Source organism: Escherichia sp. MOD1-EC5950, assembly GCF_002965345.1.
GTDB lineage: Bacteria > Pseudomonadota > Gammaproteobacteria > Enterobacterales > Enterobacteriaceae > Escherichia > Escherichia marmotae.
On sequence record NZ_PTSR01000001.1, the window covers coordinates 344,464 to 436,310 of the forward strand.

Sequence of the window (91,847 nt, forward strand, 5' to 3'; positions counted from 1 at the left end):
AATCCCTAACAAAATCATGTCGTAATGTGCAGGAGGCAGCGCGGAGAACGTTGGGCTATAAACCACTTCCAGCGGTGTTTCGCTTAAAATATCCAGCGTACACTGGGCGGCTGCAGAGTTCGGTTCGACATAAGCCAGGCGTTTACCCGCGAGGCACTGAGTGGATGGCCCTTCGATAATAATATTCGGGTTCAGATCGAGATTAATATGGAACCAGAAGGTTGAACCACGATTCGGCTGGCTATGGAACGAGATATCGCCACCCATTTCATTGACCAGTTTTTGCGTAATCACCAGCCCCAGCCCGGTGCCGCCATGACGGCGTGAAATACTGGCATCTGCCTGTCTGAAGGCCTGGAACAAACGCGATTGATCACGTTCAGGAATACCAATGCCGGTATCACGGATCTGCACTTCAATCTGTACTTTGGTATTACTCAGCGCACGTTTTTCTACCAGAATGTCGATGTTGCCATTCTCGGTGAATTTAATCGCATTCCCCACCAGGTTAGTGATTATTTGCTGTAAACGCAGCGGGTCGCCAATGACGTTATCGGGCACGTCGCTCTTAATATTGAGCGTTAATTCCAGTCCTTTATCGTGAGAAGAATGCGCCAGTAGCGTTACCACTTCATCCAGCGTGCTGCGTAGTGGGAATGGAATACTTTCCAGAATCAGCTTGCCTGCTTCCAGTTTTGAGAAATCGAGAACATCATTAATAATTGCCAGCAAATTATTTGCCGAGCGTTCAATAGTATTGAGGTGATCGCGCTGCGTTGGTGTTAATTCTGTTTTCAACGTCAGGCGGGTAAAACCAATAACGCCATTCAACGGTGTACGCAGCTCATGCGACATGTTTGCCAGAAACTCTGACTTAATACGCGCCGCTTCCTGGGCGCGTTTTTTCGCCAGATCCAGTTCAACGTTCTGAATTTCCATCTGTTCCAGCGTTTCACGCAGATCGGACGTCGCCTGGTCGATATTGTGCTGCATCTCTTCGTGATAAGCCGCCAGCGACATTGCCATCGAGTTGATGCCATTTTTCAGCATATCCAACTCTCCGAGCATAAATCCTTCCACCCGACTGTCGAGTTGCCCTCGGCGGATGCGGTCGACGGTATTCACCATGTTGCGAATTGGGCCGGTTACATCGCGCATTAAGCGCCAGCCAAAAATAAGCGCGATACCAATACAAAACAGCATCATCACGCTAGAAATAAAGATCTCTTTATATTGCTGCAAGCGCACTGATTTAAGATCCAGCTCAAGAGCAATATATCCCAACATATTTTGACTATTTTTGGCATCGCTGCTGGGTGATTCGTCGGGAGAATAACTCTCAGAAATAATCGGCGTGCGCAGGATCATAATATAGCCATCACGTGTGACAGTAAGTTGGCGCGGAAATGGCACGTTGCTGCCGAGCTGCATTGATGAAGGATCAAGATGAAAATTGGAGGTGACAAAAAGTCGGTTATTTTCATCATAAACCGAAATGGCACGAACAATATCGGAATGGCGACGATGCAAAACGCTGATCAATTGACCAATAGATTCGCGATTTTGCAGGCTCATGCCATATTCCGTTGAAACCGCAAGCGGCTCAATAATGCTGGCACCGGCATCTTCCAGTTGACGCTGCAAGTCGTTATAGCGATGCACGACGAAAAAGATGCTAAGCAATAAACCAATAAGGACGGTCGGTGCCAGGATCAGAATCATCATGCGTGCGCGCAGGCTGTAGTTGGTCATGGAGTTCCGTTATGGGACAATTAAGGTCACACTGTTAAATTGAGAAAGTCTCGCCAATGGCGCAATTCTACTCTGCAAAACGACGCGCGACGACGCGTCAGATCATAACCGTTTCAGTCAACGACCTCGACTCTTTTGGTCAGGGCGTGGCGCGACATAACGGCAAAGCGTTATTTATTCCTGGATTACTACCGCCGGAAAACGCGGAAGTTACTGTTACTGAAGATAAAAAACAGTACGCTCGCGCTAAGGTCGTGCGCAGGTTAAGCGACAGCCCGGAACGCAAAACGCCACGCTGCCCTCATTTTGGCGTATGCGGCGGCTGTCAGCAACAACACGCCAGCGTCGAACTCCAGCAGCGTAGCAAAAGCGCAGCACTCGCCCGGTTAATGAAACACGACGTCTCTGAAGTGATCGACGATGTCCCCTGGGGTTATCGCCGTCGCGCGCGTTTAAGTCTGAACTATCTACCGAAAAAACAACAACTCCAGATGGGATTTCGCAAAGCGGGTTCCAGTGACATTGTCGACGTTAAACAATGCCCTATTTTAGTGCCCCAACTTGAAGCGTTGTTGCCCAAAGTCAGGGCATGCCTGGACAGCTTACAAGCTATGCGCCATCTTGGTCATGTTGAACTGGTGCAGGCAACCAGCGGCCTGCTGATGATTTTACGCCATACCGCACCGCTAAGTTTGGCAGATCGCGAAAAACTGGAACGCTTTTCGCATTCTGAAGGCCTGGATCTGTATCTCGCTCCCGATAGTGAGATACTCGAAACCGTCTCTGGCGAGATGCCCTGGTATGACTCAAACGGGTTGCGCTTAACCTTTAGTCCGCGTGATTTTATTCAGATCAATGCGGGTGTGAACCAGAAAATGGTGGCGCGAGCGCTGGAGTGGCTGGATGTTCAGCCTGATGATCGTGTGCTGGATCTGTTCTGTGGTATGGGCAATTTTACGCTGCCGTTAGCGACCCGTGCGGCAAGTGTTGTTGGTGTGGAAGGGGTTCCGGCGCTGGTGGAAAAAGGCCAGCAGAACGCGAGTCTTAATCGCTTACATAATGTGACGTTTTATCACGAAAATCTTGAAGATGATGTCACAAAGCAGCCGTGGGCAAAAAACGGCTTTGATAAAGTGTTGCTGGACCCGGCGCGTGCTGGTGCAGCAGGCGTTATGCAACAAATTATAAAACTGGAACCTATTCGTATAGTTTATGTATCCTGTAACCCTGCGACGCTGGCTCGGGATAGCGAGGCGTTATTAAAAGCAGGATATACCATTGCGCGGTTGGCGATGCTGGATATGTTCCCACACACGGGGCATCTGGAATCGATGGTACTTTTCTCGCGCGTTAAATAGTTACGATTTGCTGATTTCAGCAGGTCAGGTCCCTAAAGGAGAGGACGATGGTTGCGGTAAGAAGTGCACATATCAATAAGGCTGGTGAATTTGATCCGGAAAAATGGATCGCAAGTCTGGGCATTGCCAGCCAGAAGTCGTGTGAGTGCTTAGCCGAAACCTGGGCGTATTGTCTGCAGCAGACGCAGGGGCATCCGGATGCCAGTTTGCTGTTGTGGCGTGGTGTCGAGATGGTGGAGATCCTCTCGACATTAAGTATGGACATTGACACGCTGCGGGCTGCGCTGCTGTTCCCTCTGGCCGATGCAAACGTCGTCAGCGAAGACGTACTGCGCGAGAGTGTCGGTAAGTCGGTCGTTAATCTTATTCACGGTGTGCGCGATATGGCGGCAATCCGCCAACTGAAAGCAACGCACACCGATTCTGTTTCCTCCGAACAGGTCGATAACGTTCGCCGGATGTTGCTGGCGATGGTCGATGACTTCCGTTGCGTGGTCATCAAACTGGCGGAGCGAATTGCCCATCTGCGCGAAGTAAAAGATGCGCCGGAAGATGAACGCGTGCTGGCGGCAAAAGAGTGCACCAATATCTACGCGCCGCTGGCGAACCGTCTTGGGATTGGGCAACTGAAATGGGAACTGGAAGATTACTGCTTCCGTTACCTCCACCCGACCGAGTACAAACGTATTGCAAAACTGCTGCATGAGCGCCGCCTCGACCGCGAACACTACATTGAAGAGTTTGTGGGGCATCTGCGTGCAGAGATGAAAGCTGAAGGCGTTAAAGCTGAAGTGTATGGACGCCCAAAACACATCTACAGCATCTGGCGCAAAATGCAGAAAAAGAACCTCGCCTTTGATGAGCTGTTTGATGTTCGTGCGGTGCGTATCGTCGCGGAACGTTTGCAGGATTGTTACGCCGCGCTGGGCATAGTGCACACTCACTATCGCCACTTGCCGGATGAGTTCGACGATTACGTTGCGAACCCGAAACCGAACGGTTATCAGTCTATTCATACCGTAGTGTTGGGGCCGGGAGGCAAAACCGTTGAGATCCAAATCCGCACCAAACAGATGCATGAAGATGCAGAGTTGGGTGTTGCTGCGCACTGGAAATACAAAGAAGGCGCGGCTGCTGGCGGCGCACGTTCGGGACATGAAGACCGGATTGCCTGGCTGCGTAAACTGATTGCGTGGCAGGAAGAGATGGCTGATTCTGGCGAAATGCTCGACGAAGTACGCAGTCAGGTCTTTGATGATCGGGTATATGTGTTTACGCCGAAAGGTGATGTTGTTGATCTGCCTGCGGGATCAACGCCGCTGGATTTCGCTTACCACATCCATAGTGATGTCGGGCACCGCTGCATCGGGGCAAAAATTGGCGGGCGCATTGTGCCATTCACCTACCAGTTGCAGATGGGTGACCAGATTGAAATTATCACCCAGAAACAGCCGAATCCCAGCCGTGACTGGTTAAACCCAAACCTGGGTTATGTTACAACCAGCCGCGGGCGTTCGAAAATTCACGCCTGGTTCCGTAAACAGGATCGTGACAAAAATATTCTGGCAGGACGGCAAATCCTTGACGACGAACTGGAACATTTGGGGATCAGTCTGAAGGAAGCAGAAAAATATCTGCTGCCGCGTTACAACTTCAATGACGTCGACGAGTTGTTGGCGGCGATTGGTGGCGGGGATATCCGTCTCAATCAGATGGTCAACTTCCTGCAATCGCAATTTAATAAGCCGAGCGCCGAAGAGCAGGACGCCGCCGCACTGAAACAGCTTCAGCAAAAAAGCTATACACCACAAAACCGCAGTAAAGATAACGGTCGTGTAGTGGTAGAAGGTGTGGGCAACCTGATGCACCACATCGCGCGTTGCTGCCAGCCGATTCCTGGCGATGAGATTGTCGGTTTCATTACCCAGGGCCGCGGGATCTCCGTACACCGCGCCGATTGCGAACAACTGGCGGAACTGCGCTCCCATGCACCGGAACGAATTGTTGACGCGGTATGGGGCGAGAGCTACTCCGCTGGTTACTCGCTGGTGGTTCGCGTGCAGGCCAATGATCGTAGTGGATTGTTGCGTGATATCACCACTATTCTCGCCAATGAGAAGGTGAATGTGCTTGGCGTTGCCAGCCGCAGCGACACGAAACAGCAACTGGCGACCATCGATATGACCATTGAGATTTATAACCTGCAAGTGCTGGGGCGCGTGCTGGGTAAACTCAATCAGGTGCCAGATGTTATCGATGCAAGACGACTGCACGGGAATTAATCTTACATAGCCGGATATGGCGTCAGCCGTATCCGACGATATCCTTTACTCGAAGGTGTTACACCTGACAGACCCGCAATTTTCAGGACATTCCAATGAATCAAATCGACCGTTTGCTCACTATCATGCAGCGTCTTCGTGACCCGGAAAACGGCTGTCCGTGGGACAAAGAGCAGACATTCGCTTCTATTGCACCTTATACCCTTGAAGAAACTTATGAAGTGCTGGATGCCATTGCCCGCGAAGACTTTGACGATCTGCGCGGTGAACTGGGCGATTTGTTGTTCCAGGTGGTGTTTTACGCGCAAATGGCCCAGGAAGAAGGGCGCTTTGACTTTAATGATATTTGCGCGGCGATCAGCGATAAGTTAGAGCGCCGCCATCCGCATGTTTTTGCTGACAGTTCTGCCGATAACAGCAGTGAAGTTCTTGCCCGTTGGGAGCAGATCAAAACCGAAGAGCGCGCGCAGAAGGCGCAACATTCAGCGCTGGACGATATTCCTCGCAGTTTACCGGCCTTAATGCGTGCGCAAAAAATCCAGAAACGCTGCGCCAACGTTGGCTTCGACTGGACGACGCTTGGCCCGGTGGTCGATAAAGTTTACGAAGAGATTGACGAGGTCATGTACGAGGCGCGGCAGGCTGTAGTGGACCAGGCTAAACTGGAGGAGGAAATGGGCGACCTGCTGTTTGCGACGGTCAATCTGGCCCGCCATTTAGGGACGAAAGCAGAGATTGCGCTACAAAAAGCTAACGAAAAATTTGAGCGTCGTTTTCGCGAAGTGGAGCGGATTGTTGCCGCGCGTGGACTGGAAATGACAGGTGTTGACCTCGAAACAATGGAAGAAGTCTGGCAGCAGGTAAAACGGCAGGAAATTGATCTCTAAGGAAATTACATGGTCAAGCGCGATTTGTGTCATTTTTTAAATGACAAGCGCTTGATTTGCGTCAAAAACATTTACCCCAAAGGGGCTATTTTCTCACTCCTGATTTCAATTGTGCGCTGGCGAAGAGGAGGGATAATGAAAGTTTGTGGCACAGGTCATGTTCGGGTATACTGCTTTCCCGTCCTGGTTATTCCATCGTCTTTTCAACCTAACTTCTCAGGTTCAGCATGACAACGAACTATATTTTTGTGACCGGCGGGGTCGTATCCTCTCTGGGTAAAGGCATTGCCGCAGCCTCCCTCGCAGCCATTCTTGAAGCCCGTGGCCTCAATGTGACCATCATGAAACTGGATCCGTACATCAACGTCGATCCAGGTACTATGAGCCCAATCCAACACGGGGAAGTGTTCGTTACTGAAGACGGCGCTGAAACCGACCTGGACCTGGGGCACTACGAGCGTTTCATTCGCACCAAAATGAGCCGCCGCAACAACTTCACCACGGGTCGTATCTATTCTGACGTTCTGCGTAAAGAACGCCGTGGCGACTATCTGGGCGCAACCGTACAGGTTATCCCGCACATTACTAACGCTATTAAAGAACGCGTTCTTGCCGGCGGTGAAGGCCACGACGTGGTTCTGGTCGAAATCGGCGGTACTGTCGGTGACATCGAATCCCTGCCGTTCCTTGAAGCGATTCGCCAGTTGGCTGTTGATATTGGTCGTGAACACGCGCTGTTCATGCACCTGACCCTGGTGCCGTACATGGCTGCGTCTGGTGAAGTCAAAACCAAGCCGACTCAGCACTCTGTAAAAGAGCTGCTTTCTATCGGCATCCAGCCTGATATCCTGATTTGTCGTTCAGATCGCGCCGTTCCGGCGAACGAACGTGCGAAGATTGCATTGTTCTGTAATGTTCCGGAAAAAGCGGTTATTTCTCTGAAAGACGTCGATTCTATCTATAAAATTCCAGGCCTGTTGAAATCTCAGGGGCTGGACGATTATATTTGTAAACGATTCAGCTTGAACTGCCCGGAAGCTAATCTGTCCGAATGGGAACAGGTTATCTTTGAAGAAGCGAATCCGGTAAGTGAAGTCACTATCGGTATGGTCGGCAAGTACATTGAACTGCCGGACGCTTATAAATCCGTGATTGAAGCACTGAAACACGGCGGGCTGAAAAATCGTGTTAGCGTCAACATCAAACTGATCGATTCACAAGATGTTGAAACACGCGGTGTTGAAATCCTTAAAGGTCTGGATGCGATCCTCGTACCTGGCGGTTTCGGTTACCGTGGCGTAGAGGGCATGATTACTACCGCGCGCTTTGCGCGTGAGAACAATATTCCTTATCTGGGTATTTGCCTGGGTATGCAGGTGGCGTTAATTGATTACGCTCGCCATGTTGCCAACATGGAGAACGCCAACTCTACGGAATTTGTGCCAGACTGTAAGTACCCGGTTGTGGCGCTGATTACCGAGTGGCGTGATGAAAACGGCAACGTTGAAGTTCGTAGCGAGAATAGCGATCTCGGTGGCACCATGCGTCTTGGCGCGCAGCAGTGCCAGTTGGTTGACGATAGCCTGGTTCGCCAACTGTACAATGCGCCGACAATTGTTGAACGTCATCGTCACCGTTACGAAGTCAACAACATGCTGTTGAAACAGATTGAAGATGCAGGTCTGCGCGTTGCGGGCCGTTCCGGGGATGATCAGTTGGTCGAGATCATCGAAGTTCCGAATCACCCGTGGTTCGTGGCTTGTCAGTTCCATCCGGAGTTTACTTCTACTCCACGTGATGGCCACCCGCTGTTTGCTGGCTTTGTAAAAGCCGCCAGCGAGTTCCAGAAACGTCAGGCGAAGTAAGTAAAAAAGTTAGAACGGCAACGCGTACCCAGGGTACGCGTTGTTTGTCTGGAGTTTTAGTTTAACTAGTGACTTGAGGAAACCCTAATGTCCAAAATCGTAAAAATCATCGGTCGTGAAATCATCGACTCCCGTGGTAACCCGACTGTTGAAGCCGAAGTACACCTGGAGGGTGGTTTCGTCGGTATGGCGGCTGCTCCGTCAGGTGCTTCTACTGGTTCCCGTGAAGCACTGGAACTGCGCGATGGTGACAAATCCCGTTTCCTGGGCAAAGGCGTAACCAAAGCTGTTGCTGCGGTTAACGGCCCGATCGCTCAGGCGCTGATTGGCAAAGATGCCAAAGATCAGGCTGGCATTGACAAGATCATGATCGACCTGGACGGCACTGAAAATAAATCCAAATTCGGCGCAAACGCAATCCTGGCTGTATCTCTGGCTAACGCCAAAGCTGCCGCGGCTGCTAAAGGTATGCCGCTGTACGAGCACATCGCTGAACTGAACGGTACTCCGGGCAAATACTCCATGCCGGTTCCGATGATGAACATCATCAACGGTGGTGAGCACGCTGACAACAACGTTGATATTCAGGAATTCATGATTCAGCCGGTTGGCGCGAAAACTGTGAAAGAAGCCATCCGCATGGGTTCTGAAGTTTTCCATCACCTGGCAAAAGTTCTGAAAGCGAAAGGTATGAACACTGCTGTTGGTGACGAAGGTGGCTATGCGCCGAACCTGGGTTCCAACGCTGAAGCTCTGGCTGTTATCGCTGAAGCTGTTAAAGCTGCTGGCTATGAACTGGGCAAAGACATCACTCTGGCGATGGACTGCGCAGCTTCTGAATTCTACAAAGACGGTAAATACGTTCTGGCTGGCGAAGGCAACAAAGCTTTCACCTCTGAAGAATTCACTCACTTCCTGGAAGAACTGACCAAACAGTACCCGATCGTTTCCATCGAAGATGGTCTGGACGAGTCTGACTGGGACGGTTTCGCATACCAGACCAAAGTTCTGGGCGACAAAATCCAGTTGGTTGGTGACGACCTGTTCGTAACCAACACCAAGATCCTGAAAGAAGGTATCGAAAAAGGCATCGCTAACTCCATCCTGATCAAATTCAACCAGATCGGTTCTCTGACCGAAACTCTGGCTGCAATCAAGATGGCGAAAGACGCTGGCTACACTGCAGTAATCTCTCACCGTTCTGGTGAAACTGAAGACGCTACCATCGCTGACCTGGCTGTTGGTACTGCTGCAGGCCAGATCAAAACGGGTTCTATGAGCCGTTCTGACCGTGTTGCTAAATACAACCAACTGATTCGTATTGAAGAAGCTCTGGGCGAAAAAGCACCGTACAACGGTCGTAAAGAGATCAAAGGCCAGGCATAAGTCTGACTTTATCTGATTTAAAAATGCCAGCCTTCGGGCTGGCATTTTTTATGGTTGAGTTACCAGCGGCCGGACGCGCCGCCGCCGCCAGAAGAACCACCCCCGCCGCTAAATCCGCCGCCACTTGAGCCTCCACCGGAAGAGGATGAAGAAGAACCTTTTCTTGAAGCTCTTTCTTTACTGAGCTTCTTATATTTGGCGCGTAACTTTTTATTCACCAGAAGCCAGAAGATAAGCAGAGGTACGATCGCAAAAGGCGTTAACATACTGCAAGCAACGATTAAATTCGTCCATGCTCCGGGCTCGGCAACATAGAGGAATACCATCCCGTAAATTGCGCCGGTGAGTGCAATCCACGGTAGATTTGATGGATCGGTAAAAATAATAAAATACGAAAGTACTGCCAGTAAAATAATTACAGCGACCGATAATGGAATTGGAGTTTTGATACTGTAATGATTTCCGCTGCCTTCCAGTAATTCACCATTCAACAGAAGCGCGCCGATATTTTCGCTGGCCAGTGTCAACCCTCCAATAAGATCATCGTTTTTGAACGCGGGGATCAATATAACACGGATAATCTTTGCCGCTTGCAGGTCGGTAACCGCCCCTTCCAGCCCGTAGCCCACTTCTATACGGACAGCATGATCTTCCCAGGCAACCAGAAGTAAAATACCATCGTTGCGCTGTGCATCGCCCAACTTCCAGCTATCAAAAACGCGTGTTGCATATTGTTCAATGGTATCTTCACCAGTGGATGGCACCACTAATATAGCGACCTGCGCCTGCGTATTCTGTGCAATCTTCTGCAACTGTAGTGTCAGAGATTGTTGCTCAGGTGAACTTAACGTATCAGTAAGATCTGTCACCTGTTGGTGTAGTTCCGGTACAGCCATTTGCTGGGCAAACACAGGAACGCACCACAATATGAGTAGAAAAAGGATTAAGCGCATATTGATCACCAGCGCCCTGAAGCGCCACCGCCACCAGATGAACCGCCACCGCCGCTGAAATTGTCATTGTCGAAAGAAGAGGACGATGATGATGACGAATCTCTGGAGTTATAATTACTTCTGGTATGGCGTGATGGCCGGTTGGCACTACGCATTGAGTCACGTACCTTTTTGCCGAAAGGGGTAAAAGTAATAGCAACAACAAGGAACGGTGTGGAGAAGCATAATAATGTAGCGAGCACTCCCCAGCTTCCGCTGAAACCTGCAATAGGCAAAACAAAGGCCAGCACTATGGCAGCGAAGCAAATCAATCCCAGCGTTTTGATATATCCCCTGGCGGAAATAAAGGTCAGTACTATCGCCCAGGCCAACAAAGCCCACCAACCGCTAAAGGGCAAAGGGTGATCGGTTGGTGTTATCGTTGCTAAATCATTCCCCGTCAGACGGCTTTCAATATCGTTGATCCCCTTTTGCAACCCGCCAGCCAGGTCGCCATTTTTAAATGCTGGAATAATACTGTTGCGAATAATTTGTCCGGACTGTGCATCTGTAATAAGGCCTTCCAGTCCGTAACCGATTTCAATACGCACGGTATGATCCTGCCAGGCGACTAACAGTAGAACACCATCATCGCGGTCTTTATCACCTGGTTTCCAGCTATCGAATACCCGCGTAGCGTACTGCTCGATAGTTTCATCGCCTGTTGTGTCAACTACTAACACCACCATTTGCGCCAGATTTCTTTGCGTCAGGTTTTTAATCTGACCAGCAAGAGCATTTATTTCGCTGTTCGTCAATGTACCTGTTACGTCATTCACATACACAGGTAATTCAGGTACTGGAATTTGCGTAGCAAACGCCGATGGACAGAAGAAAGCCAGAAGAAAGATAAAAATTCGCATAAGGATTGCCCGCTTAATGAATATTAGGGTTTTGGCTAAAATCTATTGTTGGTGCTTTACTCACTGCGGCGACATCATCCGGCAAATAATTTTTCTTTGCGGTGTAATCCATTATTTTTGCGGTTAATACAGCGGGGAATTTGCGGATAGTGACATTATATTGTTCAATAGCTTTAATGTATCTTCCTCGCGCAACGGCAATGCGGTTTTCACTTCCTTCGAGCTGTACTATCAAATTTTGATAGAGTTCCTGGGCCTTTAATTCAGGATAACGTTCACTGATAATCGTTAACTGGCCGAGTGTACGAGTCAGTTGCGCCTGAGCTTGTTGCCAGGTTTGTAGCTTTTGCTCATCGCCTGGCGCTTGCTGTAAATCGCTACTGGCCCTGATAGCCTGGCTACGCGCTAATGTTACGGCTTCCAACACTTCTTTTTCATAGCTGGAATAACCTTTAATACTGGCGACAAGATTAGGAATAAGGTCGGCACGACGTTGATACTGATTCAGAACTTCTGACCAGGATGAATTGACTTGTTCGTCATAAGTTTGAATATCATTATATCCACAACCTGATAAATTGAAAATAAATATAAGTACGATGAATATTCTGAGCATGTTTAAATCCCTTTTGTTTAATTCCCCTGGGAATAATACGTTGTTTCATTTTTTTATTAATGATCTGTTTCGCCTTTTTATCTTAAACCCGCGTGTAACAGAATGTTAATAAAGCATGAATATTGCGGTAGGATCTGCAATAATTAACAATTATCCACTTTACAGAGAATGCTATGCAGTACCCGATTAACGAGATGTTCCAGACCCTGCAAGGTGAGGGTTACTTTACCGGCGTCCCCGCCATTTTTATTCGTTTACAGGGATGCCCGGTCGGCTGTGCCTGGTGTGATACCAAACACACGTGGGAAAAACTTGAGGATCGGGAAGTTTCTCTTTTCAGTATTTTGGCGAAAACCAAAGAGAGTGATAAGTGGGGCGCAGCAAGCAGCGAAGATTTGTTAGCGGTCATAAGTCGTCAGGGATATACCGCGCGTCACGTAGTGATTACGGGTGGTGAACCTTGCATTCATGATTTGCTGCCATTGACTGACTTGCTTGAAAAGAACGGTTTTAGCTGCCAGATAGAAACCAGCGGTACTCACGAAGTACGTTGTACACCGAACACCTGGGTTACCGTGTCGCCAAAACTGAACATGCGCGGCGGCTATGAAGTGTTGTCGCAGGCGCTGGAACGCGCCAATGAAATCAAACATCCGGTTGGGCGTGTACGGGATATTGAAGCACTGGATGAATTGCTGGCAACGCTGACTGATGATAAACCGCGAGTAATTGCACTTCAGCCAATTAGTCAGAAAGAAGATGCCACGCGTTTATGTATCGATACCTGTATTGCGCGGAACTGGCGTTTGTCGATGCAAACGCATAAATATTTGAATATTGCCTGATTAAATATTTATAAGCGTTATAAATGGGTGGAACCTGTAAAGAATTCCACCCATTTATATTTTTGCCTCTTCTGATTGTTCTCTTCTGGTTTTTCCGGACTCGTCATTGCAAACCAAAACAAATTCCGTAGTGTTAATTTTTCACTGGAGTAAAAATCATCGCTACAAATTTTGGTAGATTGAAACTGGCTTGAAAACTCATTAATTAATAACAGGTTATGTTTAGAGGTAACCATTCAGGTATGCTCAGAGCGGGCGGTTTCCCGCCCGGTCTTCTTCACTTACGCATTAGACCAGCTTTGAATAGCGTCCACATTGCCCAATTCTCCATGCATCACTTCATACGATTTTTTCAGGATCACATCAGTGTGTTTGGTTAAGTCTTTGAAAATGCCTTTATTCATCGCGTCGTAACGTCTGGCGTTGCTCTCAACAGGCATAAAGATGTCTTTCACGCGAACCATTTTGTCAACAGCAGTTGCGTAATCCGGGTACAAGCCAAGCCCTACAGACGCGTTGATAGCCGCACCCAAACTAGCGCACCCGTTAATGGCGTTACGTCTTGCCGGAAGATTGAACACGTCGGCAAAAATTTGCATAAACAGATCGCTGTTTGAACCGCCGCCAGTAATGATCACATGCTTCGCAAAGTGATTCATTTCATTACACATATTGTCGTAATTGTTCTTCAGCGTCAGCGCCACGCTTTCCAGAATCGAACGATAAATCCATGCGTAATCCATACTGGAATCAAAGCCGATCATAATTCCGCGTTTGTACGGTTCCCACGGGTTGGTCAGCCAGTCCAGCACCGTCATCAACCCATTACAGCCAGGTGGCACGCAAGAGGCTTTTTTGTTGAGCAAATCTTCCGGCGAAAGATCCTGTGCTCTGGCATCCTGAATTAACGACTCGCCCAACATGTCGCGCAACCAACTTACCGTCCACATCCCTTTGCGAATACCGTAACCTTCATACAGCAATGTTTCTGGAATAGAAGACATAATCGGCCAGTACGCTACCGGGTCTTTCGGCAGTGCTTTGCCATTCATCATCAGCGCGATATAGGTGCCTAAGGAAATCACCGCCGTTTCATCGTCCAGCAATCCGGCTCCTAATGCTTCTACCGGTTTATCACTGGTGGTACAAACTACCGGCAGTCCTGCCGGGAAATGTGTCGCCAGTGCTGCTTGTGGTGTGATATGCCCGAGAACGGTCCCCGGCATTTGTACGCCAAAAAGCATATGGCGGGGGATATTAAACTTCTCGATTACCGCGGCATCTTCACTCCAGGCCCAGGTTTTATAATCCACCGGCCACTGGCCAAAATAGTTGGCGATATTATCTTTAAACTCGCCTGTTAAGCGGTGCGCCAGATAGCCCGAAAAAGAAGTGACATACGCCACGTCAGGATTCGTGTGTTCGTAAGGGCGCGTAACTCGTGCATCCTGCCAGCTAATCAGTGGTGCGGCGGGTGTACCGTCAGCTTTCAGTAAGGCACGGCAGCAACGGATTGATCCCAGGCCGATGCCAACAATATCTTCTTTATTCCCGGCAAACTGGCTCATTAAATCGTGATCGGCAAAACATAATGATGCCCATAAATCGTCGTCAGGATGTTCTGCGGTATCGGCATCCGGTGTGTGCATCGGCTGTAATAAACCTTTGCCTTCGCAAACTATGTTGCCTTGCAGATCGTACATCACCACTTTTGTACTCTGACTTCCGCCATCAATCCCTATGATGTATTTCTTCGACATGATTTTTCTCCTGTAATGTTCTGGGCTTACTTGCTGTTAGCCGTTGCGGGGGCGCTATCAGCAGTACGAATTTTTTGGAACAGCAAAAAGGTAAAGACGATCACCATGCCGAGCGCCGCCATGCCCATCAGCCACATGTTGCGGTAGGCTTCTGCTGCGGGCAGGGTGTCCTGCCAGTAACCGATAATCGGGTAAACAAAGACATCAGGCAGGAAGCCAATCACCGAACAAATACCTACCGTGGTGCCCATAATGTAAGATGGTGTTCTCGCTTCGCCGGGGCAGGCCCAGTACAGCCCGCGTGAGGCGTAGCAGGTGAATCCCAGTAGTAAAATCAGGCCAATCCCCATCGCGACCGATTGCGGGGTAGAGTTAGTCATGAGTAGGGCAGTGAGTGCCAGCAGGCCGACCACGGAAAGAATTTGGATCACGCGGGTAGGGGATTTCACTTTGCTGTAGGTGGTGATAATGCCGCCAAGTGGGCCGCACAGTGCGCGGAAGATTTTGTTGATCACGATCCCCATGTAGCTCGCCGCCACCAGCGACATGCCATACATTTCGGTCAGATAGTTGGTGGAGTAACTCAGAATGGCGTAGATGGTGAAGACCCCAAAAATCACCATGCTGCAATACCAGGTTGTACTGATACGCAAAACGGCCAGGATGTCGCTAAGCTGGAATGACTGTTTTTCTTCGTTATGGGTACTACGCAGGCTGTTGTTATCGCTAACAAAAAACCAGCACAGAATCCCCAACAAGATGTAAACCACGCTGTAGATGATAATGACCGTTTTCAGGCTGGCGCTGTCATCCGGGGCGAAGCGGGAAAAGACCCACATGGTAAACACTGCCAGCGACATTACACCGACGCCGCGCAGTCCTTCCATCCAGCCCATGATTTTCCCTTGTTCGCTATGGTCACCAAGCAACGAGGCGGCTTTAATCGACACCGACCACAGCATTAAAATAGTCGTTATCGCAAAGGCAACCTGAATACAGAGCATGACCCATAATGGTGGATACGTTGCCATTATCAGGCCTAATAATCCGGTAATTACCATCGCGGAAGTAATCATTTTGCGATGTGAAAATTTATCGGCAATAACCCCGCTGGGCGCATAAAGAATAATGGCGGCAATACCAAAGGTGCTCATAATTAAACCTATCTCGGTATTGCTGAATCCCATAAATTTCGCCATGGGAATTTGATAAATATAACGTAAATAAGCCAGGTCAAAACTAACTCCGCCGCTAAAACTAATTATCGCGAGGGTTATCCAACGTCGATATGAGCTGTGTTGCATATCGTATTCCCATTTGTAATAGACAAAAAAAAGAGAAAAGTAAGCCGCCTTTTCAGGAGGATTACTTTTCTCAGGTCTCTAGTAATTGCGATAAGAAATAACATGGAAAGCAGAGGTGTTGTGTGAGAGTAATCACGCTTCTGCTTTTTAAAATTATTTGATTATACGAGTAATACTCTGTGAGTATGATCACATTAGCGACTATGCCCTTATGCTAAAAATTATCGCCAGTTACCAGAGATAATGAGAAAGGTAACTTCCCTCTCGCGGGGGAAGTTACCTTTCTTTTTTTTTGCCTTACGGAAATTGGAGCTAACTATGTCAATCGAATCACTCAATGCGTTCTCAATGGATTTTTTCTCCCTGAAAGGTAAAACTGCAATTGTTACCGGCGGGAATAGTGGTTTAGGCCAGGCATTTGCGATGGCACTGGCAAAAGCAGGTGCAAATATCTTTATTCCAAGCTTCGTCAAAGATAATGGCGAAACGAAGGAAATGATTGAAAAACAAGGCGTTGAAGTGGACTTCATGCAGGTGGATATCACCGCAGAAGGCGCGCCGCAGAAGATAATCGCTGCCTGTTGTGAGCGTTTTGGCACTGTCGATATTCTGGTCAATAACGCAGGTATTTGTAAGCTGAATAAGGTGCTGGACTTCGGCCGTGCCGACTGGGACCCGATGATTGATGTGAACCTGACAGCCGCTTTTGAGCTGAGTTACGAAGCGGCAAAAATTATGATCCCGCAAAAAAGCGGTAAAATCATTAATATCTGTTCATTGTTTTCTTACCTGGGCGGGCAATGGTCTCCAGCATATTCTGCAACTAAACACGCACTTGCTGGATTCACTAAAGCCTATTGCGATGAATTAGGTCAATATAATATTCAGGTAAATGGTATTGCCCCTGGTTATTATGCAACCGATATTACGCTGGCGACACGCAGCAATCCAGAAACAAATCAGCGCGTTCTTGATCATATTCCGGCAAATCGTTGGGGCGATACACAGGATTTAATGGGCGCAGCCGTATTCCTCGCAAGCCCGGCATCGAATTATGTGAATGGTCATTTGCTGGTGGTTGATGGTGGTTATTTAGTGCGCTAATCCATAACGGTGGTTTCTGTTTTCTTTTATTAATGACTATTCCATTTTTATTATCAGAAAGGATTTATTATGTCTTTATCTCGCGCAGCGATTGTCGACCAGCTAAAGGAAATTGTTGGTGCAGATCGCGTAATTACCGATGAAACGGTATTAAAGAAAAACAGTATTGACCGTTTTCGTAAATTTCCGGATATTCATGGTATTTATACTTTGCCTATTCCGGCAGCGGTCGTAAAACTCGGTTCCACAGAGCAAGTGTCCCGCGTGCTGAATTTTATGAATGCGCACAAAATTAACGGTGTGCCGCGTACCGGCGCTTCCGCCACCGAAGGTGGGCTGGAAACTGTCGTAGAAAACTCGGTGGTGCTCGACGGCTCCGCCATGAATCAAATCATTAATATTGATATTGAGAATATGCAGGCCACGGCGCAATGTGGCGTTCCGCTGGAGGTGCTGGAAAACGCGTTGCGTGAAAAAGGCTACACCACGGGGCATTCTCCGCAGTCAAAACCGCTGGCGCAGATGGGTGGCCTGGTGGCAACCCGCAGTATTGGGCAGTTCTCCACACTTTACGGCGCAATTGAAGATATGGTCGTTGGCCTGGAAGCGGTACTGGCAGATGGCACCGTGACGCGCATTAAAAACGTTCCACGTCGCGCGGCTGGTCCGGACATTCGTCACATCATTATTGGTAACGAAGGTGCACTGTGCTATATCACTGAAGTTACAGTGAAAATCTTCAAATTCACCCCGGAAAACAATCTCTTCTACGGCTATGTGCTGGAAGACATGAAAACCGGCTTCAACATCCTGCGTGAAATCATGGTGGAAGGGTATCGCCCGTCGATTGCTCGTTTGTATGATGCTGAAGATGGCACGCAACACTTCACTCATTTTGCTGATGGTAAATGCGTGCTGATTTTTATGGCCGAGGGTAACCCACGTATTGCGCAGGCGACAGGAGAAGGAATTGCCGAAATCGTGGCGCGTTACCCGCAGTGCCAGCGTGTGGACAGCAAACTGATCGAAACCTGGTTCAACAACCTGAACTGGGGGCCGGATAAAGTGGCCGCCGAACGTGTGCAGATCCTCAAAACCGGCAACATGGGCTTTACCACCGAAGTGTCCGGCTGCTGGAGTTGTATTCACGAAATCTATGAAAACGTCATTAACCGTATTCGTACCGAGTTCCCGCACGCCGACGACATCACTATGCTGGGCGGTCACTCTTCTCACAGCTACCAAAACGGCACCAACATGTACTTCGTTTACGACTACAACGTTGTTGACTGCAAACCGGAAGAGGAAATCGACAAGTACCACAACCCGCTCAACAAAATCATCTGTGAAGAAACCATTCGCCTCGGTGGTTCGATGGTGCATCACCACGGCATTGGTAAACATCGCGTTCACTGGAGCAAACTGGAACACGGCAGCGCGTGGGCGTTGCTGGAAGGGCTGAAAAAGCAGTTCGATCCTAACGGCATTATGAACACGGGTACTATCTATCCGATTGAAAAATAATGTGTCAGGCAGCGTCCTGTGATGTCGGGGCGTTGCCTTTTCGGCTTCTCAAGCGAGAAGCCGTTCTTATTACCGGACAATGAAGGGGTAAAGATGAACACTTCACCGGTGCGAATGGATGATTTACCACTTAACCGTTTTCACTGTCGCATTGCTGCGCTTACTTTCGGCGCGCACCTGACTGACGGTTATGTCCTCGGCGTCATTGGTTACGCCATTATTCAGCTTACTCCAGCCATGCAACTGACACCGTTTATGGCGGGAATGATTGGTGGCTCAGCGCTACTTGGCCTGTTTATCGGCAGCCTGGTTTTGGGCTGGATCTCCGACCATATCGGGCGGCAAAAAATCTTCACTTTCAGCTTTTTGCTGATTACGCTCGCTTCGTTTTTACAATATTTTGCCACCACGCCGGAGCACCTGATTGGTTTGCGCATTTTGATCGGCATTGGGCTGGGTGGTGATTACTCTGTGGGGCATACCTTGCTGGCAGAATTTTCCCCGCGCCGCCACCGCGGTATTTTGCTGGGCGCGTTCAGCGTGGTGTGGACGGTGGGTTATGTGCTGGCAAGTATTGCCGGACATCACTTTATTTCAGAAAGTCCGGAGGCCTGGCGATGGCTTTTGGCATCAACAGCTCTGCCCGCGCTGTTGATTACGTTGTTACGTTGGGGCACACCGGAATCGCCGCGCTGGCTGCTGCGACAGGGGCGTTTTGCAGAAGCTCATGCCATTGTGCATCGTTACTTTGGCTCTCATGTATTACTGGGCGATGAAGTGGCAACGGCCACCACTAAGCACATCAAAACCTTGTTCTCTTCGCGTTACTGGCGGCGCACGGTATTTAACAGCGTGTTCTTTGTCTGCCTCGTGATCCCGTGGTTTGTGATTTATACCTGGCTGCCGACTATCGCCCAGACTATTGGTCTGGAAGATGCGCTGACCGCCAGCCTGATGCTCAATGCCTTGTTAATTGTTGGCGCGTTATTAGGGTTAGTGTTGACCCACTTGTTAGCCCATCGCAAATTTTTACTGGGGAGCTTTTTGCTGCTGGCGGCCACGCTGATGGTGATGGCCTGTTTGCCTTCCGGCAGTTCGTTAACGCTACTGCTTTTTATTCTCTTCAGCACCACCATTTCGGCGGTCAGCAATCTGGTTGGCATTCTACCTGCCGAAAGTTTTCCTACTGATATCCGCTCTCTGGGCGTCGGTTTTGCGACCGCCATGAGTAGACTTGGCGCGGCAATTAGCACCGGTTTGTTGCCGTGGGTTCTGGCGCAGTGGGGAATGCAGGCCACCTTATTGTTACTGGCCATCGTGCTATTGGTTGGTTTTGTTGTGACCTGGCTATGGGCTCCAGAAACTAAAGCTCTCCCGCTGGTTGCGGCGGGAAATGTCGGAGGTGCGAATGAACATTCTGTTAGCGTTTAAAGCCGAACCTGATGCCGGAATGCTGGCGGAAAAAGAGTGGCAGGCTGCTGCTACGGCAAATTATGGGCCGGATGTTTCACTGTTGCGAAGTTTACCCGGTGCTGATGAACAGGCCGCCGCCGCAATTCTATTGGCGCAGAGAAAAAGCGGCACGCCGATGACTTTAACCGCGTTGAGCATGGGGGATGAACGGGCGTTGCATTGGCTTCGCTATTTCACGGCTCTCGGGTTTGAGGAAGCAGTATTGCTGGAGACTGCGGCAGATCTGCGTTTTGCGCCGGAATTTGTTGCTCGCCATATTGCCGAATGGCAGCACCAGAATCCGATGGAGCTGATTATTACCGGCTGCCAAAGCAGCGAGGGGCAGAACGGGCAAACGCCGTTTTTGCTGGCGGAAATACTGGCCTGGCCCTGTTTTACCCTGGTGGAGCGTTTCACACTCGACGCGCCATTTATCACTCTCGAACAGCGTACTGAAAACGGGCTGCGCTGTTGCCGGGTACGCTTGCCTGCGGTCATTGCCGTGCGCCAGTGTGGCGAAGTCGCTTTGCCTGTACCGGGAATGCGCCAGCGTATGGCGGCAGGGAAAGTGGAAATTTTACGCGAAACTCTCGCCGCCGAATCGTCAGCGATACAGTGCCTGCAACTGGAAAGGCCGGAGCAACGACGTGGCGCGACGTTGATTGATGGGCAAACAGCAGAAGAAAAAGCACAAATACTGTGGCGGGATTATTTGCGCCAGAGGATGCAGCCATGAATGTCGTAATAGTGACAATAAATCAGGACAATGCAGCTATCGCAGGCTGGCTGGCAGAACAGGATTTCAGCGGTTGTACACTGACGCACTGGCAGATTGAACCTCAGCCCGTAGTGGCGGAACAGGTGTTGGATGCGCTCGTGGAACAGTGGCAGCGAACACCTGCGGAATTTGTGCTCTTCCCTCCGGGGGCGTCTGGCGATGAACTGTCGACCCGACTGGCCTGGCGTTTACATGGCACCAGCATCTGCCAGATCATTTCGTTGGATATACCGACAGCAAGCGTGCGCAAATCCCACTGGGGAAATGCGCTGACGGCGACGCTGCAAACAGAAAAACGTCCGCTATGCCTTTCTCTGGCGCGCCAGGCCGGAGCTGCGAAAAACGCAATGTTGCCATCTGGTATGCAGCAACTAAACATTGTCCCTGGCGCACTTCCAGACTGGTTTGTTAGCATCGAAAACCTGAAAAATACTACCCGTGACCCATTAGTAGAAGCCAGACGGGTGCTGGTGGTAGGGCAGGGCGGCGAGGCTGATAGCCATGACATCGCTACGCTGGCTGAAAAGCTGGGCGCCGAAGTGGGCTACAGTCGGGCGCGAGTGATGAATGGTGGTTTTGATGCGGAAAAAGTGATTGGAATTTCCGGGCACTTGCTGGCGCCAGAGATTTGCATTGTTGCCGGGGCGTCCGGCGCGGCAGCGTTAATGGCAGGTGTGCGTAATAGCCAGTTTGTGGTGGCTGTGAATCATGACGCCAGCGCGGCTGTTTTTTCACAGGCAGATGTTGGCGTGGTGGATGACTGGAAAGCGGTGCTGGAGGCACTGGTGACAAATATTCACGCAGATTGCCAATAACGTACTGGCAGATGCGGTTCTGGGTCAGGGACTTGTAGGCCTGATAAGACGCGTTAGCGTCTTATCAGGCGTTGAATGCCGGATGTGGCCTACAAATCACACAAATTCAATTCGTTACGTTTATCCCGTTAAAGCAATTTTTTCGCTAACGTCCAGACGCGGGTATTAGTAGTAGAAAGCGCCACGACACCGGCGTCAATTGCATTACGCGCATCTTCTTCATCGCACACCAGCCCGCCAGCAATCAGCGGTTGGCGGATTTTCTCCGTCACCCAGCCCAGCACTTTGGGCATACAGCCAGGCAGGATCTCAATGCAATCTGGGTTCGATTGCGCAACCTGCTTATCAATATTGTGAAACGAAATCGAATCGACAATAAACAGGCGATGAATACAGAAAAAACCTTCTGCTCTGGCGGCTTTCAGCATCGACGCTTTAGTGCTGATAATGCCGTCTGCTTCGGTCACCAGTTTCAAAAACTGAATCACCACCTCTTTATTTGACGCGCCTTCCAGCAAATCGACATGAATAAAGGCATATTTCCCGGCGTTTTTAATCTTTTTGACGATATTGCTGATGGTGCAGATATTGCCGTACAGCACGGAAATAAACTGGCATTCAGAATTAATGGCCAGTTGCAGGCTGGCATTATCTTTAACGGCAGCAATCACCGGATTCTGACGGAGCAGGTGTAAGAGGGGCATAAATTATCCTTATTATTTATCCAAAGCGGTAGGTGATGCCGAATCCAGAAGGCGGATAGCGCCACTGTTGTAGTGTTTTTTCATCGCATAACAAACGGCAGGTGCCGCACTCCAGGCAACTACGATAATCAATACGCAAGTCGCCTTCCGGCGTGAGCGAAAAAAGACCTGCCGGGCAGGCATTAATCAACCGTTCTGCTGTCTGGCGCTCAACGGGGTCAACCGGAACAATGTGTGGCGCATCAGCAGCACGCCAGAGATTACGGGCTACAGACATCGCAGACTCCTGATAACATCGCCCGCCAGATGCCACAGGCCGTGACGACGTAAATGACGCCAGAGCAACTGGCGAAGTGGTGGAACAGGTTTATCTCCCTGATCCCATAAGTCGCGGGAAATACCCTGCATTAACGCAGGCCACGTCCGATACCAGCCAGGGCGTTGCAAAAGCGCCGGAACATGCTGATAACGTTGTAGAACATCCCACAGCAAACTGTGTTCTATGTTGTGATGATAAATCGGGAACAGATTTTGCGGCTCGCGTTGCTGGCAGGCGCTAATCAGTGTTTGTGCTGCTGCCTGTGCGCCAATGAACGCCATATCCATGCCTCGCACTGAAATTCCAGTATTGACGCAACTGCGCAACGCATCGCCCACCAGCAGCCAGCCGTTACCGGCGAACTGCACGGGCATATTGCGTAAACCGCCTTCCGGCACCAGATGTGCACCGTATTCCAGCGTTTCACTGTTTTTAATGAGAGGTCTTACTGCCGGATGTGTCTTAAAACGAGCCAGCAACTCGCTTGCCGGAACGCGGTTTTGTGCAAGGGAAGAGAGCGGGCAAACAATCCCCAAAGAGAGCGTTTGCTGATTGGTATAAAGAAATGCACCGCCTGGCAGGTCATCACAGATTTCCCCGCTGAACAGTATCGCTGCACCTTCGTTGTTTTCCAGATGAAAACGCGCTTCAATAATGGGCGTTTCCAGCGACAGCACTTCTTTGATCCCTAACGCCATCGATTCGCCAGCAGGACGGGTAACTAACCCGTGATGTTCTGCCAGCACACTATTGGCCCCTTCCGCCAGCACAACATAACGGGCGCGGAGAATATCATCACCACAGATAACGCCACACACTCTGCTGTTTTCTTCATATAACGCGTCTACTGTTGCGCCGGGAATACACTCAACTCCTGCTTTTTCAGCTTCGGCAACCAGCCACGGATCGAATCGTGCGCGTAATACGCTCCAGGATTCACCACCGGGTTGTAAGCTGGAAAACGTCGTTGCGCCATCGGGCGTTAACAGAGAAAGGCTTTCGTGAGTGATACGTCGCTCAAGGGGCGCGGTCAGGTGAAATTGAGGGAGGAGTTCCGCGAGCGCATGGGTATATAACCGCCCGCCGGAAAGGTTTTTGCTGCCAGGGATTTCAGCGCGTTCCAGTAACAGAACAGATAATCCCGCTCGCGCGCAGCGTAACGCACAAGCGGAGCCCGCAATACCGGCACCAATAATAATAATGTCGCAGTCGTCTTCCATGTCATGCCCCAGATATCCAGAGCACAACACCCTAACATAGCGTTACTTAAGGGAAATTGACCGCCGACACACTCTGATTATTCACCGCGATAGATGCAGCCTGCGGTGCAGGTTTCTTTCACCATCACAGCGCTTAATAGTGGTACAACGGGTTTAACTTGATCCCAAATCCATTTTGCTAAAACTTCGCTGGTCGGGTTTTCCAGGCCGGGTATATCATTGAGATAATAGTGGTCGAGACGATCGTAAGTCGGTTTAAACGCCGCTTTCAGTTCAGCGAAATCGATAATCCAGCCCGTATGCGGATCGACTTCCCCGGTAATTTCCAGGCGCACCATAAAAGAATGCCCGTGCAGGCGACCACATTTATGCCCTTCTGGGACGTGTGGTAAGCGGTGAGCGGCTTCGAAGGTGAAATCTTTAAATAACGTGGTGGACATCATAATTTCTCTACTGGACGATAAAACCGCCGTAGAGTACCGGAAAGCCTGTTTTTTCGCATTACCAAAAACGGGTTTGTTGCGCAAAATGACCGATTTATCTTAATTGCGGTCGATATTTATCTATTTTTCATTGAGTTAATAAATCTATTTTGTTGTTAAAGACTATTGCTAAAACAGGTTAGTCGATTTGGTTATTAGTTATCGCTATCCCGTCTTTAATCCACCCCCTTCGCGCCGTTAACCTTACCTTCTCTTCTGTTTTATGGGCGCTGACAGGGCCGATAAACAGCTTTGCTTACTGGAACATAACGACGCATGACGACACAGGTCCCTCCTTCCGCTTTGCTTCCGCTGAACCCGGAGCAACTGGCTCGCCTTCAGGCAGCCACTACTGATTTGACACCGACCCAGCTTGCGTGGGTATCTGGTTATTTCTGGGGAATGCTTAGCCAGCAGCCAGGTACACTTGCCGCTACACCCGCCGCAGAAATGCCGGGTATCACCATCATATCCGCCTCGCAAACGGGTAATGCTCGCCGGGTCGCTGAAGCATTACGTGACGACTTATTAGCGGCAAAACTGAACGCTAAGCTGGTGAACGCAGGCGACTATAAATTCAAACAAATCGCCAGCGAAAAACTGCTTATCGTGGTGACTTCAACACAAGGTGAAGGGGAACCGCCGGAAGAAGCCGTCGCGCTGCACAAGTTTCTGTTCTCCAAAAAAGCGCCGAAACTGGAAAACACCGCTTTTGCTGTGTTTAGCCTCGGTGACACCTCTTATGAGTTTTTCTGCCAGTCCGGTAAAGATTTCGACAGCAAACTGGCTGAACTGGGCGGCGAACGCCTGCTCGACCGGGTCGATGCCGATGTTGAATATCAGGCAGCCGCCAGCGAATGGCGTGCCCACGTAGTTGATGTACTGAAATCGCGCGCGCCTGTCGCAGCACCTTCGACATCCGTCGCCACTGGCGCGGTGAATGAAATCCACACCAGTCCGTATAGTAAAGAAGCGCCGCTGGTGGCGAGCCTCTCTGTTAACCAGAAAATCACTGGACGTAACTCTGAAAAAGACGTTCGCCATATTGAGATCGATTTAGGTGACTCAGGCCTGCGCTATCAGCCGGGCGATGCGCTGGGCGTCTGGTATCAGAACGATCCGGCACTGGTAAAAGAGATTGTCGAACTGCTGTGGCTGAAAGGCGATGAACCCGTCACTGTCGAGGGCAAAACGCTGCCGCTGGCGGAAGCCTTACAGTGGCATTTTGAACTGACCGTCAACACCGCGAACATTGTTGAAAATTACGCCACCTTAACGCGCAGCGAAACGCTGCTGCCGCTGGTGGGCGATAAAACGAAGTTGCAGCATTACGCTGCGACGACGCCGATTGTCGATATGTTGCGTTTCTCTCCGGCACAACTGGACGCTGATGCGTTCATCAGTATTTTGCGTCCGCTGACGCCGCGCCTTTATTCCATCGCCTCATCGCAGGCGGAAGTCGAGAGTGAAGTGCACGTTACTGTCGGCGTTGTGCGTTATGACGTGGAAGGCCGTGCCCGTGCCGGTGGTGCCTCCAGCTTCCTCGCGGATCGCGTGGGAGAAGAGGGCGAAGTTCGCGTCTTTATCGAACATAACGACAACTTCCGCCTGCCAGCTAACCCGGAAACCCCGGTGATTATGATTGGCCCTGGCACCGGTATCGCGCCATTCCGCGCCTTTATGCAGCAGCGTGCCGCCGACGAAGCGCCGGGCAAAAACTGGTTGTTCTTCGGCAATCCGCACTTTACGGAAGATTTCCTCTACCAGGTGGAATGGCAGCGTTATGTCAAAGAGGGCGTGCTGACGCGTATCGATCTGGCCTGGTCACGCGATCAAAAAGAAAAAATTTACGTACAAGACAAACTGCGTGAACAGGGGGCAGAGCTGTGGCGCTGGATCAATGACGGTGCCCACATTTATGTTTGCGGCGACGCTAATCGCATGGCGAAAGACGTTGAACAGGCACTTCTGGAAGTGATTGCCGAATTTGGTGGCATGGACACTGAAGCGGCGGATGAATTTTTAAGTGAGCTGCGCGTAGAGCGCCGTTATCAGCGAGATGTCTACTAATGAGCGAAAAACATCCAGGGCCTTTAGTGGTCGAAGGTAAACTGGCAGACGCCGAGCGCATGAAGCTTGAAAGCAACTTTCTGCGCGGCACGATTGCCGAAGATTTGAATGATGGCCTGACTGGCGGGTTTAAGGGCGATAACTTCCTGCTGATCCGCTTCCACGGCATGTATCAGCAGGATGACCGCGACATTCGCGCCGAACGAGCTGAACAGAAGCTGGAGCCGCGTCACGCCATGATGCTCCGCTGCCGCCTGCCGGGTGGCGTTATCACCACCAAACAGTGGCAGGCGATCGACAAATTTGCAGTGGAAAACACCATTTACGGTAGCATTCGCCTGACCAACCGTCAGACCTTCCAGTTCCACGGTATTCTGAAAAAGAACGTCAAACCTGCACACCAAATGTTGCACTCAGTCGGTCTTGATGCGCTGGCGACCGCCAACGACATGAACCGTAACGTGCTGTGCACCTCGAATCCGTACGAGTCACAGTTGCACGCGGAAGCCTATGAGTGGGCGAAGAAGATCTCTGAACATCTGTTGCCGCGTACCCGCGCCTATGCGGAGATCTGGCTCGATCAGGAGAAAGTTGCTACCACTGATGAAGAACCGATCCTCGGGCAGACCTATCTGCCGCGTAAGTTCAAAACGACGGTGGTTATTCCGCCGCAGAACGATATCGATCTGCACGCCAACGACATGAACTTTGTGGCTATCGCGGAAAACGGCAAGCTGGTGGGCTTCAACCTGCTGGTGGGTGGCGGCCTTTCTATGGAACACGGCAATAAAAAAACCTATGCCCGCACGGCGAGCGAGTTTGGTTATCTGCCACTTGAGCATACGCTGGCAGTGGCGGAAGCTGTGGTTACGACTCAGCGTGACTGGGGTAATCGTACTGACCGTAAAAATGCCAAAACCAAATACACGCTGGAACGCGTGGGGGTAGAGACGTTTAAGGCGGAAGTTGAACGTCGCGCGGGGATCAAGTTCGAACCGATCCGCCCGTATGAATTTACCGGACGCGGCGATCGCATCGGCTGGGTTAAGGGTATCGATGATAACTGGCACCTGACGCTGTTTATCGAAAATGGTCGTATTCTCGATTATCCGGGGCGTCCGCTGAAAACCGGTCTGCTGGAGATCGCAAAGATCCACAAAGGCGATTTCCGCATTACGGCGAACCAGAACCTGATTATCGCGGGTGTACCGGAAAGTGAAAAAGCGAAGATCGAGAAGATCGCCAAAGAGAGCGGGTTGATGAATGCCGTCACACCACAGCGTGAAAACTCAATGGCATGTGTGTCATTCCCGACCTGTCCGCTGGCGATGGCGGAAGCCGAACGTTTCCTGCCCTCGTTTATCGACAACATCGATAACTTAATGGCGAAACATGGCATCAGCGATGAGCATATCGTAATGCGTGTGACGGGATGCCCGAACGGCTGTGGCCGGGCGATGCTGGCAGAAGTTGGTCTGGTGGGTAAAGCGCCGGGGCGCTACAACCTGCATCTTGGCGGCAACCGTATGGGGACACGTATCCCACGGATGTATAAAGAAAACATCACCGAGCCGGAAATCCTGGCGTCGCTTGATGAACTGATAGGGCGCTGGGCGAAAGAGCGCGAAGCGGGTGAAGGCTTCGGTGACTTTACGGTGCGTGCGGGCATCATTCGCCCGGTGCTCGATCCGGCTCGCGATTTGTGGGATTAACATAAATCGCTGCGTCTGCTCGGTTTTGTAGGCCTGATAAGACGCATAAGCGTCGCATCAGGCAAGGCAAACAGTGAGGAATCTATGTCCAGACTTGATCTAAACGACCTGAATGAACTGCCGAAGGTAGAGCGCATTCTGGCTCTGGCACAAACCAACGCTCAACTGGAAAAACTGGACGCTGAAGGCCGCGTTGCCTGGGCGTTGGAGAATCTGCCCGGCGAATACGTGCTCTCTTCCAGCTTTGGCATTCAGGCGGCAGTCAGCCTGCATCTGGTGAACCAGATCTGCCCGAATATCCCGGTGATTCTTACCGATACTGGTTATCTGTTCCCGGAAACCTACCGCTTTATTGACGAGTTAACGGACAAACTTAAACTCAACCTGAAAGTGTACCGTGCCACTGAAAGCGCCGCCTGGCAGGAGGCACGCTATGGCAAACTGTGGGAGCAGGGTGTTGAAGGCATTGAAAAGTACAATGAGATCAACAAAGTCGAACCCATGAACCGTGCACTGAAAGAACTTAACGCGCAAACGTGGTTTGCTGGTCTGCGCCGTGAGCAATCTGGCAGCCGTGCCAATTTACCAGTGCTGGCTATCCAGCGTGGCGTATTTAAAGTGCTGCCGATTATCGACTGGGATAACCGAACTATTTATCAGTACCTGCAAAAACATGGCCTGAAATATCATCCATTATGGGACGAAGGATATTTATCGGTTGGCGACACCCATACAACCCGTAAATGGGAACCCGGCATGGCCGAAGAAGAAACGCGCTTCTTTGGCTTAAAAAGGGAATGTGGATTACACGAAGGGTAAATATTTCCGGATAAATTAAACGCCTCTGTCAGAAATGATGGGGGCGTTTTTATTTTGCGAGCAGCATTCTGGCCTTTAAACGAGAACGTCGCAGGGAGAATCAACAGGTATAGAATGGCGTCGGGTGCTTGAGGCTGTCTGGCGTTAAGCATTCGCGAGGTTCCAGATGGACAAAAGCCCCAGGCGATATTTCTATCCACCTGAGGCCTACGTTCGAACCCAACAATTCGAATGCTAGTCTCTTCTTTGCAGAGAGGCAAGACATGCTAACAAAATATGCCCTTGTGGCAGTCATAGTGCTGTGTTGTACAGTACTGGGATTCACGCTGATGGTAGACGACTCGTTGTGTGAGTTGAATATCAGAGAACGTGGTATGGAGTTTAAGGCTGTTCTCGCTTACGAACCGAAGAAGTAGCCACCACGCGGGGGTGAAACCCCGCGTATTGAATTGTTATAGTTTGGCCTCCTGCACCCTATTTTTTTATAGGCAGAATTGACTCCTCACAGTCATGGGGAATCAGCTCAAACCCATCAAGACGCCTTCGCCAGTTCCTTCACCAGTGGCAGCATTATCCGCATAACATCACGGCAGCGGCGTTCTATTCTTCCTGGAAGTGCCTTATCAATATGCTGTTGATTATCCAGTCTTACGTCATGCCAGCTATTTCCTGCGGGGAATGCGGCTGTTTTTGCGCGTTGCTGATAACCATCTTTATTTCCTAGATTCCAGTTTGTTGCTTCTACCGAAAGTACAGCAATACCGGCTTTGTCAAAAACTTCAGCGTCATTACAACACCCGGTGCCTTTTGGATAATTTTTATTCAAACCAGGATTGGTCGTCGCGGCAATTCCATGACTGCGGGCAATTGCCAGCGCCCGATCGCGCGTTAATTTCCTTACTGCTTCGGGGGTTTTTACGCCACTGTTGAAATACAATTTATCACCGACAATTAAGTTATCGAGATTAATCACCAGCAGAGTATTTTTCTTTTCGGCGTCACTCATTCGTTTGAGTAAATTCTCAGCGCCTAATTTCCCTTCCTCTTCACCACTGGTCGCCACAAAACGAATACCATATTCGGTTGGCGTATTTTTCAGGCGTTCTGCCAGCTCCAGCATGACCCCCAAACCTGCGGCGTTATCATCCATACCTTGTAATGTCAGCCCGCCGAGATTGGCATCGGCATCCGCGTCGCTCTGTGGGGCGTAGGTATCCAGATGCGCCATGATAATGATCTGCTGCGGTGCTTTGCCTTCATGAGCGGCAATCACCGTACTTCCTGTCACGTTATGCCAGTTTTTGTGGTTATCGCGGGCGGTATAAATATATCGGCCATTAAATGTCCGGATATCACTGCGATAACCCATTTGCTGAAACTGTTGCCGGATATAATCGGCAGATAACATTTCTGCGGGTGTTCCGGTCATTCGCCCCGGAAAGAAAGTGGCAATGTGTCGCGCCTGTGTATTAGCAAAATCGCCAGGTTTAGGTGACGAGGCGTGTACGGGGAGAATAAAGCATACGCCGAGCGCCAGGGCAGCGGTACGGTGGCGCAATGCGGAAAACATAGTGAGTCCTTAAATACCATGCAAATTTTTTTACCGCCATAGTATGAAACTGCCGCTGCGCTAAAACAATTTCAAATCTTCCTAAATGCCCGAAATCCGGAGCCTTAAGCACTTTTTGATATTAGCTTTGCCAAATCGTTATTCCGTTAAGGAACTACTCATTCTAATTGGTAATTTCATTCGCACTCTTACGCTCCCTATAGTCGGAATATCTGATGGCAAGCAAATAGCAGTATTGCAAAGGAACGGTTATGAACCAAAAACGACTGACTCACCTGCGGCAACTGGAGGCGGAAAGCATCCACATCATTCGCGAGGTGGCGGCAGAATTCTCAAATCCGGTGATGCTCTACTCCATCGGCAAAGATTCCAGCGTCATGCTACATCTGGCGCGCAAGGCGTTTTATCCAGGTTCGCTGCCTTTCCCGTTGCTGCATGTTGATACCGGCTGGAAATTCCGTGAGATGTATGAATTTCGCGATCGTACGGCAAAAGCCTACGGCTGCGAGCTGTTGGTGCATAAAAATCCAGAAGGTGTGGCGATGGGGATTAATCCATTCGTTCACGGCAGCGCCAAACACACTGACATCATGAAAACCGAAGGCCTGAAACAGGCGCTGAACAAATATGGTTTTGATGCTGCCTTCGGCGGCGCGCGCCGCGATGAAGAGAAATCCCGCGCTAAAGAACGTATCTACTCTTTCCGTGACCGTTTCCATCGCTGGGATCCGAAAAACCAGCGTCCGGAGCTGTGGCATAACTACAACGGGCAGATTAACAAAGGCGAAAGTATCCGCGTCTTCCCACTCTCTAACTGGACCGAGCAGGATATCTGGCAATACATCTGGCTGGAAAATATCGACATTGTTCCGCTGTATCTTGCTGCTGAACGTCCGGTTCTGGAACGCGACGGTATGTTGATGATGATTGATGACAACCGTATCGACCTGCAACCCGGCGAAGTGATTAAAAAACGGATGGTGCGTTTCCGTACGCTGGGCTGCTGGCCGCTGACCGGCGCAGTAGAGTCAAACGCGCAAACACTGCCCGAGATCATCGAAGAGATGCTGGTTTCCACTACCAGCGAACGTCAGGGCCGTGTGATTGACCGCGACCAGTCCGGTTCTATGGAGCTGAAAAAACGTCAGGGGTATTTTTAAGATGAACACCGCACTTGCACAACAAATCGCCAATGAAGGCGGCGTCGAAGCCTGGATGATCGCGCAACAACACAAAAGCCTGCTGCGTTTTCTGACCTGTGGCAGCGTTGATGACGGCAAAAGTACCCTGATAGGTCGCCTGTTGCACGATACCCGCCAGATCTACGAAGATCAGCTCTCATCGCTGCATAACGACAGTAAACGCCACGGCACCCAGGGTGAAAAACTGGATCTGGCGCTGCTGGTGGATGGCCTGCAGGCTGAGCGTGAACAAGGCATCACCATTGACGTGGCTTACCGTTATTTCTCCACCGAAAAACGCAAATTTATTATTGCCGACACCCCAGGGCATGAGCAGTACACCCGCAATATGGCGACCGGCGCGTCGACGTGTGATCTGGCGATCTTATTGATCGACGCCCGTAAAGGTGTGCTTGATCAAACCCGTCGTCACAGTTTTATCTCCACGCTTCTGGGGATCAAACATCTGGTAGTGGCGATCAACAAGATGGATCTGGTGGATTACAGCGAAGAAACGTTCACCCGCATTCGTGAAGATTATCTGACCTTTGCCGGGCAACTGCCGGGCAATCTGGATATCCGCTTTGTGCCGCTCTCCGCGCTGGAAGGAGATAATGTTGCTTCGCAAAGTGAAAGTATGCTGTGGTACAGCGGCCCGACACTGCTGGAAGTGCTGGAAACCGTTGAGATTCAGCGAGTGGTTGATGACCAGCCAATGCGCTTCCCGGTGCAGTACGTTAACCGCCCGAATCTTGATTTTCGAGGCTACGCAGGAACGCTGGCCTCTGGCAGCGTGAAAGTCGGGCAACATGTCAAAGTGCTCCCCTCTGGTGTTGAGTCAAATATTGCGCGGATCGTCACGTTTGATGGCGATCGCGAAGACGCCTTTGCCGGAGAAGCGATCACCCTGGTGCTGACGGATGAGATCGACATCAGTCGTGGCGATTTGCTGCTGGCAGCAGATGAAGCGTTGTCGACGGTGCAGAGCGCGTCAGTGGATGTGGTATGGATGGCGGAACAACCGCTTTCCCCAGGGCAGAGTTACGACATCAAAATTGCCGGGAAGAAGACGCGTGCTCGTGTTGATGACATTCATTATCAGATTGATATTAATAACCTTAACCAGCGTGAAGTTGAAAATCTGCCGCTGAACGGCATTGGTCTGGTGGATCTCACTTTTGATGAGCCGCTAGTGTTAGATCGTTATCAACAAAATCCGGTAACTGGTGGGCTGATTTTTATCGATCGCCTGAGCAACGTGACCGTTGGTGCCGGTATGGTGCATGAGCCGAAAAATGAGGCTGCCGTTGCGCCATCAGAATTTAGCGCATTTGAGCTGGAACTGAATGCGTTGGTACGTCGCCACTTCCCACACTGGGGCGCGCGCGATTTGCTGGGAGGTAAATAATGGCGCTGCATGACGAAAACGTCGTCTGGCATAGCCATCCGGTGACTCCACAACAGCGCGAGCAACACCACGGGCATCGTGGTGTTGTGTTGTGGTTTACCGGCCTCTCTGGTTCAGGGAAATCGACAGTTGCCGGGGCGCTGGAGGAGGCGCTGCATAAACTTGGCGTCAGCACGTATTTGCTGGATGGCGACAACGTTCGCCACGGTTTATGCAGCGATCTCGGTTTTAGCGATGCCGATCGTAAAGAAAATATCCGTCGGGTTGGCGAAGTGGCGAATTTAATGGTTGAAGCCGGTCTGGTAGTGCTGACTGCGTTTATCTCACCACATCGCGCTGAACGTCAGATGGTTCGCGAACGTGTAGGAGAAGGGCGGTTTATCGAAGTGTTTGTCGATACGCCGTTGGCGATTTGTGAAGCTCGCGATCCAAAAGGTTTATATAAAAAAGCGCGTGCCGGTGAACTGCGTAACTTTACGGGGATAGATGCCGTTTACGAAGCGCCTGAATCAGCAGAAATTCATCTCAATGGTGAACAATTGGTAACAAATTTGGTTCAGCAATTATTAGATCTACTGAGACAGAACGATATTATCAGATCCTGAGACACCGCCGGGTTTACATGCCCGGTTCGTCAAAGTAACAGGATCCGATATGCGTAATAGCCATAACATTACACTAACAAATAGCGAAAGCCTTACCGAAGATGAAGAAACCACATGGTCGCTGTCAGGGGCCGTGGTCGGTTTTGTCTCCTGGCTGTGCGCGCTGGCGATACCGATGTTGATTTATGGCTCTAACACGCTGTTCTTCTTTATCTATACCTGGCCTTTCTTTCTGGCGCTGATGCCCGTCGCGGTGGTGGTGGGTATTGCGCTGCATTCATTGATGGACGGAAAGCTACGCTACAGCATTGTTTTCACCCTGGTGACAGTCGGCATTATGTTTGCCGCACTGTTTATGTGGTTGCTGGGCTAATTTGTTCTTTCCCGTCTGGTCTGTTCATAATTCAAACCGTAACCAATAATGAGATTATGTTCTGCACGCCCTGGGTATACGTAACAATGGACAAATGTGGTACATTTGCCCGCGTTGTCGCGGTATCCCCAACAGAGGATGTAGAGTCGTCTTCGGATGCATGGGATGATGATGCCGTTTTTCAGGGGGCAGGATGGGTAAACTAACGCTGCTGTTGCTGGCTATTCTGGTCTGGCTACAGTATTCGCTGTGGTTCGGTAAGAACGGTATACATGACTATACCCGCGTCAATGATGATGTGGCGGCACAGCAAGCTACAAACGCGAAACTTAAAGCGCGAAACGATCAGCTTTTTGCCGAAATTGACGATCTCAATGGCGGCCAGGAGGCGCTCGAAGAGCGTGCGCGTAATGAACTCAGCATGACCAGGCCGGGCGAAACTTTTTATCGTCTGGTGCCTGACGCGTCGAAGCGCGCGCAGTCTGCGGGGCAAAACAATCGATAAATCAGCCCAGGAATTAACATGGCAACCACTCATTTGGATGTTTGCGCCGTGGTTCCGGCGGCCGGATTTGGCCGCCGAATGCAAACGGAATGTCCTAAGCAATATCTCTCAATAGGTAATCAAACCATTCTTGAACACTCGGTGTATGCGCTCCTGGCGCATCCCCGGGTGACGCGTGTCGTCATTGCAATAAGCCCGGGCGATAGTCGTTTTGCACAACTTTCTCTGGCGAATCATCCGCAAATCACTGTTGTTGATGGTGGTGAAGAGCGTGCCGATTCTGTGCTGGCAGGACTGAAAGCTGCTGGCGACGCGCAGTGGGTGTTGGTGCATGACGCCGCTCGTCCTTGCCTGCATCAGGATGATCTTGCACGGCTGTTAACTCTGAGCGAAACCAGCCGCACGGGGGGGATTCTTGCCGCTCCGGTGCGCGATACCATGAAACGCGCCGAACCTGATAAAAATGCCATTGCACATACCGTTGATCGCAACGGTTTATGGCACGCGCTGACGCCGCAATTTTTCCCTCGAGAGCTGTTATATGACTGCCTGACGCGTGCTTTAAATGAAGGCGCAACCATTACCGATGAAGCCTCGGCGCTGGAATATTGCGGTTTTCATCCGCAGCTTGTCGAAGGCCGTGCGGATAACATTAAAGTCACGCGCCCGGAAGATTTGGCGCTTGCTGAATTTTACCTCACCCGAACCATCCATCAGGAGAATACATAATGCGAATTGGACACGGTTTTGATGTACACGCCTTTGGTGGCGAAGGCCCAATTATCATTGGTGGCGTGCGCATTCCTTACGAAAAAGGGCTGTTGGCGCATTCTGATGGCGACGTGGCGCTGCATGCGCTGACCGATGCACTACTTGGTGCCGCGGCGCTGGGGGATATCGGCAAGCTGTTTCCGGATACCGATCCGGCATTTAAAGGTGCCGATAGCCGCGAGCTGCTACGCGAAGCCTGGCGACGCATTCAGGCGAAGGGGTATACCCTCGGCAACGTTGATGTCACTATCATCGCTCAGGCACCGAAGATGTTGCCGCACATTCCACAAATGCGCGTGTTTATTGCCGAAGATCTCGGCTGCCATATGGATGATGTTAACGTGAAAGCCACCACCACGGAAAAACTTGGATTTACCGGACGTGGGGAAGGGATTGCCTGTGAAGCGGTGGCGCTACTCATTAAGGCAACAAAATGATTGAGTTTGATAATCTCACTTACCTCCACGGCAAACCGCAAGGCACCGGGCTGCTGAAAGCCAACCCGGAAGACTTTGTGGTGGTGGAAGATTTAGGCTTTGAGCCTGATGGTGAAGGTGAGCATATTCTGGTGCGGGTGCTTAAAAACGGTTGCAATACCCGGTTTGTGGCGGACGCACTGGCAAAATTCCTGAAAATTCATGCTCGTGAAGTCAGCTTCGCGGGGCAGAAAGACAAACATGCCGTTACGGAACAGTGGTTATGCGCGCGTGTACCGGGCAAAGAAATACCTGATCTGAGTGCGTTTCAACTGGAAGGTTGCCAGGTGCTGGAGTATGCGCGGCACAAGCGTAAGCTGCGTTTAGGGGCGCTGAAAGGTAACGCCTTTACCCTGGTGCTACGCGAAGTGAGCAATCGCGATGACGTTGAACAGCGTCTGATCGATATTTGCGTGAAAGGTGTACCGAACTACTTTGGTGCGCAACGTTTTGGTATTGGCGGCAGTAACTTGCAGGGAGCGCTGCGCTGGGCGCAAACGAATACACCGGTGCGCGATCGCAATAAACGCAGTTTTTGGTTGTCGGCAGCCCGTAGTGCGTTGTTTAATCAGATTGTTGCTGAGCGCCTCAAAAAAGCGGACGTTAATCAAGTTGTTGACGGCGATGCGCTACAATTAGCCGGGCGTGGTAGCTGGTTTGTTGCTACTAACGATGAAATGGCGGAATTACAGCGTCGCGTCAACGATAAAGAGCTGATGATTACCGCTGCTTTGCCCGGTAGCGGCGAGTGGGGAACCCAGCGTGAGGCGCTGGCATTCGAACAAGCGGCGGTTGCCGACGAAACTGAATTGCAAGCATTACTGGTACGCGAAAAAGTAGACGCCGCGCGCAGAGCGATGCTGTTATATCCACAACAATTAAGCTGGAACTGGTGGGATGACGTCACCGTAGAAATCCGTTTCTGGCTTCCGGCGGGAAGTTTTGCAACCAGCGTTGTCAGGGAACTTATCAACACAACAGGTGATTATGCGCATATTGCTGAGTAATGATGACGGGGTACATGCACCCGGTATACAAACGCTGGCGAAAGCCTTGCGTGAGTTTGCTGACGTTCAGGTGGTTGCCCCCGATCGTAACCGCAGCGGCGCTTCAAATTCTCTGACACTGGAATCCTCCCTGCGCACGTTTACCTTTGAAAATGGTGATATCGCCGTGCAAATGGGAACCCCGACCGATTGTGTATATCTTGGTGTGAATGCACTGATGCGTCCGCGTCCGGATATTGTGGTTTCGGGCATTAACGCCGGGCCGAATCTGGGTGATGATGTTATCTATTCCGGTACGGTGGCAGCCGCGATGGAAGGCCGTCATTTAGGTTTTCCAGCGCTGGCCGTCTCGCTTGACGGGCATAAGCATTATGACACTGCTGCGGCGGTAACCTGTTCTATTTTGCGCGCACTGTGCAAAGAGCCGCTGCGCACCGGGCGTATTCTCAATATTAACGTCCCGGATTTACCGCTGGATCAGATTAAAGGTATCCGCGTCACTCGCTGCGGTACACGACATCCGGCAGATCAAGTTATCCCGCAACAGGATCCGCGCGGTAATACGCTGTACTGGATTGGCCCGCCGGGCGGTAAGTGCGATGCCGGTCCGGGGACTGATTTTGCTGCGGTAGATGAAGGCTATGTCTCCATCACGCCGCTGCATGTAGATTTAACCGCGCACAACGCGCAAGATGTGGTTTCAGACTGGTTAAACAGCGTGGGAGTTGGCACGCAATGGTAAGCAGACGCGTACAAGCACTTCTGGATCAATTACGTGCGCAAGGTATTCAGGATGAGCAGGTGTTGAACGCACTTGCCGCCGTGCCGCGTGAAAAATTCATTGATGAAGCGTTTGAACAAAAAGCCTGGGACAATATCGCGTTGCCGATAGGTCAGGGGCAGACAATTTCGCAGCCGTACATGGTGGCGCGAATGACCGAATTACTCGAACTGACGCCGCAGTCGCGGGTGCTGGAAATCGGCACCGGTTCGGGCTATCAAACGGCAATCCTGGCACATCTTGTCCAGCATGTATGTTCGGTTGAACGGATTAAAGGATTGCAGTGGCAGGCGCGTCGCCGCCTGAAAAATCTTGATTTACATAATGTTTCAACCCGTCACGGCGATGGATGGCAAGGTTGGCAAGCACGTGCGCCGTTTGACGCTATTATTGTAACGGCAGCACCGCCCGAAATTCCTACTGCACTAATGACGCAACTGGATGAAGGCGGGATTCTCGTCTTGCCGGTAGGGGAAGAGCACCAGTATTTGAAGCGGGTGCGTCGTCGCGGGGGCGAATTTATTATCGATACCGTAGAGGCCGTGCGCTTTGTTCCCTTAGTGAAGGGGGAGCTGGCTTAAAGTGCGAGGAAATACCTGGAATTTTCCTGGTTATTTTGCAGCAGGTCAGCGTATCGTGAACATCTTTTCCAGTGTTCAGTAGGGTGCCTTGCACGGTAATTATGTCACTGGTTATTAATCAATTTTTCCTGGGGGATAAATGAGCGCGGGAAGCCCAAAATTCACCGTTCGCCGTATTGCGGCTTTGTCACTGGTTTCGCTATGGTTGGCTGGCTGTTCTGACACATCGAATCCACCGGCACCAGTCAGTTCCGTTAACGGCAATGCACCTGCAAATACCAATTCAGGTATGTTGATTACGCCACCGCCGAAAATGGGGACGACGTCTAAAACGCAGCAACCGCAAATTCAGCCGGTACAGCAGCCACAAATTCAATCTACGCAACAACCACAAATCCAGCCGGTGCAGCCTGTCACTCAGCAACCGGTGCAAATGGAAAATGGGCGTATCGTCTACAACCGTCAGTACGGGAATATTCCGAAAGGCAGTTATAGCGGTAGTACTTATACCGTGAAAAAAGGCGACACACTTTTCTATATTGCCTGGATCACCGGTAACGATTTCCGCGATCTCGCCCAACGTAATAATATTGAGGCACCATACGCGTTGAACGTAGGTCAGACTTTACAGGTTGGCAATGCCTCTGGCACGCCAATCACTGGCGGAAATGCCATTACCCAGGCGGATGCAGCAGAGCAAGGAGTTGTGATCAAGCCTGCACAAAATTCCACCGTTGCTGTTGCGTCGCAACCGACAATTACGTATTCTGAATCTTCGGGTGAACAGAGTGCTAACAAAATGTTGCCGAACAACAAGCCAACTGCGACCACGGTCACAGCGCCTGTAACTGTACCAACAGCAAGCACAACCGAGCCGACTGTCAGCAGTACATCAACCAGTACGCCGATTTCCACCTGGCGCTGGCCAACTGAGGGCAAAGTGATTGAAACCTTTGGCGCTTCTGAGGGAGGCAACAAGGGGATTGATATCGCAGGTAGCAAAGGACAGGCAATTATCGCGACCGCAGATGGCCGCGTTGTTTATGCCGGTAATGCGCTGCGCGGCTACGGTAATCTGATTATCATCAAACATAATGATGATTACCTGAGTGCCTACGCCCATAACGACACAATGCTGGTCCGGGAACAACAAGAAGTGAAGGCGGGGCAAAAAATAGCAACCATGGGTAGCACCGGAACCAGTTCAACACGATTGCATTTTGAAATTCGTTACAAGGGGAAATCCGTAAACCCGCTGCGTTATTTACCGCAGCGATAATTCGGCGGAACCAGGCTTTTGCTTGAGCGTTCCGTCAAGGGATCACGGGTAGGAGCCACCTTATGAGTCAGAATACGCTGAAAGTTCATGATTTAAATGAAGATGCGGAATTTGATGAGAACGGAGTTGAGGTTTTTGACGAAAAGGCCTTAGTTGAAGAGGAACCCAGTGATAACGATTTGGCCGAAGAGGAGCTGTTATCGCAGGGTGCCACACAGCGTGTGCTGGACGCGACTCAGCTTTACCTTGGTGAGATTGGTTATTCGCCACTGTTAACGGCCGAAGAAGAAGTTTATTTTGCGCGTCGCGCACTGCGTGGAGATGTCGCCTCCCGCCGCCGGATGATCGAGAGTAACTTGCGTCTGGTGGTAAAAATTGCCCGCCGTTATGGCAATCGTGGTCTGGCGTTGCTGGATCTTATCGAAGAGGGTAACCTGGGGCTGATCCGCGCGGTTGAGAAGTTTGACCCGGAACGTGGTTTCCGCTTCTCAACATACGCAACATGGTGGATTCGCCAGACGATCGAACGGGCGATTATGAACCAAACCCGTACGATTCGTTTGCCGATCCACATCGTAAAGGAGCTGAACGTTTACCTGCGAACCGCACGTGAGTTGTCCCATAAGCTGGATCACGAACCGAGCGCGGAAGAAATCGCAGAGCAACTGGATAAGCCAGTTGATGACGTCAGCCGTATGCTTCGTCTTAACGAGCGCATTACCTCGGTAGACACCCCGCTGGGTGGTGATTCCGAAAAAGCGTTGCTGGACATCCTGGCCGACGAAAAAGAGAACGGTCCGGAAGACACCACGCAAGATGACGATATGAAGCAGAGCATCGTCAAATGGCTGTTCGAACTGAACGCCAAGCAGCGTGAAGTGCTGGCACGTCGATTCGGTTTGCTGGGGTATGAAGCGGCAACACTGGAAGATGTAGGTCGTGAAATAGGCCTCACACGAGAACGTGTTCGCCAGATTCAGGTTGAAGGCCTGCGCCGTCTGCGTGAGATTTTGCAGACTCAGGGGCTGAATATCGAAGCGCTGTTCCGCGAATAAGCAAGCATCTGTCAGAAAGGCCAGTCTCATATGAGGCTGGCCTTTTTCTTTTGTTTGGGGAGTTGGTGTATTTTGTCGCCTGGATAAGATGCGACAGCGTCGCATCCGGCAATCAGCACCCTATGTGTTCATCATCTTGCGCACCAGTCGCATAAACAACACCTGCTCTTCTCTACTCAAACGCCCCAAAAATTCATCATCCACGCGGTTACCAATGGGATCGCCGCAGCAAGTACCCATCGAACCTTTTCGCTAAGGTTAAATTACTGCCCACACGCACCAGGTGATTAAGAATCCGGTAAAACCGAGGATGGTCGTTAACACTGTCCAGGTTTTCAGACCATCTGCCACCGATAAACCCAGATATTTGGTGACGATCCAGAAACCGGAGTCGTTAATGTGCGATGCGCCAAGCCCACCAAAGCAGGCCGCCAGTGTCACCAGTACGCACTGAATCGGATTCAGCCCCACAACCGCTTCTGAAAGCAGTCCGCCTGTTGTCAGGATTGCTACGGTTGCCGAACCCTGCGATGCACGCAGCGCCAGTGAAATAATAAATGCCGCAGGCAACAGAGGCAGGTCAATCATTTGTAGCATGTTGGCAAGAGCCTTACCGACGCCAGATTCCACCAGCACTTTGCCGAACACCCCACCAGCTCCAGTAACCAGAATAACTACCGCCGCAGTGGGAAGGGCTGAGCCCATAATATCGCTGGTGTGTTGCAGGCTCCAGCCGCGACGTAAGGCCAATAACCAGAACGCCAGTACCAGCGCAATCATCAATGCTACCATCGGTGAGCCGAGCAGTTGCAACGTACCAAGCAGGGGATGCGAGGCTGGCATTAGTGTTGCCGAAACCGTACCCGCCATAATAATCGCGATAGGGATAACAATTAGCGAGGTGACCAGCGCTACGCCTGGCGGATTTATTTTATCGCTTAATTTTGTTGCGTTTCCCTCACTGGCTGGAGCCAGTTGCATCTGCTCCAGTACTTCCACCGACATCGCATATTGGCGCTTATTGATTATTTTCGCTGCAAAATAGCCGACAATGCCCACTGGAATAGAAATCGCAATACCGATTATGGTCAGCCAGCCGATGTCTGCGTGAAGGAGTCCCGCTGCGGCGACGGGGCCAGGATGTGGCGGCACAGCTACGTGAACGGTCAGCATGATCCCAGCAACAGGCAGACCAAATTTAAGCGGTGATATTTTTGCAACCTTGGCAAAGCCATAAATGATTGGCGCAAGAATAATAAAGCCGACATCAAAGAAGACGGGGATGCCGAGGAAGAATGCTGCCAGAGTCAGTGCGGCGATTGTTCGTTTATCCCCTACTTGCGGCTGAAATAATTGGCCAGTGATTCTGCGCCGCCAGAGTGCTCGATCATGCGCCCCAGCATAGCGCCAAGGCCGATGATAATGGTGACGGAACCAAGCACGCCCCCCATCCCGGCGATCATCACTTTACCTACTTCGCCAGCCGGGATACCCGCTGCAAGTGCGACTAACAGGCTGACGAGAAGCAGCGCGACGAATGGTTGTACTTTTGCCTTGATGACCAGCAGCAACAGCATGATTACGCCAGCTAACGCAATGCATAACAATGTAATTGTGGACATGGAAAACCCTGTCTGAAAGTTATAGTTAACCTACCCCATCCGTAGATGGGGGGATGTATGGGTACGTTGTAATTATGGATTTAGCGAATTAGCGCCAGGCGTCAAACCAGCCAAGCCCTTCTTCGGTGAGGCCGCGGGGTTTGTATTCACAACCGATCCAACCCTGATATCCCACCTTATCGAACAGGCGAAACAGCCACGGATAATTGATCTCGCCATCGTCTGGTTCATGTCGGTCAGGCAGTCCGGCAATTTGTACGTGGGCATATTTCCCAGCGTAATCGCGGATTAAATGCGTCAGGTCGCCATCTACTTTTTGCGCATGGAAGGTATCCAACTGAATAAACACATTATCGCGAGCGACCTCTTCAACAATTGCCAGTGCCTGATACTGACTGGAGAAGAGATAACCAGGTTTAACGGCTGGGCTGAGTGCTTCAACCAAAACTCGCTTGCCGTGCGGCGCAAAGCTATCGGCAGCGTAGCGGAGATTATCGATAAACACTGCCCGATACCGTTCAGCGTCTTCGCCTGCGGGCACTACTCCTGCCATCACATGAACTTGTTCGCAATTGAGCGCCAGCGCATATTCCAGAGCCAGATCGATGTCCGCGCGAGCTTCGTGCTCACGTCCGGGAAGGGCGGATAATCCCCATTCACCCGCATTAACATCCCCAGGAGCGGTATTGAACAGCGCCAGCGTCAGATGGTTTTGCGCCAGTTGTTGCTGGATTTGCTGGATGGAATAGTCATAGGGAAACAGAAATTCCACGGCATCAAAACCAGCTTTTCGCGCTGCGGCGAAGCGTTCAATAAAAGGCACTTCGGTGAACATCATGGATAAATTAGCTGCAAAACGAGGCATTGCATTAACTCCTTAATTCCGCAATTTCATCTGCGGTCAGATAGCGGATCGGGCGGTTGCTGAGAATAAAAATCAGCCTGGCCGTTTCCTCCAGCTCTTCCATATTGTTGGCAGCTTCTTGCAGGCTTTCACCGCAAACCACTGGGCCATGATTTGCTAACAAAAAGGCCTGATGATTTGCTGCCAGTTCCGCCAGATCCTGTGCGATGCGTTTATCGCCCGGGCGATAATAGGGCACCAACGGGACGTTCCCCATCCGCATCACCACGTACGGTGTGAACGGACGAATAACGTTACTGCTGTCCAGCCCTTGAAGGCAGGAAAGTGCCGTCGACCACGTACTGTGCAAATGCACGACAGCTTTACAGCGCGGATTATTGCGATACAGCGCCAGATGAAAGAGCACTTCTTTTGAGGGTTTGTCACCACTTAGCCATTCGCCATCCGCGGTGACTTTGGAAAGCCGCTGCGGATCGAGATTACCCAGGCATGAACCTGTCGGCGTTGCCAGTAAATTCCCGTCAGGCAAAAGCAGCGACAGATTGCCAGCCGAACCGGTGGCATAGCCGCGCTGAAAGAACGAACTGGCAATCCGCGTCATCTCTTCTCGCAAAGACTGCTCTGCTTTTGCGAAATCGCTCATGGTAGAAACTCTCTTTGGGCTCGTGAAAAAAAGGCTTCGTCACCGAAATTGCCGGATTTAAGGGCCAGTGAGACAGGTTTATCCAGTGCGTTAACCCACGGCACACCGGGGGAAATTGTTGGGCCAATATGGAACCCTTTTATGCCCAGACTCTGCGTGACCACTCCGGAAGTTTCACCGCCTGCGACAATAAAACGTGTTACACCTTCCGCCGCTAACCTGGCAGCCAGTAGCGAAAACAGCGCTTCCACTGCCTGGCTGGCTTTTTGTGCGCCATATTGCTGTTGAATAGCGGCCAGCGCGTCGGTGCTGGCGGTGGCAAAAACCAGCGGAGCAAGTTCACTTTCCTGACTCAGAACCCATTTCGCCAGTTCGTGTGTATAAGCGACCAGTGTTTCTGTTGTGAGACAACGTGCCACATCAACTTCACGGGCTGGCGCCATCTGACGGTAATGTGCCACCTGGCAATTGGTCATTTGTGAGCATGAACCGGAGAGCACTACGCCGCGCCCTGCGAGTGGACGCCCTGCTTCGCGTGCCTGGTTACCGTTTTCTTGCGCCCACTGCCGGGCCAGACCTATCGCAAGGCCAGAACCGCCGGTTACTAATGGGGCATCACGCAAGGCTTCACCCTGAATTTCCAGATGGCGTTCGGTCAGGGCATCAAGCACCGCGTAGCGATAGCCCTCTTGCTGTAAACGGGCCAGTTCCTGACGCATGGCTTCCACACCTTTTTCGAGAATATGCGCCGAAACGACGCCGCAGCGCCCTGTGGATTGTGCTTCAACCAGACGCGGAAGGTAGCTGTCGGTCATAGGATTTACTGGATGATGCCGCATCCCGGATTCGGCCAGCAGTTGATTCATCACGAACAAATAACCCTGATAAACCGTGCGCCCGTTGACTGGCAGAGCCGGGGAAAAGACCGTAAACGGCGTGTCGAGTGCATCCATTAATGCATCAGTCACCGGGCCGATATTGCCTTTCTCAGTACTGTCGAAAGTGGAGCAGTATTTGAAGTAGACTTGTTTGCAACCTTGTTGTTGCAACCAGCGCAGAGCCGCCAGCGATTGCTGTGTGGCTTCTGCCACCGGGCAGGAGCGAGTTTTCAGACTGATCACAACGGCATCGATTGCTTCCGGCATTTCCCCTGTCGGGACACCGTTGATTTGCACCGTTGGCAGACTATTTTCCACCAGAAAACTGGCGATATCCGTCGCGCCGGTAAAATCATCAGCGATAACGCCAATCTTGATCATGATTTCGCTCCCGGTAGAGTGATGCCAGAGAAAATCTTGATGACTGCGCTGTCGTCTTCTTTTCCGTAACCTGCGTTGCTGGCGCTGGTGAACATATTCAACGCTGTTGAGGCCAACGGCAGCGGAAAGTGCAGGGCTTTAGCGGTATCAGCAACCAGCCCGAGATCCTTCACAAAAATATCTACGGCAGAATGCGGGGTGTAATCGCCATCCACCACATGGCGCATCCGGTTTTCGAACATCCACGAATTTCCGGCGGCATTGGTTACGACGTCATACATTACATCCAGTGGGATCCCCGCACGGGCAGCAAGCGCCATCGCTTCGGCCCCGGCAGCAATATGCACGCCAGCTAACAACTGGTGGATAATTTTTACTGTCGAACCCAGACCCGGCTCTGCACCAATGCGATAAACTTTTCCGGCGACGGCTTCCAGCACGGGGGTCAGGCGTTCAAAGGCAAGATCACTACCGGAGGCCATAACGGTCATTTCACCGTTAGCGGCTTTTACCGCGCCACCAGAAACTGGCGCATCCAGCATTTCCAGATCGAACGCAGCCAGAGCAGTGGCAATTTCCTGCGCATCAGCACTGGCGATAGTGGAAGAAACCATTACAGCCGTGCCGGGTTTCAGATGCTGTGCAACGCCTTTATCACCAAACAGTACTTGTTTGACCTGGGCCGCATTTACCACCAGCACCAGCAGAGCATCCAGTTTTTCGGCAAACGTCGCGGCGTTATCGGAAACCCCGCAAGCGCCAGCCTCTTTCAGCGTAGCGCAGGCATTGGCGTTCAGGTCTGCGCCCCAGGTAGAAAGACCCGCGCGGACACACGACAGCGCCGCTCCCATCCCCATTGACCCTAAACCAACGATACCGACATGAAACTCAGCTCCCGTTTTCATCTGCTCTCCTTGTTAATTTAAGTGATATTTTGTTTGATGTTGTGAATATAAGCGCCAGGCGATAACGATATGGTGAGCTGATTCACAAAAATTAACATGGTGTGTTATTTTATGTGAACTAAGCGATAGTTGCGTTGCGCACGTTTCGCAGGCAAATAGCGTAGAATGTCCGCAGGACAAAGGAAGGAGCAAAAGTTGATACCCGTAGAGCGTCGCCAAATCATCCTTGAGATGGTAGCTGAAAAAGGCATTGTCAGTATTGCTGAACTGACGGACAGAATGAATGTGTCACATATGACCATTCGTCGGGATTTGCAAAAACTGGAGCAGCAGGGCGCTGTTGTGTTGGTGTCCGGAGGTGTCCAGTCGCCGGGACGTGTGGCGCATGAACCTTCTCACCAGGTAAAAACTGCGCTGGCAATGACGCAAAAAGCGGCTATTGGCAAGCTGGCGGCAAGTCTCGTTCAGCCGGGGAGTTGTATCTATCTGGATGCGGGAACGACCACGTTAGCGATTGCACAGCATTTGATTCACATGGAGCCACTCACTGTAGTCACCAACGATTTCGTTATCGCAAACTACTTGCTCGACAACAGTAATTGCACAATTATTCACACTGGTGGTGCAGTTTGTCGGGAAAACCGTTCCTGTGTCGGAGAAGCCGCCGCGACCATGCTGCGCAGCTTGATGATTGATCAGGCTTTTATTTCTGCATCGTCATGGAGTGTGCGGGGGATCTCTACGCCAGCGGAAGATAAAGTCACGGTGAAACGGGCGATTGCCAGTGCCAGTCGCCAGCGGATTCTGGTCTGTGATGCCACGAAATATGGTCAGGTGGCGACATGGCTGGCGTTACCGTTAAGTGAGTTTGATCAGATCATTACTGACGGCGGTCTGCCGGAAAGCGCCAGCCGCACGCTGGCGAAGCTTGATCTCTCTTTGCTGCTGGCGAAAAACGAATAATGGCCTGAAATAAAACCGGGATACTCATGCTTCACAGAGGAAGCATGAGATTACTTTATTTTATAAAACGATAACCGTCCGCTTTTCGGTGAGCCGGTATCAATATAAATCTGGTTAGCGAACGTCTGAATGTTATCAAACATCATATGACCAAAGATAAAGCGGTCGGCACCGTTTATTTTTTGTGATTCGCCTTTAAGAGATTTCTGCACGCGATCAACAGGCCATAGTAATTCACTTTCCGCTATTTCTTTACCAAACTGATATTTATCTCCTGGGTAATCTGCATGTGCGATGATATATTTTATATTATCGTTATCTAATTCAATAATATGGGGAAGATGATGAAAACGAAGCAACAGTTCTATTGCCTCTTTTTGTTCCGTCTTATTTAAATCGAAAAACCAGTCACCGCCACTGGCCAGCCACATATTGCCATCGCCAGTCGCGAATGCATCAAGAGCCATCGCTTCGTGGTTGCCTTTAACAGAGGTAAACCAGGGATGGTTTAACAGGCGTAGTACGTTAAGACTCTCCGCCCCACGATCAATATTATCGCCTGTAGAAATAAGTAAGTCTGTTTCGGGACAAAAAGATAATTGATGTAAGCGGGATTGTAATAATTGATAGTCACCATGAATATCACCAACGGCCCATATATGGCGATAGTTATGAGCATCAATTTTTTGATAGCGGGTGGTAGACATTTGCATAGACTCAAAATTATAGCAATGTATTATTATACCCGACCAGAGTGTCGAAGTCTTTGGAGTAATAAATTACAAAAGGATGTTTTAAGATGCTTAGATGTTTTTATGCTTTCCTGTTAGCTTTCTGTTTTTTTACATCTAATGTACAAGCTGCTTCTATAGAAGAAATAAATCGTTTTGAAAAACTTATAACTGAAGGTGATGTAGTTAAGTGTACAACAGATTTCAGTGTGACGGAGAATAACGAAAAATATCAACTTAGCATTTTGGAAATAATGAAAGTCATTTACTCGGTAGAAAATGAAAAACGCTACCACACGACACAATATTATCATTTAAATGGTTCCACAATATCCTTTGTCCGCCATGAGATGGATATCATTGTTACTCATGAAAAATCGAAGATAAAAGAAGAGATTGTACCTGACAGTGTAAAGGTATTTTATCCGTTAGCACCAGAGCAAGAAGCGATCTTAGCAGAAGCTGCACGGAAAACTGCCCCCGTGTTTATTGATCATGAGGATATCACATTTACGACATTTCCTGATTACCAGGTGAAAGTGAAATATCCCTCTATTTCAGATGTGGTGACTCAGTATTGCCGGGTGCAAATGAAAAAGTAGTGAATCAACCCGACGGCATAGTGCCGTCGGGAATATCAGGTTTACACCAGACTCTTCAACCGATAAATCCACTCCAGCGCCTGACGCGGGGTCAGTGAATCTGGATCGAGATTTTCCAGTGCTTCGACTGCTGGCGAGGTTTCTTCCGGTAATGACAGCAAAGACATCTGCGTACCATCAACCTGCGTAGCGGCCGCATTAGGTGAAATGCTCTCCAGCTCACGCAGTTTCTGCCGCGCGCGCTTGATTACCTCTTTTGGTACGCCCGCCAGCGCAGCAACCGCCAGACCGTAGCTCTTACTTGCCGCGCCGTCCTGCACACTGTGCATAAAGGCAATCGTGTCGCCGTGCTCCAGTGCATCAAGATGCACGTTCGCCACGCCTTCCATTTTCTCTGGTAGCTGTGTCAGTTCGAAATAGTGGGTGGCAAACAGTGTCAACGCTTTAATCTTATTCGCCAGATTTTCCGCACACGCCCACGCCAGCGACAGACCATCGTAAGTGGACGTCCCGCGACCAATCTCATCCATCAACACCAGACTGTACTCGGTGGCATTATGCAGAATATTGGCGGTTTCGGTCATTTCCACCATAAAGGTTGAACGCCCGGAAGCCAGATCATCCGCCGCGCCGACGCGGGTGAAGATACGGTCAATCGGACCAATTTCCACGCTTTGTGCCGGTACATAACTGCCGATATAGGCCATCAGCGCAATCAACGCGGTCTGGCGCATATAGGTACTTTTACCTCCCATGTTCGGACCGGTAATGATCAACATGCGGCGCTGTGGCGACAGATTCAGCGGGTTAGCGATAAACGGCTCATTCAGTACCTGTTCAACCACCGGATGGCGACCTTCGGTAATGCGAATACCGGGTTTATCAATAAAGGTCGGGCAGGTGTAGTTCAGGGTATAGGCACGTTCTGCCAGGTTAACCAGCACGTCGAGTTCTGCCAGTGCGCTCGCACTCTGTTGCAACGCTTCCAGATGCGGCAGCAGCAGGTCAAACAACTCTTCATAAAGCTGTTTTTCCAGCGCCAGTGCTTTGCCTTTTGAGGTGAGGACTTTGTCTTCGTACTCTTTCAGCTCCGGAATAATGTAGCGTTCAGCGTTTTTCAGCGTCTGGCGGCGCATGTAGTTAATCGGTGCCAGATGGCTTTGCCCACGGCTGATTTGAATGTAATAGCCGTGCACCGCGTTAAAACCAACTTTCAGCGTGTCCAGGCCGGTACGTTCACGCTCGCGGACTTCCAGACGCTCCAGATAATCGGTCGCGCCGTCAGCCAGCGCGCGCCACTCATCCAGCTCTTCGTTATAGCCCGGTGCGATAACACCACCGTCGCGCACCAGTACCGGCGGCGTGTCGATGATTGCCCGCTCCAGCAGATCGCGCAGTTCGGCAAATTCGCCCATTTTCTCACGCAGCGCCTGTACCGGTGCACTATCGACAGTTTCTAACTGTGCGCGCAGTTCCGGCAGTTGCTGGAAGGCGTGACGCATGCGAGCAAGATCGCGTGGGCGAGCGGTACGTAACGCCAGTCGTGCCAGAATACGCTCCAGATCGCCCACCTGCCGCAGTACCGGCTGTAATTCGGCGGTGAAATCCTGCAATGCGCCGATGGTCTGCTGGCGCTCAAGCAACACGCGGGTGTCGCGCACTGGCATATGTAGCCAGCGTTTCAGCATACGGCTACCCATCGGCGTGACGGTGCAGTCAAGCACGGAAGCCAGCGTATTTTCCGCGCCACCCGCCAGATTCTGGGTGATTTCCAGATTACGGCGCGTCGCAGCATCCATAATGATGCTGTCCTGCTCGCGTTCCATCGTGATAGAGCGGATATGTGGCAAGGTTGTGCGCTGGGTATCTTTTGCATACTGCAACAGGCAACCAGCGGCACAAAGACCGCGTGACGCATTTTCAACACCAAAACCTACCAGATCGCGCGTGCCAAATTGCAGGTTTAACTGCTGGCGCGCGGTGTCGATTTCAAACTCCCACAGCGGGCGACGGCGCAGGCCGCGACGACCTTCAATTAACGACATTTCAGCAAAATCTTCTGCGTACAGCAGTTCCGCCGGATTGGTGCGTTGCAGTTCTGCTGCCATCGTTTCGCGGTCAGCCGGTTCGCTCAGACGAAAACGCCCGGAACTGATATCCAGCGTCGCGTAACCGAAACCTTTACTGTCCTGCCAGATAGCCGCCAGCAGGTTGTCCTGGCGCTCCTGCAACAGGGCTTCATCGCTGATAGTACCCGGTGTGACGATACGGACAACTTTGCGCTCAACGGGCCCTTTGCTGGTCGCCGGATCGCCAATCTGTTCACAAATAGCGACGGATTCGCCCTGATTTACCAGTTTGGCAAGATAGTTTTCTACCGCGTGATAGGGGATACCTGCCATCGGGATTGGCTCACCCGCGGAAGCGCCACGTTTAGTCAGCGAAATATCCAGCAGTTGCGACGCCCGTTTCGCGTCGTCATAAAACAGCTCGTAAAAGTCACCCATCCGGTAGAACAGCAGGATCTCCGGATGCTGTGCTTTCAGCTTGAGATACTGCTGCATCATTGGCGTATGGGCTTCGAAATTTTCTATTACACTCATGGAGTTAGGTCCGGTTCCCTGATGTTAAATGTGGTGTGATGGTTTTTATTCTCGTTGTAATCACATAAGGCGCACATGATACCGGAGTTAATCATTTCAGGGGAAGACGCGAACGGTGAGTTCTTGATGCTGGTTCCGGGAAAGATGCTGTTTTGCAGCTTTTGCGTGTTGATTATGAAAACATTGCGTTGGTTGAAGAAACCTCCTCCTTCAGAGCCATAGTCCCCTTTAAAATTAAGTTGTAATATAAATGCACCTTAAGAGTGTGGAGGCAGCATGTCCGGCAAGCGTATCTCTCGTGAAAAACTGACGATTAAAAAAATGATCGATCTTTATCAAGCGAAATGCCCGCAGGCGTCAGCGGAGCCGGAGCATTACGAGACGTTGTTTGCTTATGCGCAAAAACGGCTGGATAAATGTGTGTTTGGCGAAGAGAAACCGGCCTGTAAGCAGTGTCCGGTGCACTGTTATCAGCCAGCGAAGCGTGAAGAGATGAAGCAGATTATGCGTTGGGCGGGGCCGCGAATGCTGTGGCGTCATCCGATCTTAACCGTGCGTCATCTGATTGATGACAAGCGTCCGGTGCCGGAACTGCCAGAAAAATATCGCCCGAAGAAATAAATTTGCCGGAGGAGTTTATATTCTCCGGCAAATACGGCGCTTACGCTTTGGTCGCAATCAGGATTGCTGATGCCTTGATCAACGCAATAACGCGCGAGCCAGCGGTGAGTTTCATCTCATCCTGGCTTTCATTTGTTACCACCGCCACAATTTCAAAACCCGCATCCGTTTTGATATGGACAGTGGCATTCACTGCGCCTTCGGTGATTTTCGACACGCTGCCAGCAAACTGGTTGCGAGCGGAGAATTTCAGTCCACAGTCTTCCGTTGCCAGCGTTACCCACGGGGCTTTAATCAGGGCAATCGCTTCTTTCCCTTTTGCCAGCCCCAGGGCTTGCTGGCTGCTGTGGGTCACAATCGCCACCAGCTTAGCGCCACCTGCCAGCGTCAGTTCTACTTCATCATTCACCGCGCCCATTGCTACTGCGCTAACGGTTCCGGTTAATTGATTTCTTGCTGAAACGGCCATACTGCCTCCTTTCATTGAATGTTGACTGAGTATAACTAAATCTGTCAAACCAATGCCGCTTTATCAATTCCCAGCCGTTTCATCCGTGACAGCAGGGTGGTGCGTTTTAGCCCCAGACGTTGTGCAGCTCCTTTCGGCCCCGCAACTACACCATTGGTCTCTTTCAGTACACGGACAATCAGTTGATATTCATCTTCACCTTCCTGGGCGACGACCGTCGCGGCAGGCGGCGTTTCAGGTTCCGGTAGTGAGATATCGGGTAAAGAGAGTTGTAGAACGTTACCGCGAGTCAGCAGCACCGCGCGCTCAATGACATTTTCCAGTTCGCGGACGTTACCCGGCCATTCCATGTTGCTCAATATGCGCAGAGTCTCGGCTGGAATACTGTCAATATTGCGCCCCAGACGGCGGGCTATTTTGAAGGTGAAGGCTTTCGCCAACAGCGGAATATCTTCCGGACGCTCGCGTAGCGGTGGCAGATGAATCGGGAAGACATTCAGGCGGTAATAGAGATCGCTACGGAACTCACGGTCAGCGACCATTTTTTTCAGATCGCGGTTAGTCGCGGCGATTAAACGCACGTCCGTCTGAATAATTTTGTTGCTGCCGAGGCGTTCAAACTCCTGTTCCTGCAACACGCGCAGTAGCTTCGGCTGTAACTCCAGCGGCATATCACCCACTTCATCGAGGAACAGCGAGCTTTTATCCGCCAGTTCAAAACGACCGATGCGCTGGGTGCTGGCACCAGTAAAGGCGCCACGCTCATGACCAAACAGATCGCTTTCCAGCAATCCGGCAGGCATGGCGGCGCAGTTCATTTTCACCATTCGACGACCGTTTCGCTCACTCAGATTGTGAATTGCGCGGGCTATTAGCTCTTTTCCTGTGCCAGTTTCACCAAGAATGAGTACGGTGCTGTCGCTTTGCGCCACCATCTCAACCTGTTTGAGCACGCTATACATGGCTTCGCTGCGACCAATAATCTCGCCAAATTCACTATCCACATTGTTGAGTTGTTCTGTCAGGGCGAGGTTTTCATCAACCAGCCGCTCTTTCAGACGGTGGATTTCCTGGTAGGCAAGAGCATTATCCACGGCAATCGCCACACGTTCGGCAATCTGGCGCAGTAAACTCAGGTTGGTGGTGGTAAAGGTTTTCTCTTCACACTGTGCCAGTTTCAATACGCCCAGCATGGTATTACCAGACATCAATGGTAGCAGGCACAACGTCTGGATCTGGTTTCCCCAGGTGTCGAACAGCATGCGTTCGTAGGGGGCTAAATCATCTCGTTCGTGGAGATTAATCAGCAGCATCTCTTTGCTTTTAAATACGCGCTCGGTGAGGGTTCCGGCCTCATCAACTTCACTCTGTTCGTGAGTGGGATGCTGTTTATCAAGATAATGAGTGGAGTAAACGTTGAGTTTGTTTTTACGATGACTGCGTAAGACGATACTGATATCGTCGATATCGAAGTAGTAGTGGATCTCTTTCGCCACTTCGCTGACCAGTTCGTCCATGTCCAGGCGGGAGAGTACCGCATTGGTGATGGCGACCAGAATGCGGAAGTTATCCCGTTCCCGACATAACAGTTCGTAGTCGACGTTGTTGATGACGCGGCTCTGAATTTGCTCGGTGACAACAGAAACAATCTGCGTAAATGTTTGCAGGCGATTGAACTCTTTTTCGCTCCACGGGCGATCGTCATAACGAATAAATTCACAGCCACCAAAAATATGCCCTTCCGCTGCCTGTGGCATCAGGCAATAGTGACCAAATTTGGGATATAAACCGCTTGTGGCCAGTTGTGGCCAGGTTTCACAAAATTCTTCGTAGCTGCAATGCAGCGTATCAGGACGCGACAAAATGCTGCGCACCGGCCCATGCGCCAGAACGGTTTCGTCTTCGTATTTTATTGGGGTTTCTTTGTCACGCGACGCGTAATAAGTCGCACGTTGAGTCTGCGCTTGCCACAACACAATCGCCGCGTTGTCAGCGAGCGCAGAACGCTTTACCAGTTGCGAAAGAGCCTCACACAGCGAGGCCAGATCGGGCTGCTGCAATAGTGTCCGAGTGATGTCGAACAACCCTTGTTGCCCGAGATCACTCATCGGTGTATACGACATGTTGTTCTTCCAGGAAAGCACCGCTAAGCGGTGCAAAAGGTAAATGACAAATTAAAGGAGCTTTAGATTTTTATTAGCATATACGAGGCAGCGGTTCGGCGTGTGGTAGATCGAGAGTTCGTTTCACACCATAAAGCCCTGCAAGACGAACACCTTTACGTTCCACCACTTCGCCAATTAACGCAGCATCCTGTCCCAGTGGATGGGAATGCAGCTCCGCCAACACTTGCTCTGCCGCGTTACGCTCTACGGCGATCACCAGCTTGCCTTCGTTGGCAAAGTTGAGGGCATCCAGTCCCAGCAGTTCGCAAACGCCGCGCACGGCAGGTTTAACCGGCAGTGCAGCTTCTGAAAGTTCAATACCGCAACCGCAGGCTGCCGCGAATTCATGAACCACCGCGTTCACTCCACCGCGGGTGGCATCGCGCAGCGCCTTCACGCCGGGAATGTCACGCAGTGTCTGAATCAGAGGCGTCAGCACTGCACAGTCGCTGACCAGTTCGCCATCCAGCCCCAGTTGCTCACGCAGGTTAAGGATAGTTGCACCGTGGTCACCGAGCGTACCGCTAACCAGCAATACATCGCCTGCGGTCAGAGTTTGTGCGCCCCAGTGAATATTCGCCGGGATCGCGCCCATTCCTGCGGTGTTGATAAACAATTTGTCTGCAGCACCGCGTTGTACCACTTTGGTATCGCCAGTCACAATGGCAATGCCAGCCGCGCGGGCGGTTTCTGCCATGCTGGTGACGACCGCTTTTAGCGTCTCCATCGGCAACCCTTCTTCAAGGATAAAACCACAGGAGAGATAACGTGGAATTGCGCCGCTGACCGCAACGTCATTCGCCGTACCACAAATCGCCAGCTTGCCAATATTGCCACCAGGGAAGAATAGCGGGTCAATGACGTAGCTGTCGGTGGAGAAGGCCAGACGGTCGCCTTCCGCCACCAGTTGCGCCAGGTCAAGACGTGCCTGATCTTCCTGTTCCGCCAGCCACGGATTGGCAAAAGCTTCCATAAACAGGCTATTGATTAATTGCTGCATCGCCTGGCCGCCGCTGCCGTGGGCGAGTTGGATATTATTCACGCTTCACTCTCCTGCTGACGATACTGATACCACGCTGCACAGGCTCCTTCGGAGGAAACCATCAGCGCACCGAACGCGGTTTGAGGATTACAGGTGTTCCCAAATAACGGGCATTGATGCGGCTTACATTTGCCCGTCAATACTTCGCCACAGCGCGCGCGCGGATCATCGCAAACCTGCTGCGGAGCCGGGCGGAAATGCGCTTCAGCGTCAAACCGCTGATAGTCCGGCGTCAGGTGCACGCCAGAAGATTCAATCACGCCCAGTCCGCGCCATTCGCTGTCACCGTTAACGCAGAACACATCAGCAATCGCCTGTTGCGCCAGCAGATTACCGGCATCAGGTACTACCCGGCGATACTGATTCTCTACCTTGCTGTGAGCCGCTATTTTCTGCTCTACCAGCATCACTACGCCTTGTAGTAGATCAAGTGGTTCGAATCCAGCGACCACCAGCGGACGATGAAAATCGCTGGCGATAAAATTATAGGCGTCGGTGCCGATAACCATACTGACGTGGCCCGGCGCGAGGAACGCATCAATGCCATTGTCGGGTTGTTCCAGCAAACTGCGCAGAGTCGGGATCAGCGTAATGTGCTGGCAGAAGAAGTAAAAGTTCTGCACATCGCGGGCTTTCGCCTGTTGCAGAGTGATGGCGGTGGTCGGCATGGTGGTTTCAAACCCTAAGCCGAAGAACACCACTTTGCGGGTTGGGTTCTCCTGCGCCAGTTTCAACGCATCCATTGGTGAGTAGACAATACGCACATCGGCACCGCGCGCTTTTGCCTGTAGCAGCGACCCCTGTTTACCGGGTACGCGCATGGCGTCACCAAAGGTACAGAAGATGACTTCCGGATGGCTGGCAATTTCTACGCAAGTGTCGATTCTGCCCATCGGCAGTACGCACACCGGGCAACCCGGGCCGTGGATAAACTCAACGTTTTCCGGCAGCAACTGGTCGAGACCGAATTTAAAGATGGCGTGGGTATGGCCGCCGCATACTTCCATAATGCGCAGTGGGCGCTCGGCGGTGTAAGAGAGATGTGAAGCACGTTCGCGCAGATGTTCAATTAACTGCATCACCTGTTCCGGCGCGCGATATTCATCAACAAAACGCATTATTTTTCCTCGCCATACAACAGCGCGCCGACATCCGGCTCAACGTCAAACATATTTTGTAAGGCGTCGAGGGTGTCGCGCGCTTCGGCTTCATTAATTACGCTCATGGCAAAGCCAACGTGAACCAGTACCCACTGACCCACGCGTGGCTGACCGTTTTCATCGCAACTGCCGACTAACGTTAAATCGACATCGCGTTGAATGCCGCAGATGTCGACCTTCGCCTGGTTGCCGTCAATGGTGCGAATCTGGCCGGGAACGCCTATGCACATCGCTGTGTCTCCAGCCAGTTCAACCACTGGTCCATCCCTTCGCCGCTGGTGGCGGAAATCAGGATGATTTCAATTTCTGGATTGACTTCGCGGGCGCAGGCGATGCATTTCTCAACGTCGAAATTGAGATACGGCAGCAGATCAACTTTGTTGAGCAACATCAGCGAGGCAGCGGCAAACATATGCGGATATTTCAGAGGCTTATCTTCACCCTCAGTGACCGAGAGCACCGCCACTTTGTGTTTTTCACCGAGATCGAAGCTGGCCGGGCATACAAGATTGCCAACGTTTTCGATAAACAGAATACCGTTATCGTCTAATGGCAGACGCGGTGCGGCGTCGGCAATCATCTGTGCGTCGAGATGGCAGCCTTTACCGGTGTTTACCTGAATTGCCGGTGTGCCGGTAGCGCGAATGCGCGCGGCGTCGTTAACTGTCTGCTGGTCACCTTCGATAACCGCACACGGAACGCTATCTTTCAGGCGCATTAAGGTTTCGGTCAGCAGCGTGGTTTTACCGGAACCAGGGCTGGAAACCAGGTTGAGCACCAGTTGGTTGCGGGCAGCAAAGCGTGCGCGATTGCGTTCAGCCAGACGGTTATTTTTGTCCAGCACGTCAATTTCCACTTCCAGCATCCGACGCTGGCTCATGCCCGGCGCGTGAGTGCCTGCTTCTCCGTGACCGTAATGCAGGTCGCCTTCTTCAGTCTGGCTGGGGGTAAATTCAGGCGCTTTAATGCCGGTGATTTTCATTTTCGGGCGTGCTGCCGGGGCAAAAGGCGCGCTACGAAACGCGGAATGAGGGTTATGTTCATCACCCTCGATATACAGGTTGCCTTCACCGCAACCGCATGTTGTACACATCGCTCACTCCTGGTCTATTTCTATCCGCCGAATCTGTAAACCGTCGTCTGCCACAATACGCAGCATGTCGCCATGACACTGTGGACAGCGGCGGACGCGCTGGGTCAGTAGCGTCACATACTGTTGGCATGTTTCACACCAGCATTCGGCCTCTTGTTCTTCGAGGTGCAGTTTACAACCTTCCGCCACGCTGCCGCGGCAAACCAGATCAAAACAAAAGGCAAGAGAGCTGGTTTCGACACAAGAAAATGCGCCAATTTTGAGCCAGACCCCAGTTACGCGTTTTGCGCCATGCTTTGCGGCCTGCTGTTCGATCAATTCCAGTGCCCGTTGGCAGAGGGTTATTTCGTGCATATCGCCTCCCATTAACTATTGCCAGCTATAAGCAATAATTGTGCCAGCGTTGATTATCGCTGCGGTGAATAATGTCGATGATGTCGAAATGACACGTCGACACGGCGTCGAAATTCAGTGGAATCATAAAAAATACTTAAATAACAACAGATTAAAAATTGGCACAAAAAATGCTTGAGGGCAGACATCTCTGTTAAACGGGTAACCTGACAATGACTATTTGGGAAATAAGCGAGAAAGCCGATTACATCGCACAGCGGCATCGTCGCCTACAGGACCAGTGGCATATTTACTGCAATTCGCTGGTTCAGGGGATCACGTTATCAAAAGCGCGTTTGCATCACGCTATGAGCTGCGCGCCAGATAAAGAACTCTGTTTCGTTCTTTTTGAGCATTTTCGAATTTACGTCACCCTCGGGGATGGTTTTAACAGCCACACCATCGAGTACTACGTTGAAACGAAAGACGGCGAAGATAAACAGCAGATTGCACAGGCTCAGTTGGGCATTGACGGCATGATTGATGGCAAGGTCAACATCCGCAATCGCGAACAAGTGCTGGAACACTATCTCGAAAAAATCGCTGGCGTTTACGACAGCTTATACACCGCCATTGAAAACAATACCCCGGTGAATTTAAGCCAACTGGTAAAGGGACAAAGCTCGGCAGCATGAGCTGAGGCTTTGCCTGTGTTGCAGGCGTCATGCCTGTTTGGGGATGGGCGTGTCGATGAGTGTCGAAAATGACATTTCATCGGCATGTTTTCGTCAAAAATGACAATCACCTGAGGAATGCCTGGTGAATCGTTTTGTAATTGCTGACTCCACGCTCTGTATCGGCTGCCACACCTGTGAAGCAGCCTGTTCAGAGACGCATCGCCAGCACGGCCTGCAATCTATGCCGCGCCTGCGAGTGATGCTGAATGATAAAGAATCTGCACCGCAGCTTTGCCATCACTGCGAAGATGCGCCCTGTGCGGTGGTCTGCCCGGTTAACGCTATCACCCGCGTTGATGGCGCAGTCCAGCTTAATGAAAGTCTGTGCGTAAGCTGCAAACTGTGCGGCATTGCCTGTCCGTTTGGCGCAATCGAATTTTCCGGCAGCCGTCCGCTGGATATTCCGGCAAACGCCAATACCGCGAAAGCGCCACCGGCACCGCCTGCTCCGGCGCGTGTCAGCACGTTGCTTGACTGGGTGCCGGGTATTCGCGCAATCGCCGTCAAATGTGACCTCTGTAGTTTTGATGAACAAGGTCCGGCCTGCGTGCGGATGTGCCCGACCAAAGCCCTGCATCTGGTGGATAACACCGATATCGCCCGCGTCAGCAAGCGTAAGCGTGAGCTGACTTTTAACACGGACTTTGGCGATCTCACCTTGTTTCAGCAGGCTCAAAGTGGAGAGGCTAAATGAGCGCAATTTCACTGATCAATAGCGGCGTGGCGTGGTTTGCCGCCGCCGCTGTTCTGGCATTTCTCTTTTCTTTTCATAAGGCGCTAAGTGGCTGGATTGCCGGGATTGGCGGCGCGGTCGGTAGCCTGTACACGGCTGCCGCAGGGTTCACCGTGCTGACGGGTGCGGTCGGCGTGAGCGGTGCGCTGTCGCTGGTGAGTTTTGATATCCAAATCTCCCCGCTTAACGCGATTTGGCTGATTACCCTTGGTCTGTGCGGCCTGTTTGTCAGCCTCTACAACATTGACTGGCATCGCCATGCGCAGGTGAAATGCAACGGCTTGCAGATCAATATGTTGATGGCTGCCGCCGTGTGCGCTGTCATCGCCAGTAACCTGGGCATGTTCGTGGTAATGGCTGAAATCATGGCCCTGTGCGCGGTGTTCCTCACCAGTAATAGCAAAGAGGGCAAACTGTGGTTTGCGCTGGGGCGTCTTGGCACTTTGCTGCTGGCGATCGCTTGCTGGCTGGTGTGGCAGCGTTATAGCACGCTGGATTTGCGCCTGTTGGATATGCGAGTGCAACAACTGCCGCTCGGTTCCGATATCTGGCTGCTTGGCGTGATTGGCTTTGGCCTGCTGGCCGGGATTATCCCACTGCATGGTTGGGTGCCGCAGGCTCATGCCAACGCCTCTGCGCCAGCGGCAGCGCTGTTTTCCACGGTAGTGATGAAAATTGGCCTGCTGGGTATTTTAACTCTGTCGCTGCTGGGGGGGAACGCGCCGCTGTGGTGGGGGATTGCGCTGCTGGTGCTCGGCATGATCACCGCGTTCGTCGGCGGTCTGTATGCACTGATGGAGCACAATATCCAGCGTCTGCTGGCTTACCACACGCTGGAAAATATCGGCATTATCCTGCTGGGGCTGGGCGCTGGTGTAACGGGTATCGCGCTTGAACAACCGGCGCTGATTGCCCTTGGCCTGGTCGGTGGTCTGTACCATCTGCTTAACCATAGCCTGTTCAAAAGCGTACTGTTCCTCGGCGCGGGTAGCGTCTGGTTCCGTACTGGTCATCGCGATATCGAAAAACTGGGCGGAATTGGCAAGAAAATGCCGGTTATCTCCATCGCCATGTTAGTCGGGCTGATGGCAATGGCGGCGCTGCCGCCGCTGAACGGGTTTGCCGGTGAATGGGTTATCTATCAATCCTTCTTCAAACTGAGCAATAGCGGCGCGTTTGTTGCCCGTCTGCTGGGGCCGCTGCTCGCTGTGGGTCTGGCAATTACCGGTGCGCTGGCGGTGATGTGTATGGCGAAAGTCTATGGCGTAACCTTCCTCGGCGCACCGCGTACCAAAGAAGCTGAAAACGCCACCTGTGCGCCGATCCTGATGAGCGTAAGTGTGGTGGCACTGGCGATTTGCTGCGTGATTGGCGGTGTTGCTGCGCCGTGGCTGCTGCCGATGCTGTCTGCTGCTGTACCTCTGCCGCTGGAGCCTGCTAACACCACCGTTTCTCAACCGATGATCACGTTGCTGCTGATTGCCTGCCCGCTGCTGCCATTCATCATTATGGCGATTTGCAAAGGCGACCGTCTGCCGTCACGTTCCCGTGGCGCGGCATGGGTGTGTGGCTATGACCACGAAAAATCAATGGTGATTACTGCTCACGGTTTTGCCATGCCGGTGAAACAGGCGTTTGCGCCGGTGCTGAAACTGCGCAAAGTGCTGAATCCGGTGTCGCTGGTGCCGGGCTGGCAGAGCGAGGGAAGTGCGTTGCTGTTCCGCCGGATGGCGCTGGTTGAACTGGCGGTACTGGTGGTGATTATTGTTTCACGAGGAGCCTGAGAATGAGTGTTTTGTATCCGTTAATTCAGGCGCTGGTGTTATTTGCCGTTGCGCCGCTGCTCTCCGGTATTACCCGCGTGGCGCGCGCCCGTCTGCATAACCGTCGCGGACCAGGCGTGCTGCAGGAGTATCGCGACATTATCAAACTGCTGGGTCGCCAGAGCGTTGGCCCGGATGCCTCTGGCTGGGTGTTTCGCCTGACGCCGTATGTGATGGTGGGCGTCATGCTGACTATCGCCACTGCGTTACCGGTAGTGACCGTCGGTTCTCCGCTGCCGCAACTGGGTGATTTGATCACCTTACTGTATCTCTTCGCTATCGCGCGTTTCTTCTTTGCCATTTCCGGTCTGGATACCGGTAGCCCGTTTACCGCTATCGGCGCGAGCCGTGAAGCGATGCTGGGTGTGCTGGTTGAGCCGATGCTGCTGCTTGGGCTGTGGGTCGCCGCACAGGTTGCCGGTTCCACCAACATCAGCAACATCACCGACACCGTTTATCACTGGCCGCTGAGCCAAAGTATTCCACTGGTGCTGGCGCTCTGCGCCTGTGCATTCGCCACCTTTATCGAAATGGGCAAACTGCCGTTCGACCTGGCGGAAGCCGAGCAGGAGTTGCAGGAAGGGCCGCTCTCTGAATACAGCGGTAGCGGCTTTGGCGTAATGAAATGGGGTATCAGCCTGAAACAACTGGTGGTGTTGCAGATGTTCGTCGGGGTGTTTATCCCGTGGGGACAAATGGAAACCTTCACCGCCGGTGGGCTGCTGCTGGCATTGGTGATTGCCATCGTCAAACTGGTGGTCGGTGTACTGGTTATCGCGCTATTCGAAAACAGCATGGCCCGTCTGCGTCTTGATATTACTCCGCGCATGACCTGGGCTGGTTTTGGTTTTGCATTTTTAGCGTTCGTCTCCTTGCTGGCGGCGTGATTAAAGAGAGTTTGAGCATGTCTGAAGAAAAATTAGGTCAACATTATCTCGCCGCGCTGAATGAGGCATTTCCGGGCGTCGTGCTGGACCACGCCTGGCAGACCAAAGATCAGCTTACCGTTACCGTAAAGGTGAACTACCTGCCGGAAGTGGTGGAGTTTCTCTACTACAAACAGGGTGGCTGGCTGTCGGTGCTGTTTGGTAACGACGAGCGCAAACTGAATGGCCATTATGCCGTTTACTACGTGCTGTCGATGGAGAAGGGCACCAGGTGCTGGATAACCGTGCGTGTCGAAGTTGACGCCAACAAACCAGAATATCCGTCCGTGACGCCGCGCGTTCCGGCGGCGGTGTGGGGCGAGCGTGAAGTGCGCGATATGTACGGTTTGATTCCGGTTGGCCTGCCGGATGAACGTCGTCTGGTGCTGCCGGATGACTGGCCGGATGAACTCTACCCGCTGCGTAAAGACAGCATGGATTATCGTCAGCGTCCGGCACCGACCACCGATGCTGAAACCTACGAGTTCATCAACGAACTGGGTGATAAGAAAAATAACGTTGTACCGATTGGTCCGCTACATGTCACTTCTGACGAACCGGGGCACTTCCGTCTGTTCGTCGATGGTGAAAACATTATCGACGCCGACTACCGCCTGTTCTACGTCCATCGTGGCATGGAAAAACTGGCGGAAACCCGCATGGGTTATAACGAAGTGACGTTCCTCTCTGACCGTGTTTGCGGGATCTGCGGCTTCGCCCACAGCACCGCCTACACCACGTCGGTGGAAAACGCGATGGGCATTCAGGTACCAGAGCGTGCGCAGATGATCCGCGCCATTCTGCTGGAAGTGGAACGTCTGCACTCGCATCTGCTCAACCTCGGCCTTGCCTGCCACTTTACTGGCTTTGACTCCGGCTTTATGCAGTTCTTCCGCGTGCGCGAATCCTCCATGAAAATGGCGGAGATCCTCACCGGGGCGCGTAAAACTTACGGTCTGAACTTGATCGGCGGGATTCGCCGCGATCTACTGAAAGATGACATGATCCAGACCCGCCAACTGGCGCAGCAAATGCGTCGTGAAGTGCGGGAACTGGTGGATGTGCTGCTGAGTACGCCAAACATGGAACAGCGCACCGTTGGAATTGGTCGTCTTGATCCAGAAATCGCCCGCGACTTCAGTAACGTTGGGCCGATGGTTCGCGCCAGCGGCCACGCTCGTGATACCCGTGCCGATCACCCGTTTGTTGGTTATGGCTTGCTGCCGATGGAAGTACACAGCGAACAGGGTTGTGACGTTATTTCGCGCCTGAAAGTGCGTATCAACGAAGTCTTTACTTCGCTCAATATGATCGACTACGGCCTGGATAACTTGCCAGGTGGCCCGCTGGCGGTGGAAGGATTCACCTATATTCCACACCGTTTTGCGTTGGGCTTTGCCGAAGCGCCGCGTGGTGATGATATTCACTGGAGCATGACCGGCGACAACCAGAAGCTGTACCGCTGGCGCTGCCGCGCGGCAACCTACGCTAACTGGCCGACTCTACGCTATATGCTGCGTGGCAACACCGTTTCTGATGCACCGCTGATTATCGGTAGCCTCGACCCTTGCTACTCCTGTACCGACCGCATGACCGTGGTCGATGTGCGTAAGAAGAAGAGCAAAGTGGTGCCGTACAAAGAACTTGAGCGCTACAGCATTGAGCGTAAAAACTCGCCGCTGAAATAAGGAATCGCCATGTTTACCTTTATCAAAAAAGTCATCAAAACCGGCACGGCGACCTCGTCTTATCCGCTGGAGCCGATTGCGGTTGATAAAAACTTCCGTGGTAAGCCAGAGCAGAACCCGCAGCAGTGCATCGGCTGTGCGGCCTGTGTCAATGCCTGCCCGTCAAACGCCTTAACGGTTGAAACCGACCTCGCCACTGGTGAGCTGGCGTGGCAGTTCAATCTTGGTCGTTGCATCTTCTGTGGCCGCTGCGAAGAAGTCTGCCCGACAGCGGCGATTAAACTGTCGCAAGAGTACGAACTGGCAGTGTGGAAGAAAGAAGACTTCCTGCAACAGTCCCGTTTCGCGCTGTGCAACTGCCGCGTCTGCAATCGTCCTTTCGCCGTACAGAAAGAGATCGACTACGCCATTGCGCTGCTTAAGCACAACGGCGACAGCCGCGCGGAAAACCACCGCGAAAGCTTTGAGACTTGCCCGGAATGTAAGCGCCAGAAATGCCTGGTGCCGTCCGACCGTATTGAACTGACTCGCCATATGAAAGAGGCCATCTGATGAGCAATTTATTAGGCCCCCGTGACGCCAACGGCATTCCGGTCCCGATGACGGTGGATGAATCCATCGCCAGCATGAAGGCGTCGTTACTGAAAAAAATCAAACGTTCTGCCTACGTTTACCGCGTGGACTGTGGCGGCTGTAACGGCTGTGAAATCGAAATTTTTGCCACGCTTTCGCCGCTGTTCGATGCAGAACGCTTCGGCATTAAAGTCGTTCCGTCCCCGCGTCATGCGGATATTTTGCTATTTACCGGCGCGGTCACCCGTGCAATGCGATCCCCTGCGCTGCGTGCGTGGCAGTCCGCGCCGGACCCGAAAATCTGTATCTCCTACGGTGCCTGCGGTAACAGCGGCGGCATTTTTCACGATCTCTACTGCGTGTGGGGCGGTACAGATAAAATCGTCCCGGTGGATGTCTACATTCCGGGTTGCCCGCCAACGCCTGCCGCCACGCTGTACGGCTTTGCGATGGCGCTCGGTTTGCTGGAACAGAAAATCCACGCCCGTGGCCCCGGCGAACTGGATGAACAACCGGCAGAAATCCTGCACCCGGAAATGGTGCAGCCGCTGCGCGTAAAAGTGGATCGCGAAGCGCGCCGCCTGGCGGGTTACCGTTACGGTCGCCAGATTGCTGATGATTTCCTGACGCAGTTAGGGCAGGGCGAAGAGCAGGTTGCACGCTGGCTGGAGGCGGAAAACGATCCGCGTCTGAACGAGATTGTCAGCCATCTGAATCATGTTGTTGAAGAGGCGCGTATCCGATGAGTGAAAAGGTGGTGTTCAGTCAACTGAGCCGTAAATTTATTGATGAGAACGATGCCACGCCTTCTGAGGCGCAGCAGGTGGTCTATTACAGCCTGGCGATTGGTCACCACCTTGGGGTTATCGATTGCCTGGAAGCGGCGCTTACCTGCCCGTGGGATGAATACCTGGCATGGATTGCGACACTGGAGGCGGGCAGCGAAGCCCGCCGAAAAATGGAAGGCGTGCCGAAATACGGTGAGATCGTCATCGACATTAACCATGTGCCGATGCTGGCCAATGCATTCGATAAAGCCCGGGCAGCGCAAACTTCGCAGCAGAAGGAATGGAGTACAATGCTGTTAAGTATGCTGCATGATATTCATCAGGAAAACGCCATCTATTTGATGGTGAGGAGATTGCGTGACTGACGTTTTACTTTGTGTTGGCAATAGCATGATGGGCGATGATGGCGCGGGCCCGTTGCTGGCAGAAAAGTGCGCCGCCGCGCCGAAAGGTAACTGGGTGGTGATTGACGGCGGTAGCGCACCGGAAAATGACATTGTCGCCATCCGCGAGCTGCGCCCGACACGACTGCTGATTGTCGACGCCACTGATATGGGGCTAAACCCCGGCGAGATCCGCATCATCGACCCGGATGACATCGCTGAGATGTTTATGATGACGACCCATAACATGCCGTTGAATTACCTTATCGACCAATTGAAAGAAGATATTGGCGAAGTGATTTTCCTCGGCATCCAGCCGGATATCGTCGGCTTTTACTACCCGATGACCCAGCCGATTAAAGATGCGGTGGAAACCGTTTATCAACGGCTGGAAGGCTGGGAAGGAAACGGCGGATTTGCGCAGTTAGCGGCGGAAGAAGAGTAGTTCTTCGTTAAGGAGTTCAGGGAATTGAAAATCAGGACAGGGATGTGCGCTTTTTTATTGGGCTTTGTGCTGCCTGCGCAGGCCACCAGCTTTACCGAATATCTGCCGATGAGTGACAGCGAATACGCGCAAAAGCGTGCGCTGAAATCTCTCCTGACCATGCCTTATTTTACCGATCAAAACTGGCATTTTAGAAAAGTGGGCGTTGCTGGCGTGACGCTTGAGAAGATGCCAAATGAAGAGGATTACTGGCAATTAACCGCTAAAGACCGCGCTGGTAAATCCTGGTTTGTGCCTGTGGGTGTGCTGCAAAATATGGCGGGTAATGCGCAATTTTACCGTGCTGACCTCGATCGTAATGGCATTCAGGATTTGGTTATCTGGCGAGGCGTTTCGGGAAACGGGCTGGCGCCTTCCTCGTTTTTGATCCTGATGACCTTTAATCAGCAAGGTCGCCCGTGTGTTTTCCAGGTCGATGGTTTTTACACCGCAAGCAAAACTGGCGTAGATGATTTGCTGGATTTGCAAGGCAATGGTCACACGCAATTGCTGGATATGCAGTTTGATTCTGGTTACTGGATAACCAGTCTGTATCAGGTAAAAGACGCCAAATGGCAGCGCGTTCACGGCTGGTTTGGCAAGTTAAGCTATCCCGCTCTCACGCGTTTTGCTTATACCCCCAACCGTAAACTCATCATCAAACCCATCGCCGGGCGCGACCCGCAAACGGAAGATCTGGCGCTGACGCAGCGTTGTTTGATAAAGGGGGATGTGCTTGATGGGGTGAATCAGCTCTGACAGCAAACGCTAAATTGCCTGATGCGCTACGTTTATCGGGCCTGGATGGTTCATGCGACGTGTAAGCTGCATCCGGCAGGGTTGCCTAATCTAAATCTTCACCATTCCTGGCAATCACTTTTTTATACTGGCGACGATAAAACATTCATCAGAAAATTGATTCACTGCGATTCTCTCATTGCCTTACCGTCATCACATGTCATCGTCACTAGTGTCGATGACAGTGTTTTTGTCGGCCCCAGAAAATTATTTTCCTTATATAACAGCAAATTAAAAACTGGCATGATTTATGAATGTATCGGCGCATTAACTGTCATTGCTGGAGAATTTGATGAACCGTTTCATCATTGCTGACGCGAGTAAATGTATTGGTTGCCGTACCTGTGAAGTAGCGTGCGTGGTTTCTCATCAGGAAAATCAGGATTGCGCTTCGCTGACTCCGGAAACTTTTTTACCGCGTATCCATGTCATTAAAGGTGTGAACATTTCCACTGCTACTGTTTGTCGTCAGTGTGAAGATGCTCCGTGCGCTAATGTCTGCCCGAATGGTGCTATCAGCCGTGATAAAGGGTTTGTTCATGTCATGCAGGAACGCTGCATTGGTTGCAAAACCTGCGTTGTGGCTTGCCCGTACGGCGCGATGGAAGTGGTGGTGCGTCCGGTGATTCGCAACAGCGGCGCGGGGCTGAATGTACGTGCCGATAAAGCCGAAGCCAATAAATGCGATCTGTGTAACCACCGTGAAGACGGCCCTGCGTGTATGTCTGCGTGCCCGACGCATGCGCTGATTTGTGTCGATCGTAATAAACTTGAGCAACTGAGCGCAGAAAAACGCCGCCGCACGGCGATGATGTTCTAAAAATCTTACATAACTATTCTGGCATCAAAGGAATTCCCCGAAATATTCGTAGAATACGGAGCGGGCGATATTGCTGACCTGTGACTACCGGATGCGATGCTGTCGCATCCGGTAGGGTGGGTTATGGATTCATGATGGCGGGAATAACTCAATGGCAAAAAACACATCTTGCGGTGTTCAACTGCGTATTCGTGGCAAAGTGCAGGGCGTTGGTTTTCGTCCGTTTGTCTGGCAACTGGCACAGCAATTAAATCTTCACGGCGATGTCTGTAATGACGGCGATGGCGTGGAAGTCCGGCTGCTGGAAGATCCGCAAACGTTTCTTGTTCAATTGCATCAACACTGCCCGCCGCTGGCGCGTATTGATAGCGTTGATCGTGAGCCGTTTATCTGGTCACAACTGCCCACTGAGTTCACTATCCGCCAGAGCACAGGCGGCACCATGAATACGCAAATTGTTCCGGATGCCGCCACGTGCCCTGCCTGTCTTGCTGAAATGAATACCCTGGGCGAACGGCGTTATCGTTATCCGTTTATCAACTGTACCCACTGCGGCCCGCGTTTCACCATTATTCGCGCGATGCCTTATGACCGCCCATTTACCGTGATGGCAGCGTTTCCGTTATGTCCGGCCTGTGACAAAGAATACCGCGACCCGCTCGATCGTCGCTTCCATGCCCAGCCGGTGGCTTGCCCGGAATGTGGTCCGCATCTTGAATGGGTAAGTAATGATGTTCATGCCAAACAAGAGGCTGCTTTACAGGCTGCTATAGCACAGTTAAAAGCGGGAAAAATCGTCGCCATCAAAGGGATTGGCGGATTTCATCTCGCCTGTGATGCACGTAACAGTGACGCGATAGCAACACTACGAGCGCGCAAACATCGCCCGGCGAAACCGCTGGCGGTTATGTTGCCAACGGTAGAAAACCTACCAGAGGCTGTCCGTCAGTTGCTCACCACGCCTGCCGCGCCGATTGTGCTGGTGGATAAAAAATACGTTCCCGAACTTTGTGACGATATTGCCCCATGCCTTAACGAAGTTGGGGTGATGTTGCCTGCGAATCCACTGCAACATTTGTTGTTGCAGGAACTGCAATGCCCGCTGGTGATGACCTCCGGCAACCTGAGTGGCAAACCTCCGGCTATCAGCAATGAACAGGCGCTGGAGGATTTGCAGGACATTGCCGACGGATTCTTGTTGCATAACCGCGATATTGTGCAGCGGATGGATGACTCGGTAGTGCGCGAAAGTGGCGAAATGTTGCGCCGTTCGCGTGGCTATGTACCGGATGCGCTGGCTTTGCCGCCGGGTTTTAAAAATGTGCCGCCGATGCTGTGTCTTGGCGCAGATCTGAAAAACACCTTCAGCCTGGTGCGCGGTGAACAAGCCGTGTTGAGTCAGCATCTGGGCGATTTAAGCGACGATGGTATCCAGATGCAGTGGCGCGAAGCGTTACGCCTGATGCAGAACATCTACGATTTCACCCCGCAATGTGTTGTGCATGACGCGCATCCGGGCTATGTCTCCAGCCAGTGGGCGAGTGAAATGAATCTGCCGACGCAAACGGTGTTGCATCATCATGCTCATGCGGCGGCGTGTCTGGCGGAGCATAACTGGCCGCTGGATGGCGGTGATGTCATTGCTTTGACGCTTGACGGTATCGGTATGGGCGAGAACGGCGCTTTGTGGGGCGGCGAGTGCCTGCGGGTGAACTATCGTGAATGCGAGCGCCTGGGCGGCTTGCCTGCAGTGGCGCTTCCTGGTGGTGATCTTGCCGCAAAGCAGCCGTGGCGTAACCTGCTGGCGCAGTGCCTGCGCTTTGTGCCGGAGTGGCAGAATTATCCTGAAACGGTAAGTGTGCAACAGCAAAACTGGAGCGTGCTGGCGCGGGCCATTGAACGAGGCATTAACGCGCCGCTGGCGTCATCGTGCGGGCGTTTGTTCGATGCCGTGGCGGCGGCGCTGGGCTGTGCGCCAGCCACGTTAAGTTATGAAGGGGAAGCGGCTTGTACGCTGGAGGCGCTGGCGTCTTCATGCCACGGCGTGAAGCATCCGGTGACAATGCCGTTGGTCAATAATCACCTGGATCTCGCCATTTTCTGGCGGCAGTGGCTGAACTGGCAAGCTCCGGTTAATCAACGGGCGTGGGCGTTTCATGATGCGCTGGCGCAGGGGGTTGCCGAGTTGATGCGCGAGCAGGCTACGATGCGCGGTATCACTACGCTGGTATTCAGCGGCGGGGTTATTCATAACCGCCTGCTGCGTGCACGTCTGGCGCATTATCTCGCTGATTTCACATTGCTTTTCCCGCAGAGTTTACCTGCGGGTGATGGTGGATTATCTCTGGGGCAGGGGGTTATTGCTGCGGCTCGCTGGCTGGCGGAAGAAGTCCAGAACGGATAAAACGTGTTGCATTTGGACACCATTGCCGGATGCGGCGTAAACGCCTTATCCGGCCTACACATGTGCTCCCCGTAGGTCGAATAAGACGCGCCAGCGTCGCATCCGACATTTTGGGCACAGTAGGCGGATGCGTCATGAACGCATTATGTGACCAACATATACGCTCCCCGTAGGTCGAATAAGACGCGCCAGCGTCGCATCCGACATTTTGGGCACAGTAGGCGGATGCGTCATGAACGCATTATGTGACCAACATATACGCTCCCCGTAGGTCGAATAAGACGCGCCAGCGTCGCATCCGACATTTTGGGCACAGTAGGCGGATGCGTCATGAACGCATTATGTGACCAACATATACGCTCCCCGTAGGTCGAATAAGACGCGCCAGCGTCGCATCCGACATTTTGGGCACAGTAGGCGGATGCGTCATGAACGCATTATGTGACCAACATATGCGCTCTCCGTAGGTCGGATAAGGCGCTCGCGCCGCATCCGACAACCGTGTTGCCTGATGCGACGCTGGCATTTTGGGCACAGTAGCCAGATGCGCCTACACCGGTAACGTTTTCAACAATCCAAACGCCTCTTTCATCCGATCTTCACTGACCACAAAGGCACGTAACTGATCGGTATCGTCCAGACCGCGTGCCACCATTCCCTGGTTTTCGGCACAAATCTGCCAGCGTAAATCCCGACGCTGGGTTTCCCCTGCCAGATGCAGTGGTAACTCCGGCGTTTTGATTTTTACCAGCATCGCCGGTAGTTTCAGAGGCGTATTAGCGCCGAGCAGATTTTTTGCCAGCATCATTGCGCTAAGTTGAATCGGCTGCAGAAACGGCAATACCTGACCGTTAATTTCCGCGCAATCGCCCAGCGCGTAAATATCGACATTGCTGGTTTGCAGATAACTATCGACGCAAACGCCGCGATTAATCGTCAGCCCGGCGCGTCGTGCCAGGGCGGTTTCCGGGCGCAGCCCGGTGGCGGCAATCACCGCATCCACTTCGATGCTGCGCTGGCGGTCCAGGGTTGCACGAATGCCAGAATCCGTTTTTTCCAGCGCCAGTAACTGAGATTTCAACAGCAGATGGACGCCCATCTCCGTCAACCGATGTTGTAAGCGACTGCTTACTTCCGGTGGCATTAACGATGCCAGAATACTGGCGGCGTTGTCGATCAGCGTGACTGCTTTGCCTGCCCGACAAAAATCCATCGCCAGTTCGCTACCAATCAGGCCGCCACCGACAATCAACACGCGCTGCGCTTCCCGTAGTTGCGTTTCACAGGCGCGATACTCTTGCTGACTATTTAAAGTAAGCATTAACTCACGCCCAGGCACCGGCGGGACGAAGGCGCTGGCACCGGTTGCCAGCACTAACTTGTCGTACTGCCACTGATTATTCTGGCTTTTCACCACATGGGCTTCGGCATCAATATCCGTCACCCAGGTTTGTGGAAACAGGCGCAGATTAAACTGTTCGGCAAATTCTCCCGCCGTCTGGCGGGTAAGGTCGTCGGCACGTTGTCCCTGACTGATAACATGGCTGAGATCAGGTTTGTTGTACTCATCCATGCTATCGGCAGCAATCAGGGTTAATGGAATACTGGCGTCCTGTTTGCGAATATTTTTCACCAGTTGGCGGGCGGCGAAGCCCGAACCAATGATCACAATACCGTTGCTCATTTTGCCTCCGATGCCAGTTCATCAAAGACGTCTTTGCCGAGGGAACATTCCGGGCACAGGAAGTTATCCGGAACTTCACTCCACGGCGTTCCCGGCGCGACGTCCTGCATTGGCTCGCCTTTTGCTGGATCGTAAATCCACTGACAGACGCTGCACTGCATCCGTGGGCCGAGGTCGGTTGTTGTGGTGGCACTGGTTTCTTCTTTAACCACCGTATTCACTGTGCTCTGCGGCAGCGGCGCGAGCGCCCACTGACGGGCGATTTCACGACCGTGTTCACGACATAACTCCAGCGCGTCCTGATCCGGTCGCCATTTGGCTTTCAGACTAAGTGACATTTCGAAGCCTGCATCCTGCAAGCGCGTAGAAAGACGATCAACCGCACCGCCGCTCCAGCCGTGGGAGCCGAAAGCGCTGGCGCGTTTGTTACGGAAGCGCAATCCGGTCATCTCCTCCACCAGCCCGGCGATTTTCGGCATCATTACGTTATTCATCGTCGAAGTCCCAACCAGTACGCCTTTTGAGCGGAAGACATTGGTCAGGATTTCGTTTTTATCGCTCCGGGCGACGTTGAAAATTTTCACCGCTACGCGCGGGTCGGTTTCTGCAATCCCCTGGGCGATAGCGTCAGCCATCATGCGGGTGTTATTCGACATGGTGTCGTAGAAAATAGTGATCCTGTCTTCCTGATAATCCGCCGCCCATTTCAGGTACAGCTCGACAATCTGCGTCGGGTTATCGCGCCACACCACACCGTGAGAGGTGGCAATCATATCGACCGGCAAGTTAAAGCCCAGAATCTCGGTGATTTTGGGGGTTACCAGGCGGCTGAACGGCGTCAGGATATTGGCGTAGTAACGCTGGCACTGTTCGAAAAGCTCGGTCTGATCCACTTCATCGTTGAACAGATGCTCGTCGCAGTAGTGCTGACCAAAGGCATCGTTACTGAACAGCACTGCATCGCCCGTCAGGTAAGTCATCATGCTGTCCGGCCAGTGGAGCATTGGTGTTTCGACAAAAATGAGCTGTTTGCCGTTACCGATATCCAGCGTGTCGCCGGTTTTCACCACGTTGAAATTCCACTCCGGATGATGGTGATGACCATTAATTGAGTCGATGGCGTTGGCAGTACAGTAGATTGGCGTATCCGGAATTTGCGCCATCAGTTCGGTCAGCGCCCCGGCGTGGTCTTCTTCTGCATGGTTAATTACGATGTAATCGATATCTGCCAGATCGATTTCATTACGCAGGTTCTGCACAAATTCGCGGCTGAATTTATGGTCGACAGTGTCGATTAGCACGTTTTTTTCTTCGCGAATGAGGTAGCTGTTGTAGCTGCTGCCGCGCAGCGTTTTATATTCTGTGCCGTGAAAATCACGCACTTCCCAGTCACGTTGACCAACCCAATGAATGTTATTTTTCACCACAATAGACATAGCAACCTCAATTTATTCAGCGTGTTCTAAAAAGATGTCCTGTTAATTGCAGATTGCGTGCCAGTTTTTTATCTAATTGTTTTTACTCTATAAATTAATTTATGCTCATTAATGAGTAGTCAAAATGACTATTAATCAGATGGTCGATATGACAATATCTATAGTCAAATTGACAGTGAGGCAAAGATGAGTTTTTCCGTTGATGTGCTGGCGAATATCGCCATCGAATTGCAGCGCGGGATTGGCCATCAGGATCGTTTTCAACGCCTGATTACCACGCTGCGTCAGGTGCTGGAGTGTGATGCGTCAGCGTTGCTGCGCTACGACTCGCGGCAATTTATTCCGCTCGCCATCGACGGGCTGGCAAAAGATGTGCTCGGCAGACGCTTTGCGCTGGAAGGGCATCCGCGGCTGGAAGCGATTGCCCGCGCCGGGGACGTGGTGCGTTTTCCTGCAGACAGCGAATTACCCGATCCCTATGACGGTTTGATTCCCGGGCAGGAGAGTCTGAAGGTTCATGCCTGTGTTGGTCTGCCATTGTTTGCCGGGCAAAACCTGATTGGCGCATTGACGCTCGACGGGATGCAGCCCGATCAGTTCGATGTTTTCAGCGATGAAGAGTTACGGCTGATTGCCGCACTGGCGGCGGGGGCGTTAAGCAATGCGTTGCTGATTGAACAACTGGAAAGCCAGAATATGTTGCCGGGTCATGCCGTGCCGTTTGAAGCGGTGGAAGAGATGCAGATGATTGGCCTGTCGCCAGGCATGACGCAACTGAAAAAAGAGATTGAGATTGTGGCAGCGTCCGATCTCAACGTCTTAATTAGCGGTGAGACGGGAACAGGTAAGGAGCTGGTGGCGAAAGCGATTCATGAAGCCTCGCCGCGGGCGGTGAATCCGCTGGTTTATCTCAACTGCGCCGCACTGCCGGAAAGCGTGGCGGAAAGTGAGCTGTTCGGGCATGTGAAAGGGGCGTTTACCGGCGCTATCAGTAACCGCAGTGGTAAGTTTGAAATGGCGGATAACGGTACGCTGTTTCTGGATGAGATCGGTGAGTTGTCGTTGGCATTGCAGGCCAAGCTACTGCGGGTGTTGCAGTATGGCGATATTCAGCGCGTTGGCGATGACCGCAGTTTGCGGGTGGATGTGCGCGTACTGGCAGCGACTAACCGCGACTTGCACGAAGAAGTACTGGCAGGGCGATTTCGCGCCGATTTATTCCATCGCCTGAGTGTGTTTCCGCTTTCCGTGCCGCCGCTACGTGAGCGGGGCGATGACGTTATTTTGCTGGCGGGTTATTTCTGCGAGCAGTGCCGTCTGCGACTGGGACTTTCTCGCGTGGTGTTGAGCGCCAGTGCGCGGAATTTATTGCAACACTACCGTTTTCCGGGAAACGTGCGCGAACTGGAACATGCTATTCATCGGGCGGTAGTGCTGGCGAGAGCGACCCGCAGCGGTGATGAAGTGATTCTTGAGGCGCAACATTTTGCTTTTCCTGAGGTGACGTTGCCGTCGCCAGAAGTGACGACAGTGCCCATCGTTAAACAAAACCTGCGTGAAGCGACAGAAGAGTTCCAGCGCGAAACCATTCGCCAGGCGCTGGCACAAAATAATCACAATTGGGCCGCCTGTGCGCGGATGCTGGAAATCGACGTCGCCAACCTGCATCGGCTGGCGAAACGTCTGGGATTGAAGGATTAAATAATCCCGGCCTGATAGAAATCCTGCAGGTTAATCGCGCCGGCGAGTTTACCGTTTTCATCTACCACCGGTGCGGCGGTGATTTTGCGCTTCATCAGGATCTCTTTGGCGTCAATGGCGCGGCTTTGTGCCTGTAATGTGGTGCCACCAGCCGTCATCGCTTCATTAACGGGCGTGGTGAGTGCACCACCGCCAACCAGCCAGCGACGTAAATCACCGTCGGTAAAGACGCCTTTCACCAGTCGTTGATCATCACACACTGCCACCAGCCCTAACCCGGTGCGGCTGAGTTCCAGCATCGCGTCCATCACGCTGGCGGTTAACGCCACCTGCGGGACAGCATCATCACGGCGCATCAGATGATGCACTTTGTTCAGCAAGCGAGCGCCCAGCGCGCCGGCTGGATGGGAGCGGGCAAAATCTTCTTCATTAAACCCACGCGCTTGCATGACCGCCATCGCCAGCGCATCGCCCATCATCAGGGTATTGACGGTGCTAGAAGTCGGCGCAAGGTGCATCGGGCAGGCTTCGCGTTCTACGGAAATATCCAGCACCGCTTTCGCCGCCAGACCCAGCGGTGACGTCGGTTTACCGGTCATTGCCAGCAGAGCAATAGATTTGTCTTCCAGACGCGGAATAATCAGATCCAGTTCCTTTGCGCCACCGGAGTACGAGATAAACAGCATTACATCGCGGCTTTCAATCATCCCCAGATCGCCGTGCAGTGCCTCTGCCGGATGGACAAAAAAAGCAGGCGTGCCAGTGCTGGCAAGCGTTGCGGCGATTTTCTTACCAATGTGGCCCGATTTGCCAATTCCCGAAACCACCACTTTGCCTTCGCAGTGCAGGATGATATTGGCGGCGCGAACAAAATCATCGCCCAGACGTTCAGGTAAACGGCTTGCTTCCTGCAACTCCAGCATTAACGTCTGACGTCCCGCGTTCAGTAGTGCTTCACTCATTGCTTTCTCCGGTGATGATCACGTCGATCCCTTTCTCTTCCAGCGCCTGACGAAACGCTGGAGAAATGCCTGCGTCGGTAATGAGTTTATCGACGCTTTCAAGACTGCAAACTACATTGGGGCTTTTACGACCAAACTTCGATGAGTCAGCCATCAAAATAACTTCGCGCGCAGCATTACACATCGCTTTACTGACGGTGTAGACCTCGTTGAAAGTCGTTACGCCTGCATTCAGATCGATGCCGTCGGTGCCCATAAACAATTTATCGAAGCTGAAATGTTCGAAGGCATTCTCGGCAAGTTGCCCGTGAAATGAGGCCGATTTTTTGCGAAATGTTCCGCCAGGCATCAGGATGGTTTGCTCGTTATCCAGTTCGGATAGCGCATTGACAATATGCAGACTGTTGGTCATCACTGTGATGTTATTAAAGCGCGAGAGCATTGGCACCATCTGCAATACGGTACTGCCAGCATCGAGAATGATTGAGTCGCCATCGTGGATAAAACTGACGGCGGCTTCCGCTATCAACTCTTTTTTGTGGGTGTTGATGAGCGTTTTATGATCGATTGGCGGATCGGATTCCTCTTTATTTAACACCACGCCGCCATAGGTACGAATGACGGTTCCGGCATGTTCCAGAATGACCAGATCTTTGCGAATGGTTGTGCCTGTGGTGTCAAAGTATTGCGCCAATTCTTCAACCGAGCATTTCCCCTGCTTTTGCAGATACTCCAGAATGGCGGCCTGACGCTGACGAGGTTTCATAGGCGTGATTACCTGATTTAGGTTTCAAAATGATAACTTCGCAAGCAAGTAGCATTCACAACGAAATTATCTACGTTTCAGTTTAAGCGCCAATGATAGAGCATTCTGCGATAATGGATCATGGGGAAAGATCACATCGGGCCGTAAATCAGCAGAATGCATACCCGTAATGGCGGGAATTTTTTGCGGTCGGGCGAAAACGGTCAGTCCTTTCATAAACAAGGTGTCGACGATGCGCTGCTGATCGTCCAGGGCGATGGCGACTACGACCCGCGGTTTAAAGCGCCCGCTGGAACGGCCCACGCCAACGCGGCCTTGCTGGCAAAGTGCATCGAAGGCACGGTTAAAACGAGAAATTTGCCAGCCGCCTAAGGCCAGTTGTGTACACCAGGCGATAACGGCGACGGTGATGAGAGCGGATACCATAACTTCTCCTTATATGTGGTGGCGGAGGATTTCCGCTGAGAATGTTTACAGTGTGTGCTTTATTCATGCCGGATGCGGCGTGAACGCCTTATTAGGTCTTAAAAGTTCTGTTAATTCAATGTGTTGTATGGGGGCGTAGGCCTGATAAGCGTAGCGCATCAGGCAGTCTCGCGGAGATCCTTAAAGGATCTCCGCTGTTGATCAGAACATGACCTGACCGCCAGTGACATTAATCGACTGCCCGGTGCAGTACGACGCTTTTGGACTGGCGTAGAACAACAACATATTCAGCACGTCCTGATAATCGCAGCCGCGCTTAAGTGGCACTTTATCGATGTAATATTGCTCGACTTGATCCGGTTTTATGCCCAGCTTAGTGGCGTATTGCGGCAATAGTGACTGGAACATAGGTGATTTCAGCAAGTTACCGAGCATCAGTGAATGCACCGTAATGCCGTACTCCGCAAGATCCAACGCCAGTGACTGGGTAAGACCGACTCCGCCAAATTTCGCGGCGCTGTAACCAGAGTTGTGTTTGCTGCCCACTTTGCCTGATTTCGAGTTGATCTGAATAATCCGTCCCTGAATGCCGTCGCGGATCATCAGGCGCGAAAATTCACGCGCACAAAGGAAGTAGCCCACCAGATTTACCTGTAGCGAGCGGTCAAAATCCCCCAGTTGGAAATCGCTGATAAACGCTGCTTTAGCAATTCCGGCGCTGTAGACCAGTAAATCCACACGACCAAAGATCTCATCTACCCCACGAGAGAGTGCCAGTACGCTCTGCTCGCTGGTGGCATCAGCACCAAAACCATATGCCATGCCTTCGCCATATTCTGCATTAATTTCTTGCGCCACATTTGCAGCTTTGTCGCTCTGAATATCGACAACCGCCACGCGATACCCCTCGGCAGCCAGACCGTGGCACAGGAACGCGCCTAAGGTTTGCCCACCACCGATGACAACAGCAACCTGATTCATTTTTTACTCCTTAACAGATTCAAACTTCAAAACTGATCCCGGCGCGATATCGTCGGGTACGGGGCCTGCCACATGGACAGTGCCCGGAAATTCCGCTTCGCTTAAACCATCGAAGCGCAGGGTGACATGACCCAGTTCGCGAAGGTTGTCTTCCGCCACGCTGCCAACGGCGGTTACCGGATAGCGATGCTGTCCGAGAGAAAATTGCAAACCGGGATGGAGTTCACCTTTCAATTCGCCGTGGCAATGAATGAAGCAATACTCTTCGAGATCCGCAGGCGCGCCTTCACGAAAGGTGATGAGCATCTGATCGCTGAGAGCGTCAGTCGCACTCGCGCCGATACGGGTGATGGTGGTCTGATAAATAACGGTCATGTTTTAACCTCTATTGATAGATAAAACCGGAGACAAACCAGGCGATAAGTACGGTAGGCGCGCCGGTCAGAAAGCGGCTCACCAGTACAGAAGGGACACCGACGCGAACCGTGTCCTGACGGGCTTCCGCCAGAGACAAACCGACCGGGATAAAATCGCAGGCCGCCTGCGCGTTGATGGCAAACAGCGCCGGTAAAGCCAGATGCGGCGGAATATTGCCGAGACCAATCTGCACGCCAATCAATACGCCGATAACCTGCGCGATAACCGCGCCAGGGCCGAGGAAAGGCGAAAGCAGCGGAAAGGAGCAGATGAGTGCCAGCATCACCAGTCCCAGAGGATGACTGGCCAGCGGAGCAAGACCGTGGGCTATCCAGTCGCCAAGACCGGAAGCCATAATGATGCCGATAAGCGCCGAGACGAACGCCATAAACGGCAGGATGGTTTTTAATACGGTGTCGATGGTGTCGCGGCCAGACTGGAACAGCACGGCAACCGCAGACCCCATGCCCATTCCTACTTTCGCCAGTAAGCCATCGCTTTGTTCGGTGATTTTCTTGCTGGTATCGTAGTCACGACCTACGGTAGAGGATTGTGGAGTAGCATCACCCACTACAGTGATGTTTTCTTCTTTTACACCGGAGACATAAATATCTTCCACGATGTACTGCGCCAGCGGACCGGACTTGCCCGTTGAGTGGATATTGATAGTGGGAATACGCCGCTTGGGATAGATGCCGCAGCGCAGTGTACCGCCACAGTCGATTACCGCGACGCCGATTTCCGCTTCTGCGGGTTCACCTTCTTTAAATCCGTCGATAGCCTGCCAGCCAGTAAGCTGTGCCAGTTTGTCGACAATCGCAGGACGTGTACCGGCGGTGATATAGACGATTTTTTTCCCCGTAGTGGCTTCCAGCTCCAGCGGGCCGCCCCAACCCCCCGTCCCTTTTTCGATCCGAATACGTGTCATGATGTTGCTCCTGCCAGGCGAACTTTCTGTTCAAGTTGAATGCCCATCTTTTTCTCAAAAATGGCGGTGGTCAGGTCGGTCACCCAACCGCGGAAGAAGTTAGTGATCAGGCCTACCAACAGATAACTGACGGCCAGCGGGCCAAGTGGCAGGTTCAGCGTTGTCAGACCGCTGGCAATTCCAAGATAAACAAACAATTCGCCGGGGTTGATATGGGGGAAGAGGCCATTCATTGAGTGGCAGCTATAAGAAGCCGCCGCATAGTAGCTGGGTTTGTACTTTTCCGGCATAAAGCGACCGAGGCTTAAGGTCATGGGGTTACAAAAGACAAACGTACCAATGCACGGTAGCAGCAGGTAACGGGAAACAGGATTACCGGCGCAACGTTGAGCAAAACGTTCAATACGATGTTGACCGATAAAATTAATCAGTGCGTTCATGATTACCAGCAGGCTAATCAACAGCGGAAGAATGCCGGTCACCATCCCGGTAAACACCTCTCCGCCTTTCTGGAACAGCCCGATGAACCACTCTGCGCCATGAGTAATGGTTTCTATCATTGTTCTCTCCTTCAGAATTTATTGTTTTATTACCAAACGGCAACCTAATCTAATCAGATTGAAAGATTTAAAAGTGTTATTTTGATCGCAAAATGAAAGATAAATATTTTAATTTGAAAGTTATGGTGAAGGTGTGTCGATGAAGGGTATTTGAGTTATGTAAAGTCCGTATCGGGGAGCGACTACCGCTTCCTTGTGCAGGGCGCGATGCTTTACCATACTTGCCCCAGGTTGAATCTGTTAAATGGACTCCTCATGTTCAAGCGTCGTTATGTAACATTGCTTCCCCTTTTTGTGTTGCTTGCCGCCTGCAGCAGCAAGCCAAAACCTACCGAGACTGAAACGACCACCGGAACGCCGTCTGGCGGCTTCCTGCTTGAGCCGCAGCACAATGTGATGCAGATGGGCGGTGACTTCGCCAACAACCCGAATGCCCAGCAGTTCATCGATAAAATGGTGAGCAAACACGGCTTCGATCGTCAGCAACTGCAAGAAATCCTTTCCCAGGCGAAACGTCTGGATTCGGTACTGCGGTTGATGGATAACCAGGCACCGACCACATCGGTGCAGCCGCCATCAGGCCCGAACGGTGCATGGCTGCGTTATCGCAAAAAATTTATTACTCCGGATAACGTGCAGAACGGCGTGGTTTTCTGGAATCAATATGAAGATGCGCTGAATCGCGCGTGGCAGGTATATGGTGTACCGCCAGAAATTATCGTCGGAATTATTGGCGTCGAAACCCGCTGGGGACGCGTGATGGGTAAAACCCGCATCCTTGATGCGCTGGCAACGCTGTCATTTAACTACCCACGCCGCGCGGAATATTTCTCTGGCGAACTGGAAACCTTCCTGCTAATGGCGCGCGATGAGCAGGATGATCCGCTCAATCTGAAAGGTTCCTTTGCCGGAGCGATGGGCTATGGACAGTTTATGCCATCGTCTTACAAACAATACGCCGTGGACTTTAGCGGTGATGGTCATATCAACCTGTGGGATCCGGTTGATGCTATTGGTAGTGTGGCAAACTATTTCAAAGCGCACGGCTGGGTGAAAGGTGACCTGGTGGCGGTGATGGCAAACGGCCAGGCTCCAGGTTTACCAAATGGTTTCAAAACTAAGTACAGCATTTCGCAGCTTGCTGCGGCAGGTTTGACGCCGCAGCAGCCGTTGGGGAATCATCAGCAGGCCAGCTTGCTGCGTCTGGATGTTGGGACGGGTTACCAGTACTGGTATGGTCTGCCGAACTTCTACACCATTACTCGTTACAACCACAGCACCCATTATGCAATGGCAGTCTGGCAGTTAGGACAGGCTGTGGCGCTGGCGCGCGTACAGTAACAACTGACAAGAGGGGAGTTTAAACTTCCCTCTGCTTTATTACTGTTTATTCGAATTACGTAATTGCTTGATTTTTTTCGACAGCGATATCGTATATCCCAGGCAGACAACGCCTAATGCAGCCTGACCGAAGTCGAAAGGTTCAAGATAGCCAGAAGATAAAATCTTACATACCACTGCAACCAGGGCGCTGATGCCGCCAATGGTGACCCACATGCGCATTTGCGTGGTCTGTTTGAGCACGTTTTGTGGGGTGTTATCCGTTTTCTTTGTTGCCATTGCTTTTCTCTCCCTGTGAATACATATCAATGTGAACGCGGCATGGTAGCCTTTTTTCTTTACCGGTTGGTCGTAACAGTCTTATTTCGGAATGCGACTCGTAAAATGAATCGCTCGTCCCCATCTTCTGCGGGAAAGTGCTATCTTGTCCGGCATAAATTTTTGACTGACAGAGGTTGTGATGACTGACAGTGAACTGATGCAATTGAGTGAACAGGTCGGGCTGGCACTGAAAGCCCGTGGCGCAACCGTCACAACCGCTGAGTCTTGTACCGGCGGTTGGGTCGCGAAAGTTATTACCGATATTGCTGGCAGTTCCGCCTGGTTTGAACGCGGATTTGTCACCTACAGTAACGAGGCTAAAGCGCAGATGATCGGCGTACGTGAAGAGACGCTGGCGCAGCATGGCGCGGTGAGTGAACCCGTCGTGGTGGAAATGGCAATTGGTGCACTGAAAGCGGCTCGAGCTGATTATGCCGTGTCTATCAGCGGCATTGCCGGACCGGATGGCGGCAGTGAAGAGAAGCCTGTAGGCACCGTCTGGTTTGCGTTTGCTTCTGCCAGCGGCGAAGGCATTACCCGCCGGGAATGCTTCAGCGGTGACCGTGATGCAGTACGACGTCAGGCGACGGCTTATGCATTACAGACGTTGCGACAACAATTTCTACAAAACACTTGATACTGTATGAGCATACAGTATAATTGCTTCAACAGAACATATTGACTATCCGGTATTACCCGGCATGACAGGAGTAAAAATGGCTATCGACGAAAACAAACAGAAAGCGTTGGCGGCAGCACTGGGCCAGATTGAGAAACAATTTGGTAAAGGCTCCATCATGCGCCTGGGTGAAGACCGTTCCATGGATGTGGAAACCATCTCTACCGGTTCGCTTTCACTGGATATCGCGCTTGGGGCAGGTGGTCTGCCGATGGGCCGTATCGTCGAAATCTACGGGCCGGAATCTTCCGGTAAAACCACGCTGACGCTACAGGTGATTGCCGCTGCGCAGCGTGAAGGTAAAACCTGTGCGTTTATCGATGCTGAACACGCGCTGGACCCAGTCTATGCACGTAAACTGGGCGTCGATATTGATAATCTGCTGTGCTCTCAACCGGACACTGGTGAGCAGGCTCTGGAAATCTGTGACGCTCTGGCACGTTCTGGCGCGGTAGATGTTATCGTTGTTGACTCCGTTGCGGCGCTGACGCCGAAAGCAGAAATCGAAGGCGAAATTGGTGACTCTCATATGGGCCTTGCGGCACGTATGATGAGCCAGGCGATGCGTAAGCTGGCGGGTAACCTGAAGCAATCCAACACGTTGCTGATTTTCATCAACCAGATCCGTATGAAAATTGGCGTGATGTTCGGTAACCCTGAAACCACTACCGGTGGTAATGCGCTGAAATTCTACGCTTCTGTTCGTCTCGATATCCGCCGTATTGGCGCGGTGAAAGAGGGCGAAAACGTGGTGGGTAGCGAAACTCGCGTGAAAGTTGTGAAGAACAAAATCGCTGCGCCGTTTAAACAGGCTGAATTCCAAATCCTCTACGGCGAAGGCATCAACTTCTACGGCGAACTGGTTGACCTGGGCGTGAAAGAGAAGCTGATCGAGAAAGCGGGTGCATGGTACAGCTATAAAGGCGAGAAGATCGGCCAGGGTAAAGCAAATGCGACAGCATGGCTGAAAGACAACCCGGAAACTGCGAAAGAGATCGAGAAGAAAGTGCGTGAGTTGCTGCTGAGCAACCCAAATGCAACGCCAGATTTCTCTGTTGATGACAGCGAAGGTGTAGCAGAAACGAACGAAGATTTTTAATCGTCTTGTTTGATACATAAGGGTCGCATCTGCGGCCCTTTTGCTTTTTAAGTTTTAAGGGGATGCCATGACCGAATTAACGCCCCGTCGCCCGATATATACTCGCCTGTTGGATCGCGCGGTACGTATTCTGGCGGTACGTGATCACAGTGAGCAGGAACTGCGCCGTAAACTTGCCGCACCGATTATGGGCAAAAATGGCCCGGAAGAGATTGATGCCACGGCAGAAGATTATGAGCGTGTTATCGCCTGGTGTCATGAACACGGTTATCTCGATGACAGCCGCTTTGTTGCACGCTTTATCGCCAGTCGCAGTCGCAAAGGATATGGACCGGCACGTATTCGTCAGGAACTGAGCCAGAAAGGGAGCTCCCGAGAGGCGACAGAAAAAGCGATGCGTGAATGTGACATCGACTGGTGCGCGCTGGCGCGTGATCAAGCGACGCGAAAATATGGTGAACCTTTGCCAACCATCTTTTCAGAAAAAGTTAAGATCCAGCGTTTTCTGCTCTATCGTGGCTATCTGATGGAAGATATCCAGGAGATTTGGCGAAATTTTGCCGACTGAACGCATACGGTATTTTACTTCCCAGTCAAGAAAACTTATCTTATTCCCACTTTTTCAGTTACCAGCCCGGCGGTTAACAACACGTTGCTGCTGGTAGCGATATTTCTTTAGCTTGATTTCAGGATAATTATGAGCAAGAGCACCGCTGAGATCCGTCAGGCGTTTCTCGACTTTTTCCACAGTAAGGGGCATCAGGTAGTTGCCAGCAGTTCCCTGGTTCCCCATAACGACCCAACTTTGTTGTTTACCAACGCCGGGATGAACCAGTTCAAGGATGTGTTCCTTGGGCTCGACAAGCGTAATTATTCCCGCGCTACCACTTCCCAACGCTGCGTGCGTGCGGGTGGTAAACACAACGACCTGGAAAACGTCGGTTACACCGCACGCCATCACACCTTCTTCGAAATGCTGGGCAACTTCAGCTTCGGTGACTATTTCAAACACGATGCTATTCAGTTTGCATGGGAATTGCTGACCAGCGAAAAATGGTTTGCCCTGCCGAAAGAGCGTCTGTGGGTTACCGTCTATGAAAGCGACGACGAAGCCTACGAAATCTGGGAAAAAGAAGTTGGGATCCCACGCGAACGTATTATTCGCATCGGTGATAACAAAGGTGCGCCATACGCATCTGACAACTTCTGGCAGATGGGCGACACTGGTCCGTGCGGCCCGTGCACCGAAATTTTCTATGATCACGGCGACCATATCTGGGGTGGCCCTCCGGGAAGCGCAGAAGAAGACGGCGACCGTTACATTGAGATCTGGAACATCGTCTTCATGCAGTTCAACCGCCAGGCCGATGGCACTATGGAACCGCTTCCGAAGCCGTCTGTTGATACCGGTATGGGGCTGGAGCGAATTGCTGCGGTGCTGCAACACGTTAACTCTAACTATGACATTGACCTGTTCCGCACGCTGATTCAGGCGGTTGCAAAAGTCACTGGCGCGACCGATCTGAGCAACAAATCGCTGCGTGTTATCGCTGACCACATTCGTTCCTGCGCATTCCTGATAGCAGATGGTGTCATGCCATCCAATGAAAACCGTGGTTATGTATTGCGTCGTATCATTCGTCGCGCGGTACGTCACGGCAATATGCTGGGCGCGAAAGAAACCTTCTTCTACAAACTGGTTGGTCCGCTGATCGACGTTATGGGCTCTGCGGGTGAAGACCTGAAACGCCAGCAGGCGCTGGTTGAGCAGGTGCTGAAAACTGAAGAAGAGCAGTTTGCGCGTACTTTGGAGCGCGGTCTGGCGTTGTTGGACGAAGAGTTAGCGAAACTTTCTGGTGATACGCTGGATGGCGAAACGGCTTTCCGTCTGTACGATACCTACGGTTTCCCGGTTGACCTGACGGCTGACGTTTGTCGTGAGCGCAACATCAAAGTCGATGAAGCCGGTTTTGAAGCAGCAATGGAAGAGCAGCGCCGTCGCGCACGTGAAGCCAGTGGTTTTGGCGCTGATTACAACGCGATGATCCGTGTTGATAGCGCTTCTGAATTTAAAGGCTATGACCATCTGGAACTGAACGGCAAAGTGACTGCACTGTTTGTTGATGGCAAAGCTGTTGATGCAATCAATGCAGGCCAGGAAGCGGTTGTCGTACTGGATCAAACGCCATTCTATGCAGAATCAGGCGGCCAGGTTGGCGATAAAGGCGAACTGAAAGGCGCAAGCATCTCTTTTGCGGTGGAAGACACTCAAAAATACGGCCAGGCGATAGGTCACATCGGTAAACTTGCTGCGGGTTCTCTGAAAGTGGGCGACGCGGTGCAGGCTGATGTTGATGAAGCGCGCCGCGCCCGTATTCGTCTGAACCACTCCGCAACGCACCTGATGCACGCTGCATTGCGCCAGGTTCTGGGTACTCATGTCTCCCAGAAAGGTTCTTTGGTTAACGACAAAGTGCTGCGTTTCGACTTCTCGCATAACGAAGCGATGAAACCTGAAGAGATTCGAGCGGTCGAAGACCTGGTGAACGCACAGATTCGTCGCAACCTGCCGATCGAAACCAACATCATGGATCTTGAGGCGGCTAAAGCGAAAGGCGCGATGGCGTTGTTCGGTGAGAAGTATGATGAACGCGTACGTGTGCTGAGCATGGGCGATTTCTCTACCGAGCTGTGTGGCGGTACTCACGCCAGCCGCACTGGTGATATCGGCCTGTTCCGCATCACCTCTGAATCGGGTACTGCTGCAGGCGTTCGCCGTATCGAAGCGGTAACCGGAGAAGGTGCTATCACCACTGTTCATGCGGACAGCGATCGCTTAAGCGAAGTCGCGCATCTGCTGAAAGGCGATAGCAACAATCTGGTTGATAAAGTGCGTTCAGTGCTGGAACGTACGCGTCAGTTGGAAAAAGAGTTACAACAGCTTAAAGAACAGGCTGCTGCGCAGGAGAGTGCGAATCTTTCCAGTAAGGCAATTGATGTTAATGGTGTTAAGCTGTTGGTTAGCGAGCTTAGCGGTGTTGAGCCGAAAATGTTACGTACCATGGTTGACGATTTAAAAAATCAGCTGGGGTCGACAATTATCGTGCTGGCAACGGTAGCCGAAGGTAAGGTTTCTCTGATTGCAGGCGTATCTAAGGACGTCACAGATCGTGTGAAAGCAGGGGAACTGATTGGTATGGTCGCTCAGCAGGTGGGCGGCAAGGGTGGTGGACGTCCTGACATGGCGCAAGCCGGTGGTACGGATGCTGCGGCCTTACCTGCAGCGTTAGCCAGTGTGAAAGGCTGGGTCAGCGCGAAATTGCAATAATATAAGCGTCAGGCAATGCCGCAGAGTGAGTCTGCGGCATTCGCATCAACGCTATCGACAACGATAAAGTCAGGTTGAAGTTGTGTATATCGGCTAAACTTAGGTTTAACAGAATGTAATGCCATGACTGCTTACATGTAATGTGTTTGTCATTGCTTACTTTTTGGCGTTATATGATGGATAATGCCGGGATACAGAGAGACCCGACTCTTTTAATCTTTCAAGGAGCAAAGAATGCTGATTCTGACTCGTCGAGTTGGTGAGACCCTCATGATTGGGGATGAGGTCACCGTGACAGTTTTAGGGGTAAAGGGCAACCAGGTACGTATTGGCGTAAATGCCCCGAAGGAAGTTTCTGTTCACCGTGAAGAGATCTACCAGCGTATCCAGGCTGAAAAATCCCAGCAGTCCAGTTACTAATCTTTCCGCGTCTCATCTTTAACGGTGAGACGCACCCTCAAAATTTCTCCTTCACTTCATTTTCTTTTCGCGTTACACCCGTTCATTCATCTTTAGTCTCCCTTTTTCTGTATTACCGCTACCTTTCAGATGCCCGTTTTTCTGTTGATAAAACACTCTTTTTGGCGTTTTTACAGACTAATTGAGCGTGAAGTGTGCAAACGATAAAAGTGTGGGAAAAATTGTTTGACTTATAAGTCTCAGAAAGTAATATGTGCGCCACGCAGCGACGATGAGCGATAAACAAGTTCTTCGAAGCACTCGTAAGAGGCGTGTGGTGAGGTGGCCGAGAGGCTGAAGGCGCTCCCCTGCTAAGGGAGTATGCGGTCAAAAGCTGCATCCGGGGTTCGAATCCCCGCCTCACCGCCATTTGCATCCGTAGCTCAGCTGGATAGAGTACTCGGCTACGAACCGAGCGGTCGGAGGTTCGAATCCTCCCGGATGCACCATATTCTCCGTAACCTTCAGCGATGAAGGTATCGAAGAGGTGGCGGTACTAACCGCAGGCACCGGGGAGGATAACGTTGCTTTAGCAACGACCCTAAGGGCGAGCCGCAAGGCGAGTAATCCTCCCGGATGCACCATCTCTTGCTTGATACGGCTTTAGCAGCGGTGTCAAAAAATCTGCAGTAAAGTAAGTTTCCCGATGCATCCGTAGCTCAGCTGGATAGAGTACTCGGCTACGAACCGAGCGGTCGGAGGTTCGAATCCTCCCGGATGCACCATATTCTACGTAACCTTCAGTGATGAAGGTATCGAAGAGGTGGCGGTACTAACCGCAGGCACCAGGGAGGATAACGTTGCTTTAGCAACGGCCCGAAGGGCGAGCCGCAAGGCGAGTAATCCTCCCGGATGCACTATCTCTTACTTAATATGGCTTTAGTAGCGGTATCAATATCAGCAGTAAAATAAATTTTCCCGATGCATCCGTAGCTCAGCTGGATAGAGTACTCGGCTACGAACCGAGCGGTCGGAGGTTAGAATCCTCCCGGATGCACCATATTCTCCGTAACCTTCAGCGATGAAGGTATCGAAGAGGTGGTGGTACTAACCGCAGGCACCAGGGAGGATAATGTTGCTTTAGCAACGGCCCGAAGGGCGAGCCGCAAGGCGAGTAATCCTCCCGAATGCACCATCTCTTGCTTGATATGGCTTTAGTAGCGATATCAATATCAGCAGTAAAATAAGCTTTCCCGATGCATCCGTAGCTCAGCTGGATAGAGTACTCGGCTACGAACCGAGCGGTCGGAGGTTCGAATCCTCCCGGATGCACCATTCTCTTCGTATTATCCACGATTGATAATCTTCATGGTCTGCAAAATTGACGCAAGCACCAGGGAGGATAACGTCGCGCCAGCAACGGCCCGAAGGGCGAACGCCAGTGAGTCATCCTCCCGGATACACCATCTTCTCCAAAAGATCCCCTCAAAAATATTTCATTTCTAAATGACGATTTTATCCATTTCCTGAATAATCTTCCCCTTCGCCATCAGCGACAAAATCAAGCAATTACGCTAAAGTAGCGTCATATTTTTCGATTTGTGAGAAGGCCATGTACGAGCGTTATGCTGGTTTAATATTTGATATGGATGGCACCATTCTGGATACCGAGCCTACGCACCGTAAAGCGTGGCGCGAAGTATTAGGACGTTACGGTCTTCAGTACGATGTACAGGCCATGATCGCACTTAATGGTTCGCCTACCTGGCGTATTGCCCAGGCGATCATTGAGTTGAACCAGGCCGATCTCGACCCACATGCTCTGGCGCGTGAAAAAACAGAGGCGGTAAGAAGCATGCTGCTGGATAGCGTCGAGCCGCTTCCTCTTGTTGACGTAGTGAAGAGTTGGCATGGTCGTCGCCCAATGGCTGTCGGTACGGGGAGTGAAAGCGCTATAGCTGAGGTGCTGTTAACACATCTGGGATTGCGCCGTTATTTTGACGCCGTCGTTGCTGCCGATCACGTCAAACATCATAAACCTGCGCCAGACACATTTTTGTTGTGCGCACAGCGTATGGGAGTGCAACCAACACAGTGCGTGGTCTTTGAAGATGCTGATTTCGGTATTCAGGCTGCTCGCGCCGCAGGCATGGACGTTGTGGATGTTCGCTTGTTGTGAGTGAGGCGCTATCGCTCTTCTCGTTGTTTGCCAGTAGTTTTCTCAGCGCTACACTATTACCCGGCAATTCGGAAGTTGTGCTGGTGGCAATGTTACTTTCTGGGGTGAGTCATCCCTGGGTTTTAGTATTAACAGCAACAATGGGTAATAGCCTTGGAGGGTTAACTAACGTTATCCTTGGGCGTTTCTTTCCATTGCGCAAAACATCGCGCTGGCAAGAAGAAGCCATTGGCTGGCTGAAACGCTATGGCGCAGTCACACTCTTATTAAGCTGGATGCCAGTGATTGGCGACTTACTGTGTCTGTTAGCGGGATGGATGCGCATCTCGTGGGGACCAGTAATCTTTTTTTTGTGCCTTGGTAAAGCGTTGCGCTACGTTGCGGTTGCAGTAGCCACCGTTCAGGGCATGATGTGGTGGCACTAATTGTAGGCCTGCACACATGGCCACCATTACAGTTATGCTAATTAAAACGATTTTGACAGGCGGGAGGTCAATTTGATCCCGGACGTATCACAGGCGCTGGCCTGGCTGGAAAAACATCCTCAGGCATTAACGGGGATACAGCGCGGTCTTGAGCGCGAAACTTTACGTGTTAATCCAGATGGCACACTAGCAACAACGGGTCATCCTGAAGCATTAGGTTCCGCACTGACGCATAAATGGATCACGACCGATTTTGCCGAAGCGTTGCTGGAATTTATTACGCCGGTCGATGGCGATATTGAACATATGCTGACCTTTATGCGCGATTTGCATCGCTATACCGCGCGTAACATTGGCGATGAGCGGATGTGGCCGTTAAGTATGCCATGTTACATCGCGGAAGGTCAGGATATCGAACTGGCGCAGTATGGCACTTCCAATACCGGTCGCTTTAAAACGCTGTACCGTGAAGGGCTGAAAAATCGCTATGGCGCGCTGATGCAAACCATCTCCGGTGTACACTACAACTTCTCTTTACCAATGGCATTCTGGCAGGCGAAGTGTGGTGATATCTCGGGCGTTGACGCCAAAGAGAAAATCTCAGCGGGCTACTTCCGTGCTATCCGTAACTACTATCGCTTCGGTTGGGTTATCCCGTATTTGTTTGGCGCTTCCCCGGCGATTTGTTCTTCTTTCCTGCAAGGTAAACCGACGTCGCTACCGTTTGAGAAAACCGAGAGTGGCATGTACTACCTTCCGTATGCGACCTCTCTTCGTTTGAGCGATCTGGGCTATACCAATAAATCGCAAAGTAATCTTGGTATTACCTTTAACGATCTCTACGAGTACGTAGCTGGTCTGAAGCGGGCAATTAAAACGCCGTCGGAAGAGTACGCGAAGATTGGTCTTGAGAAAGACGGCAAGCGACTGCAAATCAACAGTAACGTACTGCAGATTGAAAATGAACTGTATGCGCCGATTCGTCCGAAACGCGTTACTCGCAGCGGTGAGTCGCCTTCTGATGCGCTGTTGCGCGGCGGCATTGAATATATCGAAGTGCGTTCGCTGGATATCAACCCCTTCTCACCGATAGGTGTTGATGAGCAGCAGGTGCGTTTCCTCGACCTGTTTATGGTCTGGTGTGCGTTAGCTGACGCGCCGGAAATGAGCAGTAGCGAACTTGCCTGTACACGCGTCAACTGGAACCGGGTGATCCTTGAAGGGCGTAAGCCGGGGCTGACGCTGGGAATTGGCTGTGAAACTGCACAATTCCCGCTGCCGCAGGTGGGCAAAGATCTGTTCCGGGATCTGAAACGTGTTGCGCAAACCCTGGACAGCATTAACGGCGGCGAAGCGTATCAGAAAGTGTGTGATGAGCTGGTAGCCTGCTTTGATAATCCCGATCTGACTTTCTCTGCCCGTATCTTACGGTCTATGATTGATACTGGCATTGGCGGAACTGGTAAAGCATTTGGTGAGGCTTACCGCAATTTGCTGCGTGAAGAGCCGCTGGAAATTCTGCGTGAAGAGGATTTTATTGCCGAACGCGAAGCGTCTAAACGCCGTCAGCAGGAAATGGAAGCTGCAGATACCGAACCGTTCAAGGTGTGGCTGGAAAAACACGCCTGACAGAAAAGAAAAAGGCCACTCGTGAGTGGCCAAAATTTCATCTCTGAATTCAGGGATGATGATAACAAATGCGCGTCTTTCATATACTCAGACTCGCCTGGGAACAAAGAGTTCAGAATATTTTAAAAAAAATTACCGGAGGTGGCTAAATGCCGTTGTTAGATAGCTTCACAGTCGATCATACCCGGATGGAAGCGCCTGCAGTTCGGGTGGCGAAAACAATGAACACCCCGCATGGCGACGCAATCACTGTGTTCGATCTGCGTTTTTGCGTGCCGAACAAAGAAGTAATGCCAGAAAAAGGTATCCATACTCTGGAGCATCTGTTTGCTGGTTTTATGCGCAACCATCTTAACGGCAACGGCGTTGAGATCATCGATATCTCGCCAATGGGTTGTCGCACCGGTTTCTATATGAGTCTGATTGGTACGCCAGATGAGAAGCGTGTCGCTGATGCCTGGAAAGCGGCAATGGAAGATGTACTGAAAGTGCAGGATCAGAATCAGATCCCGGAACTGAATGTCTACCAGTGTGGCACTTACCAGATGCACTCGTTGCAGGAAGCGCAGGATATTGCACGTAGCATCCTGGAACGTGGTGTGCGTATCAACAGCAACGAAGAGCTGGCGTTGCCGAAAGAGAAATTACAGGAACTGCACATCTAGTCAGTTTAAGCAGAAGAAGCCGGACATGCAGTAGCACCGTCCGGCTTGCCTGATGCGCTACGCTTATCAGGTTGATGCAGGGAGCGCGCCACCCGTATACCGCGACGGGCGGCAAAGTGGCATCAAAAGAGATATTTCATACCCAGCATTCCCTGGGTATCGCTGTAACCGTTGTCACCCAACTGCT

Annotated in this window: 87 protein-coding genes, 5 tRNA genes and 2 pseudogenes (1 of these 94 running past the window's edge); 59 read left to right on the forward strand and 35 right to left on the reverse strand. The window is 51.7% G+C overall.

Going from position 1 to position 91,847, the window contains the following annotated elements:
- Positions 1-1,752: the 5' portion of a two-component sensor histidine kinase BarA gene (gene barA, locus BEA93_RS01705; protein WP_105224752.1), read on the reverse strand. The gene continues 1,005 nt to the left of window position 1, outside the view; 1,752 of the gene's 2,757 nt are visible here — the first part of the coding sequence; the start codon lies at positions 1,750-1,752; its stop codon lies off the left edge, out of view.
- A gap of 56 nt (positions 1,753-1,808) precedes the next feature.
- On the opposite strand from barA, the gene rlmD reads away from it, so the two are divergent.
- The 5 genes from rlmD to eno all read left to right on the forward strand — a co-directional run bounded on the left by rlmD (position 1,809) and on the right by eno (position 9,530).
- Complete coding sequence (gene rlmD / locus BEA93_RS01710) at positions 1,809-3,110, forward strand: 23S rRNA (uracil(1939)-C(5))-methyltransferase RlmD (RefSeq protein ID WP_000046776.1); 1,302 nt, start codon at positions 1,809-1,811, stop codon at positions 3,108-3,110.
- Between the two features lie 47 nt (positions 3,111-3,157).
- Positions 3,158-5,392, forward strand: coding sequence for a GTP diphosphokinase (gene relA, locus BEA93_RS01715; RefSeq protein ID WP_000226792.1), 2,235 nt, complete (start codon positions 3,158-3,160; stop codon positions 5,390-5,392).
- Positions 5,393-5,487: 95 nt separating this feature from the next.
- Entirely contained in the window at positions 5,488-6,279 is a 792-nt protein-coding gene (mazG, locus tag BEA93_RS01720; protein ID WP_001071626.1) for a nucleoside triphosphate pyrophosphohydrolase, read from the forward strand.
- Between the two features lie 227 nt (positions 6,280-6,506).
- Positions 6,507-8,144, forward strand: a complete 1,638-nt coding sequence (gene pyrG, locus BEA93_RS01725) for a glutamine hydrolyzing CTP synthase (protein WP_000210856.1) — start codon at positions 6,507-6,509, stop codon at positions 8,142-8,144.
- 87 nt (positions 8,145-8,231) lie between these two features.
- Positions 8,232-9,530 carry a phosphopyruvate hydratase gene (gene eno / locus BEA93_RS01730; RefSeq protein ID WP_000036723.1) on the forward strand — a complete coding sequence of 433 codons (1,299 nt, stop codon included), beginning with the start codon at positions 8,232-8,234 and terminating at the stop codon, positions 9,528-9,530.
- Between the two features lie 59 nt (positions 9,531-9,589).
- Here eno and BEA93_RS01735 read toward each other — a convergent pair whose 3' ends face one another.
- Genes BEA93_RS01735 through BEA93_RS01745 form a run of 3 tightly spaced genes read right to left on the reverse strand, consistent with a single transcriptional unit; the run spans position 9,590 to position 12,001 of the window.
- Entirely contained in the window at positions 9,590-10,492 is a 903-nt protein-coding gene (locus BEA93_RS01735; protein WP_123057416.1) for a TPM domain-containing protein, read from the reverse strand.
- Positions 10,489-11,385 (reverse strand): TPM domain-containing protein, encoded by an 897-nt coding sequence (locus BEA93_RS01740; RefSeq protein ID WP_016262474.1) that lies wholly within the window; start codon positions 11,383-11,385, stop codon positions 10,489-10,491. Before BEA93_RS01740 ends, BEA93_RS01735 begins: the two co-directional genes overlap by 4 nt.
- Before the next feature lie 13 nt (positions 11,386-11,398).
- A complete protein-coding gene (locus BEA93_RS01745; RefSeq protein WP_000944229.1) occupies positions 11,399-12,001 on the reverse strand; it encodes a LemA family protein in 603 nt (200 codons plus the stop codon).
- A 173-nt stretch (positions 12,002-12,174) separates the two neighbouring features.
- Here BEA93_RS01745 and queE point away from each other — a divergent pair, with 173 nt between their 5' ends.
- Positions 12,175-12,846 carry a 7-carboxy-7-deazaguanine synthase QueE gene (queE, locus tag BEA93_RS01750; RefSeq protein ID WP_001199980.1) on the forward strand — a complete coding sequence of 224 codons (672 nt, stop codon included), beginning with the start codon at positions 12,175-12,177 and terminating at the stop codon, positions 12,844-12,846.
- A gap of 281 nt (positions 12,847-13,127) precedes the next feature.
- Here queE and BEA93_RS01760 read toward each other — a convergent pair whose 3' ends face one another.
- Positions 13,128-14,606, reverse strand: a complete 1,479-nt coding sequence (locus BEA93_RS01760) for an FGGY-family carbohydrate kinase (RefSeq protein ID WP_105224749.1) — start codon at positions 14,604-14,606, stop codon at positions 13,128-13,130.
- A 26-nt stretch (positions 14,607-14,632) separates the two neighbouring features.
- On the reverse strand, positions 14,633-15,910 hold the full coding sequence (locus BEA93_RS01765) for an MFS transporter (RefSeq protein WP_105224748.1): 1,278 nt from the start codon (positions 15,908-15,910) through the stop codon (positions 14,633-14,635).
- A 318-nt stretch (positions 15,911-16,228) separates the two neighbouring features.
- Here BEA93_RS01765 and BEA93_RS01770 point away from each other — a divergent pair, with 318 nt between their 5' ends.
- The 5 genes from BEA93_RS01770 to BEA93_RS01790 all read left to right on the forward strand — a co-directional run bounded on the left by BEA93_RS01770 (position 16,229) and on the right by BEA93_RS01790 (position 21,583).
- Positions 16,229-17,014, forward strand: a complete 786-nt coding sequence (locus tag BEA93_RS01770; RefSeq protein ID WP_000021321.1) for an SDR family oxidoreductase — start codon at positions 16,229-16,231, stop codon at positions 17,012-17,014.
- Between the two features lie 69 nt (positions 17,015-17,083).
- The gene (locus BEA93_RS01775; RefSeq protein ID WP_000059317.1) at positions 17,084-18,538 is read left to right on the forward strand and encodes an FAD-binding oxidoreductase; all 1,455 of its coding nucleotides are present in this window, start codon (positions 17,084-17,086) and stop codon (positions 18,536-18,538) included.
- 93 nt (positions 18,539-18,631) lie between these two features.
- Positions 18,632-19,969, forward strand: a complete 1,338-nt coding sequence (locus BEA93_RS01780; RefSeq protein WP_024191904.1) for an MFS transporter — start codon at positions 18,632-18,634, stop codon at positions 19,967-19,969.
- Entirely contained in the window at positions 19,947-20,726 is a 780-nt protein-coding gene (locus BEA93_RS01785; RefSeq protein ID WP_016262473.1) for an electron transfer flavoprotein subunit beta/FixA family protein, read from the forward strand. The genes BEA93_RS01780 and BEA93_RS01785 overlap by 23 nt, the downstream gene beginning before the upstream one ends.
- A complete protein-coding gene (locus BEA93_RS01790) occupies positions 20,723-21,583 on the forward strand; it encodes an electron transfer flavoprotein subunit alpha/FixB family protein (protein ID WP_105224747.1) in 861 nt (286 codons plus the stop codon). The genes BEA93_RS01785 and BEA93_RS01790 overlap by 4 nt, the downstream gene beginning before the upstream one ends.
- A 128-nt stretch (positions 21,584-21,711) precedes the next feature.
- Here the strand turns inward: BEA93_RS01790 and BEA93_RS01795 are convergent, their stop codons facing one another.
- From BEA93_RS01795 to queD, 4 genes are all read right to left on the reverse strand, one after another.
- Complete coding sequence (locus tag BEA93_RS01795; RefSeq protein ID WP_001130283.1) at positions 21,712-22,287, reverse strand: glycerol-3-phosphate responsive antiterminator; 576 nt, start codon at positions 22,285-22,287, stop codon at positions 21,712-21,714.
- Positions 22,288-22,303: 16 nt separating this feature from the next.
- Positions 22,304-22,564, reverse strand: coding sequence for a ferredoxin family protein (locus BEA93_RS01800; protein WP_000109517.1), 261 nt, complete (start codon positions 22,562-22,564; stop codon positions 22,304-22,306).
- Positions 22,555-23,826, reverse strand: coding sequence for an FAD-dependent oxidoreductase (locus tag BEA93_RS01805; RefSeq protein ID WP_105224746.1), 1,272 nt, complete (start codon positions 23,824-23,826; stop codon positions 22,555-22,557). The genes BEA93_RS01800 and BEA93_RS01805 overlap by 10 nt, the downstream gene beginning before the upstream one ends.
- Positions 23,827-23,903: 77 nt before the next feature.
- Positions 23,904-24,269, reverse strand: coding sequence for a 6-carboxytetrahydropterin synthase QueD (gene queD, locus BEA93_RS01810; protein WP_001329795.1), 366 nt, complete (start codon positions 24,267-24,269; stop codon positions 23,904-23,906).
- 315 nt (positions 24,270-24,584) lie between these two features.
- Here queD and cysJ point away from each other — a divergent pair, with 315 nt between their 5' ends.
- The 4 genes from cysJ to BEA93_RS01835 all read left to right on the forward strand — a co-directional run bounded on the left by cysJ (position 24,585) and on the right by BEA93_RS01835 (position 29,325).
- Positions 24,585-26,378, forward strand: a complete 1,794-nt coding sequence (gene cysJ, locus BEA93_RS01815; protein ID WP_061090687.1) for an NADPH-dependent assimilatory sulfite reductase flavoprotein subunit — start codon at positions 24,585-24,587, stop codon at positions 26,376-26,378.
- A complete protein-coding gene (gene cysI, locus BEA93_RS01820; protein ID WP_001516957.1) occupies positions 26,378-28,090 on the forward strand; it encodes an assimilatory sulfite reductase (NADPH) hemoprotein subunit in 1,713 nt (570 codons plus the stop codon). Before cysJ ends, cysI begins: the two co-directional genes overlap by 1 nt.
- 84 nt (positions 28,091-28,174) lie before the next feature.
- A complete protein-coding gene (gene cysH, locus BEA93_RS01825) occupies positions 28,175-28,909 on the forward strand; it encodes a phosphoadenosine phosphosulfate reductase (RefSeq protein ID WP_001516956.1) in 735 nt (244 codons plus the stop codon).
- 263 nt (positions 28,910-29,172) lie between these two features.
- The gene (locus BEA93_RS01835) at positions 29,173-29,325 is read left to right on the forward strand and encodes a Hok/Gef family protein (protein ID WP_000956462.1); all 153 of its coding nucleotides are present in this window, start codon (positions 29,173-29,175) and stop codon (positions 29,323-29,325) included.
- A gap of 116 nt (positions 29,326-29,441) precedes the next feature.
- Here BEA93_RS01835 and iap read toward each other — a convergent pair whose 3' ends face one another.
- Positions 29,442-30,479: an alkaline phosphatase isozyme conversion aminopeptidase gene (gene iap / locus BEA93_RS01840; RefSeq protein WP_000490394.1), complete on the reverse strand. Its 1,038-nt coding sequence runs from the start codon at positions 30,477-30,479 to the stop codon at positions 29,442-29,444.
- Between the two features lie 251 nt (positions 30,480-30,730).
- On the opposite strand from iap, the gene cysD reads away from it, so the two are divergent.
- From cysD to rpoS, 12 genes are all read left to right on the forward strand, one after another.
- Positions 30,731-31,639 (forward strand): sulfate adenylyltransferase subunit CysD, encoded by a 909-nt coding sequence (gene cysD / locus BEA93_RS01845; protein ID WP_001072281.1) that lies wholly within the window; start codon positions 30,731-30,733, stop codon positions 31,637-31,639.
- A gap of 1 nt (position 31,640) precedes the next feature.
- Positions 31,641-33,068, forward strand: coding sequence for a sulfate adenylyltransferase subunit CysN (gene cysN / locus BEA93_RS01850; RefSeq protein WP_061090686.1), 1,428 nt, complete (start codon positions 31,641-31,643; stop codon positions 33,066-33,068).
- Positions 33,068-33,673: an adenylyl-sulfate kinase gene (cysC, locus tag BEA93_RS01855; RefSeq protein ID WP_001173652.1), complete on the forward strand. Its 606-nt coding sequence runs from the start codon at positions 33,068-33,070 to the stop codon at positions 33,671-33,673. Before cysN ends, cysC begins: the two co-directional genes overlap by 1 nt.
- Positions 33,674-33,722: 49 nt before the next feature.
- Positions 33,723-34,046, forward strand: a complete 324-nt coding sequence (locus tag BEA93_RS01860) for a DUF3561 family protein (protein ID WP_001246116.1) — start codon at positions 33,723-33,725, stop codon at positions 34,044-34,046.
- Between the two features lie 193 nt (positions 34,047-34,239).
- The gene (gene ftsB / locus BEA93_RS01865) at positions 34,240-34,551 is read left to right on the forward strand and encodes a cell division protein FtsB (RefSeq protein WP_000517476.1); all 312 of its coding nucleotides are present in this window, start codon (positions 34,240-34,242) and stop codon (positions 34,549-34,551) included.
- Positions 34,552-34,569: 18 nt separating this feature from the next.
- Entirely contained in the window at positions 34,570-35,280 is a 711-nt protein-coding gene (gene ispD, locus BEA93_RS01870) for a 2-C-methyl-D-erythritol 4-phosphate cytidylyltransferase (protein WP_000246161.1), read from the forward strand.
- Positions 35,280-35,759 (forward strand): 2-C-methyl-D-erythritol 2,4-cyclodiphosphate synthase, encoded by a 480-nt coding sequence (gene ispF, locus BEA93_RS01875; protein ID WP_001219242.1) that lies wholly within the window; start codon positions 35,280-35,282, stop codon positions 35,757-35,759. The genes ispD and ispF overlap by 1 nt, the downstream gene beginning before the upstream one ends.
- Positions 35,756-36,805, forward strand: a complete 1,050-nt coding sequence (gene truD, locus BEA93_RS01880; protein WP_105224745.1) for a tRNA pseudouridine(13) synthase TruD — start codon at positions 35,756-35,758, stop codon at positions 36,803-36,805. Before ispF ends, truD begins: the two co-directional genes overlap by 4 nt.
- Complete coding sequence (surE, locus tag BEA93_RS01885; RefSeq protein ID WP_001516955.1) at positions 36,786-37,547, forward strand: 5'/3'-nucleotidase SurE; 762 nt, start codon at positions 36,786-36,788, stop codon at positions 37,545-37,547. The genes truD and surE overlap by 20 nt, the downstream gene beginning before the upstream one ends.
- Positions 37,541-38,167, forward strand: coding sequence for a protein-L-isoaspartate O-methyltransferase (gene pcm, locus BEA93_RS01890; protein ID WP_000254703.1), 627 nt, complete (start codon positions 37,541-37,543; stop codon positions 38,165-38,167). The genes surE and pcm overlap by 7 nt, the downstream gene beginning before the upstream one ends.
- Before the next feature lie 184 nt (positions 38,168-38,351).
- The gene (nlpD, locus tag BEA93_RS01895; protein ID WP_306667652.1) at positions 38,352-39,446 is read left to right on the forward strand and encodes a murein hydrolase activator NlpD; all 1,095 of its coding nucleotides are present in this window, start codon (positions 38,352-38,354) and stop codon (positions 39,444-39,446) included.
- 62 nt (positions 39,447-39,508) lie between these two features.
- Positions 39,509-40,501, forward strand: a complete 993-nt coding sequence (rpoS, locus tag BEA93_RS01900) for an RNA polymerase sigma factor RpoS (protein ID WP_000081550.1) — start codon at positions 39,509-39,511, stop codon at positions 40,499-40,501.
- 258 nt (positions 40,502-40,759) lie between these two features.
- Here rpoS and BEA93_RS01910 read toward each other — a convergent pair.
- From BEA93_RS01910 to ltnD, 5 genes and pseudogenes are all read right to left on the reverse strand, one after another.
- Positions 40,760-42,123, reverse strand: a pseudogene (locus tag BEA93_RS01910) (GntP family transporter).
- Between the two features lie 88 nt (positions 42,124-42,211).
- Positions 42,212-42,988, reverse strand: coding sequence for an HPr family phosphocarrier protein (locus tag BEA93_RS01915; protein ID WP_001136907.1), 777 nt, complete (start codon positions 42,986-42,988; stop codon positions 42,212-42,214).
- 4 nt (positions 42,989-42,992) lie between these two features.
- Positions 42,993-43,631 (reverse strand): 3-oxo-tetronate 4-phosphate decarboxylase, encoded by a 639-nt coding sequence (gene otnC, locus BEA93_RS01920; RefSeq protein ID WP_105224744.1) that lies wholly within the window; start codon positions 43,629-43,631, stop codon positions 42,993-42,995.
- Complete coding sequence (gene otnK, locus BEA93_RS01925; protein WP_016262469.1) at positions 43,628-44,890, reverse strand: 3-oxo-tetronate kinase; 1,263 nt, start codon at positions 44,888-44,890, stop codon at positions 43,628-43,630. Before otnK ends, otnC begins: the two co-directional genes overlap by 4 nt.
- A complete protein-coding gene (gene ltnD / locus BEA93_RS01930; RefSeq protein ID WP_105224743.1) occupies positions 44,887-45,795 on the reverse strand; it encodes an L-threonate dehydrogenase in 909 nt (302 codons plus the stop codon). Before ltnD ends, otnK begins: the two co-directional genes overlap by 4 nt.
- Positions 45,796-45,990: 195 nt before the next feature.
- Between ltnD and ygbI the strand changes: the two genes are divergently transcribed.
- The gene (ygbI, locus tag BEA93_RS01935; protein ID WP_016249120.1) at positions 45,991-46,758 is read left to right on the forward strand and encodes a DNA-binding transcriptional repressor YgbI; all 768 of its coding nucleotides are present in this window, start codon (positions 45,991-45,993) and stop codon (positions 46,756-46,758) included.
- Positions 46,759-46,808: 50 nt separating this feature from the next.
- Here ygbI and pphB read toward each other — a convergent pair whose 3' ends face one another.
- Complete coding sequence (gene pphB, locus BEA93_RS01940) at positions 46,809-47,465, reverse strand: protein-serine/threonine phosphatase (RefSeq protein ID WP_105224759.1); 657 nt, start codon at positions 47,463-47,465, stop codon at positions 46,809-46,811.
- Positions 47,466-47,557: 92 nt separating this feature from the next.
- Between pphB and BEA93_RS01945 the strand changes: the two genes are divergently transcribed.
- Positions 47,558-48,091 (forward strand): hypothetical protein, encoded by a 534-nt coding sequence (locus BEA93_RS01945; RefSeq protein ID WP_105224742.1) that lies wholly within the window; start codon positions 47,558-47,560, stop codon positions 48,089-48,091.
- 41 nt (positions 48,092-48,132) lie between these two features.
- Here the strand turns inward: BEA93_RS01945 and mutS are convergent, their stop codons facing one another.
- Positions 48,133-50,694, reverse strand: a complete 2,562-nt coding sequence (gene mutS / locus BEA93_RS01950; protein ID WP_000110913.1) for a DNA mismatch repair protein MutS — start codon at positions 50,692-50,694, stop codon at positions 48,133-48,135.
- A 75-nt stretch (positions 50,695-50,769) separates the two neighbouring features.
- Between mutS and BEA93_RS25290 the strand changes: the two are divergent.
- Positions 50,770-50,939, forward strand: a pseudogene (locus tag BEA93_RS25290) (hypothetical protein).
- A gap of 31 nt (positions 50,940-50,970) precedes the next feature.
- Entirely contained in the window at positions 50,971-51,315 is a 345-nt protein-coding gene (locus tag BEA93_RS01955; RefSeq protein WP_001516949.1) for a nitrous oxide-stimulated promoter family protein, read from the forward strand.
- Between the two features lie 40 nt (positions 51,316-51,355).
- Here the strand turns inward: BEA93_RS01955 and BEA93_RS01960 are convergent, their stop codons facing one another.
- The 7 genes from BEA93_RS01960 to hypA all read right to left on the reverse strand — a co-directional run bounded on the left by BEA93_RS01960 (position 51,356) and on the right by hypA (position 57,598).
- A complete protein-coding gene (locus tag BEA93_RS01960) occupies positions 51,356-51,784 on the reverse strand; it encodes a TOBE domain-containing protein (RefSeq protein WP_001516948.1) in 429 nt (142 codons plus the stop codon).
- Positions 51,785-51,828: 44 nt separating this feature from the next.
- Positions 51,829-53,907: a formate hydrogenlyase transcriptional activator FlhA gene (gene flhA, locus BEA93_RS01965; RefSeq protein WP_038355668.1), complete on the reverse strand. Its 2,079-nt coding sequence runs from the start codon at positions 53,905-53,907 to the stop codon at positions 51,829-51,831.
- A 73-nt stretch (positions 53,908-53,980) separates the two neighbouring features.
- Positions 53,981-54,991, reverse strand: a complete 1,011-nt coding sequence (hypE, locus tag BEA93_RS01970) for a hydrogenase maturation carbamoyl dehydratase HypE (protein WP_105224741.1) — start codon at positions 54,989-54,991, stop codon at positions 53,981-53,983.
- Positions 54,988-56,109, reverse strand: coding sequence for a hydrogenase formation protein HypD (hypD, locus tag BEA93_RS01975; RefSeq protein ID WP_001212982.1), 1,122 nt, complete (start codon positions 56,107-56,109; stop codon positions 54,988-54,990). Before hypD ends, hypE begins: the two co-directional genes overlap by 4 nt.
- Positions 56,109-56,381, reverse strand: coding sequence for a hydrogenase 3 maturation protein HypC (gene hypC / locus BEA93_RS01980; RefSeq protein WP_000334875.1), 273 nt, complete (start codon positions 56,379-56,381; stop codon positions 56,109-56,111). Before hypC ends, hypD begins: the two co-directional genes overlap by 1 nt.
- The gene (gene hypB, locus BEA93_RS01985) at positions 56,372-57,244 is read right to left on the reverse strand and encodes a hydrogenase nickel incorporation protein HypB (protein WP_000337678.1); all 873 of its coding nucleotides are present in this window, start codon (positions 57,242-57,244) and stop codon (positions 56,372-56,374) included. Before hypB ends, hypC begins: the two co-directional genes overlap by 10 nt.
- 3 nt (positions 57,245-57,247) lie before the next feature.
- Positions 57,248-57,598, reverse strand: coding sequence for a hydrogenase maturation nickel metallochaperone HypA (gene hypA / locus BEA93_RS01990; protein ID WP_001516945.1), 351 nt, complete (start codon positions 57,596-57,598; stop codon positions 57,248-57,250).
- A 212-nt stretch (positions 57,599-57,810) separates the two neighbouring features.
- Here hypA and hycA point away from each other — a divergent pair, with 212 nt between their 5' ends.
- The 12 genes from hycA (at position 57,811) to hypF (ending at position 69,734) form a co-directional block, all read left to right on the forward strand.
- Positions 57,811-58,272, forward strand: coding sequence for a formate hydrogenlyase regulator HycA (gene hycA / locus BEA93_RS01995; protein WP_000158067.1), 462 nt, complete (start codon positions 57,811-57,813; stop codon positions 58,270-58,272).
- Positions 58,273-58,396: 124 nt separating this feature from the next.
- Positions 58,397-59,008: a formate hydrogenlyase subunit HycB gene (gene hycB, locus BEA93_RS02000; protein WP_001079169.1), complete on the forward strand. Its 612-nt coding sequence runs from the start codon at positions 58,397-58,399 to the stop codon at positions 59,006-59,008.
- The gene (hycC, locus tag BEA93_RS02005) at positions 59,005-60,831 is read left to right on the forward strand and encodes a formate hydrogenlyase subunit 3 (protein ID WP_105224740.1); all 1,827 of its coding nucleotides are present in this window, start codon (positions 59,005-59,007) and stop codon (positions 60,829-60,831) included. Before hycB ends, hycC begins: the two co-directional genes overlap by 4 nt.
- A gap of 2 nt (positions 60,832-60,833) precedes the next feature.
- The gene (gene hycD, locus BEA93_RS02010; protein ID WP_001516944.1) at positions 60,834-61,757 is read left to right on the forward strand and encodes a formate hydrogenlyase subunit HycD; all 924 of its coding nucleotides are present in this window, start codon (positions 60,834-60,836) and stop codon (positions 61,755-61,757) included.
- Between the two features lie 17 nt (positions 61,758-61,774).
- The gene (hycE, locus tag BEA93_RS02015) at positions 61,775-63,484 is read left to right on the forward strand and encodes a formate hydrogenlyase subunit HycE (RefSeq protein WP_001288146.1); all 1,710 of its coding nucleotides are present in this window, start codon (positions 61,775-61,777) and stop codon (positions 63,482-63,484) included.
- A gap of 9 nt (positions 63,485-63,493) precedes the next feature.
- Entirely contained in the window at positions 63,494-64,036 is a 543-nt protein-coding gene (hycF, locus tag BEA93_RS02020; RefSeq protein WP_000493799.1) for a formate hydrogenlyase subunit HycF, read from the forward strand.
- Positions 64,036-64,803 carry a formate hydrogenlyase subunit HycG gene (hycG, locus tag BEA93_RS02025; protein ID WP_000067394.1) on the forward strand — a complete coding sequence of 256 codons (768 nt, stop codon included), beginning with the start codon at positions 64,036-64,038 and terminating at the stop codon, positions 64,801-64,803. The genes hycF and hycG overlap by 1 nt, the downstream gene beginning before the upstream one ends.
- A complete protein-coding gene (gene hycH / locus BEA93_RS02030; RefSeq protein WP_001291934.1) occupies positions 64,800-65,210 on the forward strand; it encodes a formate hydrogenlyase assembly protein HycH in 411 nt (136 codons plus the stop codon). Before hycG ends, hycH begins: the two co-directional genes overlap by 4 nt.
- Positions 65,203-65,673: a hydrogenase maturation peptidase HycI gene (gene hycI, locus BEA93_RS02035; RefSeq protein ID WP_000132959.1), complete on the forward strand. Its 471-nt coding sequence runs from the start codon at positions 65,203-65,205 to the stop codon at positions 65,671-65,673. The genes hycH and hycI overlap by 8 nt, the downstream gene beginning before the upstream one ends.
- Before the next feature lie 42 nt (positions 65,674-65,715).
- Positions 65,716-66,471 carry a hypothetical protein gene (locus tag BEA93_RS02040; protein WP_001516942.1) on the forward strand — a complete coding sequence of 252 codons (756 nt, stop codon included), beginning with the start codon at positions 65,716-65,718 and terminating at the stop codon, positions 66,469-66,471.
- A gap of 331 nt (positions 66,472-66,802) precedes the next feature.
- Positions 66,803-67,330, forward strand: a complete 528-nt coding sequence (gene hydN, locus BEA93_RS02050; protein WP_105224738.1) for an electron transport protein HydN — start codon at positions 66,803-66,805, stop codon at positions 67,328-67,330.
- A 151-nt stretch (positions 67,331-67,481) separates the two neighbouring features.
- Positions 67,482-69,734 (forward strand): carbamoyltransferase HypF, encoded by a 2,253-nt coding sequence (gene hypF, locus BEA93_RS02055; protein WP_105224737.1) that lies wholly within the window; start codon positions 67,482-67,484, stop codon positions 69,732-69,734.
- Between the two features lie 550 nt (positions 69,735-70,284).
- Here hypF and norW read toward each other — a convergent pair.
- Both norW and norV read right to left on the reverse strand, forming a co-directional pair.
- Positions 70,285-71,418 carry an NADH:flavorubredoxin reductase NorW gene (gene norW / locus BEA93_RS02065; protein ID WP_000064723.1) on the reverse strand — a complete coding sequence of 378 codons (1,134 nt, stop codon included), beginning with the start codon at positions 71,416-71,418 and terminating at the stop codon, positions 70,285-70,287.
- Positions 71,415-72,854: an anaerobic nitric oxide reductase flavorubredoxin gene (gene norV, locus BEA93_RS02070; protein WP_000029627.1), complete on the reverse strand. Its 1,440-nt coding sequence runs from the start codon at positions 72,852-72,854 to the stop codon at positions 71,415-71,417. Before norV ends, norW begins: the two co-directional genes overlap by 4 nt.
- Positions 72,855-73,040: 186 nt before the next feature.
- Between norV and norR the strand changes: the two genes are divergently transcribed.
- Positions 73,041-74,555, forward strand: a complete 1,515-nt coding sequence (norR, locus tag BEA93_RS02075; protein ID WP_105225122.1) for a nitric oxide reductase transcriptional regulator NorR — start codon at positions 73,041-73,043, stop codon at positions 74,553-74,555.
- Here norR and gutQ read toward each other — a convergent pair.
- The 7 genes from gutQ to srlA form a co-directional block, all read right to left on the reverse strand.
- Positions 74,552-75,517, reverse strand: a complete 966-nt coding sequence (gene gutQ / locus BEA93_RS02080; RefSeq protein ID WP_016262458.1) for an arabinose-5-phosphate isomerase GutQ — start codon at positions 75,515-75,517, stop codon at positions 74,552-74,554. The two genes, norR and gutQ, sit on opposite strands and share 4 nt — an antisense overlap.
- Entirely contained in the window at positions 75,510-76,283 is a 774-nt protein-coding gene (srlR, locus tag BEA93_RS02085; RefSeq protein ID WP_000804554.1) for a glucitol operon DNA-binding transcriptional repressor SrlR, read from the reverse strand. Before srlR ends, gutQ begins: the two co-directional genes overlap by 8 nt.
- A gap of 66 nt (positions 76,284-76,349) precedes the next feature.
- Complete coding sequence (gutM, locus tag BEA93_RS02090) at positions 76,350-76,709, reverse strand: transcriptional regulator GutM (RefSeq protein WP_000252920.1); 360 nt, start codon at positions 76,707-76,709, stop codon at positions 76,350-76,352.
- A 201-nt stretch (positions 76,710-76,910) separates the two neighbouring features.
- Positions 76,911-77,690: a sorbitol-6-phosphate dehydrogenase gene (srlD, locus tag BEA93_RS02095; protein ID WP_001077342.1), complete on the reverse strand. Its 780-nt coding sequence runs from the start codon at positions 77,688-77,690 to the stop codon at positions 76,911-76,913.
- 3 nt (positions 77,691-77,693) lie between these two features.
- Entirely contained in the window at positions 77,694-78,065 is a 372-nt protein-coding gene (gene srlB / locus BEA93_RS02100) for a PTS glucitol/sorbitol transporter subunit IIA (RefSeq protein WP_016242534.1), read from the reverse strand.
- Positions 78,066-78,075: 10 nt separating this feature from the next.
- Positions 78,076-79,035 (reverse strand): PTS glucitol/sorbitol transporter subunit IIB, encoded by a 960-nt coding sequence (gene srlE, locus BEA93_RS02105; protein WP_105225121.1) that lies wholly within the window; start codon positions 79,033-79,035, stop codon positions 78,076-78,078.
- On the reverse strand, positions 79,032-79,595 hold the full coding sequence (srlA, locus tag BEA93_RS02110) for a PTS glucitol/sorbitol transporter subunit IIC (RefSeq protein WP_000573320.1): 564 nt from the start codon (positions 79,593-79,595) through the stop codon (positions 79,032-79,034). The genes srlE and srlA overlap by 4 nt, the downstream gene beginning before the upstream one ends.
- A 255-nt stretch (positions 79,596-79,850) precedes the next feature.
- On the opposite strand from srlA, the gene mltB reads away from it, so the two are divergent.
- Positions 79,851-80,936, forward strand: a complete 1,086-nt coding sequence (gene mltB / locus BEA93_RS02115) for a lytic murein transglycosylase B (protein WP_001516936.1) — start codon at positions 79,851-79,853, stop codon at positions 80,934-80,936.
- A gap of 39 nt (positions 80,937-80,975) precedes the next feature.
- Here the strand turns inward: mltB and BEA93_RS02120 are convergent, their stop codons facing one another.
- A complete protein-coding gene (locus BEA93_RS02120; RefSeq protein WP_016249109.1) occupies positions 80,976-81,215 on the reverse strand; it encodes a hypothetical protein in 240 nt (79 codons plus the stop codon).
- Between the two features lie 181 nt (positions 81,216-81,396).
- Between BEA93_RS02120 and pncC the strand changes: the two genes are divergently transcribed.
- The 14 genes from pncC to luxS all read left to right on the forward strand — a co-directional run bounded on the left by pncC (position 81,397) and on the right by luxS (position 91,660).
- Entirely contained in the window at positions 81,397-81,894 is a 498-nt protein-coding gene (pncC, locus tag BEA93_RS02125; RefSeq protein ID WP_000132228.1) for a nicotinamide-nucleotide amidase, read from the forward strand.
- Positions 81,895-81,973: 79 nt separating this feature from the next.
- Positions 81,974-83,035, forward strand: coding sequence for a recombinase RecA (gene recA, locus BEA93_RS02130; RefSeq protein WP_001516934.1), 1,062 nt, complete (start codon positions 81,974-81,976; stop codon positions 83,033-83,035).
- Positions 83,036-83,102: 67 nt separating this feature from the next.
- Positions 83,103-83,603: a recombination regulator RecX gene (gene recX / locus BEA93_RS02135; protein WP_105225120.1), complete on the forward strand. Its 501-nt coding sequence runs from the start codon at positions 83,103-83,105 to the stop codon at positions 83,601-83,603.
- A gap of 129 nt (positions 83,604-83,732) precedes the next feature.
- Positions 83,733-86,363, forward strand: a complete 2,631-nt coding sequence (gene alaS, locus BEA93_RS02140) for an alanine--tRNA ligase (protein WP_085449174.1) — start codon at positions 83,733-83,735, stop codon at positions 86,361-86,363.
- Between the two features lie 234 nt (positions 86,364-86,597).
- On the forward strand, positions 86,598-86,783 hold the full coding sequence (csrA, locus tag BEA93_RS02145) for a carbon storage regulator CsrA (RefSeq protein ID WP_000906486.1): 186 nt from the start codon (positions 86,598-86,600) through the stop codon (positions 86,781-86,783).
- A gap of 315 nt (positions 86,784-87,098) precedes the next feature.
- Positions 87,099-87,191 (forward strand) — tRNA-Ser (locus tag BEA93_RS02150).
- A 3-nt stretch (positions 87,192-87,194) separates the two neighbouring features.
- Positions 87,195-87,271 (forward strand) — tRNA-Arg (locus BEA93_RS02155).
- Between the two features lie 199 nt (positions 87,272-87,470).
- Positions 87,471-87,547 (forward strand) — tRNA-Arg (locus tag BEA93_RS02160).
- 198 nt (positions 87,548-87,745) lie between these two features.
- Positions 87,746-87,822, forward strand: a tRNA-Arg gene (locus BEA93_RS02165).
- A 198-nt stretch (positions 87,823-88,020) separates the two neighbouring features.
- A tRNA-Arg gene (locus BEA93_RS02170) sits at positions 88,021-88,097 on the forward strand.
- Positions 88,098-88,374: 277 nt separating this feature from the next.
- Entirely contained in the window at positions 88,375-88,941 is a 567-nt protein-coding gene (gene yqaB / locus BEA93_RS02175; protein WP_016262456.1) for a fructose-1-phosphate/6-phosphogluconate phosphatase, read from the forward strand.
- Complete coding sequence (locus BEA93_RS02180) at positions 88,938-89,366, forward strand: YqaA family protein (RefSeq protein WP_001287460.1); 429 nt, start codon at positions 88,938-88,940, stop codon at positions 89,364-89,366. The genes yqaB and BEA93_RS02180 overlap by 4 nt, the downstream gene beginning before the upstream one ends.
- Before the next feature lie 72 nt (positions 89,367-89,438).
- A complete protein-coding gene (gene gshA / locus BEA93_RS02185) occupies positions 89,439-90,995 on the forward strand; it encodes a glutamate--cysteine ligase (protein ID WP_001516931.1) in 1,557 nt (518 codons plus the stop codon).
- 149 nt (positions 90,996-91,144) lie between these two features.
- Positions 91,145-91,660: an S-ribosylhomocysteine lyase gene (luxS, locus tag BEA93_RS02190; RefSeq protein WP_001516930.1), complete on the forward strand. Its 516-nt coding sequence runs from the start codon at positions 91,145-91,147 to the stop codon at positions 91,658-91,660.
- Positions 91,661-91,847: the final 187 nt, after the last annotated feature.

What these genes read in the sequence shown, in the direction of transcription:
- BEA93_RS01760 (WP_105224749.1), bottom strand. Translation starts at nt 14,606, where the DNA reads ATGTCGAAGAAATACATCATAGGGATTGATGGCGGAAGTCAGAGTACA.
- BEA93_RS01805 (WP_105224746.1), bottom strand. Translation starts at nt 23,826, where the DNA reads ATGGAAGACGACTGCGACATTATTATTATTGGTGCCGGTATTGCGGGC.
- norV (WP_000029627.1), bottom strand. Translation starts at nt 72,854, where the DNA reads ATGTCTATTGTGGTGAAAAATAACATTCATTGGGTTGGTCAACGTGAC.
- cysH (WP_001516956.1), top strand. Translation starts at nt 28,175, where the DNA reads ATGTCCAGACTTGATCTAAACGACCTGAATGAACTGCCGAAGGTAGAG.
- hypA (WP_001516945.1), bottom strand. Translation starts at nt 57,598, where the DNA reads ATGCACGAAATAACCCTCTGCCAACGGGCACTGGAATTGATCGAACAG.
- hycH (WP_001291934.1), top strand. Translation starts at nt 64,800, where the DNA reads ATGAGTGAAAAGGTGGTGTTCAGTCAACTGAGCCGTAAATTTATTGAT.
- srlB (WP_016242534.1), bottom strand. Translation starts at nt 78,065, where the DNA reads ATGACCGTTATTTATCAGACCACCATCACCCGTATCGGCGCGAGTGCG.
- BEA93_RS01945 (WP_105224742.1), top strand. Translation starts at nt 47,558, where the DNA reads ATGCTTAGATGTTTTTATGCTTTCCTGTTAGCTTTCTGTTTTTTTACA.
- ispF (WP_001219242.1), top strand. Translation starts at nt 35,280, where the DNA reads ATGCGAATTGGACACGGTTTTGATGTACACGCCTTTGGTGGCGAAGGC.
- BEA93_RS01955 (WP_001516949.1), top strand. Translation starts at nt 50,971, where the DNA reads ATGTCCGGCAAGCGTATCTCTCGTGAAAAACTGACGATTAAAAAAATG.
- recA (WP_001516934.1), top strand. Translation starts at nt 81,974, where the DNA reads ATGGCTATCGACGAAAACAAACAGAAAGCGTTGGCGGCAGCACTGGGC.
- srlE (WP_105225121.1), bottom strand. Translation starts at nt 79,035, where the DNA reads ATGACACGTATTCGGATCGAAAAAGGGACGGGGGGTTGGGGCGGCCCG.
- BEA93_RS01915 (WP_001136907.1), bottom strand. Translation starts at nt 42,988, where the DNA reads ATGCCTCGTTTTGCAGCTAATTTATCCATGATGTTCACCGAAGTGCCT.
- srlR (WP_000804554.1), bottom strand. Translation starts at nt 76,283, where the DNA reads ATGAAACCTCGTCAGCGTCAGGCCGCCATTCTGGAGTATCTGCAAAAG.
- cysJ (WP_061090687.1), top strand. Translation starts at nt 24,585, where the DNA reads ATGACGACACAGGTCCCTCCTTCCGCTTTGCTTCCGCTGAACCCGGAG.
- surE (WP_001516955.1), top strand. Translation starts at nt 36,786, where the DNA reads ATGCGCATATTGCTGAGTAATGATGACGGGGTACATGCACCCGGTATA.
- ispD (WP_000246161.1), top strand. Translation starts at nt 34,570, where the DNA reads ATGGCAACCACTCATTTGGATGTTTGCGCCGTGGTTCCGGCGGCCGGA.
- alaS (WP_085449174.1), top strand. Translation starts at nt 83,733, where the DNA reads ATGAGCAAGAGCACCGCTGAGATCCGTCAGGCGTTTCTCGACTTTTTC.
- yqaB (WP_016262456.1), top strand. Translation starts at nt 88,375, where the DNA reads ATGTACGAGCGTTATGCTGGTTTAATATTTGATATGGATGGCACCATT.
- srlD (WP_001077342.1), bottom strand. Translation starts at nt 77,690, where the DNA reads ATGAATCAGGTTGCTGTTGTCATCGGTGGTGGGCAAACCTTAGGCGCG.
- BEA93_RS01960 (WP_001516948.1), bottom strand. Translation starts at nt 51,784, where the DNA reads ATGGCCGTTTCAGCAAGAAATCAATTAACCGGAACCGTTAGCGCAGTA.
- hycE (WP_001288146.1), top strand. Translation starts at nt 61,775, where the DNA reads ATGTCTGAAGAAAAATTAGGTCAACATTATCTCGCCGCGCTGAATGAG.
- cysC (WP_001173652.1), top strand. Translation starts at nt 33,068, where the DNA reads ATGGCGCTGCATGACGAAAACGTCGTCTGGCATAGCCATCCGGTGACT.
- otnK (WP_016262469.1), bottom strand. Translation starts at nt 44,890, where the DNA reads ATGATCAAGATTGGCGTTATCGCTGATGATTTTACCGGCGCGACGGAT.
- hycF (WP_000493799.1), top strand. Translation starts at nt 63,494, where the DNA reads ATGTTTACCTTTATCAAAAAAGTCATCAAAACCGGCACGGCGACCTCG.
- hypB (WP_000337678.1), bottom strand. Translation starts at nt 57,244, where the DNA reads ATGTGTACAACATGCGGTTGCGGTGAAGGCAACCTGTATATCGAGGGT.
- flhA (WP_038355668.1), bottom strand. Translation starts at nt 53,907, where the DNA reads ATGTCGTATACACCGATGAGTGATCTCGGGCAACAAGGGTTGTTCGAC.
- BEA93_RS01800 (WP_000109517.1), bottom strand. Translation starts at nt 22,564, where the DNA reads ATGTCTGTAGCCCGTAATCTCTGGCGTGCTGCTGATGCGCCACACATT.
- BEA93_RS02040 (WP_001516942.1), top strand. Translation starts at nt 65,716, where the DNA reads ATGTGCGCTTTTTTATTGGGCTTTGTGCTGCCTGCGCAGGCCACCAGC.
- gutM (WP_000252920.1), bottom strand. Translation starts at nt 76,709, where the DNA reads ATGGTATCCGCTCTCATCACCGTCGCCGTTATCGCCTGGTGTACACAA.
- ltnD (WP_105224743.1), bottom strand. Translation starts at nt 45,795, where the DNA reads ATGAAAACGGGAGCTGAGTTTCATGTCGGTATCGTTGGTTTAGGGTCA.
- queD (WP_001329795.1), bottom strand. Translation starts at nt 24,269, where the DNA reads ATGATGTCCACCACGTTATTTAAAGATTTCACCTTCGAAGCCGCTCAC.
- cysN (WP_061090686.1), top strand. Translation starts at nt 31,641, where the DNA reads ATGAACACCGCACTTGCACAACAAATCGCCAATGAAGGCGGCGTCGAA.
- hycA (WP_000158067.1), top strand. Translation starts at nt 57,811, where the DNA reads ATGACTATTTGGGAAATAAGCGAGAAAGCCGATTACATCGCACAGCGG.
- BEA93_RS01795 (WP_001130283.1), bottom strand. Translation starts at nt 22,287, where the DNA reads ATGCCCCTCTTACACCTGCTCCGTCAGAATCCGGTGATTGCTGCCGTT.
- iap (WP_000490394.1), bottom strand. Translation starts at nt 30,479, where the DNA reads ATGTTTTCCGCATTGCGCCACCGTACCGCTGCCCTGGCGCTCGGCGTA.
- luxS (WP_001516930.1), top strand. Translation starts at nt 91,145, where the DNA reads ATGCCGTTGTTAGATAGCTTCACAGTCGATCATACCCGGATGGAAGCG.
- csrA (WP_000906486.1), top strand. Translation starts at nt 86,598, where the DNA reads ATGCTGATTCTGACTCGTCGAGTTGGTGAGACCCTCATGATTGGGGAT.
- hypD (WP_001212982.1), bottom strand. Translation starts at nt 56,109, where the DNA reads ATGCGTTTTGTTGATGAATATCGCGCGCCGGAACAGGTGATGCAGTTA.
- hypF (WP_105224737.1), top strand. Translation starts at nt 67,482, where the DNA reads ATGGCAAAAAACACATCTTGCGGTGTTCAACTGCGTATTCGTGGCAAA.
- cysI (WP_001516957.1), top strand. Translation starts at nt 26,378, where the DNA reads ATGAGCGAAAAACATCCAGGGCCTTTAGTGGTCGAAGGTAAACTGGCA.
- BEA93_RS01835 (WP_000956462.1), top strand. Translation starts at nt 29,173, where the DNA reads ATGCTAACAAAATATGCCCTTGTGGCAGTCATAGTGCTGTGTTGTACA.
- BEA93_RS01765 (WP_105224748.1), bottom strand. Translation starts at nt 15,910, where the DNA reads ATGCAACACAGCTCATATCGACGTTGGATAACCCTCGCGATAATTAGT.
- hydN (WP_105224738.1), top strand. Translation starts at nt 66,803, where the DNA reads ATGAACCGTTTCATCATTGCTGACGCGAGTAAATGTATTGGTTGCCGT.
- otnC (WP_105224744.1), bottom strand. Translation starts at nt 43,631, where the DNA reads ATGAGCGATTTCGCAAAAGCAGAGCAGTCTTTGCGAGAAGAGATGACG.
- pcm (WP_000254703.1), top strand. Translation starts at nt 37,541, where the DNA reads ATGGTAAGCAGACGCGTACAAGCACTTCTGGATCAATTACGTGCGCAA.
- BEA93_RS01785 (WP_016262473.1), top strand. Translation starts at nt 19,947, where the DNA reads ATGAACATTCTGTTAGCGTTTAAAGCCGAACCTGATGCCGGAATGCTG.
- rlmD (WP_000046776.1), top strand. Translation starts at nt 1,809, where the DNA reads ATGGCGCAATTCTACTCTGCAAAACGACGCGCGACGACGCGTCAGATC.
- hycG (WP_000067394.1), top strand. Translation starts at nt 64,036, where the DNA reads ATGAGCAATTTATTAGGCCCCCGTGACGCCAACGGCATTCCGGTCCCG.
- pyrG (WP_000210856.1), top strand. Translation starts at nt 6,507, where the DNA reads ATGACAACGAACTATATTTTTGTGACCGGCGGGGTCGTATCCTCTCTG.
- srlA (WP_000573320.1), bottom strand. Translation starts at nt 79,595, where the DNA reads ATGATAGAAACCATTACTCATGGCGCAGAGTGGTTCATCGGGCTGTTC.
- pphB (WP_105224759.1), bottom strand. Translation starts at nt 47,465, where the DNA reads ATGTCTACCACCCGCTATCAAAAAATTGATGCTCATAACTATCGCCAT.
- mazG (WP_001071626.1), top strand. Translation starts at nt 5,488, where the DNA reads ATGAATCAAATCGACCGTTTGCTCACTATCATGCAGCGTCTTCGTGAC.
- mutS (WP_000110913.1), bottom strand. Translation starts at nt 50,694, where the DNA reads ATGAGTGTAATAGAAAATTTCGAAGCCCATACGCCAATGATGCAGCAG.
- BEA93_RS01745 (WP_000944229.1), bottom strand. Translation starts at nt 12,001, where the DNA reads ATGCTCAGAATATTCATCGTACTTATATTTATTTTCAATTTATCAGGT.
- norW (WP_000064723.1), bottom strand. Translation starts at nt 71,418, where the DNA reads ATGAGCAACGGTATTGTGATCATTGGTTCGGGCTTCGCCGCCCGCCAA.
- cysD (WP_001072281.1), top strand. Translation starts at nt 30,731, where the DNA reads ATGAACCAAAAACGACTGACTCACCTGCGGCAACTGGAGGCGGAAAGC.
- relA (WP_000226792.1), top strand. Translation starts at nt 3,158, where the DNA reads ATGGTTGCGGTAAGAAGTGCACATATCAATAAGGCTGGTGAATTTGAT.
- BEA93_RS01770 (WP_000021321.1), top strand. Translation starts at nt 16,229, where the DNA reads ATGTCAATCGAATCACTCAATGCGTTCTCAATGGATTTTTTCTCCCTG.
- truD (WP_105224745.1), top strand. Translation starts at nt 35,756, where the DNA reads ATGATTGAGTTTGATAATCTCACTTACCTCCACGGCAAACCGCAAGGC.
- BEA93_RS01780 (WP_024191904.1), top strand. Translation starts at nt 18,632, where the DNA reads ATGAACACTTCACCGGTGCGAATGGATGATTTACCACTTAACCGTTTT.
- queE (WP_001199980.1), top strand. Translation starts at nt 12,175, where the DNA reads ATGCAGTACCCGATTAACGAGATGTTCCAGACCCTGCAAGGTGAGGGT.
- ftsB (WP_000517476.1), top strand. Translation starts at nt 34,240, where the DNA reads ATGGGTAAACTAACGCTGCTGTTGCTGGCTATTCTGGTCTGGCTACAG.
- hycC (WP_105224740.1), top strand. Translation starts at nt 59,005, where the DNA reads ATGAGCGCAATTTCACTGATCAATAGCGGCGTGGCGTGGTTTGCCGCC.
- BEA93_RS01740 (WP_016262474.1), bottom strand. Translation starts at nt 11,385, where the DNA reads ATGCGAATTTTTATCTTTCTTCTGGCTTTCTTCTGTCCATCGGCGTTT.
- rpoS (WP_000081550.1), top strand. Translation starts at nt 39,509, where the DNA reads ATGAGTCAGAATACGCTGAAAGTTCATGATTTAAATGAAGATGCGGAA.
- mltB (WP_001516936.1), top strand. Translation starts at nt 79,851, where the DNA reads ATGTTCAAGCGTCGTTATGTAACATTGCTTCCCCTTTTTGTGTTGCTT.
- eno (WP_000036723.1), top strand. Translation starts at nt 8,232, where the DNA reads ATGTCCAAAATCGTAAAAATCATCGGTCGTGAAATCATCGACTCCCGT.
- BEA93_RS01790 (WP_105224747.1), top strand. Translation starts at nt 20,723, where the DNA reads ATGAATGTCGTAATAGTGACAATAAATCAGGACAATGCAGCTATCGCA.
- gutQ (WP_016262458.1), bottom strand. Translation starts at nt 75,517, where the DNA reads ATGAGTGAAGCACTACTGAACGCGGGACGTCAGACGTTAATGCTGGAG.
- hypC (WP_000334875.1), bottom strand. Translation starts at nt 56,381, where the DNA reads ATGTGCATAGGCGTTCCCGGCCAGATTCGCACCATTGACGGCAACCAG.
- BEA93_RS01775 (WP_000059317.1), top strand. Translation starts at nt 17,084, where the DNA reads ATGTCTTTATCTCGCGCAGCGATTGTCGACCAGCTAAAGGAAATTGTT.
- pncC (WP_000132228.1), top strand. Translation starts at nt 81,397, where the DNA reads ATGACTGACAGTGAACTGATGCAATTGAGTGAACAGGTCGGGCTGGCA.
- BEA93_RS02120 (WP_016249109.1), bottom strand. Translation starts at nt 81,215, where the DNA reads ATGGCAACAAAGAAAACGGATAACACCCCACAAAACGTGCTCAAACAG.
- recX (WP_105225120.1), top strand. Translation starts at nt 83,103, where the DNA reads ATGACCGAATTAACGCCCCGTCGCCCGATATATACTCGCCTGTTGGAT.
- BEA93_RS01860 (WP_001246116.1), top strand. Translation starts at nt 33,723, where the DNA reads ATGCGTAATAGCCATAACATTACACTAACAAATAGCGAAAGCCTTACC.
- norR (WP_105225122.1), top strand. Translation starts at nt 73,041, where the DNA reads ATGAGTTTTTCCGTTGATGTGCTGGCGAATATCGCCATCGAATTGCAG.
- hycD (WP_001516944.1), top strand. Translation starts at nt 60,834, where the DNA reads ATGAGTGTTTTGTATCCGTTAATTCAGGCGCTGGTGTTATTTGCCGTT.